Here is a 114,467-nt window from a genome sequence, read left to right as displayed (position 1 = left end):
CGAGAACTGTTTTTTAAAGGCGCGCGTGAAGGTTTGCTGCGAATCGAAGCGGTACTGCAGGGCAATATCCAGAATCGGGCGCGCGGTCAGGCGCAGGGCCACGGCAGATTTTGATAAACGGCGTGCGCGAATATAGGCACCGATAGCATGACCGGTAACATCTTTGAACATCCTTTGCAGATGCCACTTGGAATAGCCTGCTTTAGCCGCCACATTATCCAGTGACAAAGGCTGGTCGAGATGACCTTCCAGCCAGGTTAGCAGGTCGCGAATAATTCCAGCCTGATCCATATACTATCCTCATCCTTAAAACAGCAGGTGCCTGATAACAGGTTAGCGGATAATAGCACTTTTTGATGTTTTAGCATTCAGTGTTTTTTTTGCGCATTAATGCTTTTTGGAGCACATTATCGGCCAATATATTCTAATCCTGTGATCTTGCTACATTTTTGTCTAAAGTGTTGAATAATCGCTCAGTGTAATTTTAAAGAATGGTAACAATATGAAATACAAGACTTTGATCTTCACCGCGTTGATGTTGATGGTAGGGCGCGCAGCGCAGGCGGAACAGATTGGCTCCGTCGATACCGTGTTTAAAATGTTCGGCCCTGACCACAAAATCGTGGTGGAAGCCTTCGACGATCCGGATGTGAAAAACGTCACCTGCTACGTAAGCCGCGCGAAAACGGGCGGTATCAAAGGCGGACTGGGACTGGCGGAAGACACTTCCGATGCGGCGATTTCCTGTCAGCAGGTGGGGCCGGTTGAGTTGAGCGATAAAATCAAAAACGGCAAAGCGCAGGGCGACGTGGTATTCCAGAAACGGACCTCGCTGGTGTTTAAAAAGCTGCAGGTGGTGCGTTTCTATGATGCCAAACGCAACACCCTGGCTTACCTTGCCTATTCTGACAAAGTGGTGGAAGGCTCGCCGAAAAACGCCATCAGTGCTGTGCCGATTATGCCTTGGCATTAATTCAGGGATGAACCATGCAACAACCTGTGGTCTGGCTGGTTGAAGACGAAACCAGCATCGCCGATACGCTGATCTACATGCTTCAGCAGGAAGGATTTGCGGTAAAGGCGTTTGAGCGCGGTTTACCGGTGCTGGAGGCGGCGCGGCGGCAGGTTCCGGCGCTCGCCATTCTGGACGTCGGGCTGCCGGACATCAGCGGCTTTGAGCTTTGCCGCCAGCTGCTGGCGCAGCATCCCTCACTGCCCGTACTGTTTCTGACGGCGCGCAGTGATGAAGTGGATAAACTCCTCGGCCTTGAAATGGGCGCTGATGACTACGTTGCGAAACCTTTCTCCCCTCGTGAAGTCTGCGCCCGGGTAAGGACGATTTTACGGCGCATGCAAAAATCCGCCGCGCCAGCAGAGACGTTGCGTATCGGGCAGTTTGAACTGAACGAGCCTGCCGCGCGTATAAGCTGGTACGGTGAAGCGTTGCCCCTGACCCGCTACGAATTCTTGCTGCTCAAAACCTTGTTACAGGCGCCAGGGCGGGTCTTTTCTCGTCAGCAGCTCATGGACAAGGTGTGGGGGGAAAACGGCGAAAGTTTCGATCGCACCGTGGACACCCACATCAAAACCCTGCGCGCCAAGCTGCGGGCGGTGAACGAGGAACTGTCGCCCATCAGCACCCATCGCGGCATGGGCTACAGTCTGGGCCTTTACTGATGCGCATTGGGATGCGGCTATTGCTGGGATACTTCCTGATCGTGGCCGTTGCCGCGTGGTTTGTTCTGTCGATCTTTGTTCAGGAAGTAAAGCCCGGCGTGCGCAGGGCAACCGAGGGCACGTTAATCGATACCGCGACCTTACTCGCCGAAGTCGGGCGTGAGGATCTCCTTTCGGGCAATGCGCAGCAGGGCAAACTGGCGCAGGCCTTTTCACGGCTTCATCAGCGCCCTTTCCGCGCCAATATCGGCGGCATTCATAAAGTGCGTAACGAGTATCACGTCTACATGACCGATGCGCAGGGCAGAGTGGTGTTTGATTCCGCCGGTCTGGCCGTGGGGCAAGATTACTCGCGCTGGAACGATGTCTGGCTGACGCTTCGCGGCGAATACGGCGCGCGCAGTACCCAGAGCCATCCCGACGATCCGGAGAGCACGGTGATGTATGTTGCCGCGCCGGTTGTGGAGCAGGGCAAGACTATCGGCGTGCTGTCTGTTGGGAAACCTAACAGCGCGATGGCACCGGTTATCCATCGCAGCGAGCGAAGGATCCTGTGGGCAGGCGGAGCGCTGCTCGGCATTGCCCTGCTGATTGGCCTCGTTGTGGCCTGGTGGATCAACCGATCTATCGCGACGTTATCGCGCTATGCCGACTCGGTGACCACGGATACGCCTCTCCCGCTGCCTAATCCTGGCAGCAGCGAACTGCACAAGCTGGCCCAGGCGCTGGAGAATATGCGCATTCGCCTGGAAGGGAAAAACTACATTGAACACTATGTCCATGCGCTGACCCACGAGCTGAAAAGCCCCATCGCCGCCATACGCGGCGCGGCGGAAATTCTCGCCGAGCAGCCGCCGCCGCAGGTAGCCTCGCGGTTTATCGATAATATTCTGGTGCAAAACGCGCGCATGCAGTCGCTGGTTGAAAAATTGCTCACCCAGGCGCGGCTTGAAAATCGGGTCGAGATTACGCCTCAGGCTGTGGGCGTCGATCTGCTGTTTACGCGGCTTGCCGAGGCGCGCTCGGCGCTGCTGGCGGCAAAAGAGATTGGGCTGACCCTCCAGCCCGCTTCGCTTCATGTTGAAGGCGATCCTGACCTGCTCGAACAGGCGCTCGGTAATTTGCTGGATAACGCTATCGACTTTACGCCGCAGGGTGGCACCATTGAACTGGCGGCCCGGGAAGAGCAGGGGAAGATACAGCTCATCGTCACCGACAGCGGAAGCGGGATCCCGGATTACGCGCTGGAGCGTATTTTTGAACGCTTTTATTCCCTGCCGCGCGAGAACGGATTGAAGAGCAGCGGACTCGGGCTGGCGTTTGTTCAGGAGGTGGCGCGTCTGCATCAGGGAGAGATCATATTGCGTAATCGTGATGAAGGCGGCGTGATGGCCACGCTGACACTTCACCGTCACTTCACATAACTTCAAACTCACCCCACACAGCCTGGTTACGCTCTCCTCATCACAAAGGAGACGTAATGATGAAATCCCCCCTGTTCTGGAAAGTAAGCACCCTGCTGGGGTGCATCCTGCTGCTGTTAGTCCCGCTGTTTATGGTCAGTAACCTCATATCAGAGCGTGAAAGCTATCGTAACGATGTCGAAAATACGCTTCGCCAGAGCACCAGCGGACCGCAAAAGCTGGTCGGCCCGCTGATTGCCATTCCCGTGACGGAGATCTTTTACAAGATAGAGGACGAAAAGAAGGTCGAATACAAGAAAAGCTATATGCATTTCATTCTGCCGGAATCTCTGGTTGTGGAAGGGAACCAGCGCGTGGAGTCCCGCAGTATTGGCATCTACGACGGGCAAATCTGGAACACTGATCTTAAGATAAAAGCGCAGTTTAATACCGACGAGCTGAAGCAGCTGAAAGGGGAAACGATAACGGCGGGGCAGCCGTTTATCGTGACGGGCGTTGGCGACGCGCGGGGTATTGGCACGGTCAGTATCTCTAAAATCAATGGTGAGACGCTAAGCGTGGAACCCGGTTCAGGCGTCTACGGGGCGCTTGCTGGGATCCACATCCCGCTGACCGACAAAGCGCTGGAAGCCAAAACGTTTGCGCTTGAGATGTCTCTCAATCTGGCGGGAACGGGCAGTTTTGCGGTGGTACCGGTAGGGCGTAATAGCGAAATGACGCTTAACAGCAACTGGCCGCATCCGGGCTTTATGGGCGATTATCTCCCTGTTAAGCATCAGATAGGCGAGTCTGGTTTCCAGGCAAACTGGCAGAGCAGCTGGTTCGCGAATAACCTTGAGAGCTGGTTCTACGACAAGGAGTCGCCGGAGTGGGAGGCACTCCCGGCCTTTAGCGTCACGGTCGCCACGCCCGCCGATCAGTATCAGCTGACTGACCGTGCGATCAAGTACGCCATTTTGCTGATTGCGCTGACGTTTATGGCCTTCTTTGTCTTCGAAACCTTAACCGGATTACGCCTTCACCCGATGCAGTATCTGCTGGTGGGGCTGTCGCTGGTCCTGTTCTATCTGGTGCTGCTGGCGCTGTCTGAACACGTCGGGTTTACGCCAGCCTGGGTTGTTGCAAGCCTGGTGGGCGCAGCGATGAACGGAATGTACCTGCAGGCCGTGCTGAAAAGCTGGAAGCGCAGCGGGATGTTTGTGCTGGCCTTGCTGGGGCTGGACGTGGTGATGTGGTTCCTGCTGCGCTCGGAGGACAGCGCGCTGCTGTTGGGGTCAGCGGTTCTCGCGCTGGCGCTGTTCGCCGTCATGTACCTGACCCGTCATTTCGACTGGTACTCGCTCTCTCAGCCGAAGCGACCTGAGCCACCCGCAGCACCAGATGACGATACGATGCGGATCTGGAAATAAAAAAAACGGCGCAAATGCGCCGTTTTTTAATGCGTAGACTGCGGGATTACTCCTGCAGGTCACCGCAGAAACGATAGCCTTCGCCGTGAATTGTGGCGATGATTTCCGGTGTATCAGGCGTAGATTCGAAGTGCTTACGAATACGACGGATAGTCACGTCTACGGTACGGTCATGAGGCTTAAGCTCGCGACCGGTCATTTTCTTCAGCAGCTCTGCACGGGACTGAATTTTGCCCGGGTTTTCGCAGAAGTGCAGCATCGCGCGGAATTCACTGCGCGGCAGTTTATACTGCTCACCGTTCGGGCTAATCAGCGAACGGCTATTGATATCAAGTTCCCAACCGTTGAACTTGTAGCTGTCTACGCTACGGCGCTCTTCGCTGATCGTACCCAGATTCATGGTACGGGACAGCAGGTTGCGTGCACGAATGGTTAACTCGCGAGGATTAAACGGCTTGGTGATGTAATCATCCGCACCGATTTCCAGACCAAGAATTTTATCAACTTCATTGTCACGGCCCGTCAGGAACATCAACGCCACGTTCGCCTGTTCACGCAGCTCGCGCGCCAGAAGAAGGCCGTTTTTGCCCGGCAGGTTGATATCCATAATGACCAGGTTGATATCATTTTCAGAAAGGATCTGATGCATCTCTGCGCCATCGGTCGCTTCAAAGACATCGTAGCCTTCTGCTTCGAAAATGCTCTTTAACGTGTTGCGTGTTACCAACTCGTCTTCAACGATAAGAATGTGCGGGGTCTGCATGTTTGCTACCTAAATTGCCAACTAAATCGAAACAGGAAGTACAAAAGTCCCTGACCTGCCTGATGCATGTCGCAAATTAACATGACCGGCCTAACGTGACTAAAGTACGTAATTGCGTTCTTGATGCACTTTCCATCAACGTCAACAACATCATTAGCTTGGTCGTGGGTACTTTCCCTTTGGACCCGACAGTGTCAAAAACGGCTGTCATCCTAACCATTTTAACAGCAACATAACAGGCTAAGTGACACCGGACACCCAATAAAACTACGCTTCGTTGACATATATCAAGTTCAATTGTAGCACGTTAACAGTTTGATGAAATCATCGTAGCCGAATGCTAGCCTTTGTCACAATTTTTCAATAAACCAACTAGTTGCGGACATTGATTGATAAACAATACGAATCCAATTATCAAAGAGTATTCACACGGCCATTATCATTGTAAAACATAGGGATAATAGGCTTCTGTTAACATTCTAACTGATTGTTCAGCCACAAAATAGTTTAGCGTCTTTAATTTGTTATGAAACGCTATTTCGGTGATTTGTGTTGCAATTTTGTAAATTCGTGCTGCGTAATATGTTGAAGCGCATCACGTTTTTATCCGCTAACTGATTAAAAAGAGAGCATAAATGCATCTGTCGATTGTGCTGGTAGCGCCAGCAAGAGCTGAAAATATAGGCGCGGCGGCGCGTGCCATGAAGACCATGGGTTTTACCGATTTGCGTATCGTGGACAGCACTGCGCATCTGGAGCCCGCGGCCCGTTGGGTGGCACACGGTTCGGGAGATATTCTTGATAATATAACGACTTACAGCACTCTTGCTGACGCGCTGCATGACGTTTCGTTTACCGTTGCGACCACGGCGCGCAGCCGGGCGAAGTTCCATTACTACGCCACGCCCGCAGAACTGGTGCCGATGCTGGAAGAAAAAAGCCAGTGGCTGGAGAACGCCGCCCTGGTGTTTGGTCGTGAAGATTCCGGGCTGACCAACGAAGAGCTGGAGCTGGCAGACGTTCTCACCGGCGCGCCAATGGTGGCGGATTACCCGTCGCTGAATTTAGGCCAGGCGGTCATGGTGTATTGCTATCAATTAGCATCCTTAATGCAAATTCCACAGCCCGCTATTACGGGTACCGATGAAAACCAGCTGGCCGCGCTTCGTGCGCGCGTGGAAAATCTGCTGGCGCAGCTGGGCGTCGCTGACGATCGAAAGATGGTGGACTGGCTGCAGCAGCGTTTGGGGCGACTCGAGCAACGCGACACGGCAATGCTGCACCGATTGCTGCACGATATTGAAAAAAAATTGGCCGAGTAAAATGCTGTCATATGTTTTTAGTATGGCGGAAGCGTCTGTTATCAAGTGTTGCTTTTGGGGGATTCGGACGAAAATAAATCCGACGGCAGCGGGACGTGAGAGTCATCCGAATTGTGATCAAATTAAAAATTCGTTGACTTAAGGTGTCCGATCCTTTAACCCTAAAAGGATACAGCACAGACAGATAATAATGACAGAGTACACAACATCCATGAAACGCATCAGCATCACCACCATTACCACAACCATCATCATTACCACGGGTAACGATGCGGGCTGACGCGTACAGGAAAAACAAAAAAAAGCCCGCACCCAGACAGTGCGGGCTTTTTTTTCGGCTAAAGGAAACGAGGTAGAACCATGCGAGTGTTGAAGTTCGGCGGTACATCAGTGGCAAATGCAGAACGTTTTCTGCGTGTTGCCGATATCCTGGAAAGCAACGCCAGGCAGGGGCAGGTTGCAACCGTGCTCTCTGCCCCGGCAAAAATTACCAACCATCTGGTGGCGATGATTGAAAAAACCATCGGTGGCCAGGATGCCCTCCCGAACATTAGCGACGCCGAGCGTATCTTCGCTGACCTACTGCAAGGGCTTGCAGAGGCGCTGCCCGGCTTCCCGCATGCGCAGCTAAAAGCCTTCGTGGAGCAAGAATTTGCCCAAATCAAACACGTTCTGCACGGCATCAGCCTGCTGGGGCAGTGCCCGGACAGCATCAACGCGGCGCTGATTTGCCGCGGCGAAAAACTCTCCATCGCCATCATGGCGGGCGTGCTGGAAGCGCGCGGCCATAGCGTGACCGTCATCGACCCGGTTGAAAAACTGCTGGCGGTGGGCCACTACCTCGAATCCACCGTTGATATTGCCGAATCAACCCGCCGCATTGCCGCGAGCAAAATTCCGTCTGACCACATGATCCTGATGGCGGGCTTCACCGCCGGAAACGAGAAGGGCGAATTGGTGGTGCTGGGCCGCAACGGCTCCGACTACTCCGCCGCCGTGCTGGCCGCCTGCTTGCGCGCAGACTGCTGTGAGATCTGGACTGACGTCAACGGCGTCTATACCTGCGACCCGCGCCAGGTGCCGGACGCCAGGCTGCTCAAGTCGATGTCGTACCAGGAAGCGATGGAGCTTTCCTATTTCGGCGCAAAAGTGCTTCACCCGCGTACCATCTCTCCGATTGCCCAGTTCCAGATCCCGTGCCTGATTAAAAACACCGGTAACCCGCAGGCGCCGGGCACGCTGATTGGCGCCAGCTCTGATGAAGACGGCCTGCCCGTTAAGGGCATCTCCAACCTGAACAACATGGCGATGTTCAGCGTCTCCGGTCCGGGAATGAAGGGCATGGTCGGCATGGCGGCGCGCGTCTTTGCGGCCATGTCCCGCAACGGTATCTCGGTAGTGCTGATCACCCAGTCTTCTTCTGAATACAGCATCAGCTTCTGCGTGCCTCAGGCTGACTGCCTGCGCGCCCGCCGCGCGCTGGAGGAAGAGTTCTACCTGGAGCTGAAAGAAGAGCTGCTGGAGCCGCTTTACATTCAGGAGCGGCTGGCGGTGATCTCCGTCGTCGGTGACGGGATGCGCACCCTGCGCGGCATCTCCGCTAAATTCTTTGCCGCGCTGGCGCGCGCCAATATCAACATCGTGGCGATTGCGCAGGGCTCGTCTGAGCGTTCCATCTCCGTGGTGGTGGATAACGACGATGCCACCACCGGCGTGCGCGTGGTTCACCAGATGCTGTTCAACACGGACCAGGTGATCGAGCTGTTCCTCATTGGCGTCGGCGGCGTCGGCGGCGCGCTGCTGGAGCAGGTGAAGCGCCAGCAGGAGTGGCTCAAGAAGAAGCATATCGACCTGCGCGTCTGCGGCATCGCGAATTCAAAGGCGCTGCTGACCAACGTTCACGGCCTGAACCTGGAAAACTGGCAGGCCGAGATGAACGAGGCGAAAGAGCCGTTCAACCTGGGCCGCCTGATCCGTCTGGTGAAAGAGTATCACCTGCTTAATCCGGTGATTGTAGACTGTACCTCGAACCAGGCGGTGGCCGACCAGTACGCCGACTTCCTGCGCGAAGGCTTCCACGTGGTGACGCCGAACAAAAAGGCCAACACCTCGTCGATGGATTACTACCACCAGCTGCGCCTGGCGGCGAGCAAGTCGCGCCGCAAGTTCCTGTACGATACCAACGTCGGCGCAGGCCTGCCGGTGATCGAAAACCTGCAAAACCTGCTCAACGCGGGCGACGAGCTGCAGCGTTTCTCCGGCATTCTCTCTGGTTCGCTGTCGTTTATCTTCGGCAAGCTGGACGAGGGGATGAGCCTGTCGGAAGCCACCCGCGCCGCGCGCGAGCTGGGCTATACCGAGCCGGACCCGCGCGACGATCTCTCCGGTATGGACGTGGCGCGCAAGCTGCTGATCCTTGTACGTGAAACCGGACGCGAGCTGGAGCTTTCCGATATCGTGATTGAACCCGTATTGCCAGCAGAGTTTGATGATGGCGGCGATGTGACTGCCTTTATGGCGAACTTGCCGCAGCTCGACGATGCCTTCGCCGCACGCGTGGCAAAAGCCCGTGATGAAGGTAAGGTTTTGCGCTATGTTGGCAACATTGAAGAAGATGGCGTATGCCGGGTGAAGATTGCCGAAGTGGACGGCAACGATCCGCTGTATAAAGTGAAAAACGGCGAGAATGCTCTGGCGTTCTACAGCCACTATTATCAGCCATTGCCGCTGGTGCTTCGCGGCTATGGCGCAGGGAACGATGTTACGGCGGCGGGCGTGTTTGCCGATCTGCTGCGTACCCTGTCATGGAAGTTAGGAGTTTAACATGGTCAAAGTTTATGCCCCGGCTTCCAGCGCCAATATGAGCGTCGGATTTGACGTGCTGGGCGCGGCGGTCACGCCGGTGGATGGCTCGCTGCTGGGCGATACGGTCACGGTTGAAGCCGCAGAGAGCTTCAGCCTGAACAACGTGGGCCGCTTCGCCAGCAAGCTGCCGGCCGACCCGCGCGAAAATATCGTTTATCAGTGCTGGGAACGCTTCTGTCAGGAGATCGGCAAAAACGTGCCGGTCGCCATGACGCTGGAAAAAAGCATGCCGATTGGCTCGGGCCTGGGCTCCAGCGCCTGCTCGGTGGTCGCCGCGCTGGTGGCAATGAACGAGCACTGCGGCAAGCCGCTGAACAACAGCCGTCTGCTGGGGCTGATGGGCGAGCTGGAAGGGCGCATCTCCGGCAGCATTCATTATGACAACGTGGCGCCGTGCTTCCTCGGCGGCATGCAGCTGATGATCGAAGAAAATGGCATCATCAGCCAGCAGGTGCCAGGGTTTGATGAGTGGCTGTGGGTGCTGGCCTATCCGGGCATTAAGGTCTCTACCGCAGAAGCGCGTGCGATCCTGCCCGCGCAGTATCGTCGTCAGGACTGTATCGCCCACGGGCGTCACCTGGCGGGCTTCATCCACGCCTGCTACACCCGACAGCCGCAGCTGGCGGCGAAGCTGATGAAAGACGTCATTGCCGAGCCGTACCGCACGAAGCTGCTGCCCGGTTTTAACGAGGCGCGACAGGCCTCGATGGATATCGGCGCGCAGGCGTGCGGCATCTCCGGCTCCGGCCCGACGCTGTTCGCCCTGTGCGACAAGCCGGATACCGCGCAGCGCGTGGCGGACTGGCTCTCTAAACACTACCTGCAAAATCAGGAAGGCTTTGTTCATATTTGCCGTCTGGACACGGCTGGCGCACGAGTACTGGGATAATTAATGAAACTCTATAACCTTAAAGATCATAACGAGCAGGTCAGCTTCGCGCAGGCGGTAACGCAGGGACTGGGCAAAAATCAGGGGCTATTCTTCCCGCACGATCTGCCGGAATTCCCGCTGACCGACGTCGACGCGCTGCTGAAGCAGGACTTTGTCAGCCGCAGCGCCAAAATTCTGTCGGCGTTTATCGGCGACGAAATCCCGCAAGAGCTGCTGGAAGCGCGCGTGCGCGCGGCGTTTGCGTTCCCGGCCCCGGTGAAGCAGGTTGAGCCGGATATTGGCTGTCTGGAGCTGTTCCACGGCCCGACGCTGGCGTTCAAGGACTTCGGCGGCCGCTTTATGGCGCAGATGCTGACCCACATCAGCGGCGACAAGCCGGTGACCATCCTGACCGCAACCTCCGGCGATACCGGTGCGGCGGTGGCGCACGCGTTCTACGGACTGAAAAACGTCCGCGTGGTGATCCTCTACCCGAAAGGCAAAATCAGCCCGCTGCAGGAAAAACTGTTCTGCACCCTCGGCGGCAATATTGAAACCGTGGCGATCGACGGCGATTTCGATGCCTGCCAGGCGCTGGTCAAGCAGGCCTTCGACGACGAAGAGCTGAAGGTGGCGCTGGGTCTGAACTCTGCCAACTCCATCAACATCAGCCGCCTGCTGGCGCAGATCTGCTACTACTTCGAGGCGGTGGCGCAGCTGCCGCAGGAAGCGCGCAACCAGCTGGTGATCTCCGTACCGAGCGGTAACTTCGGTGACCTGACGGCGGGCCTGCTGGCGAAATCCCTTGGTCTGCCGGTGAAGCGCTTTATCGCCGCCACCAACGCCAACGACACCGTGCCGCGCTTCCTGAAAGACGGCAAATGGGCGCCGAACGCCACGCAGGCGACGCTCTCTAACGCAATGGATGTATCGCAGCCGAACAACTGGCCGCGCGTGGAAGAGCTGTTCCGCCGTAAAATCTGGCGTCTGGGCGATCTGGGCTACGCCGCGGTGACGGACGAAACTACCAAAGCCACCATGCGCGATCTGAAGGCGGTGGGATACACCTCCGAGCCGCACGCGGCGATTGCCTACCGCGCGCTGCGCGATCAGCTTAACCCGGGTGAATATGGCCTGTTCCTGGGCACGGCGCATCCGGCGAAGTTCAAAGAGAGCGTAGAAGCGATCCTGGGCGAAACGCTGCCGCTGCCGAAAGAGCTGGCGGACCGTGCGGACCTGCCGCTGCTGTCGCATGAGCTTCCGGCGGATTTTGCCGCGCTGCGTAAGTTGATGATGACCCGCGCGTGATTGTTGTCGGGTGGCGGCTACGCCTTACCCGACCTACAACGGCTCAGAACGTAGGCCGGGTAAGTGCGGCACCACCCGGCAATAACGGTACCAATTCGTAGGCCGGGTAAGCGCAGCGCCACCCGGCTTTTTTATGGAGAAATTAAGGAGAAATAAGGCAGGAAAAAAGCAGAAATTCCCAATAAATGCGGTCACTTAGCGTTTAGGATTGCAGAGAATAACATCCCCCGTTCCCTTCACGTACTCTCCTTACATCGGCCCACGTTGGGCAAGAAGAATAAGGAGTCACCTATGTCTAAACTGAAACCTGCACTCATCGCGCTTTCACTGATGCTGGTCGCTCCCATGGCGGTACAGGCATCCGAAATCACCCTCGTGCCTGCGGTAAAACTGCAGATTGGCGATCGGGACAATAACGGGCATTACTGGGACGGCGGCCGCTGGCGCGACCACGACTGGTGGAAGGCGCATTATGACTGGCGCGATAACCACTGGCGTCCGCATGATGAGCATCGGAAGCATGACAATCGCCATGATGACCATCACCACGATGACCACCGCGACGATCGCGGCCCGGACTGGAAGCACCATTAATGCAAAACCCCGCCAGCTGGCGGGGTTTGTTTTTACTGCTCGTGGCGCTTGAACACCAGCTCGCCTTTGCCTGACGACGCCTCGTCAAAGAAATAGCCGTCGGTGTTAAAACCGGTCAGCTGCTCCGGCTTCGTCAGGCGGTTTTGAATGATGTAGCGGCTCATCAGGCCGCGCGCTTTTTTGGCGTAGAAGCTGATCACCTTGAACTTGCCGTTTTTCTCGTCGAGGAACACGGGCTTGATGATCTCCGCCTCCAGCTTTTTCGGCTTCACGGATTTGTAATATTCATCGGAGGCCAGGTTAATCACCACGTTATCGCCCTGGGCGCGCAGCGCGGCGTTCAGCTTGTCGGTAATGATATCGCCCCAGAAATGGTACAGGTCTTTGCCTTTGGCATTTTCCAGGCGGATGCCCATCTCCAGACGATAGGGCTGCATCAGATCCAGCGGGCGCAGTACGCCGTACAGGCCTGAGAGCATGCGCAGATGCTGCTGGGCAAAGTCGAAATCGGCTTCGCTAAACGTCTCAGCCTGCAGGCCGGTATACACATCGCCCTTAAACGCCAGAAGCGCCTGGCGCGCGTTGTCCGGCGTGAAGTCAGGATGCCAGTCGTGGAAGCGCGTCGCGTTGAGATCGGCGAGCTTATCGCTGATGCTCATCAGCGAGGCGATTTGCGGCGCGGAGAGCTTACGCGCTTCGTGGATCAGCTGTTGGGAATAGTCCAGCAGTTCGGGCTGGGTATAGCGCTCGGTGGCGAGCGGGCTCTGGTAGTCGAGCGTTTTTGCAGGTGAAATCAGAATCAGCATATCCAGTCCTTGCAGGAAATTTAGAGCGACTTTAGCAAAAAATCGCCCTGAATTGATCGATAGCTGCTATTGCCGCGGCAAATCATCCCAGGAGCCGGGGGCAATTTGCGCTTCAATGTCAGGATAGCGCGAGGGATCAAACACCGGCTGAACGCCGAGCTTCCGCTGGCGAAGATAATCCCGTGCGATAAGGGTAACGACAGGCGAGAGCAGCAAAATGGCCGTCAGGTTTGTGATGGCCATCAATGCCATAGCCACATCCGCCAGCTGCCAGACCAGCGGCATGCTGAGCAATGAACCAGCCATTACCATCAGGATCACCCCCAGACGCAGGAGCCTGAGGGTATGCCGCGAGTCGAGCTTCAGGAAGATAAGGTTGTTTTCGGCATAGATGTAGTTCACCACGATTGAGCTGAAGGCGAACAACATCACGATAAGCGAAACAAACCCCGCCCCCCATCCGCCGGCCAGGTTGACCAGCGCCTGCTGAACAAGCTGTATTCCGACGGCTTCCGACGCGTATGGAACGGGGCCTGCCAGCAGGACAATCATCGCGCTGGCGGAGCAGATCACGATGGTATCGGTAAAGACGCCAATCATCTGCACAATGCCTTGCGCTGCCGGATGCGGAGGCCACGACGCGGCCGCGGCAGCGGCATTTGGGGTTGAGCCCATGCCCGCTTCATTGGAGAACATGCCCCGCTGAAAACCTGCCGTGAGCGCCTGGCTCAGGGTATAGCCCAGCGCTCCGGATGCCGCTTCGCGCCAGCCAAACGCACTCTTGAAGATGGTCGCAATCACCGCAGGCACCTGGTCGATGTGCTGTGCGGTCACGAACAGGCTGGCTCCGACCCACAGTATCGCCATCACCGGAACCATCCACTGCATCAGGCGGGCAACGCCTTTAAGGCCGGTGGAAATGGTGAGCAGGATGAAGAGGGCTAAAACGGCGCCGGTTAACCACTCTGGACAGGCAAAGGCGTAGCGCAGCGCGTGCGCCACGGAGTTAGCCTGCACGGTGTTGAAAATAAGGCCGTAGGCGACAAGTAAAAAGATCGAGAACAGAACGCCCATCCAGCGCATCCCCAGCCCGCGAGACATATACCAGGCCGGGCCGCCGCGGAACTGGCCGTGTTTATCTTTCTCTTTGTAGAGCTGTGCGAGCGAGCATTCGGCAAAAGAGGTCGCCATGCCGATGATCGCCGTGGCCCACATCCAGAACACTGCCCCAGGACCGCCCGCGCCAATCGCCAGCGCAACGCCCGCCAGATTGCCGCTGCCGACGCGTGCTGCCAGGCTGGTACAGAGCGCCTGAAATGACGTCAACCCGCCCGGCTGCGGCGTGACGCTGTTTTTCAGACTTCTGCCAAATTTGCGGATGTAGCGAAACTGGATAAAACCGCTGCGCAGCGTAAACCATATACCTGCTCCCAGAAGCAGATATATCATGATGGAACCCCAAAGGATTTCGCTAATAAACGAAAAGAAATCAGGCATTAACATTCCTCTTGTTGATGCCAATATGAATATGTAAGCGCTACCACTGATTGAGCATGCGGGTACTTAGCTACCTGTTAATATTCCGAGTTTATCATACTCTGCCTTAGGGCACTGTCTGCGGTTGCGCTGCCCCTCACTCGTGTTATCATCAGGGCAGACCGGTTACATCCCCCTAACAAGTAAACCTGTCATTTTTCCGCTGCAGGCATGCTGTCGGTAGCGTGAATTATCCAGGGCACGTTAAAAGAGAAACACTATCATGACGGATAAATTGACCTCCCTTCGTCAGTTCACCACTGTCGTAGCTGACACCGGAGATATCGCGGCAATGAAGTTGTATCAGCCGCAGGATGCCACAACCAACCCTTCTCTGATCCTTAACGCCGCGCAGATCCCTGAGTATCGCAAACTGATTGACGACGCTGTGACCTGGGCGAAAGCGCAGAGCAACGACCGCGCGCAGCAGGTTGTGGATGCCACTGACAAACTGGCAGTGAACATCGGTCTGGAAATCCTGAAGCTGGTTCCTGGCCGTATCTCTACCGAAGTTGATGCACGTCTGTCCTACGACACCGACGCGTCTATCGCTAAAGCAAAACGTCTGATCAAAATGTACAACGATGCTGGCATCAGCAACGACCGCATCCTGATCAAACTGGCGTCCACCTGGCAGGGCATTCGCGCTGCAGAGCAGCTGGAAAAAGACGGTATCAACTGTAACCTGACCCTGCTGTTCTCCTTCGCGCAGGCGCGCGCATGTGCAGAAGCGGGCGTATACCTGATTTCTCCGTTCGTGGGCCGTATTCTGGACTGGTACAAAGCCAACACCGACAAGAAAGAGTATGCCCCTGCAGAAGATCCAGGCGTGGTTTCTGTGACCGAAATCTACGAATACTACAAACAGCACGGCTATGAGACCGTGGTTATGGGCGCAAGCTTCCGTAACGTCGGTGAGATCATCGAGCTGGCTGGCTGCGACCGTCTGACCATCGCCCCTGCGCTGCTGAAAGAGCTGGCAGAAAGCGAAGGCGCGCTCGAGCGCAAACTGTCCTACACCGGTGAAGTGAAAGCGCGTCCAGAGCGCATCACTGAATCCGAGTTCCTGTGGCAGCATAACCAGGATCCAATGGCCGTAGACAAGCTGGCGGACGGTATCCGCAAGTTTGCCGTTGACCAGGGCAAACTGGAAAAAATGATCGGCGACCTGCTGTAATCATTCTGCGTGGCCGGGTTCCCGGTCACGCTACTTCTTTCGTACGCTGTCTGAAACTCCCCTCTGCGTGTATCATTCCCTTTAATCAGTACTTTTTGAATGGAATGGCTATGAATACCTTACGTATCGGCTTAGTGTCGATCTCTGACCGCGCCTCCAGCGGTGTTTATCAGGATAAAGGCATCCCCGCTCTGGAAGCATGGCTGGGCAGTGCGCTGACCACCCCTTTTGAAATCCAGACCCGCTTAATCCCCGACGAACAGCCCATTATCGAGCAGACGCTGTGCGAGCTGGTGGATGAGATGAGCTGCCACCTGGTGCTTACCACCGGCGGAACCGGGCCCGCGCGCCGCGACGTAACCCCGGATGCAACGCTGGCCGTGGCCGACCGCGAAATGCCGGGCTTTGGCGAGCAGATGCGTCAGATCAGCCTACACTTTGTTCCAACCGCCATTCTTTCTCGCCAGGTCGGCGTTATCCGCAAACAGGCGTTGATCCTGAACCTGCCGGGCCAGCCGAAGTCGATCAAAGAGACCCTGGAAGGGCTAAAAGCGGAAGACGGCAGCGTGATTGTGCATGGGATCTTTGCAAGTGTACCGTATTGTATACAGCTCATTGACGGGCCGTATGTGGAAACGGATGACAAGGTCGTAGCAGCATTTCGTCCCAAAAGCGCGCGTCGCGAAACAATCTCCTGAAAATAACGTTTATGTGACATTAGCTGAAGCGGCGATGGCGGGATAACACTTTTACGGTATAGTAATTTTTTCTTTACGATTGCTGTAAAAATAAATCCACAACAAACGCATAATGGTTCGCTATGTCACATAACGCCCGACCTCTGAATCGACAGGATTATAAAACCCTCACGCTCGCCGCTCTGGGCGGCGCGCTGGAGTTCTACGACTTCATCATCTTCGTGTTCTTTGCCGCCGTGGTGGGGGAGCTCTTCTTCCCGGCGGATATTCCGGAATGGCTGCGCCAGGTACAAACCTTCGGCATTTTTGCCGCCGGGTATCTGGCACGCCCGCTGGGCGGCATCGTGATGGCCCACTTCGGCGATCTGGTCGGGCGTAAGAAGATGTTTACCCTGAGCATTTTGCTAATGGCCGTGCCGACGCTGGCCATCGGCCTGCTGCCCACCTACGCCTCAATAGGCCTCGTTGCCCCACTGCTGCTGCTGTTGATGCGCCTTCTGCAGGGCGCGGCGATTGGCGGCGAAGTACCCGGCGCATGGGTTTTCGTGGCCGAGCACGTTCCGGCGCGCCGCATTGGTATCGCCTGCGGCACCTTAACCGCCGGGCTGACCATCGGTATTCTGCTGGGTTCAGTCGTCGCGACTCTCGTGAATACCAGCATGACGCAGCAGGCGGTGCACGAGTGGGGCTGGCGCCTGCCGTTCCTGCTGGGCGGGGCGTTTGGCCTGGTGGCGATGTACCTGCGCCGCTGGCTGCAGGAAACGCCGATCTTCCTCGAAATGCAGCAGCGCAAGGCGCTGGCGCAGGAGCTGCCGGTGAAAGCGGTGGTGGTGCACCACAGAAGCGCGGTGGTGATATCCATGCTTCTCACCTGGCTGCTGTCGGCGGGCATCGTGGTGGTGATTTTGATGTCGCCGGTCTGGCTGCAGAAGCAGTACGGTTTCGCCCCTGCGGTCACGCTTCAGGCGAACAGTATCGCCACAATTATGCTCTGCTTCGGCTGTCTGGCCGCTGGGCTGGCCGTTGATCGAATCGGCGCAAGCCTGACCTTCATCGTCGGCAGCCTGCTGCTGGCCGCGTCGAGCTGGGCGTTCTACCATCTGGCGGGCAGCCACCCGGAGCAGCTGTTCCTGCTGTACGGCTTGGTGGGGCTGTGCGTCGGCGTGGTTGGCGCGGTACCGTACGTCATGGTGCGCGCGTTTCCGCCGGAGGTGCGCTTCACCGGCATCTCGTTTTCGTACAACGTCTCTTATGCCATCTTCGGCGGACTCACCCCGATTGCCGTCACCGTGCTGATGGGCGTGTCGCCGATGGCTCCGGCCTGGTACGTGCTGGCGCTGTCGCTGATGGGGCTGGTGCTGGGCATCTGGCTGCGTCAGAAATCGGTTGAAGCAGCGGCGATAGCGGGATAATCGAACGGGCCGGGTCAGGCGAAACCGCCGCCCGGCCTATCGTCTAGTGCGAAGGGGTATAGCTCAGGATAATGTTGTCATCCGGGATCGCGGTGAAGCGGGTGATTATGGTGTGGTAATCCGCCTGCGGGTCAACGTCCTCAAACTGCGTTGGATAGAAGATTTTGCTCAGCGCCTCAATGGCGATGACGTTGTACGGGTTGTTGTAGAAGTGATGATACAGCGCCCCGGTATGGCCTTTTGCGACTGCCGGAATGCTGGCCACCCCCTGACGCGCCAGCAGGGCATTAAACGCTGCCGCCACGTCGCCTGCCGGGACGTTATAGCCGAATGGGATCACCGCCGTGCCTTTACCCGGACGCTTAGACCCGGTCATCAGGTAGTAATCCGGGTTCATTGAGATAATTTTCTCGACCGAGATATTCCCGGTTGCGCCCGGCAGCAGCTGCGAGCCTATGTTGTTCCCGCCTGCCGCCTCGACCAGCCCCCCCCAGCCGTTACGGGCGTGGGTAAAGCAGCAGCCGTTATCCAGGCCACCAACGCCGGCTATCGGTTCGATAAACACCAGCGGCTTCTTGCTGACGTTCGCCAGACGCTGGTGGATTGTATCCAGACGCTGCTGATAGAAATCGATATAGGCCTGCGCGCGATCCGTCTGGCCCATGACCTTGCCCAGCAGGGCAATACTTGGCAGCGTGTTCTGGACCGGATGCAGTTCGTAATCCACGAAGACAACCGGGATATGCAGCGCCTCAAGCTTCGCCAGCACGCCGGTCTGCACCAGCGACGGTTTGGCACGAAGCTGGGCGATCATCAGGTCAGGCTGGCGGGAGATCACCGTTTCGAGATCGACGTTTCCCTGGTCGGAAAACTTCATGTCGAGGATCTTTTCCGCTTCCGGCCATTTGCGCTTCAGCACGTTCCAGGTTTCAGTGTCCTGTTTTTTCGGCAGGTTGTTCCACGCCACCACGTGGGCGAACGGGTTATCACGCTCCAGCAGGGCGAGGGTGAAGATATCGCGCCCGTCCTGCAGGATGATGCGCGTCGGCGCGTGCTCGATAGTCACCGTGCGGTTGTCCAGATCCTTTACCGTGACCGGCCAGTTCTGTGCCAGCGCCAGCAGAGGCATAAATACCAGGGCCAGGCCGGCAGCGATTCGTTTTTTCAGCGTCATGTTTTCCCCGTCTTCTTTTTTATGGCGTTAACCCGTCGACCACCACGTGCGGTAGCCCACGGGAACAGTATTCAACCCGGCCATCCACGCCGTACACCGTAGCCAGATTGGCGGAATTCACCACTTCTCCCGGCAGCCCGCTGGCAATCAGCTCCCCGCTTTTGAGCATCATGGCGTAGTTCGCATGGCGCAGGGCAATGTTGATGTCGTGGATCACCACCACGGTGACGATGTTTCGCAGCTGCGTTTCGCGGGCAACGATATCCATTACGTGGAACTGATAGTTGAGATCGAGGGCGCTTAACGGCTCGTCCAGCAGCAGCAGGTCCGGCTCGCGGATAAGCGACTGCGCAAGGCCAATCAGCTGCTTCTGGCCGCCGGAGAGCTGGTCGAGGAAGCTCATCGCCAGGTGGGCAACGCCCAGCTTTTCGAGAATGGCGTACGCTTCCTGTTCAACGTTATGCGTGCGCGTGCTGCCGCTTGCCCGGCGGGCGACGATGACCGACTCAAGGGCGTGAAGATGCACGCCCTGCGGCAGGGACTGCGGCAGATACACCACCCTTTGCGCGCGCTTCGCTGGCGGCAGCGTCATCAGGTCGTCGCCGTTGAGCAGCAGCGCCCCCTCGGCGGGATTAAGATCTGCAAGGGCGCGCAGCAGGGTGGATTTACCCGAACCGTTTGGCCCCAGCAGCGCGGTAATTTTTCCGCGCGGCAGCAGCGGCGTCGTTAAGCCACTGATGATCTTCTTCTTGCGATAGCCGGTGTGCAGATCGCGAACGAGCAGGCCGTCGGTCATACGTTCCCCCTGTTGCGGATAATGATGCTGAGGAAGAACGGCACGCCAACCAGCGACGTCACAATGCCCACCGGAATAATGACGCCGGGAACAATGTTCTTGGAAAATACGGAGGCCAGCGAGAGCACCAGCGCGCCGATCAGCATGCTGCCGGGCAGGTAAAACCGGTGGTCTTCCCCGAACATCATGCGTGAGATATGCGGCGCAACCAGGCCGATAAAGCCAACCGGGCCGACGAAGGCCACCGTCAGGGCTGAGATAATGCTGATGCGCAGCAGCGTAGTCATGCGCAGCTTTTTCACGTTGATGCCGAAGCTGACGGCACGATCTTCCCCCAGGCGCAGCGCGGTCAGCTTCCAGGCATTTTTCAGCGACAGCGGCACGATAACCAGCAGGGCGACGGCCAGGATCGCCAGCTTATCCCACGAGGCGCGGGCCAGGCTGCCCATCGTCCAGAAGACCAGCCCCTGCAGGGTATCCTCGCTGGCGACGAACTGCAGAATGGAAATCAGGGCGTTGAAGGTAAAGACCAGCGCGATGCCGAAGAGAACGACGCCTGACGTAGCCACGCGGGTCCAGCGGCTGATGCCGTCAAGGATAAAGCAGGCCAGCAGCGCAAAGATAAAAGCATTCGCGGGAATAAACCATTTATCGTCGATGCCGGGAATTCCCAGCCCCAGCACAATCGCCAGCGCGGCGCCAAAGGAGGCTGCGGACGACACGCCCAGCGTAAACGGGCTGGCGAGCGGGTTGTTCAGGATGGTCTGCATTTCTGCGCCCGCCAGCCCCAGCGCCACGCCGACGGCGACGGCCATCAGGGCAAACGGCAGGCGAATATCCCAGACGATGACGCGCGTGCCCGCGTCGGCGGAGGCCGAATTGATCAGCGTGTGCCAGAGCGTAGAAACGGAGATGCCGGACGGCCCGAGAGTAAAGTCGAGGAGCAGGGAGCAGAGGATCAATACCAGTATTCCCCCCGCGAGAGCGTAACGGCGCAGGATGACCCGGCGGTAATGGGAAGCAACGGTAGATTCGTCAGGCTTTACCCTGGCGGCAAGGCTGGAAGTCATTGGATAACCTTATGCAACACAACAGAATCGTGGTACCTCCCACCGTTCCTGTGGAGAGCGCTGCATGATGTCCAATATCCGGGAGTTACCGGGCAAAGATATTTGAAGTGATAATGCTTATCAATTCAATAGTGAGGCTGTGGCAACTTCATTGACAGATTGTTTGAGTTCTGGCGGAAAAGTAATCGGATCCGAATGGAGAGACGTGCCTGCGCGGGCAGGCACGTCGAGAGGGCAATCAGTGTTTTTCACCAATCGGCAGGACGGTGCGGCCAAACTGCTCGTTCAGCACTTCACCCATTGCCAGGTAGATAGCGCTTGCGCCACACACCAGGCCAATCCAGCCTGCTACGTGAACAATGCCTTCGTTATCCGCCAGGTGGCCAATCGCCAGCAGGGCGAACAGCACGGTCAGGCTCAGGAAGACAAACTGCAGCGCGCGGTTAGCCTTCAGGGTGCCGAAGAACATGAACAGGGTGAAGACGCCCCACAGGCCCAGGTAGACGCCCAGGAAGTGTGCGTTAGCCGCGTCGGCCAGACCCATCTTAGGCAGCAGCAGAATGGCAACCAGGGTCAGCCAGAACGAGCCGTAAGAGGTAAAGGCGGTGAGGCCGAAGGTGTTGCCTTTCTTATATTCCAGCAGGCCCGCGAAGATTTGCGCGATACCGCCGTAAAAAATGCCCATCGCCAGGATGATGCCGTCCATCGGGAACATCCCGATGTTGTGCAGGTTCAGCAGGATAGTGGTCATGCCAAAACCCATCAGGCCCAGCGGAGCCGGATTAGCCAACTTAGTGTTGCCCATAAGTCCTCAAAAAAATCATCATTAATATGGTGAAATGGTTAAACCCGCGTCAATTCTCCCTGACGGGGCGCGGCATAATAATGGGCGCAATCCATGCCGTCTATGATCTCATCAGGGTGAAATTAAAAATTTTTTTATCCCTCCCCCCTTGATGGATGCCGTTGCGACCCCATCTTGTAAGCAACCGCAGTGTGTGGACCTGAAAAAATCAAATCTGGGCAGTTGAAAAAGCACGTTCTGCCCTTATTACAGGTACACAACCACATGTTGACTGAATTTTTAGTGGAGACGTTTAGATGGGTAAAATTATTGGTATCGACCTGGGTACTACCAACTCTTGTGTAGCGATTATGGATGGCACTACCGCACGTGTGCTGGAGAACGCCGAGGGCGATCGCACCACGCCTTCTATCATTGCCTATACCCAGGATGGTGAAACTCTGGTTGGTCAGCCGGCTAAACGTCAGGCAGTGACAAACCCGCAAAACACCCTGTTTGCGATTAAACGCCTGATCGGCCGCCGCTTCCAGGACGAAGAAGTTCAGCGTGACGTTTCTATCATGCCTTACAAAATCATCGCGGCAGATAACGGCGATGCATGGCTTGATGTGAAAGGCACCAAAACTGCACCACCGCAGATTTCTGCAGAAGTGCTGAAGAAAATGAAGAAAACGGCTGAAGATTACCTGGGTGAGCCGGTAACTGAAGCGGTTATCACCGTTCCTGCATACTTCAACGATGCTCAGCGTCAGGCAACCAAAGATGCTGGCCGTATCGCAGGTCTGGAAGTCAAACGTATCATCAACGAACCAACCGCAGCCGCGCTGGCTTACGGTCTGGATAAAGAAGTCGGCAACCGTACTATCGCGGTTTACGACCTCGGTGGTGGTACCTTCGATATCTCTGTTATTGAAATCGACGAAGTTGACGGCGAAAAAACCTTCGAAGTTCTGGCAACCAACGGTGATACCCACCTGGGTGGTGAAGACTTCGATACCCGTCTGATCAACTACCTCGTTGATGAGTTCAAGAAAGATCAGGGCATTGACCTGCGTAACGACCCGCTGGCCATGCAGCGCCTGAAAGAAGCCGCTGAGAAAGCGAAGATCGAACTGTCTTCCGCTCAGCAGACCGACGTGAACCTGCCGTACATCACCGCAGACGCGACCGGTCCTAAACACATGAACATCAAAGTGACCCGTGCGAAACTGGAAAGCCTGGTAGAAGACCTGGTGAACCGTTCTATCGAGCCGCTGAAAGTTGCTCTGCAGGACGCTGGCCTGTCCGTATCCGATATCCAGGACGTTATCCTGGTCGGTGGTCAGACCCGTATGCCAATGGTTCAGAAGAAAGTGGCTGAGTTCTTTGGTAAAGAGCCACGTAAAGACGTTAACCCGGACGAAGCGGTTGCCATCGGTGCTGCGGTTCAGGGTGGCGTACTGACCGGTGAAGTGAAAGACGTACTGCTGCTGGACGTTACCCCGCTGTCTCTGGGTATCGAAACCATGGGCGGTGTGATGACTGCGCTCATCAACAAAAACACCACCATCCCGACGAAACACAGCCAGGTGTTCTCTACCGCTGAAGACAACCAGTCTGCGGTAACCATCCATGTGATTCAGGGTGAGCGTAAGCGTGCGGCGGATAACAAATCTCTGGGTCAGTTCAACCTGGACGGTATCAACCCGGCACCGCGCGGCATGCCGCAGATCGAAGTGACCTTCGACATCGATGCTGACGGTATCCTGCACGTGTCTGCAAAAGACAAAAACAGCGGTAAAGAGCAGAAGATCACCATCAAGGCATCTTCTGGCCTGAACGAAGCAGAAATCGAAAAAATGGTTCGCGATGCCGAAGCTAACGCGGAATCCGACCGTAAGTTCGAAGAGCTGGTTCAGACCCGTAACCAGGGTGACCATCTGCTGCACAGCACCCGTAAGCAGGTTGAAGAAGCCGGCGAACAGCTGCCAGCGGAAGACAAAACGGCTATCGAAGCAGCACTGAGCGCGCTGGAATCTTCTCTGAAAGGCGAAGATAAAGCGGACATCGAAGCGAAGATGCAGGAGCTGGCGCAGGCTTCTCAGAAGCTGATGGAAATCGCTCAGCAGCAGCACGCGCAGCAGCAGGCGGGCGCTGATGCCTCTGCGAACAACGCGAAAGACGACGATGTTGTTGACGCTGAGTTCGAAGAAGTGAAAGACAAAAAATAATCGCCCTTTGAACGGGTAATTACTGGCACGGGCGAAGAGGTTTCCTCTCCGCCCGTGCACGCATGTTAGGGGCAGATAAAATAAAATGGCGAAGCAAGACTATTACGAGATTTTAGGCGTTTCCAAAACAGCGGAAGAGCGTGAAATCAAAAAGGCGTATAAGCGCCTGGCCATGAAATATCACCCGGATCGCAATCAGGGTGACAAAGAGGCCGAAGCCAAATTTAAAGAGATCAAAGAAGCCTACGAAATCCTCACCGATGCACAAAAACGTGCGGCCTATGACCAGTATGGTCATGCAGCCTTTGAACAGGGCGGCATGGGCGGCGGTGGATTCGGTGGCGGCGGCTTTGGCGGCGGCGGCGCTGATTTCAGCGATATCTTTGGCGACGTGTTTGGCGACATCTTCGGCGGTGGCCGCGGTCGTCAGCGCGCGGCGCGCGGCGCAGACCTGCGCTACAACATGGATCTGACGCTGGAAGAGGCCGTTCGCGGCGTCACCAAAGAGATCCGCATCCCGACGCTGGAAGAGTGCGACGTGTGCCACGGCAGCGGCGCGAAAGCGGGAACCCAGCCGCAAACCTGTCCAACCTGTCACGGGTCCGGCCAGGTGCAGATGCGCCAGGGCTTCTTCGCGGTGCAGCAGGCCTGTCCACACTGTCACGGTCGCGGCACGCTGATTAAAGATCCGTGCAACAAGTGCCACGGTCACGGTCGCGTTGAGAAAACCAAAACCCTGTCCGTTAAAATCCCGGCAGGCGTCGATACGGGCGACCGCATCCGTCTGGCAGGTGAAGGTGAAGCGGGCGAGCACGGCGCACCGGCTGGCGATCTGTACGTTCAGGTTCAGGTTAAGCAGCACGCTATCTTCGAGCGCGAAGGCAATAACCTGTACTGCGAAGTGCCGATTAACTTTGCTATGGCCGCGCTCGGTGGTGAAATCGAGGTGCCCACGCTGGATGGTCGCGTAAACCTGAAGGTACCTGGCGAAACCCAGACCGGCAAGCTGTTCCGCATGCGCGGTAAAGGCGTTAAGTCCGTTCGCGGTGGCGCGCAGGGCGATCTGCTGTGCCGTGTGGTGGTAGAAACGCCGGTTGGCCTGAACGACAAGCAGAAACAGCTGCTGAAAGAGCTGCAGGAGAGCTTTGGTGGCCCGACGGGTGAGAAAAACAGCCCGCGCTCCAAAAGCTTCTTCGACGGCGTCAAAAAATTCTTCGATGATTTGACTCGCTAACCCGTTAGCTGACTTTCATTCTTCAAAAGCCCGGAAGCGATTCCGGGCTTTTTCTATTTGTGGGTATTGCTCGGTAAAACTGAATCTATACTCAACATTAATCTGTTTTTGCCGAGCTATATGGCTTGGTATTATGGTTTTATCGAGGTATTGTTGGTATAAGAGAGAACTTAAGTGAAATTACTACACCGTTTCTTTAGCAGTGAGGCGTCCGGTGGCGTGATCCTGATTATCGCCGCCGCCGCCGCGATGGTGCTGGCTAACTCAGGGTTGACCCGCGAGCTTTATCACGCGTTTCTGGAAACGCCCGTTGAGCTGAAAGTCGGTCTGCTTGAAATTAACAAGAACATGCTGCTGTGGATCAACGATGCGCTGATGGCCGTGTTCTTCCTGCTGGTAGGGCTTGAGGTTAAGCGTGAGCTGGTGCTGGGCTCGCTTGCCAGCCGCCAGCGCGCGGCGTTCCCGGTGATTGCCGCTCTGGGGGGAATGGTTGTTCCGGCGCTGCTGTTCCTGGCATTTACCTGGCAGGACCCGGTGGCGCGCCACGGCTGGGCTATCCCGGCGGCAACCGATATCGCCTTTGCCCTCGGGGTGTTGGCCTTGCTGGGCAACCGCGTACCGGTGGCGCTGAAAATTTTCCTGATGGCGCTGGCGATCATTGATGACCTGGGCGCTATCGTGATTATCGCGCTGTTCTACACCAGCGAACTGTCGATCCTGTCGTTGAGCGTGGCGGCTGGCGCCATCGCCGTGCTGGCGTTGCTGAATATTCTCAACGTGCGCCGCATCGGAATATACGTGCTGGTGGGCATGATCCTGTGGACGGCGGTGCTGAAATCGGGGGTACACGCGACGCTTGCCGGCGTGATCGTGGGCTTCTTCGTGCCGCTTAAGCCGCAGGACGGCAAGTCGCCAGCCAAACAGCTGGAGCATGTGCTTCATCCGTGGGTCGCCTTTATGATCCTGCCGCTGTTTGCCTTTGCCAACGCGGGCGTGTCGCTGAGCGGCGTGACGCTGGACGGGCTGACGTCCGTATTACCGCTGGGGATCGTCGCGGGTCTGTTCATCGGCAAGCCGCTGGGGATTAGCCTGTTCTGCTGGCTGGCGCTGAAGCTGAAGCTGGCGTCATTGCCGCATGGCACCACCTTTAAGCAGATTATGGCGGTGGGGGTGCTCTGCGGAATCGGATTTACGATGTCGATCTTCATCTCGACGCTGGCGTTTGGCGCGCATGCGCCTGAGCTTATCGTCTGGGCAAAACTCGGCATCCTTATCGGGTCATTACTGGCCGCGGTAATCGGTTATACCTTGTTGAAGGTGAAATTGTCAGGACAGGCCGTCCAGGCATAACGGGATACCGGGAGGAGGGGAGCCTTCTCCCGAAACACACTCAGGGAGAGAAGACGCGATGTCTCATTTGAATTACAACCATCTGTACTACTTCTGGCACGTCTATAAACAGGGCTCGGTGGTGGGAGCGGCAGAGGCGCTCTACCTGACGCCACAGACGATCACCGGGCAAATCAAGGCGCTGGAAGAGCGCCTGCAGGGAAAGCTGTTTAAACGCAAAGGGCGCGGCATTGAGCCAAGCGAGCTGGGCGAACTGGTGTTCCGCTACGCGGACAAGATGTTCACCCTGAGCCAGGAGATGCTGGATATCGTTAACTATCGCAAAGAGTCAAACCTGCTCTTTGACGTGGGCGTGGCGGATGCGCTGTCAAAACGGCTGGTGAGCGGCGTGCTGGATGCCGCGGTGGTTGAAGATGAGCAAATCCATCTGCGCTGCTTTGAATCTACCCACGAAATGCTGCTGGAACAGCTGAGCCAGCACAAGCTGGACATGATTATTTCGGACTGCCCAATCGACTCCACGCAGCAGGAGGGGTTGTTCTCGGTGAAGATTGGCGAATGCGGCGTCAGCTTCTGGTGTATTAACCCGCCGCCGGAAAAACCGTTCCCGGCCTGCCTGGAAGAACGCCGCCTGCTGGTGCCGGGAAGGCGCTCGATGCTGGGCCGCAAGCTGCTGAACTGGTTTAACTCCCAGGGGCTGAACGTGGAAATTCTCGGCGAGTTTGACGACGCGGCGCTGATGAAAGCCTTTGGCGAAGCGCATAACGCCATCTTCGTTGCGCCGACGCTTTACGCGCACGATCTCTATTCAGACCCGAGGATTACCGAGATTGGCAGGGTGGATAACGTGATGGAGGAGTATCACGCTATATTTGCTGAGCGAATGATTCAGCATCCGGCGGTGCAGCGAATCTGCAACCGCGACTACTCGGCGCTGTTTACGCCACCGGCAATCTGAAGGCATAAAAAAACCCGCGTTAAGCGGGTTCTTTAAACAAGCAACAACAAGTAGCGATTAAGCCAGTTTGTTGATCTGCGCGGTCAGGTTTGCTTTATGACGCGCTGCTTTGTTTTTGTGGATCAGACCTTTAGCAGCCTGACGATCCACGATTGGTTGCATTTCGTTAAATGCGTTCTGCGCTGCAGCTTTGTCGCCAGCTTCGATTGCTGCGTATACTTTCTTGATGAAAGTACGCATCATAGAGCGACGGCTTGCGTTGTGCTTACGAGCCTTCTCAGACTGTACGGCACGTTTCTTAGCTGATTTGATATTAGCCAAGTCCAACTCCCAAATATGATCTATGTGGACAATTCAAAGGCCGAGGAATATGCCCTCTTTGCCCTCTTTTGTCAATGGATTTGTGCAAATAAGCGCCGTTAATTAGCGACGCTACGTTACGTAGTGATGGCGCAGGATTCTACCAGCTTGTCTTGCGTGAATACAGCCTTTCGGCATAAAAATCGCAGTTCCCGGGCAGATTTTTTTGCTGTGAAAGGTCAGCATGATGAAATCATTACGGCTTTCTGTTTTGCGTGAACAATCGCCGGTTAACCTTAACCGCTGTACAAGGTATACTTTGGCGATTTTCACTGTTTTGAGCCAGACATGAAGCTGATACGCGGCATACATAATCTCAGCAAAGCCCCACACGGGTGCGTGCTGACCATTGGTAATTTCGACGGCGTGCATCGTGGTCATCAGGCGCTGTTGCAGGGATTGCGTAAAGAAGGGGAGGCGCGTGGCCTGCCCGTTGTGGTGATGATTTTTGAGCCGCAGCCGCTTGAGCTGTTTGCGGGCGAAAAATCTCCCGCCCGTCTGACTCGCCTGCGCGAGAAGTTGCGCTATCTGGCCGAGTCCGGCGTGGAGTACGTTTTGTGTGTGCGTTTCGATCGCCGCTTTGCCGCGCTGACAGCACAAAATTTCGTCAGTGACCTGTTGGTGAAGCGTCTTGGCGTGCAGTTTCTTGCCGTGGGGGATGATTTCCGCTTTGGCGCTGGTCGTCAGGGCGATTTCTTGCTATTACAGAAGGCTGGTCTGGAGTACGGCTTTGACGTCACCAGCGCGATGACCTTCTGTGAAGGCGGCGTGCGCGTCAGCAGCACAGCGGTACGTCAGGCGCTGGCCGATGACGATCTGGATACGGCAGAAAACCTGCTGGGGCATCCGTTCACCATCTCTGGCCGCGTGGTCCACGGCGATGCGCTGGGCCGCACGATAGGTTTCCCGACGGCGAATATCCCGCTGCGTCGTCAGGTCTCCCCGGTTAAAGGGGTATATGCGGTGGAAGTGGCAGGGCTGGGCGATAAACCGTTTTACGGCGTCGCCAACATTGGCACGCGTCCTACCGTCGCCGGTGTGCGTCAACAGCTAGAAGTGCACCTGCTGGACGTTGTAATGGACCTCTACGGTCGCCATATAGATGTAATACTGCGTAAAAAGATACGCAACGAGCAGCGATTTGGTTCGCTGGATGAATTAAAAGCGCAAATCGCGCGAGATGAATTAACGGCCCGCGACTTTTTTGGGCTATCAAACCCGGCTTAAATGCCTACGTGATAAATACGGAACCGAGAATCTGATGAGTGACTATAAATCAACCCTGAATTTGCCGGAAACAGGGTTCCCGATGCGCGGCGATCTCGCCAAGCGCGAACCGGGAATGCTGGCGCGTTGGACCGATGATGACCTGTACGGCATCATTCGTGCAGCCAAAAAAGGCAAAAAAACCTTCATTCTGCATGATGGCCCTCCATATGCGAATGGCAGCATTCATATTGGTCACTCTGTTAACAAGATTCTCAAAGACATTATCGTGAAGTCCAAAGGCCTCACGGGCTTTGACTCGCCTTACGTTCCGGGCTGGGACTGCCACGGCCTGCCGATCGAGCTGAAAGTAGAGCAAGAGTTCGGCAAGCCGGGTGAGAAGTTCACCGCCGCCGAGTTCCGTGCGAAGTGCCGCGAATACGCAGCCACGCAGGTTGACGGTCAGCGCGCTGACTTCATCCGTCTGGGCGTGCTGGGCGACTGGTCGCACCCGTACCTGACCATGGACTTCAAAACCGAAGCCAACATCATCCGTGCGCTGGGTAAAATTATCGGCAACGGCCACCTGCACAAAGGCGCGAAGCCGGTGCACTGGTGCGTGGACTGCCGCTCTGCGCTGGCAGAAGCGGAAGTGGAGTATTACGACAAAACCTCTCCGTCCATCGACGTGGCGTTCCATGCCGTCGATCAGGATGCGGTGAAAGCCAAATTTGGCGTCTCCTCGGTAAACGGCCCGATCTCTCTGGTGATCTGGACCACTACCCCGTGGACCCTGCCAGCCAACCGCGCGATCTCCCTGTCCGGTGAGTTCGAATACGCGCTGGTTCAGGTTGAAGGTCAGGCGGTTATCCTGGCGAAAGATCTGGTTGAAAGCGTGCTGAAGCGCGCGCACATCGCCGACTACACCGTGCTCGGCACCGTGAAAGGCGACGCGCTGGAGCTGATGCGCTTCAAGCACCCGTTCCTGGACTTCGACGTTCCGGCGATCCTGGGCGACCACGTGACGCTGGATGCGGGTACCGGTGCGGTGCATACCGCCGGTGGCCACGGTCCTGACGACTACAGCATCAGCCTGAAGTACGGTCTGGAAATCGCCAACCCGGTTGGCCCGGACGGATCGTACCTGCCGGGCACCTACCCGGCGCTGGACGGTATCAACGTCTTCAAAGCGAACGACATCATCGTGGACATGCTGCGAACCAGCGGCGCGCTGCTGCACGTTGAAAAAATGCAGCACAGCTATCCGTGCTGCTGGCGCCACAAGTCGCCGATCATTTTCCGTGCGACCCCGCAGTGGTTCGTCAGCATGGATCAGAAAGGCCTGCGCGAGCAGTCTCTGAAAGAGATCAAAGGCGTGCAGTGGATCCCTGACTGGGGCCAGGCGCGTATCGAATCCATGGTGGCCAACCGTCCTGACTGGTGTATCTCACGTCAGCGTACATGGGGCGTGCCGATGTCTCTGTTCGTGCATAAAGAGACGCAGGAGCTGCACCCGAACACCCTGGAACTGATGGAAGAAGTGGCGAAGCGCGTTGAAGTTGACGGCATTCAGGCGTGGTGGGATCTCGACGCCCGCGACATCCTGGGCGCTGACGCGGACAGCTACGAGAAAGTGCCGGATACCCTGGACGTGTGGTTCGACTCCGGATCTACCCACTCCTCCGTGGTTGACGTGCGTCCGGAGTTTGCCGGTCACGCTGCCGACATGTATCTGGAAGGCTCTGACCAACACCGCGGCTGGTTCATGTCATCCCTGATGATCTCCACCGCCATGAAGGGCAAAGCGCCTTACCGCCAGGTACTGACCCACGGCTTCACCGTGGATGGCCAGGGCCGTAAGATGTCCAAGTCCATCGGTAACACCGTTTCTCCGCAGGACGTGATGAACAAGCTGGGCGCGGACATTCTGCGTCTGTGGGTAGCATCCACCGACTACACCGGCGAAATGGCGGTGTCTGACGAGATCCTGAAGCGCGCCGCCGACAGCTATCGTCGTATCCGTAACACCGCGCGCTTCCTGCTGGCGAACCTGAACGGGTTCGATCCGGTGAAAGACATGGTGAAGCCGGAAGAGATGGTCGTGCTGGACCGCTGGGCGGTAGGCTGCGCGAAAGCGGCGCAGGAAGATATCCTGAAAGCCTATGAGTCTTACGACTTCCACGAAGTGGTGCAGCGCCTGATGCGCTTCTGCTCCATCGAGATGGGCTCGTTCTACCTCGACATCATCAAAGACCGCCAGTACACCGCGAAAGCGGACAGCGTGGCGCGTCGTAGCTGCCAGACCGCGCTGTTCCACATCGCAGAAGCGCTGGTGCGCTGGATGGCGCCGATCATGTCCTTCACCGCGGATGAAATCTGGGGCTATCTGCCGGGCGACCGTGAGAAGTATGTCTTCACCGGCGAGTGGTACGAAGGCCTGTTCGATCTCTCCAGCACCGAAGCGATGAACGATGCCTTCTGGGACGAGCTGCTGAAGGTGCGCGGCGAAGTGAACAAGGTTATCGAGCAGGCGCGTGCTGACAAGAAGGTCGGCGGCTCTCTGGAAGCGGCAGTGACCCTGTACGCGGAACCTGAGCTGGCGGCCAAACTGACCGCGCTGGGCGATGAATTGCGATTTGTCCTGTTGACCTCTGGTGCGAAAGTTGCGGATTATGCCGAGGCTTCTGCTGATGCTCAGCAGAGCGAACTGCTCAAAGGACTGAAAGTCGCGCTGAGCAAGGCCGACGGTGAGAAATGCCCGCGCTGCTGGCATTACACTACCGATGTCGGTCAGGTGGCGGAACACGCAGACATCTGCGGACGCTGTGTAAGCAACGTCGCCGGTGACGGCGAAAAACGTAAGTTTGCCTGATGAGTAAATCTCTCTGTTCAACAGGACTGCGCTGGCTGTGGCTGGTTGTGGTGGTGCTGATTATCGATCTGGGCAGCAAGTTCCTGATCCTCCAGAACTTCGCTCTGGGGGAGACGGTTTCGCTGTTCCCGTCGCTTAACCTGCACTATGCGCGCAACTACGGCGCGGCGTTTAGCTTCCTTGCCGACAGCGGTGGCTGGCAGCGCTGGTTCTTTGCCGGTATTGCGCTCGGTATCTGCGTGATCCTGGCGGTGATGATGTACCGCTCGAAGGCCACGCAAAAGCTGAATAATATCGCCTACGCGCTGATCATTGGCGGCGCGCTGGGCAACCTGTTTGACCGCCTGTGGCACGGCTTTGTGGTCGATATGATCGACTTCTACGTCGGCGACTGGCACTTCGCCACCTTTAACCTGGCCGATAGCGCAATTTGCATCGGCGCGGCGTTAATCGTGCTGGAAGGCTTCTTGCCGAAACCCGCCGCGAAAGAACAGGCGTAACAAAACCAGCCGGGTGGCGCTGCGCTGACCCGGCCTACAGAATTTGTGGCCTCCCGTAGGCCCGGTAAGCGCAGCGCCACCGGGCAACAGGTGACCCAAAACAAGCGAGCAATTTGCATGTCTAAATCCGTACAGAGCAACAGCGCGGTTCTCGTTCACTTCACGCTGAAGCTGGATGACGGCTCCACGGCTGAATCCACCCGCAATAACGGCAAACCTGCCCTGTTTCGTCTTGGCGACACCTCCCTGTCTGAAGGTCTTGAGCAGCAGCTTCTTGGCCTGAAAGAGGGCGAGAAAAAAGTCTTTTCGCTGGAGCCGGATGCGGCGTTTGGCGTGCCAAGCCCGGACCTTGTGCAGTACTTCTCGCGCCGTGAGTTTATGGATGCGGGCGAACCGGAGGTTGGGGCAATAATGCTCTTTACCGCTATGGACGGCAGCGAAATGCCTGGCGTGATCCGCGAAATCAACGGCGACTCCATCACCGTCGACTTCAACCATCCGCTTGCCGGGCGTACCGTTCATTTTGATGTAGAAGTGCTGGAGATCGATCCGGCACTGGAGGCCTGAAATGCAGATCCTGTTGGCTAACCCGCGCGGCTTTTGCGCCGGTGTAGACCGCGCTATCAGCATTGTTGAAAACGCGCTGGAAATCTACGGCGCGCCGATTTACGTGCGTCACGAAGTGGTGCATAACCGCTACGTGGTGGACAGCCTGCGCGAGCGCGGCGCGATCTTTATCGAGCAAATCAGCGAAGTGCCTGACGGCGCGATCCTGATCTTCTCCGCGCACGGCGTTTCTCAGGCGGTGCGCAACGAGGCGAAAAGCCGCGATCTGACGGTGTTTGATGCCACCTGTCCACTAGTGACGAAAGTGCATATGGAAGTGGCGCGCGCCAGCCGTCGCGGTGAAGAGTCGATTCTGATCGGCCATGCGGGCCATCCTGAAGTTGAAGGCACCATGGGTCAGTACAGCAACCCGGAAGGGGGCATGTACCTGGTTGAATCGCCGGAAGATGTCTTTACGCTGGACGTAAAAAACGAAGCGCGTCTGTCGTTTATGACCCAGACGACGCTCTCCGTGGACGACACCTCCGACGTGATCGACGCCCTGCGCCAGCGCTTCCCGAAAATCGTCGGACCGCGTAAGGATGACATCTGCTACGCCACCACTAACCGTCAGGAAGCCGTGCGTGCGCTGGCCGAACAGGCGGACGTGGTGCTGGTGGTCGGCTCCAAAAACTCCTCTAACTCCAACCGCCTGGCCGAACTGGCGCAGCGTATGGGGAAAGCGGCGTTCCTGATTGACGACGCGACGGATATTCAGGAAGCGTGGGTCAAAAATGCGGCCTGCGTTGGCGTGACCGCAGGCGCTTCCGCGCCGGACATCCTGGTGCAGAACGTCATTGCCCGCCTGCAGGAGCTGGGCGGCGGCGAAGCGGTGCCGCTGGAAGGACGCGAAGAGAACATCGTCTTTGAAGTCCCGAAAGAGCTGCGCATTGATGCCCGCGAAGTAGAATAATTTTCTTATTGTCGGGAAAATGCCGGTCGCGAAAGCTTCCGGCATTTTTGTTTCTGGTTAACTGTGATTCACCATCAACATTACGCGCTTTATCCGCAGGTTAATCGTTTAATCTGCCAGAATAATGTTGCTGTTCTCCTCGGGCCGGAGACTGAAATGAATCCAGACATCTTTCTACCACCTCAGGTGGCATGGGCTACCGGCGCGCTAGCCGGCGGGCCTCTTATCCGCAAAACGACCCGTCTTGCCGATCTTCCCGGCATCTTCGCGAATAGCGAGGCGTGGACGTGCGGCGCTCCACAACAAAGCGTGTATGACGTTGACGTCCTGGGCTCCCCGGTGGGTGAGGGGGCGCTTTTCGTCGGCGTCACCCACCTGCATGCAGGGCGCGTGGGCGATGAGTTCTTTATGACGCGAGGCCACTTCCACGCGCGTCGCGAACAGGGGGAAGTCTATTTTGGCCTGCGCGGCGTGGGCTTGCTGCTGCTGCAGACGGAGGCGGGCGACGCGCGTCTGGAGCAGGTGACGGCGGGCTCAGTGCATAATATTCCGCCTTTTACGGCGCATCGCTTGATTAACACCGGCAGCGAGACGCTCTCCTCCCTTGCCGTCTGGTCGAGCATCGCGGGACACGACTACGCGGCGCTGGCGGAAGGCTTCGTCCTGCGGGTCTTTGCCGCCGGTCAGGGTATCGAGGTGCGCCATGATTAACTACGGCCTCGACATGACCATTACCCACCAGCCGCTCGGTTTTAGCTACGGAGAAGACGTTACCGGGCCGATGCCGGAGATCAGAACGCTGGATCAGATCCGTCCGTCGCTGCGCAACCCGGATTGCGAAGGGCCGGAGCAGGTGTACGCCATTGCAATGGACGTGGCGCGCCTGTCGGACAGGCAAGAGCTTGAAAAGCGGATGCTGCTCTTTGGCGTGGTGACCTACGCCGCCGGAAAGTTGGGCGATGAGCCGGTCCGCAGCCAGGGCCATGTTCACCGCATCAGCCAGCACAGCGGATGGTCGCCGCCTGAGCTGTATGAAATCTGGCAGGGTAAAGCGATTATCTACATGCAGGAGTATGTCGACGACGATCCGGGACGCTGTTTTGCGGTGCTCGCGGGGCCGGGTGAGAAAGTGCTGGTTCCTCCGGGATGGGGGCACGCGACGATTTCCGCCTCGCCCAGCGAGCCGCTGACCTTTGGCGCGTGGTGCGATCGGGAATACGGCTTCGAGTATGACGCCGTTCGCGCGCGAAAAGGTCTGGCCTGGTATCCCTTAGTTCAGGGCGATCATATTGTCTGGCAGCACAACAGTCACTACAGGCCGGGGCGATTGCAGATGATCACGCCGAGGAGCTATCCGGAGTTCGGCATTACCGATGCGCCTGTTTATCAGCAGTTCATCGACGATCCGGCGCGGTTCCAGTTTATCTCACGTCCGGATAAAACGGCGGAGCTGTGGGTTAACTTCCATCCATAAAAAAACCGGGGCATTGCCCCGGTTCTCTTATCCGGCAAACAACCCGGACGCTACGCCAAGCGCGGCGAGTATGAGCAGCAACACCATCGCTTTTACCGGCGATACGCCGCGTTTTGCCATCAGATACCATGTCCCCAGCACCACGGCCAGCGGAAGCAGCTGTGGGAAAATACCGTCCAGCATCTGCTGCACGTGAATGTTAACCCCATCGCGGGTGATGAACTCCAGCCCGGTTCCCAGCTTCACGTAGCTGGCCGCCACGCCGCCCATGACGAAAACCCCCAGCAGAGAAAGCGCTTCCCGCAGCCGGGTGGATTTGCTGCTGACGAGCATCTCAACGGAGCCTGAGCCCATCTGGTAGCCTTTAAGGAACAGGAACCAGGAGCCGGGGAGAATAATGGCGAGCCACGCGACGGTATAAAACAGCGGGCCGAGGATATTTCCGCCAGCCGCCAGCGCCATCCCAATGCTGAGGAGGATCGGGATCAGCATGCCGGGGATCATCGAATCGCCGATCCCGGCGATCGGCCCCATCAGGCCCACCTTCAGGGTGTTTATGGTTTCCCCATCAATTGGCTCGCCGTTGGCTTTCTTCTCTTCCAGCCCCAGCGCCATACCGTTAACAATCGCGCCAATCTGTGGCTCGGTGTTGTAGAACGACGCGTGGCGGCGCAGCATCTCGGTGCGCTGAGCCGCGTCGGGATAGAGCTTTTTTGCCACCGGCAGCATGCTCAGGCAAAAGCCGAAGGATTCCAGACGCTCAAAGCTCATTGAGGAGAGGTTGTGCATCATCCACGCCCGCCAGCAGCGGCGCAGATCCTTGCGGGTGAGTTTACGTTCTTCCATCAGAATTCATCCTCGTCGTCGGGTACGGGTGCTGAAGTCACGGCCTGCGGTGCTTCGGGTTTATAGTTGTAATGGATCAGCGCCAGCAGGGCGCCCACGATCACCAGCGCAACCATATTGAGCTTCAGGAAAACGATGCAGACGAAGCCCACCAGAAAGTAGATGAGCATGGTATAGCTTTTGATGATCTGCTTAAGCAGAATGGCAATACCGACGGCGGGCAAAATGCCGCCCAGCACGTTCATGGTGGACAGCACGACGTGCGGCAGGCTGTCCATAAAGCCGCTGATGTACTGCGCGCCAAAAAAGACGGCGATAAAGGTAGGCACAAAGCGCAGCACGAAGTTCATCGCCTGCGGCCAGATGGCGCTGTTGAGGTAGATCCCGCGCTCGTCGCCGTTCTCCAGGGCCACATCCGCCCGATGGTTCCAGAACGAGTTCAGCACCATCATGGCATTGAAGAGAATCGTTCCGGCGATACCGATGGTTGCCGCCAGCGCGACGGCAACCTCCGGTCCTTTGCCGGAAAGTATCCCCAGCGCAATGGCCGGATACGCCACGAAGTTTAAATCTGCGGGCATCGAGCCGCCGGGGGTGACCATCGCGATATAGACCGCCTGCACCGCCACGCCAATCATGATCCCGGTCTTTATATCGCCCAGGATCAGGCCAACCAGCATCCCGGAAATAAGCGGTCGGGAGAGGAGATACCAGCCGCCGGTCAGCCCTAAAAGCCACGGGCTGCTGAGCGCGCCCAGATAACACAGCAGGCCAATTAAAGACGCTTCGATAATCATTGTCTGCTCCTTATTTCAGCTTTTGTCTGGCGTCCTGCCAGGTGTAAAAACTGGCATCGGGCACCAGGCGGAATTCGATCGCGTGTCCGTGTTCGCTCAGCCAGTCGAATGCCGCCGCTTCATCCTGGGTGACCGACTGATTCGGGCCGATAGTGGTGGTGTTGGCGCGAGCGCTCATCGGCCCCACGTTGATTTTGCCGTTGCTGTTTTTCAGGCTAATGCCGGCCTGTTCAATGCGCTGCAGCGTGATCGGAGATTTGCCGATCACAAAATAACGCTTCTCGCTGGCGATCACTTTTGGCAGTTTTTCGATCGCGGTGGCCGTATCGAACAGCCACACTTTGGTATCTGAGACGGCCCCCTTCATGACCGATGACAGCAGCGGGTCGGCCGCGACGGCATCGTCAATGGCTACGATGCCGTCGCAGGGCAGCTCCTTGGCCCAGCGTGTGATGAGCTGCCCGTGGATCACGCGGTCGTCGATGCGAACAAAAGAAATACTCATATGCGGCTCCTTAAAAGTCGTCTGTCTGTGCAGAATCTACCGGCTTCGCCTGTACCAGCGTCGGCAGAGTGAGTTCGATAATGTGCGCGGCAGCATGATGAACATCCCGTGCCGCCATCACCTCGTCGGTTTGCAGCAGCATCGGGAAGTTGACCCCCGCCACCACCGCGACCGGCGGCTGCGTGCGCGGATTAAACGCGGCCTCACAGGCCACGTTCCACGGCGTGCCGCTTTGCATATCGCACAGCACCAGCACGCCGTCGGCGTTAACGCCTGCCGCGTCCAGCGCGGCGCTGAAGTCGCGGCGGAAGCCCTCAATTCCCGCCTGTTCCGTCAGGCACACGGCGTGAACGCCGGGCAGATCGCCGTACACCATCCGGCCGCTTTCCAGCAGCGCGGCGGCTAATGGGCCGTGGGTGGCAACAAGAAAATGAATCATCGCTAGCTCCTTACCCAGGCTTTGATGGTCGCCAGCGCCTGCCCGGAAGCGTTGGCTGACGGTGAAATGCGGTATTCCCCCACGGATGCCGGAATGATGAAGGTTTCGGCGTAATGGACGATAAACGGCTCAAACGCTCCGGTTGGGCTATCGACAATCGCTTCGCTGCCCTCCACCAGATTCAATACGTTCACGCCGCCTCCGGTATGGTGCATAACGGGTTCGCTAAACCAGTGGCGGCGAGTTTCGATAAATTCACGCTCGTGCAGGCCGGTGCGTTCTTCGCGCCAGCAGTTGCCTTCCGCGATCGGTTCAAACTGATTCACCAGATGCTGATGCACCCATTGGGTATCGCGCTGCCAGTCAATCACCTTTTCGCCGTGCTCCAGATGGACCGGACGCGGCAGGCCGTCCAGGCCCAGACGGCCCCAGTCCCACAGCTTGAAGGTGAAGATATACGGCGTGGCGCTGATCTCCAGCACCATGGTTCCCGCGCCGGAGCAGTGCACCGTACCGGCGGGGATCAGGAAATGGTCGTGCTTTTTCGCCGGGATCTGATTCACGAAGCGGGCATCATCAAACGCTTTTTCACCCCGCCCCGCGCGCCGGAGATCGTCCATCATGACCTGAGGCTCGGTGCCGGTTTTGGTGCCCAGATAGACCACGGCATCCGGCTCGGCTTCCAGAATGTAATAGCTCTCATCCTGGGTGTAGTGCATTCCAAACTGCTGCTGGATGTATTCCGTAACCGGATGGACCTGGAAGCTCAGATTTTGCCCACCAATGGTATCGAGGAAATCAAAGCGGATCGGGAACTCTGCGCCGAAACGCGCGTGAACTTTCTCGCCCAGCAGAGCGCGAGGTTCAAGCAGGACCAGATCCTGAGAGGGGATCTCGATCCGCACTGCGCCAAAACGCAGTAACAGGCTGTTCTCCTCGGGCACGCAGTCGAAACACCATGCGTAGTTGGGTGCAGAGGGATCGAGATCGAATTGCTGTTTCATCCACTGGCCGCCCCAGACGCCGGGATCGAAAAAGGGCACCACGCGGAAAGGCCGCGTTGTCGTCTGCTCAAGCCCCGCCCGCAGGGCTTCACCGCTGACCATCGCCGGCTGGTCCGCTCGGGTGGTATCCAGTAAAAAATCGGCGCGCCTGAGCAGCGGCGTTTTGTGGCGATCGAAGACGCGCCATTCGACAAAAAAGGCGCGCTTGTAGCGGCGGAGCATGTCTTTCTGCTGATTCTCTGCGCCCCAGTTTCCCATCTCGCCGCTGCGCATGCGCTGCTGGATCTCCCAGCGCGGCAGATCGGCATACGCCAGCACATCACCGGGGTGGACAAGCGCCGCGCCGGGACCGTAAATCACAATCAGCCCCTCAGGGCACTGATGCACCTGATTCCGCAGGGCCTCTAAGCGCGCGGAATCGAAAAATTCACCGAGCTGGTGGCAGGAGAGTACGCCAAAGACGCGGTCGTCGGTGAGGTTGCGCGCCAGCATCTCATGAATGGCGCGCTCATCCTGTCGCGCCTGCTCAACGTTGATCGTCAGCGCCGGGCGTAACCGCGGCAGCACGTTCTCTTCAAGTTCGGTCATGCGCACGCCGGGATAGCAATCAATCACCAGGACAGTGCTGCCGCGCTGCTGGGTTTTTGCAGCAAGGATGCGGGTAATCGCCTCCCATCCCTGCCATGCGCTGTCGTCAAAGCCTTGAATCGTCACCGTGGGGAATTTGTCGTAAGTGGTCATTGTATCCTCCGTAATCGTTATTTAAGGTTATTCGATTAACCGAATTTGAGAAGAGTGGTTAACGCGATTAACCCGCCATAAATGGCAATCAAATCTGGATCGGCGGCGGTAGTGTGAAGAGTCTCACAGGGAAAAATGCAAAAAATAGATTATTCGATTAATCTGTAGGGGTGACTAAGGAGGCAATATGACGGGAATTACTCTGGCCGATGTCGCGAAACGCGCCGGCGTGTCAACGGCGACGGTCTCTATGGTGCTTTGCAACAAAGGCCGTATTTCGCAAAGCACGCGTGAACGCGTGCTCAGGGCGCTGGACGAGTCGGGCTATGTCTACAACCAGACGGCGGCCAATTTGCGCAATCGCAGCAGTAACCAGGTCGGGCTGCTTTTACACGATATCACCAACCCGTTTTACGGTGAGATGACGGCGGGGCTCAGCCATGAAATGGAGCGCCATGAGCTGCTGCTTTTTCTGGCAAACAGCGAGGAATCCGCAGAGCGGCAGCAAAAATTCGTCGATTCGCTGATGCGCAATAACGTCGGCGGCATGGTGCTGTGCGCGGCCCGCGAAACGCCACAGGCCTTTTTTGACGGGCTGAAGCGGCGCAACATTCCCGCTATCATGGTCGTGCGCCCGCTGAACGATCCGGATTTTGATTTTGTCGGAACGGACAATTTCCTGGGCACGCAGATGGCGACCGAGCATCTGCTCAGAATGGGGCACCGGCACATTGCGTTCATCGGAGGAAGCCAAAACTCGGGCTCGCGGGCGCAGCGTATCGGCGGCTTTACCAGCAAGCTGCTGGAGTACGGCGTCACGCCGAATCCTGCCTGGATCAGAACCTCGCAGGCCAGCCAAAGCGACGGCGCGCGCGTGGCGGAGGCGCTGCTCCTTGAGCATCCGGAGATCGGCGCGGCGATTTGCTATCAGGATATTGTGGCGCTGGGGGTGATGCAAAGCCTTCGCAAACTGGACCGCGAGCCGGGGCGTGATTTTGCGCTGGTCGGCTTTGACGACATTACCGAAGCGGCGCTGGTGCAGCCCGCGTTAACCACCGTATCGGTGGCGGCAAAAGAGATTGGCCGCAAAGCCGGGGAGTTACTGTTCAGCCGCATACAGGGCAACGACGAACCCCCTAAACGGATCATCCTGCCGCCAGCGCTGGTGGTGCGGGAATCATGCGGTTTTCGCTGACGATCATGTCTTTAACTGATATCTCTCCCTGTTTATCATTAAATTCTAATTATCGGCGTTTTCAGTGGCAGCCGCAGCGAAGGCTGGTTAATCTGAAAACGGTTTACATCATTTTAACGTAAGAGAATAACTATGCATGATGCACAGATCCGCGTCGCCATTGCGGGCGCGGGTGGACGTATGGGCCGTCAGCTGATTCAGGCGGCGCTACAGATGGATGGCGTGGCGCTCGGCGCGGCGCTGGAGCGCGAAGGCTCGTCGCTTCTGGGTACCGATGCGGGTGAGCTGGCGGGCGCAGGCCAGACGGGCGTAACCGTGCAAAGCAGCCTGGACGCGGTAAAAGAGGATTTTGACGTATTCATTGATTTTACGCGCCCGGAAGGCACGCTGAATCACCTGGCCTTTTGCCGTCAGCACGGCAAAGGGATGGTCATCGGCACCACCGGTTTCGATGATGCCGGTAAACAGGCCATTCAGGATGCGTCCGGTGAGATTGCCATCGTCTTCGCGGCAAACTTTAGCGTGGGCGTTAACGTGATGCTGAAGCTGCTTGAGAAGGCGGCGAAAGTCATGGGCGACTATACCGACATTGAGATCGTTGAAGCGCACCATCGCTATAAAGTTGACGCGCCCTCCGGCACCGCGCTGGCGATGGGCGAAGCGATTGCTTATGCAATGGATAAAGATTTAAAAGACATTGCGGTCTATTCCCGCGAAGGCCACACCGGCGAGCGCGTCCCGGGCACCATTGGTTTTGCTACCGTTCGTGCAGGTGACATCGTCGGCGAACATACCGCGATGTTCGCCGATATTGGCGAACGCGTAGAGATCACGCATAAAGCGTCCAGCCGCATGACCTTCGCAAACGGTGCAGTACGTTCCGCGCTGTGGCTTAAAGACAAGCGTAATGGTCTTTTTGATATGCGAGACGTACTCGATCTTAACAATCTGTAAGATTTATTAGCCATCGTGATGTGGTTATTGCAGTCGTAATGTATTGATTGCATAGGGCAATATTTTATTGCCCTTTTATTTTTTCCTCTTCACTTCAAAAATCGTAAATAAGGCCTAAAACTGCATTTCTTTCTCGGGTTTTGTGTTGCGGTAATGTAAATTTTGACCATCTGGTCTATTTTTTAGTGTTCTCACACCTGGATTTTCACTAAACTTGTCGCGCAAGCGGTTTCTATAGTGATTTACCTGATCTTTTTGCCGCTTAACCACCATTCAGGCCGTCAGGCTCGCAAAAGAATAAACAAAATATCCGGTTTGAGTTGACTTTTACCCACCAAATCCCCAGAATGCCGCCGTTTGCCAAAAATCCGCTGGCAACACATTTGCATTGATTCATGACGTGGTTATGAATTAATATGCAAATAAAGTGAGTGAATATTCTCTGGAGGGTGTTTTGATTAAGTCAGCGCTATTGGTTCTGGAAGACGGAACCCAGTTTATCGGTCGGGCCATAGGGGCAACGGGTTCGGCGGTTGGGGAAGTCGTTTTCAATACTTCAATGACCGGTTATCAAGAAATCCTCACTGATCCTTCCTATTCTCGCCAAATCGTTACTCTTACCTATCCTCATATCGGCAATGTCGGCACCAATGCGGCTGACGAAGAATCCTCTCAGGTACATGCGCAAGGCCTGGTCATTCGCGACCTGCCGCTGATTGCCAGCAACTTCCGCAATACCGAAGACCTCTCTTCCTACCTGAAGCGCCATAACATCGTGGCGATTGCCGATATCGATACCCGTAAGCTGACGCGCCTGCTGCGCGAGAAGGGTGCACAAAACGGCTGCATCATCGCGGGTGATAACCTGGATGCGGCCCTGGCGCTGGAAAAAGCGAAAGCTTTCCCGGGCCTGAACGGCATGGACCTGGCGAAAGAAGTGACCACCGCGGAAGCCTACGGCTGGACGCAGGGGAGCTGGACGCTGGAAGGCGACCTGCCGGAAGCGAAAAAAGAGAGCGAGCTGCCGTTCCACGTGGTGGCCTACGATTTTGGTGCCAAGCGCAACATCCTGCGCATGCTGGTTGACCGTGGCTGCCGCCTGACGGTCGTCCCGGCACAAACGTCTGCGGAAGATGTTCTGAAGATGAACCCGGACGGCATCTTCCTCTCTAACGGCCCGGGCGACCCGGCGCCGTGCGACTACGCTATCGCCGCCATTAAATCCTTCCTGGAAACCGACATTCCGGTATTCGGCATCTGCCTCGGCCATCAGCTTCTGGCGCTGGCGAGCGGTGCGAACACCATTAAGATGAAGTTTGGTCACCACGGTGGTAACCACCCGGTGAAAGACATCGATAACAACACGGTGATGATCACCGCGCAGAACCACGGTTTTGCCGTGGACGAAGCGTCCATGCCGGCTAACCTGCGCGTGACGCACAAGTCGCTGTTCGACGGCACCCTGCAGGGCATCCATCGCACCGACAAGCCAGCGTTCAGCTTCCAGGGGCACCCTGAAGCCAGCCCTGGCCCGCACGATGCCGCACCGCTGTTCGATCACTTCATCGAACTTATCGAGCAATACCGTAAGACCGCTAAATAATCAGGAGCTGAGAAGACAATGCCAAAACGTACAGACATAAAAAGCATCCTGATCCTCGGCGCTGGCCCGATTGTTATCGGCCAGGCCTGCGAATTCGACTACTCCGGCGCGCAGGCGTGTAAAGCCCTGCGCGAAGAGGGCTACCGCGTTATCCTGGTCAACTCCAACCCGGCGACCATCATGACCGACCCGGAAATGGCTGATGCTACCTACATCGAGCCGATTCACTGGGAAGTGGTGCGTAAAATCATCGAGAAAGAGCGTCCGGACGCGGTGCTGCCAACCATGGGCGGCCAGACGGCGCTGAACTGTGCGCTGGAGCTGGAGCGTCAGGGCGTGCTGGAAGAGTTCGGCGTGACCATGATTGGCGCAACCGCCGACGCGATTGATAAAGCAGAAGACCGTCGCCGCTTCGACGTGGCGATGAAGAAAATCGGCCTCGACACCGCGCGTTCCGGTATCGCACACAATATGGAAGAAGCGCTGGCCGTCGCGGCTGACGTGGGCTATCCGTGCATCATCCGCCCATCGTTCACCATGGGCGGCACCGGCGGCGGCATCGCCTACAACCGCGAAGAGTTCGAAGAGATTTGCGAACGCGGTCTGGATCTCTCCCCAACCAAAGAGCTGCTGATTGATGAATCGCTGATTGGCTGGAAAGAGTACGAGATGGAGGTGGTGCGTGATAAAAACGACAACTGCATCATCGTCTGCTCCATCGAAAACTTCGATGCGATGGGTATCCACACCGGCGACTCCATCACCGTTGCGCCAGCCCAGACCCTGACCGACAAAGAGTACCAAATCATGCGTAACGCCTCGATGGCGGTACTGCGTGAGATCGGCGTGGAAACCGGCGGTTCTAACGTGCAGTTCTCCGTGAACCCGAAAACCGGCCGTCTGATTGTTATCGAAATGAACCCGCGCGTGTCTCGTTCCTCCGCGCTGGCCTCCAAAGCGACCGGCTTCCCGATTGCGAAAGTGGCGGCGAAGCTGGCGGTGGGCTACACCCTCGACGAGCTGATGAACGACATCACCGGTGGCCGCACCCCTGCGTCCTTCGAGCCGTCCATCGACTACGTTGTGACCAAAATTCCTCGCTTTAACTTCGAGAAATTCGCAGGCGCGAACGACCGTCTGACCACCCAGATGAAATCCGTCGGTGAAGTAATGGCGATTGGCCGCACGCAGCAGGAATCCCTGCAGAAAGCGCTGCGCGGCCTCGAAGTGGGCGCGACCGGCTTCGACCCGAAAGTGAGCCTGGACGACCCGGAAGCGCTGACGAAAATTCGTCGCGAGCTGAAGGACGCGGGCGCAGAGCGTATCTGGTACATCGCCGATGCCTTCCGTGCGGGCCTGTCCGTCGACGGCGTGTTCAACCTGACCAACATCGACCGCTGGTTCCTGGTGCAGATTGAAGAGCTGGTGCGTCTGGAAGAGCAGGTCGCGGAGCTGGGCATCAACGGCCTGGACGCTGACTTCCTGCGCGTGCTGAAGCGTAAAGGCTTCGCCGATGCGCGTCTGGCTAAGCTGGCGGGCGTGCGTGAAGCGGAAATCCGCAAGCTGCGCGACCAGTATGACCTGCACCCGGTCTACAAGCGCGTGGACACCTGTGCGGCTGAATTCTCGACCGACACCGCCTACATGTACTCCACCTATGAAGACGAGTGCGAAGCGAACCCGTCCGTCGACCGCGACAAGATTATGGTGCTGGGCGGCGGTCCAAACCGTATCGGCCAGGGCATCGAATTCGACTACTGCTGCGTACACGCCTCCCTGGCGCTGCGCGAAGACGGTTACGAGACCATCATGGTCAACTGTAACCCGGAAACCGTATCGACCGACTACGACACCTCTGACCGCCTCTACTTCGAGCCGGTTACGCTGGAAGACGTGCTGGAAATCGTGCGCATCGAGAAGCCAAAAGGCGTTATCGTGCAGTACGGCGGCCAGACCCCGCTGAAGCTGGCGCGCGCGCTGGAAGCGGCAGGCGTGCCGGTTATCGGCACCAGCCCGGACGCGATTGACCGTGCGGAAGACCGCGAGCGTTTCCAGCAGGCGGTTGACCGTCTGAAGCTGAAACAGCCGGCGAACGCCACCGTTACCGCCATCGAAATGGCCGTTGAGAAGGCGAAAGAGATTGGCTACCCGCTGGTGGTGCGTCCTTCCTACGTGCTGGGCGGCCGCGCGATGGAAATCGTTTATGACGAAGCCGACCTGCGCCGCTACTTCCAGACCGCGGTGAGCGTGTCGAACGATGCGCCAGTGCTGCTCGACCGCTTCCTCGACGACGCGGTGGAAGTGGACGTTGACGCCATCTGCGACGGCGAAATGGTGCTGATTGGCGGCATCATGGAGCATATCGAGCAGGCGGGCGTGCACTCCGGTGACTCAGCCTGTTCTCTGCCCGCGTACACCCTGAGCCAGGAGATCCAGAACGTGATGCGCCAGCAGGTGCAGAAGCTGGCCTTCGAGCTGCAGGTTCGCGGCCTGATGAACGTCCAGTTCGCGGTGAAAGACAACGAAGTCTACCTGATTGAAGTGAACCCGCGCGCGGCGCGTACCGTACCGTTCGTCTCCAAAGCCACCGGCGTTCCGCTGGCGAAAGTGGCGGCGCGCGTGATGGCGGGCCAGACGCTGGCGCAGCAGGGCGTGACCAAAGAGATCATTCCACCGTACTACTCGGTGAAAGAAGTGGTGCTGCCGTTCAACAAATTCCCGGGCGTTGACCCGCTGTTAGGGCCAGAAATGCGCTCTACCGGGGAAGTGATGGGCGTGGGCCGCACCTTCGCAGAAGCGTTCGCGAAGGCGCAGCTGGGCAGCAGCTCCACCATGAGAAAATCAGGCCGTGCGCTGCTCTCCGTTCGCGAAGGCGACAAAGAGCGCGTGGTTGACCTGGCCGCCAAGCTGCTGAAACAGGGCTTCGAGCTGGATGCAACCCACGGTACGGCGATTGTGCTGGGCGAAGCCGGCATCAACCCGCGCCTGGTGAACAAGGTGCATGAGGGTCGTCCGCACATTCAGGACCGCATCAAGAATGGCGAATACACCTACATCATCAACACCACCGCAGGCCGCCAGGCGATTGAAGACTCCAAGCTGATTCGCCGCAGCGCGCTGCAGTACAAAGTGCACTACGACACCACCCTGAACGGCGGTTTCGCAACGGCCATGGCGCTGAACGCGGATGCCACCGAGAAGGTGATTTCGGTCCAGGAAATGCACGCGCAAATCAGCAAATAATCTGCTTTATCACGTAGGCCCGGCAAGCGGCAGCGCCGCCGGGCAAATGGCGGGTGGCGCTTCGCTTACCCGCCCTACGTTTTCCCTTCCCTTCTTCGGAACCTTCTGGTTTTCCATCCGCTTTCAGTCAGTTAACCTAAAATGGTTAGGTAGATAACCAAATTCAACTGAGAGCAGGGGAAAACACCATGCAAAATAAACTACTGATCGCTTCCGTTCTGGCTGCCACTGCAATGTTTACCGTTGCGGGCTGTTCATCTAATCAGGCCGTAAAAACCACCGATGGCAAGACCATTGTCACCGACGGCAAGCCGCAGGTAGATGATGACACCGGCCTGGTGTCCTATAAAAATGCCGAAACCGGCCAAACCGAGCAGATTAACCGTGACCAGGTTAAATCAATGGGCGAGCTGGATAACTAGTTCAGATTTCTGACGTTAGCCCGTCAATAATATTCACTATTAGCCTGCTGAATTACTGACTACACTCTTTTGGTAAAAGAAAGCAGTAAAACAACAGGCTAATTAATGATTCTGATAATTTATGCGCACCCGTATCCGCAGCACTCGCATGCGAATAAACGGATGCTTGAGCAGGTAAGGACGCTCGATAACGTAGAGATACGTTCCCTCTATCAACTCTATCCCGATTTTAATATCGATATCGCCGCCGAACAGGAGGCGCTTTCCCGTGCCGATCTGATTATCTGGCAGCACCCGATGCAGTGGTACAGCACGCCCCCGCTCCTGAAGCTGTGGATCGATAAGGTCTTTTCTCACGGCTGGGCGTATGGCCACAACGGCAAAGCGCTGCAGGGCAAAAGCCTGATGTGGGCCGTGACCACCGGCGGCGGTGAAAGCCATTTCGATATTGGTTCGTTCCCCGGCTTTGACGTGCTGGCGCAGCCGCTCCAGGCGACGGCGCTCTACTGTGGCCTGAACTGGCTGCCGCCTTTTGCGATGCACTGTACCTTTGTCTGCGACGATGAAACGCTGCAGGCGCAGGCTCGCCACTACAAACAACGCTTACTTGAGTGGCAGGAGACGCACAATGGATAGCCATACGCTGATACAGGCGCTGATTTATCTCGGCGCGGCGGCGCTGATTGTGCCCGTGGCGGTTCGCCTTGGGCTGGGCTCGGTGCTTGGCTATCTGATTGCCGGATGCGTGATTGGCCCCTGGGGCCTTCGTCTGGTGACCGATGCCGAAGCGATACTGCATTTTGCGGAAATCGGCGTTGTGCTGATGCTGTTTGTCATTGGTCTTGAACTTGATCCGCAGAGGCTGTGGAAGCTTCGCGCCTCGGTGTTCGGCGGCGGTGCGCTGCAGATGCTGGCCTGCGGCCTGCTGCTGGGCGGCTTCTGTATCCTGCTGGGAATGGAGTGGAAGGTAGCCGAGCTTATCGGCATGACGCTCGCCCTCTCCTCAACGGCCATTGCCATGCAGGCGATGAACGAACGCAACCTGACCGTCTCTCAGATGGGGCGCAGCGCGTTCTCCGTACTGCTTTTCCAGGATATTGCCGCCATTCCGCTGGTGGCGATGATCCCGCTGCTGGCGGCAAGCGGCTCTTCCACTACGTTAGGCGCATTCGCGCTGTCGGCGCTTAAGGTGGCTGGCGCGCTGGCGTTAGTTATTCTTTTGGGCCGCTACGTGACCCGTCCGCTGCTGCGGTTTGTTGCGCGCTCTGGCCTGCGCGAAGTGTTCAGCGCCGTTGCGCTGTTCCTGGTGTTTGGCTTTGGCCTTCTGCTGGAAGAGGCCGGGCTGTCGATGGCGATGGGCGCCTTCCTGGCAGGCGTTCTTCTGGCAAGCTCTGAATACCGCCATGCGCTGGAAAGCGATATCGAGCCGTTTAAAGGATTACTGCTGGGGCTGTTTTTCATCGGCGTCGGGATGTCCGTCGACTTCGGTACGCTGGTTACGCATCCGCTGCGGATTATTATCCTGCTGGTGGGCTTCCTGGTTATTAAAATGGCGATGCTGTGGCTGATTGCCCGCCCGCTTAAAGTACCGAATAAACAGCGCCGCTGGTTCGCCGTGCTGCTGGGGCAGGGGAGCGAGTTCGCCTTCGTCGTCTTTGGTGCGGCGCAGATGGCGAACGTGCTCGATCCGGAGTGGGCGAAGGCGCTGACGCTGGCCGTGGCATTGTCGATGGCCGCTACGCCGATCCTGCTGGTGGTGCTGACGCGTCTGGAGAAATCGGGTAGCGGCCAGGAGCGCGAGGCGGATGAGATCGACGAGGAGCAGCCGCGCGTCATCGTTGCCGGTTTTGGGCGATACGGGCAGATCGTTGGGCGATTACTGCTCTCCAGCGGTGTGAAGATGGTCATCCTCGATCACGATCCTGACCACGTGGATACCCTGCGTAAATTCGACATGAAGGTGTTCTACGGCGATGCGACCCGCGTCGATCTGCTGGAATCTGCCGGGGCGGCCAAAGCCGAGGTGCTGATTAACGCCATCGACGATCCGCAAACCAGCCTGCAGATGGTGGAGCTGGTAAAAGCGCACTTCCCGAATCTGACCATCATCTCCCGCGCGCGCGATGTGGATCATTATATCCAGCTGCGTCAGGCGGGCGTTGCGGCACCGGAGCGTGAAACGTTCGAAGGCGCGCTGAAGTCTGGCCGCATGGCGCTGGAAAGCCTGGGGCTGGGAGCGTATGAAGCGCGCGAGCGCGCCGACCTGTTCCGCCGCTTTAACACCGACATGGTCGAAGAGATGGTGGCGATGGCGAGCAGCACGGCGTCGGAGCGCGCGGCGGTGTTTAAACGCACCAGCGCGATGCTGACGGAGATCATTAACGAGGACCGCAACCACCTGTCGCTGGTCCAGCGTCACGGCTGGCAGGGCACGGATGAGGGCAAGCATACCGGGAATCCTGAAGACGAACCGGAGAGTAAACCTTCCGCGTGAAGTGGAGTTGCCAGCAATAATAAAAAATTTCTGTTTCTTTACCCTGCCGCCAGTCGACGAAAGATTAAGCTTTCCGTATAGTGGCGGCAATTTTTTGCATCCGGGAAATTTTCAATGATCAGTCTGATTGCAGCGATGGCGGTAGACCGCGTTATCGGTATGGAAAACGCCATGCCGTGGAACCTGCCTGCCGATCTCGCATGGTTTAAACGTACAACGTTAAACAAGCCGGTAGTGATGGGCCGCCTGACCTGGGAGTCGATTGGTCGTCCATTGCCGGGCCGTAAGAATATCGTTATCAGCAGCCAGCCGGGCACTGACGATCGCGTTCAGTGGGTTAAGTCCGTGGACGACGCGATCGCCGCCTGCGGTGACGCCGAAGAAATCATGGTGATCGGCGGCGGTCGTGTGTATGAGCAGTTCCTGCCGAAAGCGCAGAAGCTGTATCTGACGCACATTGATGCGGAAGTGGAAGGGGATACCCATTTCCCGGATTACGATCCGGACGAGTGGGAGTCGGTTTTCAGCGAATTCCACGATGCCGACGCGCAGAACTCGCACAGCTACTGCTTCGAGATTCTGGAACGTCGTTAAGCTATTTCCCCTCACCCTGTGGTGAGGGGAATGCGTCAGGAGGCGACGGCCTCACCTTCCCCTAAGTCCAGCTGTCGATTGGACGGCTGCACGAAGTACGCTTTATCTTCCCAACGTAAGCAGGTCAAATCCCCGCCCCAGCAGCATCCGGTATCCAGTCCGTAGATCCCTTCTGGCGTGCCTTTACCTTCAAGCGCAGCCCAGTGGCCAAATACGACGCTGTACTCGTTTGTCACCGGCCCAGGAATGGCAAACCACGGTTTGAGCGGTGCGGGCGCGCTTTCAGGCGTCTCCTTCGAATACATATCCAGCTGTCCGTTGGGGAAGCAGAAACGCATGCGCGTAAAGGCGTTAGTGATAAAACGCAGGCGCGCCAGGCCGCTGAGATCTTCGCTCCAGTGGTTCGGCATATCGCCGTACATGGCATCGAGGAAGAAAGGATAGGAGTCGCTCGCCAGCACCGCCTCGACGTCGCGCGCGCAGGTTTTTGCCGTCTCCAGATCCCATTGCGGCGTGATCCCGGCATGTGCCATGACCAGCTTTTTCTCTTCATCAACCTGCAAAAGCGGCTGTCGGCGCAGCCAGTTGATCAGATCGTCGGCATCCGGCGCTTCCAGCAAGGGCGAGAGCCTGTCCTTTGGCTTGTTACGGCTGATCCCGGCGAAGACTGCCAGCAGATGCAGATCGTGATTGCCCAGCACCATGCGCACGCTGTCGCCGAGTGATTTGACGAATCGCAGCACGTCCAGCGAGCCGGGACCGCGCGCGACTAAATCCCCCGTCAGCCAGAGCGTATCCTGGCCTGGAGTAAAGTCGACCTGCTTTAACAATGCGATCAGTTCATCGTAGCAACCGTGAACGTCGCCAATCAGATATGTAGACATGGGATTAATGGATGAGTGTGGTTACGGCGAGACGGAACACAGGAATAGCAACGCGGAACGCGTTGCCATCGACGTCGACCATTTCATAATGGCCCTGCATGGTACCCATTGGCGTTTCAATCACCGCGCCGCTGGTGTACTGATACTCTTCGCCAGGATCAATGTGCGGTTGTTCACCCACCACACCCTCACCCTGGACTTCGATTTCGCGGCCATTGCCGTTGGTGATAAGCCAGTAACGCCCCAGCAGCTGCACAGGCATCCGCCCCAGGTTGCGAATGGTCACGGTGTACGCGAAGACATAACGTTCTTCATCCGGTGAGGATTGCGATTCAACATAAATGCTTTGCACATGGACACAGACGCGGGGCGAATCAATCATGGCTTAACTCTCCTTCGGCGGGGCATTTTCGCTGATGTAATTAGCCAGCTTGCAGTACTGCTCGACGGAAATATTCTCCGCACGCATGGCCGGGTCGATCCCCAGCTCGGCTAGTACCTCAACGGTAAACGAATTGCTCAGGCTGTTGCGGATCGTTTTACGGCGCTGGTTAAACGCTTCTGTTGTGATACGGCTCAGTACGCGCAGCTCTTTGACCGGGTATGGCTTCACCTTGTGCGGCACGAGGCGCACAACCGCAGAGTCTACTTTCGGTGGCGGCGTGAACGCTGACGGCGGCACTTCAAGTACCGGGATCACGTTGCAGAAATACTGCGCCATCACGCTTAAACGACCATACGCTTTACTGTTCGGCCCTGCAACCAGACGGTTAACCACCTCTTTCTGCAGCATGAAGTGCATGTCGGCAATGGCATCAGTATAGCTAAACAGGTGGAACATCAGCGGGGTGGAGATGTTGTACGGCAAGTTACCGAATACGCGCAGCGGCTGGCCCATTTTCTCGGACAGTTCGCCAAAGTTCATGGTCATCGCATCCTGCTGATAAATCGTCAGCTTTGGCCCAAGGAACGGGTGCGTTTGCAGACGTGCCGCGAGATCGCGGTCGAGCTCGATAACCGTCAGTTCGTCAAGACGTTCGCCGACGGGTTCGGTCAGCGCGGCAAGACCCGGGCCGATTTCGACCATCGCCTGACCTTTCTGCGGATTAATAGCCGAGACAATGCTTTCGATCACAAACTGATCGTTGAGGAAGTTCTGCCCGAAGCGTTTACGGGCTAAGTGGCCCTGATGGACTCGATTAGTCATTGAGTATTAACAATCATTTTGATGGCGAGATTAAGCGCCGTAATAAAACTGCCGACATCCGCTTTCCCCTGGCCTGCCAGATCCAGCGCAGTACCGTGGTCAACGGACGTTCGAATAAAGGGTAAACCGAGGGTGATATTCACGCCGCGGCCAAAGCCCTGGTATTTTAGCACGGGCAGGCCCTGATCGTGGTACATCGCGAGCACGGCGTCGGCATTATCCAGGTATTTAGGCTGGAAAAGGGTATCGGCAGGCAGCGGCCCGCTGAGGTTCATCCCCTTCGCACGCATCTCCTCAAGCACCGGAATGATGGTGTCGATCTCTTCGGTGCCTATGTGCCCGCCTTCCCCGGCGTGCGGATTGAGGCCGCAGACCAGCACGTGCGGCTGCGGTATCCCAAATTTGGTCTGCAGGTCGTGATGCAAAATCCCGATGATCTCGCGAAGGAGCTCCGGGGTGATGGCATCAGGAATGGCTTTGATTGGCAGATGGGTTGTCACCAGCGCGACGCGCATCTCCTCGGTGGCCAGCATCATCACCACTTTCGGGCTATGCGAGCGCTCTTCAAAGAATTCGGTGTGTCCGGTAAACGGGATGCCGGCGTCGTTGATAACGCCTTTATGCACCGGGCCGGTGATCAGCGCGGCAAACTCACCGTTCAGGCAGCCGTCGCACGCGCGCGCCAGCGTCTCGACAACATAGTTGCCGTTTTCAGCGCTGAGCTGGCCTGGTACAACGGGCGTACGAAGTGGGACCGAAAGAAGGGTGAGGGTGCCGGCCTGCTGTGGCGCGGGCTGCTGGCCTTCAACGTAGGGAATGAGCGTTAAAGGCAGACCGAGCAATGTTGCCCGGTCCTGTAACAGCGTTGCATCTGCGCAGATGACCAGCTCAACGGGCCAGCTGCGCTGGGCGAGCTGGACAACAAGGTCTGGCCCAATCCCGGCGGGTTCGCCGGGAGTGATCACAACGCGATGCTGTTTCATCAGTTGCTCAGTATTTTCACGTAAGCGCTGGCGCGTTGTTCCTGCATCCAGGTTGCCGCTTCTTCAGAGAATTTACGGTTGAACAGCATACGGTAGGCTCTGTCTTTCTGCGCCGCGTCGGTTTTATCCACGTTGCGGGTATCCATCAGCTCAATCAGGTGCCAGCCAAAGGAGGAGTGTACCGGTGCGCTCATCTGGCCTTTGTTCAGCTTCATTAACGCATCGCGGAACGCCGGATCGTAGATATCCGCTGCAGCCCAGCCGAGATCGCCGCCCTGGTTAGCAGAGCCTGGGTCCTGAGAGAACTCTTTAGCCGCTTTATCAAAGGTGGTTTTACCGCTCTTAATGTCGGCCGCAATTTGCTGCAGCTTAACCCGGGCCTGATCGTCGGTCATGATCGGTGATGGTTTCAGCAGAATATGGCGAGCATGCACTTCCGTCACGGAAATATTCTGGCTCTGACCACGCAGATCGTTCACCTTCAGAATGTGGAAGCCGACGCCTGAACGGATTGGCCCTACGATATCGCCTTTCTTCGCGGTGCTCAGCGCCTGAGCGAAGAGAGAAGGCAGTTCCTGAATGCGTCCCCAGCCCATCTGGCCGCCCTTCAGCGCCTGCTGGTCTGCAGAGTACGTGATGGCGAGCTTGCCGAAGTCACCGCCGTTACGCGCCTGTTCAACGATAGAACGCGCCTGGCTTTCCGCTTCTGCAGCCTGATCGGAGGTTGGGTTTTCCGGCAGTGGGATCAGGATGTGGCTCAGGTTCAGCTCCGTGCTGGCATCGTTCTGGGTGCCCACCTGTTTTGCCAGCGCGTCCACTTCCTGCGGCAGGATCGTCACGCGGCGACGCACTTCATTGTTGCGCACTTCCGAAATCAGCATCTCTTTACGGATCTGATTGCGGTAGGTTGGGTAGCTAATGCCATCATAAGCCAGACGACTGCGCATCTGATCCATGCTCATGTTGTTTTGCTTGGCGATGTTGGCGATTGCCTGATCGAGCTGTTCGTCAGTGACCTTCACACCCATTTTCTGACCCATCTGCAGAACGATCTGATCCATGATCAGACGCTCCAGGATCTGATGGCGCAGCGTAGCGTCATCCGGAAGTTGCTGACCTGCCTGGTCCGAGTTGAGCTTCACAGATTTCATCAGACCGTCAACGTCGCTTTCAAGCACAACGCCGTTGTTAACCACAGCGGCGACTTTATCAACAACCTGGGGTGCGGCGAAGCTGGTATTCGCAACCATGGCGACACCGAGCAGCAGCGTTTTCCAGTTCTTCATACTTTTTCCATTTCAATTAACCGCAGAGCGGATTACGTTGTAAATCAAGCACATTACAATGAGCTACGGTACGGCAGAATGTTTGAACGCAGCATTTTCTGCGTACCCAGACCGTAGTTGGAGCTCAGGCCGCGAAGCTCGAAGTTAAAGCCAATCACGTTATCGTATTCGCTTTGATTGTTTTTGGTATCCCAGCCGTTAAGCTTGCGTTCGTAACCGACGCGCAGCGCATAACAGCAGGAGTTATATTGCAGCCCCACCATTTGGTCTGCCGCTTTATTGGCGTTGGTATCGAAGTAATACGCCCCGACGATTGACCAGCGATCGGCAATCGGCCAGCTCGCAACGGCACCCACCTGCGAGATACCGTCTTTATACTGTTCCTGAGTCCAGGTCTTATCGTTGTTGTTTTTTGGCAGCGTAGCCTGAATATATTCAGGGCTGGCATAACGATAATTCAGCTGAACCAGTCGGTCTTCATCACGACGGTATTCAATAGTGGCGCTACTGTTCGCGATGTTATCCAGGCGGGTGTCATACTGCACGCCGCCGCGCAGACCCCAGCGGTCCGTCATACGCCAGTAGGTATCACCGGCCCAGACGACAGAACCTGTCTTATCGTTATCTTCCCACTGTAAATTTTGCTCATCTCCCGTACGTGATTCCGTGAAATAGTAGATTTGACCAACAGAAACGTTAAAACGTTCAACTGAGGCATCATCATATACACGCGTGGTCACGCCGGTAGTGAGCTGGTTTGCAGAAGCAATACGGTCAAGACCACCGTAGGTACGGTCGCGGAACAGGCCGCTATAGTCAGACTGGAGCAGCGAGGAGTCGTAGTTGTTGATATTGCTCTGATCGCGATACGGTACGTACAGATACTGCATCCGCGGCTCGAGGGTCTGAGTATAGCCATCAGCCAGCAGCCCCATATCGCGCTCAAAGATCAGCTTGCCGTCCATTTTAAACTGCGGCAGGGTGCGATTTACGGACTCTTCAAGGCGTGCGTCATTGCTGGTGTTATAGCTATCAACATTCTTCTGCTGATAGTGGGTTGCCATCAGCTTGGCTTCGGTGTTCAGGCTCACCCAGTCGTTTGACCACGGCAGGTTGATCGTCGGCTCGATATGAAGACGCGTCGCTTCCGGCATATCGGAGTTGGTATTCACGAAATGTACGGCCTGAGCGTAAACGCGGGTATCGAATGGCCCCACATCGTTTTGATACCAGTTAACGTCCAGCTGCGGTTCAGCACCATAGGTACTGTTGGTCTGGTTGCTGAAGACCTGGAACTGTTTGGTGGACACCGTGGCGTTGAAGTTCTGGATGGCATAGCCAGCACTGAATTTCTGCGTCGCGTAGCCGTCGGTACTTGAACCGTATTTGGAATCAAAGTCGTTGAAATAGGTAGAGTCACTGACCTTGGTGTAGTCGACGTTAAAGCGCCAGACCTGATCCATCACCCCGGCATGACGCCAGTAGAATAACCAACGGTGACGATCGTCGCCGGATGGGTTATTTGTCGTATCGTCTTTATAAACGTTATCTGACGGCAGGTAATCCAGCTCCATTAAGCCCGTACCCGCTTTAGTCAGGTAACGGAACTCGTTCTCCCACATGATATTACCGCGCTTGTGGATATAGTGCGGCGTGATCGTGGCGTCCATGTTGGGCGCGATGTTCCAGTAATACGGCAGGTAGAACTCAAAATAGTTCGTGGTGCTGTATTTGGCATTGGGGATCAGGAAGCCGGAACGACGTTTGTCGCCCACGGGAAGCTGTAAATACGGGCTATAGAAAACAGGTACCGGGCCGAGCTTGAAGCGCGCGTTCCAGATCTCTGCAACCTGCTCTTCACGGTCATGAATCACTTCACTCCCGACTACGCTCCAGGTATTCGACCCCGGCAGACAGGAGGTGAAGGTACCGTTTTCAAGAATCGTGTAGCGGTTTTCACCGCGCTGTTTCATCAGGTCGGCATCACCACGCCCCTGACGTCCCACCATCTGGTAATCACCTTTCCAGACGTTGGTATCTTTCGTATTCAGGTTTGACCAGGCTTTCGGACCTTTCAGGATGACCTGGTTGTCGTCGTAATGCACATTACCCAGTGCATCCACCGTACGTACCGGTTCGACCGCACCTTCCGGTTGCTTCTGGTGCAATTGCACTTCATCGGCACGCAGGCGGCTATTGCCTTGATTAATATCGACGTTGCCCGTGAACGTCGCGTTGTCCGGATAGGTGCCTTTAGAGCTATCGGCAGTAATGGTTACCGGCAAGCTATTCGTATCGCCCTGAACCAGTGGGCGATCGTAGCTTGGGACGCCAAGCATACACTGCGAGGCGAGATCGGCTGCCAGCCCCTGCTGACTGTACAGAGCGGCACCAATCATTGTGGCCAGGAGGGTGGGGATACGTTTTTTCATACGTTGTATTTTATTGTTCCGTCATCAGTGGCTACGGCTTACAAACGCTCAGAGACTATCTTACTCATCAGCGCAGTACCAGCGTTAATCCTGCCCGTTTGCGCGCCAAGTGTTAGGCTCGCTATCGAATGACGAGTATGATAAAGCAAATTATAGGCGATGTCCTTCAATTGACCGTGGCTTGAACACAGTGATTATGGCGTTGCGTCGACCAGGAACATGACTATCCGGGGAGTATATGCAGTATTGGGGTAAAATAATCGGCGTTGCGTTCGCCATCGTAATGGGTGCCGGGTTTTGGGGGATCGTACTTGGGCTTATTATTGGGCACATGTTTGATAAGGCGCGCAGCCGCAAAATGGCCTGGTTTGCCAACCAGCGCGAACGTCAGTCACTCTTTTTCTCGACCACCTTTGAGGTCATGGGGCACTTAACCAAATCCAAAGGGCGCGTGACGGAAGCCGATATTCAGGTTGCCAGCATCTTTATGGATCGCATGAATCTGCACGGCGATTCCCGCCTGGCCGCACAAAATGCGTTTCGTATCGGCAAAGCGGATAACTATCCGCTGCGCGAAAAAATGCGTCAGTTCCGCAGCATCTGCTTCGGGCGCTTTGATTTAATTCGGATGTTTCTGGAAATCCAGATTCAGGCGGCCTTTGCCGATGGCTCTCTTCATCCCAATGAGCGGGACGTTTTATACGTCATTGCTGAAGAGTTGGGGATCTCTCGCATGCAGTTCGACCAGTTCCTGCGCATGATGCAGGGCGGCGCGCAATTTGGCGGCGGCTATCAGCAGCAATCCTCCGGCGGCGGCTGGCAGCAGGCGCAGCGCGGTCCAACGCTGGAAGATGCCTGTAACGTCCTGGGCGTGAAGCCAACGGACGATGCGACAACCATCAAGCGTGCCTACCGTAAATTAATGAGTGAACACCACCCGGACAAGCTGGTCGCGAAAGGCTTACCGCCAGAAATGATGGAAATGGCGAAGCAAAAAGCGCAGGAAATTCAGAAAGCGTACGAGCTCATAAAAGAGCAGAAAGGTTTTAAATAGAAAAATGGCCCGACGATGTCGGGCCATTTTTTTAGAAGTCTACCGGAGCTTTAAAGGTCATCGCGTTACCAAAGACCGGATGGGTAATGGTGAGCGTCTGCGCGTGGAGCTGCAGACGTAGTGCTAAGGCCAGCGCTTCAGGCGGGGCGTAAAACCGGTCGCCGAGGATCGGATGGCCCAGGGCGAGCATATGCACGCGCAGCTGGTGCGAGCGTCCGGTAATCGGCTTGAGCAGAACGCGCGCGGTGTTATCCGGCGCGTACTCCAGCACTTCATACTCGGTTTGCGCCGCTTTGCCGGTTTCATAGCAGACCTTCTGCTTGGGTCGGTTCGGCCAGTCGCAGATCAGCGGCAAATCCACCAGCCCTTCCGCGGGGGCCGGATGGCCCCAGACGCGCGCGACGTACTGCTTTTTCGGCTCGCGCTCGCGGAACTGGCGCTTCAGCTCGCGTTCTGCTTCTTTATGCAGCGCCACCACAATCACGCCGCTGGTGGCCATGTCCAGGCGATGAACGGACTCCGCCTGCGGATAATCGCGCTGAATGCGCGTCATCACGCTGTCCTTGTGCTCATCCAGACGCCCCGGCACGGACAACAGGCCGCTCGGCTTGTTGACCACCATAATGTGCTCATCCTGATACAGAATGACCAGCCAGGGGTCCTGAGGGGGATTGTAGGGCTCCATCACCATCTTGCGCTCCGTTTACTGATGCGTCACAACGATAAGACGCAGGGCGTCCAGACGCCAGCTCGCCTGATCCAGGCTTTCCATCACCTGCTGACGATTGCTCTCAATCGCAGCCAGCTCGTCGTCACGGATGTTCGGGTTAACCGCTTTTAACGCTTCCAGACGGGACAGCTCGGCTGAAAGTTTGTCGTCGGCTTCGGTACGCGCCGCGTCAATCAGCGCGCGGGCCGCTTTTTCAACCTGCGTTTCGCCCAGCTGCAGAATGGCGTGCACGTCCTGCTGAACGGCGTTGACCAGCTTGCTGCCGGTATGGCGGTTAACCGCGCTCAGCTGACGGTTGAAGCTTTCGAACTCCACCTGTCCTGCCAGGTTCGTGCCGTTTTTGTCCAGCAGCAGACGCACCGGCGTTGGCGGCAGGAAGCGGGTGAGCTGGAGCTGCTTCGGCGCCTGCGCCTCCACAACGTAGATCAGTTCAACCAGCAGCGTACCGACCGGCAGCGCCTTGTTCTTCAGCAGAGAAATGGTGCTGCTGCCGGTATCGCCGGAGAGGATCAGATCCAGACCGTTGCGGATCAGCGGGTGTTCCCAGGTGATGAACTGGGCGTCTTCGCGGGACAGCGCCACATCACGTTCAAAGGTGATGGTGCAGCCGTCCTCCGGCAGGCCCGGGAAATCCGGAACCAGCATATGATCGGACGGCGTGAGGACGATCAGATTTTCGCCGCGATCGTCCTGGTTGATCCCAACGATGTCGAACAGGTTCATGGAGAAGCCGATCAGGCTGGTGTCATCATCTTGTTCTTCAATACTCTCGGCCAGCGCCTGCGCTTTTTCACCGCCGTTGGAGTGGATCTCCAGCAGGCGGTCGCGACCCTGTTCCAACTGAGCCTTCAGCGCGTCGTGCTGCTCGCGGCAGGATTTGATCAGGTCGTCAAAGCCGTCAGTATTTTCCGGCGCAGCCAGGTAGCCGATCAGGTCGCTATGAACCCGATCGTAAATGGCGCGCCCGGTCGGGCAGGTGTGCTCAAACGCGTCCAGACCCTCGTGGAACCAGCGCACCAGTACGGACTGGGCGGTTTTTTCCAGATACGGAACGTGGATCTGAATATCATGCGCCTGACCGATACGGTCCAGACGGCCGATACGCTGCTCCAGCAGGTCCGGGTTAAACGGCAGATCGAACATCACCAGGTTGCTGGCAAACTGGAAGTTGCGGCCTTCAGAGCCGATTTCAGAGCACAGCAGCACCTGCGCGCCGCTGTCTTCTTCACCAAACCAGGCGGCCGCACGGTCGCGCTCGATGATCGACATGCCTTCGTGGAACACGGCGGCGCGAATGCCTTCCCGCTCGCGCAGAACCTGCTCCAGCTGCAGCGCGGTGGCGGCTTTGGCGCAGATCACCAGCACTTTTTGCGAGCGGTGTGCGGTCAGATAGCCCATCAGCCACTCAACGCGCGGATCGAAGTTCCACCAGGTGCCGGTATCGCCTTCGAATTCCTGATAAATCTGTTCCGGGTAGAGCATGTCACGCGCGCGCTCTTCTGCCGTTTTACGCGCGCCCATAATGCCGGAAACCTTGATTGCCGTCTGATACTGGGTCGGCAGCGGTAGCCTGATGGTGTGCAGCTCGCGTTTCGGGAAGCCTTTGACGCCGTTACGGGTGTTACGGAACAGCACGCGGCTGGTGCCGTGGCGATCCATCAGCATGTCGATAAGCTCTTTACGCGCGGATCCTGCGTCGTCGCTGTCGCTGTTGGCGGCATGCAGGAGAGGTTCGATATCCTGCTCACCAATCAGATCGCTCAGGGTGTTCAGCTCGTCGTTAGAGAGGCGGTTGCCCGCCAGCAGCAGCGCAACGGCATCCGCGACCGGACGGTAGTTATTCTGTTCTTCAACGAACTGCGCAAAGTCGTGGAAACGGTTTGGATCGAGCAGGCGCAGACGGGCAAAGTGGCTTTCCAGACCCAGCTGTTCAGGCGTTGCGGTCAGCAGCAGAACACCGGGCACGCGCTCGGCAAGCTGCTCGATAGCCATGTATTCGCGGCTTGGCGCGTCTTCGCTCCAGACCAGGTGGTGCGCTTCGTCGACCACCATAATGTCCCATTCGGCGTCGCACAGGTGCTCCAGGCGCTGCTTGCTGCGGCGCACGAAGTCCAGCGAGCAGATCACCAGTTGTTCGGTTTCAAACGGGTTGTCGGCGTCGTGCTGCGCTTCGGCATAGCGTTCGTCATCGAACAGGGAGAAACGCAGATTAAAGCGGCGCAGCATCTCAACCAGCCACTGGTGCTGCAGCGTTTCTGGAACAACAATCAGCACGCGCTCGGCGGCGCCGGAGAGCAGCTGTTGATGCAGGATCATGCCCGCTTCGATGGTTTTACCCAGACCCACTTCGTCAGCCAGCAGGACGCGAGGCGCATGGCGACGGCCCACGTCATGGGCGATGTTCAGCTGGTGGGGGATCAGGCTGGTGCGCTGGCCGCGCAGGCCGCTCCACGGCATGCGGTACTGTTCACTCTGGAACTTACGCGCGCGGTAGCGCAGAGAGAAACGATCCATACGGTCGATTTGCCCGGCAAACAGGCGATCCTGCGGCTTGCTGAAGACCAGCTTGCTGTCGAGCAGCACTTCGCGCAGGATAACGTTGGCCTCGTCGGTGTCCAGGCGAGTCCCGATGTAGGCGAGCAGTCCATTCTCTTCTTTTACGTCTTCAATCTTGAGCTGCCAGCCGTCATGGCTGGTCACGGTGTCGCCCGGATTGAACATCACGCGGGTAACAGGGGAGTCATTGCGAGCGTACAGACGGTTTTCACCGGTGGCAGGGAAGAGGAGGGTAACCATACGCGTATCGATTGCTACGACGGTTCCTAATCCAAGTTCGCTTTCTGTATCGCTGATCCAGCGTTGACCAAGTGTAAAAGGCATAGTTGTTCGGCTCTAATCTTTAATTGCAGGCAATAGTTCGACCCCGTCAAAAAAGACGGTCATCGAAAAATGGGTCCGGGAATGGAAAGGGCGCTATGGTACTGGATGGCAGCCATTTCGTCACGCGTCAAAATAGGCCAAGCTGTCCTGTCACTAGTGTAGCAAAATCATCGTCGATGAAGGGTAAAATTCCCTCCGCAACCGGCTGAAGCTGACGCGTCAGATAGTGATCGTAATCAAGCGGCGACTGCTGGTAATCAACCGGTTCCGGGCCGCTGGTGGTCCAGACATACTTGATGGAACCCCGGTTTTGATACTGCTGGGCGCGCCCCCGCCGTACGTTCTCTTCGTCCGCCAGACGCGCGGCGCGCACATGAGGGGGCACATTGCGTTGGTACTCCACCAAAGGGCGGCGCAGGCGCTTGCGATACACCAGCTGGTCATCCAGCTCGCCGGCCATCAGGCTGGCGATGGTTTCGCGGATGTAGTCCTGATAGGGCTCATTGCGGAACACCCGCAGGTAGAGCGTCTGCTGGAACTGCTGCGCCAGCGGCGTCCAGTCGGTGCGTACCGTCTCCAGCCCTTTAAAGACCATCCGCTGCTTGTCGCCTTCCTGAATCAGCCCGGCGTAGCGCTTCTTGCTGCCCTGATCGGTCCCGCGAATGGTAGGCATTAAAAAGCGGGCGAAATGCGTTTCAAACTCCAGCTCCAGCGCGCTGGTTAACCGCTCTTTTTGCAAATTTTCACGCCACCAGTCGTTCACAAACGCCACCAGCGCTTTGCCGATCTTCGCTGCGTCCTCTTCTGAATGCGCGCCTTTCAGCCACACGAAGGTGGAGTCCGTGTCGCCGTAGATGACGTCATAGCCCCGGGATTCAATCAGGGCTTTCGTCTGGCGCATAATCTCGTGCCCGCGCATGGTAATGGATGACGCCAGACGCGGATCGAAGAAGCGGCAGGCGCTGGTGCCCAGCACGCCGTAGAAGGCATTCATGATGATCTTCAGCGCCTGTGAAAGCGGCTTGTTTCCCTGGCGTTTCGCCTCTTCGCGGCCGTGCCAGATGTTGCCCACTATCTCCGGCAGGCAGTGTTTCTCGCGGGAGAAGCGCGCCCCGAGGAAGCCCTCGGTACTGCGTTCGTCATCCGGCTGCGCCATGCCCTCAATCAGCCCGACGGGGTCAATCAAAAAGGTGCGGATAATCGACGGATACAGGCTTTTATAGTCCAGCACCAGCACCGAGTCGTAAAGCCCCGGGCGGGAGTCCATGACATATCCGCCGGGGCTGGCCTGCGGCGGCACGTCGCCGAGGTTGGGGGCGACGTAGCCTGCGCGGTGCATCCGGGGAATATACAGATGGCCGAAGGCGGCAACCGAACCACCGTGCCTGTCGGCCGCCAGGCCGTTCACCGTCGCGCGCTCCAGCAGGAACGGCATGATCTCGGTTTTGTGGAATATCCGCGTGACCAGCTCGCAGTCTTTCAGGTTATAGGTTGCCAGCGCCGGTTTGTCTTCGTTAAAGCGACGGTCGATCTCATCCATTCTGTCCCACGGGTTGTCGATGGATTTGCCCTCGCCGAGCAGCTCCTGCGACACGGCTTCGAGCGAGAACGAGGAAAAGTTCCAGAAGGCGGACTTTAGCGCCTCGATGCCGTCGATAATCAGGCGGCCGTTGGCCTGCGCAAAGAAAACGCCGTTCTTAAAACCGTGCTCGCGCCACTCCAGCTCGGTATTTCCGCGCCCCAGCATCAGCGGGATACGGTAGCGCTCGGCGTGCTTTTGCAGCACGCGCAGGTCGAACTGCACCACGTTCCAGCCGATCAGCACATCGGGATCGTGCTCGGCAAACCACTGGTTAAGCTTCTCCAGCAGCTGCGGACGGCTGTTGACATACTCAAGCCGGAAATCCAGCGCGGACGCATCGCCATTCGGCGGCCCGAGCATATAGACAACCCGCTGCCCGCAGCCTTCAAGCCCAATGCAGTAAAGCTCGCCGTGGCGGGTGGTTTCAATATCCAGAGAGACCCACTTCAGCGGCGGGCGATAGTGAGGGTTAGGCTTCAGGCGTGCGTTCACCAGGCTGCCGCTATGCGCGGTGCCGTCAACCCAGACGGGGGCGGTAATGAACCGCTCCATCAGAAAGCGTTCCGGTGGGCGGATATCCGCTTCGTAGAGCGTCACGCCCGCTTCGCGGAGCAGCTTTTCGTAGCGCATCAGCTGGCGATGGGCGCGGCAGTAGAGGCCGTAAACCGGCTGGCGGTGGAAATCTTTCAGCTCAAGCGGGGTGAGACGCCAGCCGTTTTCGCCGCGCAGCAGCTGTTTCACTTTTTCGACGTGAGGCTCTGGGATAAAAGCCACGGATTCCTGCGGCGGCAGCGTAACGTGCAGCGGGCCGTTGTTCGTCGCCAGCCAGAACGCGACCTCGGTGCCCTGAGGGGTATCCCGCCAGTGTCGGGTCAGTAAAAAGCCTTCTTGCGCCTGCGCCACGCCGTTATCCCAGAAAACAAAACCAGGCCTGATTATAGCCTGGTTAAGGGGTGTTTGCTGGGGTTTTATACAGTGCCTGGTTTGCCGGATGACGCTGCGCTTATCCGGCCTACAGGCTACTGCCCGTAATACGCCTTCGCGCCGTGCTTGCGCAGGTAATGCTTATCGAGCAGGGTCTGCTGCATGTCCGGCAGCTGCGGTGCCAGCTGTCGGCAGAAGATCCCCATATAGGCGACCTCTTCGAGCACAATCGCGTTATGCACCGCGTCTTCCGCGTTTTTCCCCCAGGCGAACGGGCCGTGGGAGTGCACCAGCACGCCGGGCATTTGCGCCGCGTCGATACCCTGTTTTTCGAAGGTTTCAACAATCACGTTACCCGTTTCCCACTCGTACTCACCGTTAATCTCCGCATCGGTCATCAGGCGCGTGCAGGGAATGGTGCCGTAGAAGTAGTCCGCGTGGGTGGTGCCGGTGGCCGGTATGGACTGGCCCGCCTGCGCCCAGATGGTCGCGTGGCGCGAATGGGTATGCACAATCCCGCCGATGGTCGGGAAGGATTGATACAGCAGGCGGTGGGTGGGCGTATCGGAGGAGGGCTTTTTGCTGCCTTCCACCACTTCACCCGTTTCGATGCTGACCACCACCATGTCTTCTGCGGTCATTACCGTGTAATCCACGCCGGATGGCTTGATCACGAACACGCCCTTGTCGCGGTCGACGGCGCTGACGTTGCCCCAGGTCAGGGTCACGAGGTTATGTTTCGGCAGCGCCAGGTTGGCTTCGAGCACCTGACGCTTGAGATCGTCTAACATAGTTGTCTCCTGCCGGATGGCGCTTCGCTTATCCGGCCTACAGGATCGTAGGCCCGGTAAACGCAGTGCCACCGGGCATTCAGGGCTTAGCGTTTTGAACCGTAATAGACTTCGTTCCAGCGCAGCGCGTCTTTGAACGCGGGCAGGCGGGTCTCGTTATCAATCACGGTCAGCTCGATATCGTGCAGCTCGGCGAACTGACGCATATCGTTCAGATCCAGCGCGTGGCTGAACACCGTGTGGTGCGCGCCACCGGCCACAATCCAGGCTTCGGACGCGGTTGGCAGGTCTGGCTGCGCTTTCCACAGGGCGTTGGCGACCGGCAGTTTCGGCAGGGAATGCGGCGTTTCAACCGCATCGACGCAGTTCACCAGCAGGCGGAAACGATCGCCGAGGTCGATCAGGCTGGCGTTGATGGCCGGGCCGGTGCGGGTGTTGAAGATCAGACGCGCTGGATCGGCTTTACCACCGATGCCGAGATACTGCACGTCGAGGATCGGTTTCTCTTCGACGGCGATTGTTGGACACACTTCCAGCATGTGCGAGCCGAGCACCAGGTCGTTGCCGTTTTCGAAGTGGTAGGTGTAGTCCTCCATAAAGGAGGTGCCGCCCTGCAGACCGGTCGACATCACCTTCATGATGCGAAGCAGAGCGGCAGTTTTCCAGTCGCCCTCGCCCGCAAAGCCGTAGCCCTGCTGCATCAGACGTTGTACCGCCAGGCCCGGCAGCTGTTTCAGGCCGTGGAGGTCTTCAAAGGTGGTGGTAAAGGCGTGGAAGCCGCCCTGTTCGAGGAAGCGCTTCATGCCCAGCTCGATGCGCGCCGCGTCCAGCACGTTCTGGCGCTTGTCGCCGTTAATTTGTGCCGCAGGCGTCAGGCGATAGCTGCTTTCGTACTCGTCCACCAGCGCGTTCACGTCGCCGTCGCTGATTTCATTCACCACCTGCACCAGGTCGCCTACGGCCCATGTATTCACAGAGAAGCCGAACTTGATCTGCGCGGCCACTTTGTCGCCGTCGGTGACCGCCACTTCACGCATGTTGTCGCCAAAACGCACCACTTTCAGGTGGCGGGTGTCCTGCTTAGAGACGGCCTGACGCATCCAGGAGCCGATACGTTGTTGCGCGTTGCCATCCTGCCAGTGGCCGGTGACCACCGCGTGCTGCTGGCGCATACGCGCGCCGATGAAGCCGAACTCGCGGCCGCCGTGCGCGGTCTGGTTCAGGTTCATAAAGTCCATGTCGATGCTGTCCCACGGCAGGGAGGCGTTGAACTGGGTATGGAACTGCAGCAGCGGTTTGTTGAGGATAGACAGGCCGTTGATCCACATTTTTGCTGGCGAGAAGGTGTGCAGCCACACCACCAGGCCGGCGCATTTATCGTCGTAGTTGGCGTCGCGGCAGATGTTTGTGATTTCGTCCGGCGTGGTGCCCAGCGGTTTCAGCACCAGCCTGCACGGCAGTTTGGCTTCCGCGTTCAGCGCGTTAACCACGTGCTCCGCGTGTTTCGTCACCTGCTGCAGCGCTTCCGGCCCGTACAGATGCTGGCTGCCAATCACAAACCACACTTCATAGTTATTAAAAATGGTCATCATCGTGTCCTTAATGTGTCAGGGTTGCCGTAGTGTCCGCGGTGCTTTTGGCCGGGGCGGCGACAGGGAGATAGTGAAGCTCGGCGCTTTTTGCCCATTGCTGGTAGCGCTGATAAAGCTGTTCGAAGCGTTGCGCCTGCTGGGCGCGCGGCTGAAGGGTGTTTTCGACGGCGCTCGCCATATGCTGCTGCGCGGTCGGGATGTCGGCATGGACGCCTGCGGCCACGGCGGCGAAAATCGCCGCGCCCAGCGCGCAGCACTGATCGGAGGCCACAATCTGCAGCGGACGGTTCAGCACGTCGCAGCAGGCCTGCATGATCACCGGGTTTTTACGGGCGATGCCGCCCAGCGCCATCACGTTGTTCACGTCGATGCCCTGCTCGGTGAAGCACTCCATAATGGCGCGCGCGCCGAAGGCGGTAGCGGCAATCAGGCCGCCGAACAGCGCAGGGGCGTCGGTTGCCAGGTTGAGATCCGCAATCACCCCTTTCAGGCGCTGGTTGGCGAACGGCGTGCGGCGGCCGTTAAACCAGTCCAGCACCACCGGGAGGTGATCGAGAGACGGATTTTTCGCCCAGGCTTCGGTGAGCTGCGGCAGAAGCTGCTTTTTGCTCTCGGCAATCTGGGCTTTCAGTTCAGGGTGCGCTGCCGCCAGCTGGTCCAGCGGCCAGCCCAGCACGCGACCAAACCAGGCGTAGATATCGCCAAACGCGGACTGACCGGCTTCAAGGCCGATAAAGTCCGGCACCACGCTGCCGTCCACCTGGCCGCAGATGCCTTTTACCGCGCGGTCGCCGACGGTAGCTTTATCCGCCGTCAGGATGTCGCAGGTAGACGTGCCGATGACTTTCACCAGGGTATTGGGCTGAGCGCCCGCGCCCACGGCACCCATATGGCAGTCGAACGCCCCGCCGGAGATGGCCACGTTCTGCGGAAGCCCCAGGCGTTTTGCCCACTCTTCGCAGAGGGTGCCGACCGGAATATCGGCGGTGAAGGTGTCGGTAAACAGCGGGTATTTCAGGCTCTTGTTGATAATCGGGTCGAGCTCATCGAAGAACGCCGACGGAGGCAGGCCGCCCCAGCTTTCATGCCATAACGATTTATGCCCGGCGCTGCAGCGGCCGCGGCGGATAGCCTGCGGGCGGGTGGTGCCGGAGAGCAGGGCTGGCACCCAGTCGCACAGCTCAATCCACGATGCCGCAGCCTGCGCGACCGAAGCGTCCGCGCGGGTGACGTGCAGAATTTTCGCCCAGAACCACTCGCTGGAGTAAATGCCGCCGATGTAGCGCGAATAGTCGGTTTTGCCCGGCTGATGGCACAGGCGGGTGATGGCTTCAGCCTCTTCCACGGCGGTATGGTCTTTCCACAGCACGAACATGGCGTTCGGGTTGTCGGCGAACTCCGGGCGCAGCGCCAGCACGCGGCCTTCTGCATCGACCGGGGCAGGCGTTGAGCCGGTGCTGTCGACGCCAATGCCGACAATCTCTGCGCGCTGTTCGCCGCTGAGGTCTGCCAGCACGGTTTTGATTGCCGCTTCCATTGATTCAATGTAGTCACGCGGGTGGTGGCGGAACTGGTTGTTTGGCGCATCGCAATAGCGCCCCTCTTGCCAGCGCGGATACCACTCAACGCTGGTTGCTATCTCCTGGCCGGTCGTACAGTCCACTGCCAGCGCGCGAACCGAGTCGCTGCCAAAATCGAGGCCAATCGCAATTGCCATGGTGTTGCTCCATCAAAAAACAGGTATGGGAGAACATTAGAGACTGGGGACGAAAATCGTCAGGCAGGATCCGCTAATCTTATGGATTAAATTGCTGTTACGATTGAAAGTGTGACGCCGTGCAAATATTCAATGTGGACATTTCTGCCGCACTTATAGACACTTTTGTTACTGCTTATCTGCCAGCGATGGCGGAGAAATCAGGGGCGAAGGCTGAAACATGGCGGACGTAAAAGAGGCGCGAGGCTTTTTGGTGCGTTTCGCAGGCCATTTTTATACTGCTTTTAACGATATGGACAAATGGTTTCCTTCGGGAGCGCCGGGAGAACTGAATCTATGGCCGAAACGCAAAACGATCCCCTCCTGCCGGGCTATTCGTTTAACGCCCATCTGGTGGCGGGTCTGACCCCTATCGAGGCTGAGGGATACCTCGATTTTTACGTCGATCGTCCGCTGGGGATGAAGGGTTTTATTTTGAATCTCACCGTGCGCGGAGAAGGGATCATCAAAAACGGTGACCAGCAGTTTGTTTGCCGCCCCGGCGATATGCTGCTGTTCCCGCCGGGAGAGATCCACCACTACGGGCGCCACCCTGATGCCAAAGAGTGGTATCACCAGTGGGTCTACTTCCGCCCGCGCGCCTACTGGCAGGAGTGGCTGTCGTGGCCAGCGATCTTTGCCCATACCGGTTTTTACCGCCCGGATGAGGCGCATCTCTCTCAGTTTCGCGAGCTGTTTGCCCAGATTATCGAGGCTGGGCAGGCTGGCGGGCGCTACGCCGAACTGCTGGCGATTAACCTGCTTGAGCAGGTGCTGCTGCGCCGCATGGAGGCGATTAACGAATCGCTTAACCCGCCGCTGGATAACCGCGTGCGCGATGCCTGCCAGTACATCAGCGATCACCTGTCTGACAGCCAGTTTGATATTGCCAGCGTCGCGCAGCACGTGTGCCTTTCACCGTCCCGGCTATCGCACCTGTTCCGCCAGCAGCTTGGGGTGAGCGTGCTGAGCTGGCGCGAGGATCAGCGCATTAGCCAGGCGAAGCTGCTGCTCAGCACCACCCGGATGCCTATTGCCACCGTGGGCCGTAACGTGGGCTTTGAGGATCAGCTCTATTTCTCTCGCGTCTTTAAAAAATGCACCGGCGCCAGCCCCAGCGAATTCCGCGCGGGATGTGAATAAACGGTAAACATTCAGGTGAACTTCAGGAGCATCTTGTAAACTATTCAGACAATTGATGCCTTGACGCGGTGCAGGGCGCTAAGCAGAATCGCTGATTCGTTTTCTGACCGGAATAGTTATGCAGGCATTGCTGGAACATTTTATCACCCAGTCCGTTATGTACTCGCTCATCGCCGTGGCGCTGGTGGCGTTTCTGGAATCGCTGGCGCTGGTTGGGCTGATCCTGCCCGGTACCGTAATGATGGCGGGGCTTGGCGCGCTGATTGGCAGCGGTGAAGTTAATTTCTGGCAGGCGTGGCTGGCCGGTATTATCGGCTGCCTGCTGGGCGACTGGATCTCCTTCTGGCTGGGCTGGCGCTTTAAGAAGCCGCTGCACCGCTGGTCGTTTATGAAGAAGAACAAAGCCCTGCTGGATAAAACCGAGCACGCGCTGCACCAGCACAGCATGTTTACCATCCTTGTCGGCCGCTTTGTCGGGCCAACGCGTCCGCTGGTGCCGATGGTGGCCGGGATGCTGGATCTGCCCGTTGCGAAGTTCGTGGTGCCGAACATTATCGGCTGCGTCTTTTGGCCGCCGTTCTACTTCCTGCCGGGTATTCTGGCCGGTGCGGCCATCGATATTCCTGACGGAATGCAAAGCGGCGAGTTTAAATGGCTGCTTCTGGGAACGGCGGTGCTGCTGTGGCTGGCGGTCTGGCTCTGCTGGCGCCTGTGGCGCAGCGCAAAAGCCAGCGTCGACCGCCTGACGCGCTATCTCCCGCGCACGCGCCTGCTCTGGCTGGCCCCGCTGACGCTGGGTGTGGCCGTGGTAGCCCTGGTCGCGCTGATTCGTCACCCGCTGATGCCGGTATACGGCGAGATTTTATTAAAAGTGGTCAGCCGTTAAGGACTTTTTCCCTCTCCCCGTGGGAGAGGGTCAGGGTGAGGGCATCAGACAGCATGAATGCCCAACAGCGAAGACGCCCCCGCCTTACCACTCAGCAGTTCTTCTGTACGTCCATCCCACAAAATACGCCCCTCCGCGATCACAACCGATCGCGGCGCGATGCGGGCTGCGTCCTCAATGCTGTGCGACACCATCAGCATTGTGAGCTGCTGACGCTGGCAGACATCCTGCACCAGGGTCAGCATCTCCTGGCGCAGCGCGGGATCGAGCGCAGAGAAGGGTTCATCCAGCAGCAGAACGGACTGCTCGCGCACAAGACAGCGCGCCAGCGCCACGCGCTGACGCTGGCCGCCGGACAGTTCGCCCGGTAGCCTGTCGATAAACTCAGCGATCCCCATTTGCCCGGCAATCAGTTCCAGCTTGTGTCGCTGGGCGTCGTTCAGCCTGAGTCCCGGATGCATTCCCAGCGCGATGTTTTGCCGTACCGTCAGGTGGGTAAACAGGTTGTTTTCCTGAAACAGCATTGAAACAGGGCGCTTTGCCGGCGGGGTGCGGGTATGGTCACGGTTCTCAATCACGATCGTTCCGCTTGCCGGTTGCAAAAAACCGGCGATCAAATTGAGCAGCGTACTTTTCCCCGCGCCGCTTGGGCCAAGCACGGCAATCATCTCCCCCTGACGCACGGAGAGCGTAAAGCGCATCGGCAGATGCTGGTAGAGCCAGGTTACATCAGTCAGTTCTAACATCACGCCCCGGAAGTTTTTCGATAACGGTAAATAACGCAAAGCACAGCAGCAGCAGTAAGAGTGCCGTGACGGCCCCATCCTGGCTGCGGTAGGAGCCAATTTGCTGATAAAGCCAGAACGGCAGCGTGCGGAAGTCTTCATTGCCGAACAGCGCCACGACGCCAAAATCCCCTATCGACAGCACGCAGGCGAAGGCCAGCGCCTGCGCCAGCGGTCGTTTAAGGGCGCGGAGTTCCACCACCTTCAGCCGCTGCCAGCCCTGCATCCCCAGCGACTGACAGAGCAAACCGTAGCGGCTGTTCACGTCGCGCATCGGGTTTTCCAGCACTTTAAGCGCGTAAGGGATGGCCATCAGGGCGTTGGTAAAAATCACGATGCCGTCGGCGCTCTCCGGCAGGCCAATGGTGCTGTTGAACAGTAAAAAGAAGCCCGTCGCCAGCACGATGCCCGGCATCGCCAGGATCAGCATGCCCGTCAGCTCCAGCATTTGCCCGGCCTTACGGGCCTGACGCGCGTAGAGTTCACGGCTGCTCCAGAGCAGCATCATGGTCAGTATGACGCACAGCAGCCCGGCGGCCAGCGCGATGCGTACCGAGGTCCACGTCGCCTGCCAGAGCACGGGCTGTTGCAATACGGAAACAAGATTGAGGTTCAGACCGTCGACGACAACGGCCAGAAGCGGCGGCAGCAGAAGCATCAGCGCCAGCGCGATAAGGATAAAATCGGTGATGCGTCTGTGCAGGCTGTCCTGCGGATCGCGCCAGCCCGCTATCTGGTTACTGCCGGGAGAAATGGCTTTGCTCAGGCGCTGGCTCAGGAGCACCAACACAAGACAGCACGCCATCTGCACCATCGCCAGCAGCGCGGCGCGGCCCGGATCGTAGTCGTAACTCAGCGCCTGAAAGATCGCGAGCTCGATGGTGGTGGCCTGCGGCCCGCCCCCGAGTGACAGCACGGTGGCAAAGCTGGCGAAGCAGAGCATGAAGATTAATGCCGCCACGGGCGGGATCTGACGGCGAAGCCACGGCCATTCGACGAAGCGGAAGAAAGACGCGCCGCGCATGCCGAGCTGGGCGGCAACCTGACGCTGTTCGCCCGGAATATTCTCCAGCGCCTGCAAAAAGAGCCGCGTCGCCATCGGCATATTGAAAAAGACGTGCGCCAGCAGAATGCCCTTCAGGCCGTAGGGAGAGAAGGTCCACTCCAGGCCTAAAAATGCAAAGAGCGTGGCCAGCCAGCCCTGACGGCCATACACGCTCAGGATGCCAAATACCGCCACCAGCACCGGCAGGATCAGCGTCATCGCGCACAGGCGCAGCAGCGCCTGCCGGCCGGGAAAACGTCTGCGGTACAGCGCTCTCGCGAGGAAGATGGCCGGGATCGTCGACAGTAGCGCGGAGAGAAAAGCCTGCCAGAAGGAGAACCGAATAACGTGCCAGAGATAGCTGTCGTGCCAGAGTGCGAGCAGATCGCTCTCCGGCGCGTTGAGCCACAGCGCGAGAAAAGCCCCCAGGCTGACCGCCACCATCAGGATGGCGGCCATAAGCCCGGGAATTAACCAGCCGGGGATCAGCGGCTGACGGCGCGTTGCCATTCACTTACCCATGCGGCACGCTGCGCGGCAACCTGCTGCGGCGTAAACTCCAGCGAGGCTGTTGGTTTAGTCAACTGCTCGAAACCTGCGGGCAGGGCAACGTTAGTGACCGGATACATCCAGTTGCCCGTCGGAATAGCGTTCTGGAACGCCGGTGAAACCATAAATTTCAGGAACTTCTCGGCCAGCTCCGGCTGCTTGCTGGCGGCGGTACGCGCTGCCACTTCCACCTGAAGGTAGTGACCCTCAGCAAAATTCGCCGCCGCGTAGTTATCTTTCTTCTCGGCGATGATGTGGTAGGCCGGAGAGGTGGTGTAGCTCAGCACCAGGTCGCTTTCGCCTTTCAGGAACAGGCCGTAGGCTTCGCTCCAGCCCTTGGTCACGGTGACGGTTTTGGCGGCCAGCTTCTGCCACGCTTCGGGGGCTTTATCCCCGTAGACCTTTTGCATCCACAGCAGCAGGCCCAGACCTGGCGTGCTGGTACGCGGATCTTCGTAAATCACGCGCCATTTCTGGTCACTTTCCACCAGCTCTTTCAGGCTCTTCGGCGGGTTTTTCAGCTTGTTTTTGTCGTAAACAAACGCAAAGTAGCCGTAGTCGAACGGCACAAAGGTGTCATTTTTCCAGCCGCCCGGCACGTTAACGGCATCTGCCGCAACGCCGCTTTTGGCAAACAGCCTGGTTTGCGTGGCGGCTTCCAGCAGGTTGTTATCCAGCCCGAGCACCACGTCGGCCTTGCTGTTTTTGCCTTCCATGCGAAGACGATTGAGCAGCGACACGCCGTCCTCCAGCGCCACGAACTTCAGCTCGCAGTTACAGTCGGCTTCGAAGGCTTTTTTGACTACCGGGCCAGGCCCCCAGTCGGCGGAGAAGGAGTCGTAGGTGTAGACCGTCAGGACGGGCTTCGCAAAAGCAGGCAGCGCAAACAGCGCCAGCAGGGGGAGAACTTTTTTTAACACTTTGCACCTCAAGGTTGAGTGGCAAAGGATTTTGAGAGACAGCCTCAAATCCCTTCGCCGGCGTTATCCGGATCAGGTTCGACGGGTATTATCTCAGCGCACATCAGTGATGCAGCACCCCGTTGAGAACGGCGCTATTGTAATGATTTGGTGAATATTACGAAAGCGTTATGGCTCCGGCGGTGCAAACCAGGCGGATTTGAAATCAAACCAGCCCAGGGTATTCATCCGCAGGCCGCGCATGCTGCGCTGGCCCTGAATCATCAGCCAGTGGTGGATCAGCGGCACGATCGCCTGCTCGGCCAGCAGCTGCTGGCACCAGGTGGCCAGGTTCATCTCGCCTGCACGCCATTCGGCGGCGTCCTCATGCCAGTCCCGGTCGATGCAGTGCTGGATCAGGGGGACTTCATACAGATGGGAAAAGAGTGAGAAATCGAGCGGCAGGGTGAAGTTGGCGCTGTTCAGCCAGATATCGCTGGTGATATCGCCGCGATGCCATTCATCGTAGTCGACTTCATGGATCTCCAGCTTAACGCCCTCGGCCGCTAACAGCTTGCCCATGATTCTGGCGATAAAGCGGTGCTCCACGTGCTCGCGGTAGTAGGTCAGGGTGATGGACTCCAGCCCGGCGGGTTTATCACTGCGCGTCGGGCGGGCGTGGTGCCAGCGAGGGAGCAGGCCGTACGCCGGGAACCAGTATGTCTGGTACTGCTCTTCCGCATGGTAGATCAGATTGGAAGGGGATAACACGTGGCTGATCCACTTGCGGACGGCCTGATTTGCCCCACGGTGGGTGCGGCGGTCAAACAGGAGATAATAGCATCCCTCCTCCAGGCGACTCTCCACGGCTTTTTCTCCCGTGGTGGGGCCTTCCAGCGTCAGCCCGCAGCTCAGGTCCTCATTGAGATCCGGTAATACCCACACGTTCACTTCGTCGATCAGCGCCCGATAGCCAAAGTAGTCGTCGAACGCGCGGATTTTCAGCTGGTTGCTGTTATTGCGGGAGACGGAGTAGGGCCCGGTGCCAATCGGCTGGCTGGCAAAATTGTTCAGCGATTCCCATTCGCCGGGCAGAATCATTGACGGCACATAGCCCAGCAGCCAGGGAAGCCACTTATCCTGCTGGGACAACTCGATATCCAGCGTCCAGGCCGTGGGGGAGTGGACGCGGGAGATATGGGAGTAGAGCGGGAGCTTGCGGACGCGTTCCAGAGAGGCGATGACGTCGTGCATTTCCAGCTCGCGGCCGTGGTGAAAATGGATGCCGGGGCGTAAGAAGAAGCGCCAGTGAAGCGGGGAAAGCTGCTGCCAGTGGTGGGCGAGATCCGCTTCCAGTTCCCCGTTTTCCTCATTTATGCGCGTCAGGCCGCTGAAGATTTGCCGGGCCATGTGGGTTTCAGAGCGGCGTAAGGCCGTGCCGGGCAACAGATTTTTCATTGGGCGATAGTAGAGCACCCGCAGGATATGTCGGCCCTGACGAAAGCTGCGTCCGAGATGGGAAACCAGCATCTGGCGCACGGCCGCCTTATCGCCCACCAGCTGTACCAGCTGATCGATGCGATCCTGCTCCAGCAGATCTTCCGCACGCTGCTGCTGCAGCGCCAGGCCGGTATAAAGGAAGGTCAGGCGCGAGCGTTTGCCGCGTCCCGCCTCGGCCTCCCAGTTCAGCCAGCCCTGCTGCTGCATGGTGTTGAGCAGCGTGCGCATGTGGCGACGCGAACAGCTGAGCAGATCGGCCAGCTCGTTCAGCGTGGTCTCTTGCGATTGCCCCTCACAGCACTGCCAGAGGCGGATAAACTGTTGTTGCAGACGACCGGAAGGCATAAAAGGGGAACTCCTCACAAAAAACCAGCAATTTATTAATCCCTATATTAGGCCAATAATTCTTCTCGATGAAGCGAGGAGGTTAATTATGAAGAGGTCTACCGCACGTCAGTTTTATCAGCAGTACTTTTCAGCGACAAAGGGAACGTCCTGGCTGGCCCGCCAGTGTGCAGAGCAGCGGCTGAAAACGTTAGAAGAATTGATGCAGTGGGACGTTACGAAACCGACCTCTTCTCGCTAACTCGCCTCGATCATGTGTGACTGAGTATTGGTGCTAATCACCCGCCAGCAAAATGTTTTTGCTGGCTTTTTTCGTTTATTATTCACCCAATTTCGATTCGCTTTCACAAGGACTTGCGCATGCTGTGGTTGATGACGATGGGGCGACGCCTGAACGGCGTGTATGCTGCTTTTATGCTGGTCGCCTTTATGATGGGCGTGGCGGGCGCGCTTCAGGCGCCGACGCTGAGCCTGTTCCTCAGCCGCGAGGTGGGGGCGCAGCCGTTTTGGGTCGGGTTGTTTTATACCGTCAACGCCATTGCCGGGATTCTGGTCAGCCTGTGGCTGGCAAAACGCTCCGACGCCCGGGGCGATCGCCGCAGGCTGATCCTCTTTTGCTGCGCCATGGCCGTGGGCAACGCGCTGCTCTTTGCCTTCAATCGTCATTACCTGACGCTGATCACCTGCGGCGTGCTGCTGGCCTCTCTCGCGAATACCGCCATGCCGCAGCTGTTCGCGCTGGCTCGCGAATGTGCCGATAGCTCGGCGCGGGAAGTGGTGATGTTCAGCTCGGTGATGCGTGCGCAGCTCTCGCTGGCGTGGGTCATCGGGCCGCCGCTGGCCTTTATGCTCGCGCTGAATTATGGCTTTACCACCATGTTTTCCATTGCGGCGGGGATCTTTGTCATCAGCCTGGCGCTCATTGCCTTTGTGCTGCCGTCGGTGGCGCGCGTTGAACAGACGACGGATAAGCCCATCACTCAGGTGAGCGGCTGGCAGGACAAGAACGTCCGCATGCTGTTTATCGCCTCCACGCTGATGTGGACCTGCAACACCATGTACATCATCGATATGCCGCTGTGGATCAGCAGCGATCTGGGTTTACCGGACAAGCTCGCGGGGGTCCTGATGGGCACCGCCGCCGGGCTGGAAATTCCGGCGATGATCCTGGCCGGGTATTACGTAAAGCGCTTTGGAAAACGCCGGATGATGATCGTTGCCGTGGCTGCCGGGGTGCTGTTCTATGCGGGGCTGATCCTATTCCATTCGCGGGAGGCGCTGCTGGCATTGCAGCTGTTTAACGCGGTGTTTATCGGGATCGTTGCCGGGATAGGCATGCTCTGGTTTCAGGACTTAATGCCGGGGCGAGCGGGCTCCGCGACCACGCTTTTCACCAACAGCATTTCTACGGGCGTCATCCTTGCCGGCGTGATTCAGGGCGCGCTGTCGCAAAGCTATGGCCATGCCTCGGTGTACTGGATGATTGCGGCGATTTCGGTGGTTACGCTTGGGCTGACCTGCCGGGTTAAAGATGTTTAATTCTGGAAGGCGGCTTCACGAAATGAAACGACTTTCTGACAGGAACGAAGAAGGCGCATAGAGTGCGTGGCGGGTGCTTGAGGCTGTTTGCCTCAGGCTTTCGCAAGAGGCAAACAGTGGAGAGTCCCACATCAAAAAACTGATGGGGAGACCAACTTCACAACGATCATTGCGAGGTTAGTCTCTTCGTTGCCGAAAAGCAATAAGGAGGCTGGAATGCCAAAACGTAGTCAAATCAATGGCCCGCACCCTGCGGGCCATTGCCTTTAGCCCATAAACGCAGGCTGTTTTTTCTCGTATGCTGAGATAGCGTCTTCGTGCTGGAGCGTCAGGCCGATGCTGTCCAGACCGTTCAGCATGCAGTGGCGGCGGAAGGCATCAATGCTGAAGCTGTAGGTCTTATCACCGGCTTTCACCACTTCCGCTTCCAGATCTACCTCAAACGAAATGCCCGGATTCGCCTGTACAAGCGCAAACAGCTCATCGACCTGCGCATCGCTCAGCGTCACCGGCAGCAGCTGGTTGTTGAAGCTGTTGCCGTAGAAGATATCCGCGAAGCTCGGCGCGATAACCACCTTAAAACCGTAGTCGGTCAGCGCCCAGGGAGCGTGTTCACGCGACGAGCCGCAGCCAAAGTTTTCTCGCGCCAGTAAAATCGACGCGCCTTTGTATTCCGGAAAGTTCAGAACGAATTCCGGGTTGGGTACTTCGCCCTTATCGTCCAGGAAACGCCAGTCGTTAAACAGGTGCGCACCAAATCCCGTGCGCGTTACTTTCTGCAAAAACTGCTTTGGGATGATCGCATCGGTATCGACGTTAGCGGCGTCGAGTGGGACAACCCGGCCCGTATGTTGGGTAAATTTCTCTGCCATGATTGTCTCCTTATTTCAGGCTGCGGATATCGGCGAAATGGCCGGTGACTGCCGCGGCGGCGGCCATTGCCGGGCTGACCAGATGGGTACGCCCACCGCGGCCCTGGCGACCTTCAAAGTTACGGTTGCTGGTGGAGGCGCAGCGCTCGCCCGGATTCAGGCGGTCGTTGTTCATGGCCAGGCACATGGAGCAGCCCGGCAAGCGCCATTCGAAGCCTGCTTCGATAAAGATCTTATCCAGACCTTCGGCTTCTGCCTGGGCTTTCACCGGGCCGGAGCCAGGCACCACCAGCGCCTGCACGCCCGGCGCCACTTTGCGGCCTTTGGCGATCTCTGCCGCCGCGCGTAAATCTTCGATACGCGAGTTGGTGCAGGAACCGATAAACACTTTATCGATGGCGACATCCGTCAACGGAACGCCAGGCTTCAGGCCCATGTAGGCCAGCGCCTTTTCAGCGCTTGCACGCTCAACCGGATCGGCGAAAGAGGTTGGATCGGGGATGCTGTCGTTGACGGAAATCACCTGGCCCGGGTTGGTTCCCCAGGTCACCTGCGGCGCAATCTCTTCTGCCTGCAGGGTGACAACGGTATCAAAAGTTGCACCGTCATCGGTTTTCAGGGTCTTCCAGTATTCGACGGCATCGACATAATTCTGCTCTTTTGGCGCGTGCAGGCGGCCCTTCACGTAGTTGAAGGTGGTTTCGTCCGGGGCGACCAGACCGGCTTTTGCCCCCATTTCGATGGCCATGTTGCACAGGGTCATACGCCCCTCCATGCTCAGCGCCTGAATGGCTTCGCCGCAGAACTCCACAACGTGGCCGGTGCCGCCGGCGCTGCCGGTTTTGCCGATGATCGCCAGCACGATATCTTTCGCCGTGATGCCCGGCGCGGCTTTGCCCTTCACTTCAATCTTCATGGTTTTGGCGCGGCCCTGCTTCAGGGTCTGCGTCGCCAGTACGTGCTCTACTTCAGACGTGCCGATGCCGAACGCCAGCGCGCCAAACGCGCCGTGGGTCGCGGTATGGGAGTCACCGCACACGATGGTCATGCCCGGCAGGGTAATCCCCTGTTCTGGCCCCATCACGTGAACGATGCCCTGATAAGGGTGGTTCAGGTCGTACAGCTCAACGCCGAACTCGTTGCAGTTCTTGATCAGCTCCTGCATCTGAATGCGCGCCATCTCGCCGGACGCATTGATGTCTTTGGTCTGGGTCGAGACGTTGTGATCCATCGTCGCGAAGGTTTTACCCGGCTGACGTACCGGGCGCCTGTGCGCGCGCAGCCCGTCGAATGCCTGCGGGGAGGTCACCTCATGCACCAGATGGCGGTCGATGTACAACAGCGGGGTTTCGTTTGGCGCCTCGTAGACAACGTGCGCGTCAAACAACTTTTCATATAACGTCTTCGCCATGATTACACCCCTTCAGCGACATAGCGGGCAATGATGTCGCCCATTTCATCAGTACTGACTGCCGCCGTGCCGCGCGCTAAATCGCCGGTACGGATGCCTTCTTCTAACGCGCGGTTAATCGCGTGTTCAATTGCGGTTGCCGCGTCGCCTGCATCCAGGCTGTAGCGCAGCAGCAGGGCCAGAGAGAGGATCTGCGCAATCGGGTTGGCAATGTTTTTGCCCGCGATATCCGGCGCGGAGCCGCCAGCCGGTTCATACAGGCCAAAGCCTTCTTCATTCAGGCTGGCGGAGGGCAGCATGCCCATGGAGCCGGTGATCATCGCGCACTCGTCTGACAAAATATCGCCGAACAGGTTGGAGCACAGCAGGACGTCAAACTGGGACGGATCTTTAATCAGCTGCATCGTCGCGTTATCGATGTACATGTGCGACAGCTCAACGTCCGGGTACTGTTTCGCAATTTCACCGACGATTTCGCGCCACAGAATGGATGACTGCAGCACGTTCGCCTTATCAATGGACGTCACCTTGTGGCGGCGCTTGCGCGCAGATTCAAACGCGATGTGGGCAATACGTTCAATTTCGAAGCGGTGATACACCTCGGTGTCGAACGCTTTCTCGTGTTGTCCGCTGCCTTCGCGCCCTTTTGGCTGACCGAAGTAGATCCCGCCGGTCAGCTCGCGTACGCAGAGAATGTCGAAACCGTTAGCGGCGATATCCGCACGCAGCGGGCAGAACTCTTCCAGGCCCTGATACAGCTTCGCCGGACGCAGGTTGCTGAACAGCTTGAAGTGTTTACGCAGCGGCAGCAGCGCGCCGCGCTCAGGCTGCTCAGCCGGCGGCAGGTGTTCCCACTTCGGGCCGCCCACGGAGCCAAACAGCACGGCATCGGCGTTTTCGCAGCCTTCAACGGTCGCTTTCGGCAATGGCGTGCCGTGGTTATCGATAGCCACGCCGCCCACATCGTAATGGCTGGTGGTAATTTTCATCGCAAAACGCGCGCGAACGGCTTCCAGTACTTTCAGCGCCTGTGCCATCACTTCCGGACCAATACCGTCGCCCGGCAACACAGCAATATGGTAATTCTTCGACATTACACGGTTTCCTTGTTGTTCTCTTTATTCTGAGCTTTGCGTTGCAACTCTTTTTCGACTTCGGCGGCGCGCCAGATGTTGTTCAGGACATGCACCATCGCTTTGGCAGAAGATTCGACGATGTCGGTCGCCAGACCCACGCCGTGGAAACGGCGGCCGTTGTAGTTGACGACGATATCAACCTGGCCCAGCGCGTTTTTGCCATGGCCTTTGGCCGTCAGGTCATATTTAACCAGCTCAACGTCATACTCGGTGACGCGGTTAATCGCCTGATAGATGGCATCGACGGGGCCATTACCGTTTGCCGCTTCGGCTTTAATGTCGTCACCGCAGGCCAGTTTGACCGATGCGGTGGCGATGTCGCTGGAGCCGGACTGCACGCTGAAGTAATCCAGGCGGAAATGCTCCGGTTCTTCCTGCTGTTTGTTGATGAACGCCAGCGCTTCCAGGTCGTAGTCGAACACCTGGCCTTTTTTATCGGCCAGCTGCAGGAAGGCGTCGTACAGCTGATCCATGTTGTAATCGCTGTCCTTGTAGCCCATCTCTTCCATACGGTGCTTCACTGCGGCACGGCCAGAGCGAGAGGTCAGGTTCAGCTGCACCTGGTTCAGGCCGATGGATTCCGGGGTCATGATTTCATAGTTTTCACGGTTCTTAATGACGCCATCCTGGTGAATACCGGAGGAGTGTGCGAACGCGCCGGTGCCGACAATCGCCTTGTTGGCGGGAATAGGCATGTTGCAGATCTGGCTGACGGTCTGGCTTGTGCGCCAGATTTCGTTGTGATTGATGCGCGTATTCACGTTCATGATGTCTTTGCGCACCTTGATCGCCATGATCACTTCTTCCAGCGAGCAGTTACCGGCGCGCTCACCGATCCCGTTCATTGCCCCTTCAACCTGACGCGCGCCGGCGTGAACGGCGGCGATGGCGTTGCCTACGGCCAGACCCAGGTCGTCGTGGGTATGCACAGAGATAATCGCTTTATCAATATTTGGCACGCGGTCATACAGGCCGGTAATGATGTTGGAGAACTCAAACGGCATGGTGTAGCCGACGGTGTCCGGGATGTTGATAGTTTTAGCGCCCGCGTTGATGGCGGCTTCAACCACGCGCGCCAGGTCTTCGATTGGCGTACGGCCCGCATCTTCACAGGAGAATTCAACGTCATCCGTATAGTTACGCGCGCGCTTGACCATGTACACCGCGCGTTCGATAACCTCGTCCAGCGTGCTGCGCAGCTTGGTGGCGATGTGCATTGGCGAGGTTGCTATAAAGGTATGGATACGGAAGGCTTCGGCCACCTTCAGCGACTCGGCTGCAACGTCGATATCTTTCTCAACGCAGCGCGCCAGGCCACATACGCGGCTGTTTTTAATGGTACGCGCGATGGTCTGTACGGATTCGAAATCACCCGGAGACGAGACGGGGAAGCCCACCTCCATCACGTCGACACCCATGCGTTCCAGAGCCAGCGCGATCTGCAGTTTCTCTTTAACACTCAGGCTCGCCTGTAATGCCTGTTCACCGTCACGTAAGGTGGTATCGAAAATAATGACTTGCTGGCTCATGTGTTAGGTCCTTGTCAGTCTTAGGGCGCCTTGCTACGAGCATAAAAAAACCCGCGCAGTGGCGCGGGTTTTAGTCTTACTGGTGACGATTCAACGCTGAATTTCGCCCGCCAGCCTACCGCGCACAGTGGATGCGTTTAGTAGTAGTAGACCGGTGAAACGAATGGTGCGTGTCATGAATCGTGCTCCGTTAAATTCAATATGCTTTTAGTGGTACTGGATACGACAATCTATGTCAACCCCTGAGGGCGAAAACGTACACTATCGCCCGTTTCGCCAGTCGGTTTACTTTAGCTTATTGTGCTGGTTTTCAATCTCATGACCATTTTAATTGTCTATTTTTGGACTGGCGATTTGCTTTCTGAATGATTTAAACATATTTAATAGCAATTCTACATATTTACTGCATTATCGAAGAGAAGAATAAAATGCCTTTTATTTCACTTATTTATACATGGGGTGAATGGTTTTGGGCTGAGTGGGAATAACGCCATGATAAAAAATTGTTAACTACTATTAGGGAGGAGCAGTTAATAATTTAATAATACTTAAGCCATGATTAACCAGAGGGTGATTGTCTATTCGTCTGGATTATGGTTTCATGCTACCCCTAATGTTATTGATATCAATTAATCTGTTTTCGAATGCCTCATCAATGATGTTTGATAATCTAATCTTTTGATGGGACTTCCTTTATATTTTCCGAATTTTAAACAATTCTCTTTCGCTGGTCGTATATGCATGGTAAATCATATTTTTCGAACTTATTACTGTACCTTGGCAAAGGGAGTTTAGCGTGACAGTGGAGTCAAGAATGCCAGAAAATAATATTAATCAACCTCAAACCTATGATGGGGTTAAACCGCAATTACGTACAGTGGATCTCAATCTGTTAACCGTATTCGATGCGGTGATGCAGGAACAGAATATTACGCGTGCAGCACAGTCGCTTGGCATGTCTCAGCCTGCCGTCAGTAACGCAGTGGCTCGCCTTAAGGTCATGTTTAATGACGAGTTATTCGTTCGCTATGGCAGAGGTATTCAGCCTACCGCCCGCGCGTTCCAGCTCTTTGGCTCCGTTCGTCAGGCGCTGCAGCTGGTGCAGAATGAGCTGCCTGGCTCCGGTTTTGAGCCCTTAAGCAGCGAGCGCATATTCCATCTGTGCGTATGCAGCCCTCTGGATAATTATCTGACGTCAATTATTTACAACAAAGTTGAAGAGATTGCGCCAAATATTCATCTGGTATTTAAATCATCACTTAATCAGAATACAGAGCATCAGCTTCGCTATCAGGAAACAGAGTTTGTCCTGGGGTATGAAGAGTTTCGCCGTCCGGAGTTTTCCTGCGTACCGCTGTTTAAAGATGAAATGGTGTTAGTTGCCAGTAAAAAACACCCGCGTCTGAATTCCCCTCTGCGTGAAAGTGATGTTTATAACGAACAGCACGCTGTTGTTGCGCTCGATAGATATGCGTCATTCAGCCTGCCCTGGTATGACACGCCGGATAAACAAGCGAGCGTTGCGTATCAAGGAATGGCCATGGTCAGCGTGCTGAACGTTGTCTCCCAGACTCAGCTGGTGGCGATTGCGCCGCGCTGGCTGGCAGAAGAATTCGCAGAGCAGTTGGATCTGCAGATTATGCCTTTGCCACTCAAGCTAAACAGCCGTACCTGCTATCTTTCCTGGCACGAAGCGGCCGGCCGTGATAAAGGCCATCAATGGATGGAAGAATTACTTATTAGCGTTTGCCGCCGATAAGGAAGTCAGGATAAATCGCATCACCACGTGCGGTTTGTCCTGTTATTTTCATTGATAGTAAAATTTTATTCTGTGTGGATTTTTTTTGGCGGCTGCCGCACGCTTAAAAATAGATGATTTCCTGAATCATGCCGTTTTTAAGCGATGATTTATTCTCTCCATCCTTTATCTCAGAGGAATTCACCATATCCTCTCTCAATGCCTGTTTTTTCTGCTTTGACGGCCGTTTGTCCCGCCTGGTTTGCCAATTGCCTGCCTCATAACGAGCGGTTAAGGTAACGATCACTCTGCAAAATATAAGATTGGCTTAGCCTAATCGTAAGACGGTGTGGAAATGAATTCTGCTGTCCGTCTATAGCAAAATGCCTGGAGGCAAAGCATGGAGATGTTGTCTGGCGCGGAAATGGTCGTCCGGTCGCTTATCGATCAGGGCGTGAAGCAGGTGTTCGGCTATCCTGGAGGCGCAGTCCTCGATATTTATGATGCGCTTCATACCGTGGGTGGCATAGACCATGTGCTGGTACGTCACGAGCAGGCGGCGGTGCATATGGCTGACGGATTAGCGCGTGCAACGGGTGAGGTGGGCGTTGTGCTGGTCACCTCCGGGCCGGGGGCGACGAATGCCATTACCGGGATTGCGACGGCGTATATGGACTCTATCCCGCTGGTCATTCTCTCCGGGCAGGTTGCCACCTCCCTGATTGGTTACGATGCCTTCCAGGAGTGCGACATGGTCGGGATTTCGCGCCCCGTGGTTAAGCACAGTTTCCTGGTCAAACAAACCGAAGACATTCCAACCGTTTTGAAAAAGGCCTTCTGGCTGGCGGCAAGCGGCCGTCCCGGGCCGGTGGTGGTCGATCTGCCAAAAGATATTCTCAATCCGGCTAACAAGTTGCCTTACGTCTGGCCGGAAGCAGTGAGCATGCGCTCCTATAACCCGACGACGCAGGGGCACAAAGGCCAGATTAAGCGAGCGCTGCAAACGCTGATGGCGGCCAAAAAACCGGTTGTCTACGTTGGCGGCGGTGCGGTTAACGCAGCGTGTGAAACGCAGCTCCGTGAGCTGATCGAAAAGCTCAATCTTCCTGTCGCCTCGTCGCTGATGGGGTTAGGGGCGTTCCCCGCCACGCATCGACAGGCGCTGGGGATGCTAGGCATGCACGGCACCTATGAAGCCAACATGACGATGCACAACGCCGATGCGATCTTTGCCGTCGGCGTGCGCTTTGACGATCGCACGACCAACAACCTGGCAAAGTACTGCCCGAACGCTACCGTGCTGCACATTGATATCGATCCGACCTCAATTTCTAAAACGGTGCCGGCAGATGTGCCGATCGTCGGAGATGCCCGACAGGTTTTGGACCAAATGCTGGATCTGCTGACGCAGGAAACCACGGCACAGCCGCTGGACGACATTCGCGACTGGTGGCAGCAGATCGAACTGTGGCGCGCGCGGCAGTGCCTTAGATACGATACGCAAAGTGAACATATTAAGCCGCAGGCGGTGATCGAAACGATCTGGCGCCTGACGGGAGGCGATGCCTATGTGACGTCTGACGTGGGGCAGCACCAGATGTTTGCAGCCCTTTACTATCCCTTTGATAAACCGCGTCACTGGATCAACTCGGGCGGCTTGGGCACGATGGGCTTTGGCCTGCCCGCTGCGCTGGGGGTGAAGCTGGCGCTGCCGGATGAAACCGTGGTCTGCGTGACGGGGGATGGCAGTATTCAGATGAATATTCAGGAGCTGTCTACGGCGCTGCAGTATGAGCTGCCGGTACTGGTGCTGAACCTGAACAACGGCTATCTCGGGATGGTGAAGCAGTGGCAGGATATGATTTATTCTGGCCGTCACTCTCAGTCGTACATGAATTCCCTCCCGGACTTTGTACGCCTGGCGGAATCCTACGGCCATATCGGCATGCGAGTGAGCGATCCGGCAGAGCTTGAAGCGAAGCTTGGCGAAGCGCTTGAGCACGTGAAGAACAACCGCCTTGTGTTCATGGACGTCATCGTCGACGGCACGGAGCACGTTTACCCGATGCATATTCGCGGGGGTGGTATGGACGAAATGTGGTTAAGCAAAACGGAGAGAACCTGATATGCGCCGGATATTATCGGTATTACTGGAAAACGAGTCTGGCGCATTGTCCCGCGTCATTGGACTTTTCGCACAGCGCGGCTACAACATAGAAAGCCTTACCGTTGCTCCGACTGACGATCCCACGCTGTCACGCATGACCATCCAAACCGTCGGCGACGCCAAAGTGCTCGAGCAGATTGAAAAGCAGCTGCACAAGCTGGTCGATGTGCTGCGCGTGAGCGAGCTGGGGCAGGGCGCCTACGTTGAGCGTGAAGTCATGCTGGTAAAAATTCAGGCGAGCGGATATGGCCGTGAAGAGGTGAAACGCAATACGGATATCTTCCGTGGGCAGATCATTGACGTTACGCCTTCTATATATACGGTTCAGCTGGCGGGGACGAGTGACAAGCTGGACGCTTTCCTGGCGTCGGTGCGGGATGTGGCAAAAATTGTTGAGGTTGCGCGCTCGGGGATTGTTGGCCTGTCGCGCGGCGAAAAGATCATGCGTTAGCTGTCAAAAAGGTTCGCCTCTTTCTGCCCGGTCACCAAAGCCGGGCTTTTTTTTGCACAAACCAACGCGAATGCAGATAAAAGCGATTGCCGCGGTGACTATTCTGCGATTAGATGTTAAAAGATTTAACCATAACCTTGACAGGGCCATGGACTCTTTACTTTTTTTAAGGGGCAATTGTGAAACTGGATGAAATCGCTCGGCTAGCCGGCGTGTCACGAACAACGGCGAGCTATGTGATTAACGGTAAAGCGAAGCAGTACCGCGTCAGCGATAAGACCGTTGAAAAAGTCATGGCGGTGGTTCGTGAACATAACTACCATCCAAATGCTGTCGCAGCCGGTTTACGTGCCGGGCGCACCCGCTCTATTGGCCTGGTGATCCCAGACCTGGAAAATACCAGCTATACCCGTATCGCCAACTACCTTGAGCGTCAGGCCCGCCAGCGGGGCTATCAGCTGCTGATCGCCTGTTCGGAAGATCAGCCTGATAACGAAATGCGCTGTATTGAGCATCTTCTGCAGCGTCAGGTTGATGCCATCATCGTTTCAACCTCGTTGCCGCCAGAGCACCCGTTCTATCAACGCTGGGCCAACGATCCGTTCCCTATCGTTGCGCTGGACCGCGCCCTGGACAGAGAGCATTTTACCAGCGTCGTGGGCGCCGATCAGGATGATGCCGAGATGCTGGCGGCGGAGCTGAGAACTTTCCCGGCTGAAACGGTGCTGTACCTTGGGGCATTGCCGGAGCTTTCCGTGAGCTTCCTGCGTGAACAAGGGTTCCGCACCGCCTGGAAGGACGATCCGCGCGACGTTCACTATCTCTATGCCAACAGCTATGAGCGTGAAGCTGCCGCGCAGCTGTTCGAAAAATGGCTGGAAACGCACCCGATGCCGCAGGCGCTGTTCACCACGTCGTTTGCCCTGCTGCAGGGAGTGATGGATGTTACGCTGCGTCGCGACGGACAGCTGCCCTCCGATTTGGCCATCGCAACCTTTGGTGATAATGAACTGCTCGACTTCCTGCAGTGCCCGGTGCTGGCAGTGGCTCAGCGCCACCGCGATGTGGCTGAACGCGTGCTGGAGATTGTTCTGGCAAGCCTGGATGAGCCACGTAAGCCGAAGCCTGGGCTAACCCGCATCAAACGAAATCTCTACCGCCGCGGCATTTTGAGCCGGCATTAATGAATGAGCGGGGCAGTGCAAACAGCCCCGTTTCGCTAAAATAATTTGCAGAAATCATTCCCGTATAAAAATTAGGATAATTCTTTAAGGATCATAGCCTGCTATTTTTCTTAATTCGTTAAGGCTTTTAAATCGCCTTTTAAAGAACATTTATACGATTTTTAAACACCGCTTCTGTCTTATTTTGTTACAAACCCCCTTCGGTCGATGAATATTCAGACGTTTTTCCACCATTGCAGCTGGCTTGCGGGCAAGAGAGCCTGCTCGCGCAGTGCATCGATGCATCTGGCGCTGTCATCCCCGGAGAATATGTCTTAAAATGCCGCCCGCGTCGCAAACTGACACTTTATATTTCCTTGCGATGATATTGAGTGAGCCTTAACGCTAGTGTGCATATTCGGTTTTTTTCTTACAAATATTCATAACGTTAATTTTGCCTCGCCAGTTGTGTAGTTATTAACCAGGTCTGTTTATCTCTGTAAATAGCGCCCTTTCGGCTTCATATAGAGAGAGTCCTGGCTTGACAAGCTTTTCCCTCGCTCCGTAAACTCCTTTAGGTGGGAATTTGTGGGTTAAAGTGGTGAGGAGGGGTGAGGCTGGCATGTTCCGTGGAGCAACGTTAGTCAATCTCGACAGCAAAGGGCGTTTATCGGTACCAACCCGATACCGCGACCAGCTGATCGAGAACGCTTCAGGTCAAATGGTTTGCACCATTGACATCAACTCCCCCTGCCTGCTGCTTTACCCTTTACCCGAATGGGAAATTATTGAGCAAAAGCTGTCGCGACTGTCGAGCATGAACCCGCAGGAACGCCGCGTACAGCGGTTGTTATTGGGACATGCCAGTGAATGTCAGATGGATAGCGCAGGGCGATTACTGATTGCGCCCGTGTTGCGGCAACATGCCGGTCTGACCAAAGAAGTGATGCTGGTCGGGCAGTTCAACAAGTTTGAACTGTGGGATGAAACGACCTGGTATCAACAGGTCAAGGAAGATATCGACGCTGAGCAGTCCGATTCCGCAACATTATCGGAACGGCTGCAGGACTTGTCTCTATAAATATGATGGAAAATTATAAACATACAACGGTGCTGCTGGATGAGGCCGTCAACGGCCTGAATATTCGTCCGGACGGCATCTACATTGATGGCACTTTTGGTCGCGGTGGCCACTCGCGTCTCATCCTCTCTCAGCTTGGAGAGGAAGGTCGTCTGCTGGCAATCGATCGTGACCCGCAGGCGATTGCCGTTGCGCAAACCATCGATGACCCACGCTTTTCCATCGTGCATGGACCTTTCTCTGCGCTCGCGGACTACGTTGCCGAGCGCGATCTTACGGGCAAGATCGACGGGATTCTTCTCGATCTTGGCGTCTCTTCACCCCAGCTTGATGATGCCGAGCGCGGCTTCTCCTTTATGCGCGACGGCCCGCTGGATATGCGCATGGACCCAACGCGCGGCCAGTCTGCCGCAGAATGGCTGCAGACCGCTGACGAAGCCGATATTGCCTGGGTGATCAAAACCTTTGGTGAAGAACGTTTCGGTAAACGCATTGCGCGCGCCATCGTTGAGCGTAACCGTATCGATCCGATGACCCGCACCAAAGAGCTGGCCGAGGTGATTGCCGCGGCTACGCCGGTGAAGGATAAGCACAAACACCCCGCGACGCGTACCTTCCAGGCGATTCGCATCTGGGTAAACAGTGAACTGGAGGAAATAGAGCTGGCGCTAAAAAGCTCGCTCGGCGTGCTGGCCCCGGGAGGGCGGTTGTCCATCATCAGCTTCCATTCGCTGGAAGACCGCATTGTGAAACGCTTTATGCGCGAGCAGAGCCGCGGTCCGCAGGTTCCTGCGGGGCTGCCGATGACGGAAGAACAGCTCAGAAAACTGGGTGGCCGTCAGCTGCGAGCACTAGGCAAGTTGATGCCGGGCGAAGAAGAGGTGGCAGAGAATCCACGTGCCCGTAGTTCAGTGCTGCGTGTAGCAGAAAGGACGAACGCATGATCGGCAGAGTGACAGAGACCCTAAGCAAAGTTAAGGATTCGTTAGGAAGCAACGAGCGCCATGCCTTGCCTGGCGTGATCGGTGACGATCTTTTGCGGTTTGGGAAGCTGCCACTCTGCTTGTTCATTTGCATCATTGTCACGGCTATTACGGTCGTTACGACGGCCCACCATACCCGTTTATTAACTGCGCAACGCGAGCAGATGGTACTGGAACGCGATGCGCTGGATATTGAATGGCGCAATCTGATCCTTGAAGAAAACGCGCTCGGCGATCACAGCCGGGTTGAACGGATCGCAACGGAAAAGCTGCAGCTGCAGCATGTTGATCCTTCGCAGGAAAATATCGTAGTACAAAAATAAGGGAAAACGCGACGCATGAAAGCAGCGGCAAAGACGCTAAAACCAAAACGTCAGGAAGAACAGGCCAACTTTGTCAGTTGGCGTTTTGCGTTGCTTTGCGGCTGCATTTTACTGGCGCTGGGTTTCCTGCTGGGTCGCGTAGCGTGGCTGCAAATCATCGCCCCTGACATGCTGGTCCGTCAGGGGGATATGCGTTCCCTGCGCGTGCAGGAAGTGTCGACTTCCCGTGGCATGATCACCGACCGTTCTGGCCGCCCTCTGGCGGTGAGCGTGCCGGTGAAGGCGATCTGGGCCGATCCGAAAGAGCTGCACGACGCCGGAGGTATCACGCTTGATAACCGCTGGAAGGCGCTTGCGGATGCGCTGAAGATGCCGCTGGACCAGTTGGCCTCACGCGTGAATGCGAACCCGAGAGGGCGCTTTATCTATCTGGCGCGTCAGGTGAACCCTGACATGGCGGACTACATTAAAAAATTGAAGCTGCCGGGGATTCACCTGCGTGAGGAATCGCGCCGTTATTATCCCTCCGGCGAAGTAACCGCTCACCTCATTGGTTTCACCAACGTCGACAGTCAGGGGATTGAAGGCGTTGAAAAAAGCTTTGATAAATGGCTCACCGGCCAGCCCGGCGAGCGTATTGTGCGTAAAGACCGCTATGGTCGCGTAATCGAGGATATTTCCTCAACGGACAGCCAGGCCGCACACAACCTTGCGCTGAGTATCGATGAGCGCTTACAGGCGCTGGTTTACCGCGAGCTGAACAACGCCGTAGCCTTTAACAAGGCGGAATCGGGCAGTGCCGTCTTGGTCGATGTCAGCACGGGTGAAGTGCTTGCGATGGCCAACAGCCCGTCCTACAACCCAAACAATCTCACCGGGACGCAGAAGGATGTGATGCGTAACCGTACCATCACCGACGTGTTTGAACCGGGCTCTACCGTAAAACCGATGGTGGTGATGACCGCGCTCCAGCGCGGCATCGTCAATGAAAGTACCGTTCTGAATACGATTCCTTACCGCATTAACGGCCATGAAATCAAAGACGTGGCGCGTTACAGCGAACTGACCCTGACCGGGGTCTTACAGAAGTCGAGTAACGTCGGTGTTTCCAAGCTGGCGTTAGCGATGCCGTCCTCAGCGTTAGTAGAGACTTACTCACGTTTTGGGCTGGGAAAAGCGACCAATTTGGGGTTGGTCGGAGAACGCAGTGGCTTATATCCTCAAAAACAACGGTGGTCTGACATAGAGAGGGCCACCTTCTCTTTCGGCTATGGGCTAATGGTAACCCCGTTACAGTTAGCGCGAGTCTACGCAACGATTGGCAGCTATGGCGTCTATCGTCCGCTGTCGATTACTAAAGTTGATCCACCGGTGCCGGGCGAGCGAATCTTCCCGGAATCTATCGTACGTACCGTTGTTCACATGATGGAAAGCGTGGCGCTGCCGGGCGGCGGCGGCGTGAAGGCGGCGATTAAAGGCTATCGCATCGCCATTAAAACCGGTACGGCGAAAAAAGTGGGGCCCGATGGCCGCTACATCAACAAGTACATTGCCTATACCGCAGGCGTTGCGCCTGCAAGCAATCCGCGTTTTGCGCTGGTGGTCGTCATTAACGATCCACAGGCGGGTAAATACTACGGCGGCGCCGTCTCCGCGCCTGTGTTCGGGGCCATCATGGGCGGCGTGTTGCGCACCATGAACATTGAACCGGATGCGCTGGCGACGGGCGATAAAAGTGAATTTGTAACTAATCAAGGCGAGGGTACAGGTGGCAGATCGTAATTTGCGCGACCTTCTCGCTCCGTGGGTGCCAAACGCACCGGAGCGAGCACTGCGAGAGATGGTGCTGGACAGCCGCGTGGCTGCGTCTGGCGATCTCTTCGTGGCGGTGTTGGGTCATCAGGCGGACGGGCGTCGTTATATCCCGCAGGCGATTGCGCAAGGTGTTGCTGCCATTATTGCTGAGGCCAAAGATGAGGCAACAGACGGCGAGGTGCGTGAAATGCACGGCGTGCCGGTTATCTATCTCAGCCAGCTGAATGAACGTCTCTCTGCACTGGCAGGGCGTTTTTATCACGAGCCGTCCGACCAGCTGCGTCTGGTGGGCGTGACGGGCACTAACGGTAAAACCACTACCACGCAGCTGATGGCGCAGTGGGCGCAGCTGCTGGGTGAAACCGGCGCGGTGATGGGTACCGTGGGTAACGGTCTGCTGGGTAAAGTGAGCCCGACGGAAAACACCACCGGCTCGGCGGTAGACGTACAGCATGTGCTGGCCGGTCTGGCAGAGCAGGGAGCGACCTTCGCCGCAATGGAAGTTTCTTCCCACGGGCTGGTACAGCACCGCGTAGCGGCGCTGAAGTTTGCCGCGTCGGTGTTCACTAACCTGAGCCGCGATCATCTTGATTATCATGGCGATATGGAGCACTACGAAGCCGCGAAATGGCTGCTCTACTCCACCCACCATCACGGACAGGCGATCGTCAACGCCGACGATGAAGTCGGTCGTCGCTGGCTGGCGAAGCTGCCGGATGCGGTTGCCGTATCGATGGAAAACCACATTAACCCGAACTGCCACGGCCGCTGGCTGAAGGCGGTTGAGGTGAACTATCACGACAGCGGGGCAACGATCCGCTTTGCTTCCTCATGGGGCGACGGTGAAATTGAAAGCCGCCTGATGGGCGCCTTCAACGTCAGCAACCTGCTGCTGGCGCTGGCGACGCTGCTGGCGCTGGGCTATCCAATGGCCGAACTGCTGGACACCGCTGAGCGTCTGCAGCCGGTTTGTGGCCGTATGGAAGTGTTCAGCGCACCGGGCAAACCGACTGTTGTCGTCGATTACGCCCACACGCCGGACGCGCTGGAAAAAGCGCTGGAAGCGGCTCGCCTGCACTGCGCCGGTAAGCTCTGGTGCGTGTTTGGCTGCGGCGGCGATCGCGACAAGGGCAAACGTCCGCTGATGGGCGCTATTGCCGAGCAGTTCGCGGATATTCCGGTGGTGACAGATGATAACCCGCGCACCGAAGAACCGCGCGCCATCATCAACGATATTCTGGCGGGTATGCTTGACGCCGGCCGCGCGCGCGTGGTCGAAGGCCGTGCAGAAGCGGTGACTAACGCCATCATGCAGGCGCGGGAGAACGATGTAGTTCTGCTGGCGGGTAAAGGCCATGAAGATTATCAGATCGTGGGCAACCGCCGCCTGGACTACTCGGATCGCGTAACGGCAGCACGACTGCTGGGAGTGGTGGCATGATTAGCCTTACGCTAGCCCAGGCCGCTGCCATCCTGAACGGCGCGCTGCACGGTCAGGATCTGACGATCGACGCCGTAACGACGGATACCCGCAAAGTCACAGCGGGTTGCCTGTTTGTGGCGCTGAAAGGCGAGCGCTTTGACGCGCATGATTTTGCAGAGCAGGCCAAAGAGAACGGTGCCGGCGCGCTGTTTGTCAGCCGCAAGCTCGATATCGATCTGCCGCAGATTGTGGTGAGCGATACCCGTCTGGCATTCGGTGAACTGGCGGCATGGGTACGCCAGCAGGTTCCAACGCGCGTCGTGGCGCTGACCGGTTCATCCGGTAAAACGTCCGTAAAAGAGATGACGGCGTCTATCCTCAGCCAGTGTGGTAACACGCTTTATACCGCGGGCAACCTAAATAATGACGTTGGCGTGCCGATGACATTACTCCGCCTGACCAAAGAGCATGAGTTTGCCGTGATTGAGCTGGGCGCGAACCATCAGGGTGAAATAGCCTGGACCGTGAGCCTGACGCGTCCGGAGGCGGCGCTGGTGAATAACCTTGCCGCCGCACACCTCGAAGGTTTCGGGTCGCTGGAAGGCGTGGCGAAAGCCAAAGGTGAGATCTACACCGGCTTACCGGCTGACGGCATTGCCATTATGAATGCCGATAACAACGACTGGCTGAACTGGCAGAGCATCATTGGGTCGCGTAAGACCTGGCGCTTCTCGCCGAATGCGGCCAACAGTGACTTTACCGCCACCAATATCCATGTGACGTCGCACGGAACGGAATTCACCCTCAACACCCCAACGGGTGGCGTGGATGTGCTGCTGCCGCTGCCGGGTCGCCATAACATCGCCAATGCCCTTGCGGCGGCGGCGTTGTCCACGGCGGTCGGCGCGTCTCATGAAGCGATTAAAACGGGTCTGGCAAACTTGAAAGCCGTTCCCGGACGCCTGTTCCCGATCCAGCTGGCGGAGAACAAGCTGCTGCTGGACGATTCCTACAACGCCAACGTCGGCTCGATGACGGCGGCGGCGCAGGTACTGTCTGAAATGCCGGGCTACCGCGTGATGGTGGTCGGTGATATGGCGGAGCTGGGCGATGAAAGCGAAGCCTGCCATATCCAGGTTGGCGAAGCGGCGAAAGCGGCGGGAATTGACCGCGTGCTGAGCGCAGGAACGCTGAGCCAGGCAATTAGCCAGGCGAGCGGCGTTGGCGAACATTTTGCCGATAAAGCCGCATTGATTGAGCGTCTTAAGGCGTTGATTACAGAAAAACAAATTGTGACTGTGCTTGTGAAAGGTTCACGTAGTGCCGCCATGGAAGAAGTTGTGCACGCATTACAGGAGAGCGGGACATGTTAGTTTGGCTGGCCGAACATTTGGTCAAATATTATTCAGGCTTTAACGTCTTTTCCTATCTGACGTTTCGCGCCATCGTCAGCCTGCTGACTGCGCTGTTCATCTCTCTGTGGATGGGCCCGCGCATGATTGCCCGTCTGCAAAAACTCTCTTTTGGTCAGGTTGTACGTAACGACGGTCCGGAATCGCACTTCAGCAAGCGCGGTACGCCAACCATGGGCGGGATTATGATCCTGACCGCTATTGTCGTTTCCGTACTGCTTTGGGCGTATCCCTCCAACCCTTACGTCTGGTGCGTTCTGACGGTTCTGGTGGGGTACGGGATCATCGGTTTTGTCGATGACTATCGTAAAGTGGTGCGTAAAGACACCAAGGGCCTGATCGCCCGCTGGAAGTATTTCTGGATGTCGGTGATCGCGCTGGGCGTGGCCTTTGCGCTGTATCTGGCAGGAAAAGACACGCCAGCCACCGAGCTGGTGGTGCCGTTCTTCAAGGACGTGATGCCGCAGCTGGGGCTGTTCTACATCCTTCTGGCCTACTTTGTGATTGTCGGTACCGGCAACGCCGTTAACCTGACCGACGGTCTGGACGGCCTGGCGATTATGCCGACCGTCTTCGTCGCGGGCGGGTTTGCGCTGGTTGCATGGGCGACCGGTAACATGAACTTTGCGAATTACCTGCATATTCCGTACCTGCGTCATGCGGGCGAGCTGGTGATCGTCTGTACGGCGATTGTCGGAGCGGGCCTCGGTTTCCTGTGGTTCAACACCTATCCGGCTCAGGTCTTTATGGGTGACGTCGGTTCTCTGGCGCTCGGTGGCGCGCTGGGCATTATTGCCGTGCTGCTGCGCCAGGAGTTCCTGCTGGTGATCATGGGCGGCGTGTTTGTGGTTGAAACCCTGTCGGTCATCCTTCAGGTCGGTTCCTTCAAGCTGCGCGGTCAGCGCATCTTCCGTATGGCGCCGATTCACCACCACTATGAACTGAAAGGCTGGCCGGAACCGCGCGTCATCGTGCGCTTCTGGATTATTTCGCTGATGCTGGTGCTGATTGGCCTGGCAACGCTGAAGGTACGTTAATCATGGCAGATTACCAGGGCAAAAAAGTCGTTATCATCGGGTTGGGCCTGACCGGCCTTTCCTGCGTGGACTTTTTCCTTGCGCGCGGCGTCACGCCGCGCGTGATGGATACGCGTGTCTCTCCGCCGGGTCTGGACACGCTGCCGGAACAGGTTGAACGCCACCTTGGTGGTCTGAATGATGACTGGCTGCTGGCAGCCGATCTGATCGTTGCCAGCCCGGGCATGGCGCTGGCGCATCCTTCTCTGAGCGCTGCTGCGGATGCGGGCGTTGAAATTGTCGGCGATATCGAACTGTTCTGCCGCGAAGCGCAGGCTCCGATTATTGCCATTACCGGTTCAAACGGAAAAAGCACGGTCACTACGCTTGTCGGCGAGATGGCAAAAGCAGCGGGTAAAAACGTCGGTGTTGGCGGCAATATTGGTCTGCCGGCCCTGATGCTGCTGGATAAGGGCTGTGAGCTGTACGTGCTGGAACTCTCCAGCTTCCAGCTTGAAACCACCTACAGCCTGCACGCCGCCGCCGCAACGATCCTGAACGTGACCGAAGATCATATGGACCGCTACCCGTTTGGCCTGCAGCAGTATCGCGCCGCCAAGCTGCGCGTTTACGAAAATGCCAAAGTCTGCGTGGTCAATGCGGATGACGCGCTGACCATGCCGGTACGCGGCGCGGACGAGCGCTGCATCAGCTTTGGTATCACCATGGGTGACTATCATTTGAACCGCCAGCTGGGCGAAACCTGGCTGCGCGTGAAGGGCGAGAAAGTGCTGAACGTGAAAGAGATGAAGCTTTCCGGCCAGCATAACTACACCAACGCGCTGGCCGCGCTGGCGCTGGCGGATGCCGTTGGGCTGCCGCGCTCGTCCAGCCTGAAGGCGCTAACGACCTATACCGGCCTGGCGCACCGCTTCCAGCTGGCGCTGGAGCACAACGGCGTGCGCTGGATCAACGATTCCAAAGCCACCAACGTGGGAAGCACTGAGGCGGCACTGAACGGCCTGCACGTGGATGGCACGCTGCACCTCCTTCTCGGCGGTGACGGCAAATCGGCTGATTTCTCCTCCCTGAAACAGTACCTCGCCGGGGATAACGTCCGCCTGTACTGCTTTGGCCGTGACGGTAGTCAACTGGCCGCGCTACGTCCAGAGATTGCCGAGCAAACTGAAACCCTGGAGCAGGCAATGCGTTTCATTGCGCCGCGCGTGAAGCCTGGCGACATGGTGCTGCTTTCCCCTGCCTGTGCCAGCCTCGATCAGTTTAAGAATTTCGAACAGCGTGGTGATGTCTTTACTCGCCTGGCGAAGGAGTTAGGCTGATGCGTTTATCTCTCCCTCGCCTGAAAATGCCGCGCCTGCCAGGATTTGGAATTCTGGTGTGGCTGTTTGCGGCGCTGAAAGGCTGGGTGATGGCTTCGCGGGATAAAGATTCCGATAGCCTGATCATGTACGACCGCATGCTGTTCTGGCTCACGCTCGGGCTTGCAGCGATCGGCTTTATCATGGTGACCTCGGCCTCCATGCCCGTTGGACAACGGCTGGCAAACGATCCCTTCCTGTTCGCCAAGCGTGACGGGCTGTACATCATCCTGGCGTTCTGCCTCGCGCTGGTGACCTTGCGTCTGCCGATGGCCTTCTGGCAGCGGCACAGTACGGCCATGCTGATCGCCTCGATCATCATGCTGCTGATCGTGCTGGTTGTGGGTAGCTCCGTTAACGGGGCATCGCGCTGGATTGCCTTTGGCCCGCTGCGTATTCAGCCTGCAGAGTTCACCAAACTCTCCCTGTTCTGCTATCTGGCTAACTATCTGGTGCGTAAAGTCGACGAGGTGCGTAACAACCTTCGCGGCTTCTTAAAGCCGATGGGCGTTATCCTGGTACTGGCGGTCTTACTGCTGGCGCAGCCTGACCTCGGCACCGTAGTCGTACTGTTTGTGACCACGCTGGCGATGCTGTTCCTGGCGGGTGCCAAGCTGTGGCAGTTCATCGCCATCATCGGGATGGGGATTTCCGCGGTTGTGCTGCTGATCCTCGCCGAGCCTTACCGTATCCGCCGCGTGACCTCGTTCTGGAACCCGTGGGAAGACCCGTTCGGCAGCGGCTATCAGCTGACGCAGTCGCTGATGGCGTTTGGCCGCGGCGAAGTCTGGGGGCAAGGCCTGGGCAACTCGGTGCAAAAACTGGAGTATTTACCCGAGGCGCACACCGACTTCATCTTCTCCATTATTGGGGAAGAACTGGGTTATATCGGTGTGGTATTGGCGCTTTTAATGGTATTCTTCGTCGCTTTCCGCGCCATGTCGATTGGCCGTAAAGCGCTGGAGATCGATCACCGCTTCTCAGGTTTCCTAGCCTGTTCAATTGGTATCTGGTTTAGCTTCCAGGCATTGGTTAACGTCGGGGCCGCAGCGGGTATGCTGCCGACCAAGGGCCTGACGTTGCCGTTAATCAGTTATGGTGGTTCGAGCCTGTTGATTATGTCGACGGCCATCATGTTTTTGTTGCGTATAGATTATGAGACGCGTCTGGAGAAAGCCCAGGCGTTTACACGAGGTTCACGATGAATCAACCGAAGCGGTTAATGGTGATGGCAGGCGGTACCGGCGGACACGTGTTCCCGGGGCTGGCGGTTGCGCACCATTTAATGGATCAGGGCTGGCAGGTACGCTGGCTGGGAACCGCAGACCGCATGGAGGCCGATCTGGTGCCGAAGCACGGTATTGAGATCGACTTTATTCGTATTTCTGGCCTTCGTGGCAAAGGCATCAAGGCGCAGCTTTTAGCGCCCGTGCGCATTTTTAACGCCTGGCGTCAGGCCCGCACCATCATGAAGCAGTTTAAGCCAGACGTGGTGCTGGGGATGGGCGGGTATGTGTCTGGCCCCGGCGGGCTGGCGGCGTGGTCGCTGGGTATTCCCGTTGTGCTCCATGAGCAGAACGGCATTGCCGGCCTGACCAACAAATGGCTGGCGAAAATTGCCACCAAAGTGATGCAGGCCTTCCCAGGTGCGTTCCCAAAAGCGGACGTTGTGGGGAACCCTGTACGTGTAGATGTGTTGGCACTGCCGTTGCCGGATGCGCGCCTGAATGGCCGTGAAGGTCCGGTTCGCGTGCTGGTTGTCGGCGGTTCACAGGGCGCACGTATCCTGAACCAGACGATGCCGCAGGTGGCCGCAAGGCTGGGCGATGCCGTGACCATCTGGCATCAAAGCGGTAAAGGCGCTCAGCAGGCCGTTGAGCAGGCTTACGCCGAGGCGGGGCAGCCGCAGCATAAAGTGACCGAATTTATTGACGACATGGCCGCCGCCTATGCCTGGGCCGATGTTGTGGTTTGCCGCTCCGGCGCGTTAACGGTGAGCGAAATCGCCGCTGCCGGTTTACCGGCGCTGTTTGTGCCGTTCCAGCACAAGGACAGACAGCAGTACTGGAATGCGCTGCCGCTTGAAAAAGCCGGCGCCGCGAAGATTTTTGAGCAGCCACAGTTTACCGCCGATGCGGTCGCCACCACCCTGGCGGGCTGGGATAGAAACGCCTTGCTGGAGATGGCACAGCGCGCGCGCGCGATCGCCATCCCGGATGCGACGGAGCGGGTGGCAAAAGAAGTGAGCCTGGCAGCCCAGGCTTAACCCTCGCAGCGCGTGTTGCGCTGCACGAATTTTTTAAGTAGTCGATGGCGTTTAGAGAATGAATACACAACAACTGGCGAAACTGCGTTCTATCGTGCCCGAGATGCGTCGCGTCCGGCACATTCACTTTGTCGGCATCGGCGGTGCTGGCATGGGCGGTATTGCCGAAGTGTTAGCTAACGAAGGTTATCAGATCAGCGGTTCCGATCTGGCGCCAAACCCTGTTACGCAGCAGCTAGCGTCGCTTGGGGCGACTATCTATTTCAACCATCGCCCGGAAAACGTGCGCGATGCGAGCGTGGTGGTGGTGTCCAGCGCCATCTCCTCTGAAAACCCGGAAATTGTTGCCGCCCATGAGGCGCGTATTCCGGTGATCCGCCGCGCTGAGATGCTGGCGGAGCTGATGCGTTTCCGTCACGGCATCGCGGTTGCGGGCACGCACGGTAAAACCACGACCACGGCAATGGTATCCAGCATTTATGCGGAAGCCGGACTGGATCCGACGTTCGTCAACGGTGGCCTGGTAAAAGCCGCCGGCGTGCACGCGCGCCTTGGACACAGCCGTTATTTGATTGCGGAAGCGGATGAGAGCGATGCGTCGTTCTTGCACCTGCAGCCGATGGTGGCGATTGTCACCAACATCGAAGCCGACCATATGGATACCTACCAGGGTGACTTCGAAAATTTAAAGCAGACGTTTATTAATTTCCTGCACAATCTGCCGTTTTATGGACGTGCGGTAATGTGCGTCGACGACCCGGTGATCCGCGAGCTACTGCCGCGCGTCGGGCGTCAGATTACCACCTATGGCTTTAGCGAAGACGCTGACGTGCGCGTGGAAGAGTACAAGCAGGTTGGGGCGCAAGGGCATTTCACCCTGGCGCGCCAGGACAAAGAGCTGCTGCAGGTTACGCTGAACGCGCCGGGCCGTCATAACGCCCTGAACGCGGCGGCGGCGGTGGCTGTAGCCACAGAAGAAGGCATTGAAGACGAGGCGATCCTGCGCGCGCTGGAAAGCTTCCAGGGCACGGGCCGCCGCTTCGACTTCCTCGGTGAGTTTCCGCTGGATGACGTTAACGGCAAGGCGGGCACCGCCATGCTGGTGGACGATTACGGCCACCACCCAACGGAAGTGGATGCGACCATCAAAGCGGCACGCGCGGGCTGGCCGGATAAAAACCTGGTGATGATCTTCCAGCCGCACCGCTACACCCGTACCCGCGATCTGTATGACGATTTCGCCAGCGTGCTGTCTCAGGTCGATACGCTGCTGATGCTGGACGTTTATTCCGCGGGCGAAACGCCGATTCCGGGCGCTGACAGCCGTTCTCTGTGTCGCACCATCCGCGGACGCGGTAAAGTGGACCCTATTCTGGTTTCGGACCCGGCACAGGCGGCGGAAATTCTTGCCCCGGTGCTGACCGGTAACGATCTGATTCTGATTCAGGGTGCGGGAAATATCGGCAAAATCGCCCGTACCTTAGCCGAAATCAAACTGAAGCCGCAAACTCAGGAGGACGAGCGTCATGGCTGATAAGATTGCTGTCCTGTTTGGCGGCACCTCCGCCGAGCGCGAGGTTTCCCTGAACTCAGGCGCAGCCGTGCTGGCGGGCCTGCGTGAAGGCGGCGTGGATGCGCACCCGGTCGATCCGAAAGAGGTCGATGTGACGCAGCTGAAAGCGATGGGCTTCGATAAAGTCTTTATCGCGCTGCACGGTCGCGGCGGTGAAGACGGCACGCTGCAGGGGCTGCTGGATTTAATCGGCATGCCGTACACCGGCAGCGGCGTAATGGCGTCCGCCATCTCCATGGATAAACTGCGCAGCAAACTGCTGTGGCAGGGGGCAGGCTTGCCCGTTGCGCCATGGGTTGCATTGACGCGCCGTGAATTTGAATTGGGCCTGTCAGACAGCGTTAATACACGCATTGCTGCACTGGGCTTGCCGGTTATTGTTAAGCCGAGCCGCGAAGGCTCGAGCGTGGGAATGTCTAAAGTCGATAAAGCAGGGGATTTGTCCTCTGCCTTAGCGCTGGCATTTCAACATGATGAAGAAGTTCTGATTGAAAAATGGCTCAGCGGGCCGGAATTTACCGTCGCGATGCTTGGCGAAGAAATTTTACCGTCAATTCGCATCCAACCCGCCGGAGTCTTCTATGATTATGAGGCGAAGTATCTCTCTGATGAGACGCAATATTTCTGCCCAAGTGGTCTTGAAGCAGAACGTGAAGCAGATTTACAGTCCCTGGTGCTTAAAGCCTGGAATGTTCTGGGATGCCGCGGCTGGGGACGCATTGATGTGATGCTCGACGGTGATGGGCAATTTTACCTGCTGGAAGCAAATACGTCCCCTGGCATGACCAGCCACAGCCTTGTGCCGATGGCGGCGCGTCAGGCGGGAATGAGCTTCTCGCAGTTAGTCGTACGTATTCTGGACCAGGCGGGCTGATATGTCTCAGGCTGCATTGAACACGCGCAACCGCGAAGAAGAGGAAGAGTATTCGTCTTCACGCCGGAGTAATGGAACGCGTCTTGCAGGGATTATTTTCCTGCTCGGGGTGCTGTGCACCGTGTTTATCAGCGGCTGGATGGTGCTGGGCTGGATGGAAGACGCGCAGCGTTTACCGCTCTCTAAGCTGGTGGTGACCGGCGAGCGTCACTACACGCGTAACGATGATATTCGCCAGTCCATTCTGGCCCTGGGTTCGCCTGGCACCTTTATGACGCAGGACGTCAATATTATCCAGAGCCAGATTGAACGTCTGCCGTGGATAAAACAGGCGAGCGTAAGAAAGCAATGGCCTGATGAATTGAAGATTCATCTGGTTGAATATGTGCCCATTGCGCGTTGGAATGATCAGCACATGGTAGACGTGGACGGAAATTCCTTCAGCGTCCCAAGCGATCGCGTCAACAAGCAAAATTTACCGATGTTGTATGGCCCTGAAGGCAGCGAAAATGAAGTGTTACAGGGTTTTCGCGATATGGGGCAGGTGCTGGCCAAGAACCGCTTTACGTTAAAAGATGCCGCGATGACGGCGCGCCGCTCCTGGCAACTGACGTTAACGAATGGCATTAAGCTCAACCTTGGCCGCGGCGACACAATGAAACGTCTGGCGCGTTTTGTAGAACTTTACCCGGTTTTACAGCAGCAGGCGCAGACGGACGGCAAACGGATAAGCTACGTTGATTTGCGCTATGACTCAGGCGCAGCAGTCGGTTGGGCGCCGGCTCCGGTCGAGGAACCTAATCAGCAACAGAATCAGGCACAGGTACAGGCAGAACAACAATGATCAAGGCGACGGACAGAAAACTGGTAGTTGGACTGGAGATTGGCACCGCGAAGGTTGCCGCTTTAGTAGGGGAAGTTCTGCCCGACGGTATGGTCAATATCATTGGCGTGGGCAGCTGCCCGTCCCGTGGTATGGATAAAGGTGGGGTAAACGACCTTGAGTCGGTGGTGAAATGCGTACAGCGCGCCATCGATCAGGCTGAACTGATGGCAGATTGCCAGATTTCCTCTGTCTATCTGGCCCTTTCTGGCAAGCACATCAGCTGCCAGAACGAAATCGGTATGGTGCCGATTTCAGAAGAAGAAGTGACGCAGGAAGACGTTGAAAACGTTGTGCATACGGCGAAGTCCGTGCGCGTTCGTGACGAGCATCGCGTACTGCACGTGATCCCGCAGGAATACGCCATCGACTACCAGGAAGGGATCAAAAACCCGGTAGGTCTTTCGGGCGTGCGTATGCAGGCAAAAGTGCACCTGATCACATGTCACAACGATATGGCGAAGAACATCGTCAAAGCCGTTGAACGTTGTGGCCTGAAAGTTGACCAACTTATTTTCGCCGGTCTGGCCGCGAGTTATTCCGTGCTGACCGAAGATGAACGTGAACTGGGCGTCTGTGTGGTCGATATTGGTGGTGGTACAATGGACATGGCCGTGTATACCGGCGGTGCGCTGCGCCACACCAAAGTGATCCCTTACGCAGGGAACGTTGTGACCAGCGATATTGCCTACGCCTTTGGTACGCCACCGAGCGATGCAGAGGCGATCAAAGTGCGCCACGGCTGTGCACTGGGTTCTATCGTCGGTAAAGATGAGAGCGTTGAAGTGCCGAGCGTAGGCGGTCGTCCGCCGCGCAGCCTGCAGCGCCAGACGTTGGCAGAGGTGATTGAGCCGCGCTATACCGAGCTGCTCAACCTGGTCAACGAAGAGATTTTGCAGTTGCAGGAGCAGCTTCGCCAGCAGGGCGTTAAACATCATCTTGCGGCGGGGATTGTATTAACCGGCGGGGCAGCGCAAATTGAAGGTCTTGCGGCCTGCGCTCAGCGCGTGTTCCATACGCAGGTGCGTATTGGTGCGCCGCTGAATATTACCGGTTTAACGGATTACGCTCAGGAGCCGTACTATTCAACGGCCGTGGGCCTGCTGCACTACGGGAAAGAATCCCATTTGAGTGGTGAAGCAGAAGTGGAAAAACGCGTCTCGGTGGGGTCGTGGGTCAAACGACTGAACACCTGGTTGCGAAAAGAGTTTTAATTTTTTTAAGAGACCGGAGAGAATTAGCGGTCTCGGGCGACAGGCACAACGGAGAGAAACTATGTTTGAACCAATGGAATTAACCAACGACGCGGTGATTAAAGTCATCGGCGTCGGTGGCGGCGGCGGTAACGCCGTAGAGCATATGGTGCGCGAGCGCATTGAAGGCGTTGAATTCTTTGCAGTCAACACCGATGCGCAGGCACTGCGTAAAACCGCGGTAGGCCAGACTATCCAGATCGGCGGTGGCATCACCAAAGGGCTGGGCGCTGGGGCTAACCCGGAAGTCGGTCGCAACGCGGCTGAAGAAGATCGTGAAGCCCTGCGCGCTGCACTGGAAGGTGCGGACATGGTCTTCATCGCAGCAGGCATGGGCGGCGGTACGGGTACCGGTGCAGCGCCTGTTGTGGCTGAAGTGGCAAAAGATTTAGGTATCCTGACCGTTGCTGTCGTGACCAAGCCTTTCAACTTCGAAGGCAAGAAGCGTATGGCATTCGCGGAGCAGGGCATCACCGAGCTGTCCAAGCATGTGGACTCTCTGATTACCATCCCGAACGACAAACTGCTGAAAGTTCTGGGTCGCGGTATCTCCCTGCTTGACGCTTTTGGCGCAGCAAACGACGTGCTGAAAGGCGCGGTTCAGGGTATCGCTGAACTGATTACCCGTCCTGGCCTGATGAACGTCGACTTTGCTGACGTTCGCACCGTGATGTCCGAAATGGGCTATGCGATGATGGGCTCTGGCGTGGCAAGCGGTGAAGACCGTGCGGAAGAAGCGGCTGAAATGGCGATCTCTTCCCCACTGCTGGAAGATATCGATCTGTCCGGTGCGCGCGGCGTGCTGGTCAACATTACCGCTGGCTTTGACCTGCGTCTGGATGAGTTCGAAACCGTGGGTAACACCATCCGTGCGTTCGCTTCCGACAACGCGACCGTGGTAATCGGTACTTCTCTTGACCCGGAAATGAACGACGAACTGCGCGTTACTGTTGTTGCCACCGGTATCGGTATGGACAAGCGTCCTGAGATCACCCTGGTGACCAACAAGCAGACTCAGCAGCCGGTCATGGATCGTTACCAGCAGCACGGTATGGCTCCGCTGACTCAAGAGCAGAAACCAGCCGCGAAAGTGGTTAACGATACCACTCCGCAAACGGCGAAAGAGCCAGATTATCTGGACATCCCAGCGTTCCTGCGTAAGCAAGCTGACTAAGAATTGGCTGGAATTTGGGGATTTGCGCTCTTTGTGCTAAACTGGCCCACCGTTAGTGATATACACTCTCGGTTGGATAGTTAATTTGGCGAGATTATACGATGATCAAACAAAGGACACTTAAACGTATCGTTCAGGCGACTGGCGTCGGTTTGCATACCGGCAAGAAAGTCACACTGACGTTACGCCCTGCGCCGGCCAATACCGGGGTCATCTATCGTCGCACCGACTTGAATCCACCGGTAGATTTTCCGGCCGATGCCAAATCTGTGCGTGATACTATGCTCTGTACTTGTCTGGTGAATGAGCATGACGTGCGGATTTCTACCGTAGAGCACCTGAACGCCGCCCTGGCGGGTCTGGGTATCGACAACATCATTGTTGAAGTCGATGCGCCAGAAATCCCGATCATGGACGGTAGTGCCGCTCCGTTCGTTTATCTGTTGCTGGATGCCGGCATCGAAGAACTGAACTGCGCGAAGAAATTTGTTCGTATCAAAGAGACCGTTCGCGTCGAAGATGGCGACAAATGGGCTGAATTCAAACCGTACAATGGTTTCTCGTTGGACTTTACCATCGACTTTAACCATCCGGCCATTGATGCAAGCACCCAGCGCTATGCGATGAACTTCTCTGCTGATGCGTTTATGCGCCAGATCAGCCGTGCTCGTACTTTCGGCTTTATGCGTGATATCGAATATCTGCAGTCCCGCGGCCTGTGCCTGGGCGGCAGCTTCGATTGTGCCATCGTTGTTGACGATTATCGCGTACTGAACGAAGACGGTCTGCGTTTTGAAGATGAATTCGTTCGTCACAAAATGCTGGATGCCATCGGCGACCTCTTCATGTGTGGTCACAATATCATTGGTGCATTTACCGCGTTTAAATCCGGTCATGCGCTGAACAACAAACTGTTGCAGGCCGTCCTGGCAAAACAGGAAGCCTGGGAATATGTGACCTTCGAAGACGAAGCTGAACTGCCGCTGGCCTTCAAAGCACCGACTATGGTTCTGGCGTAACGGTTCAAGCCGTTTCGTAAAAAATCGACTGGTTAACCTGGTACTCTCTCCGACCAGGAAGGCCAGTCGTTTTTATTTCTATCCTTCATTAGTTTGTCCCTGCGCCTCCTGTTGCCTGTCATGCGAAGAAAATCTGTGCGTTAGCTGCATTCTTGACCGTTTTTCCCTGCTGCACTACGTCATTCCTGCTGATGTACATTGGCTTTAGTGGTAATATCTGGGCGCTAAAAAGAATATCTGAACTCAGCCTGCACAGGCTGGCTTATGTGGTGGAGCAAGTGAGCGGAATACTGACGCGCTGGCGACAATTTGGCAGACGTTACTTCTGGCCGCATCTCTTATTGGGGATGGTCGCGGCGAGCCTCGGCTTGCCTGCGCTCAGCAATAATGCTGAAGCCGCAACACCGACGAAGACCTCCACGTCCAAACACGATCTCACCACGCGGGTTAACTTTACTAACCTCGCACTGCTTGAAGCCAACCGCCGTCCTAACTTCTCGGTTGATTACTGGCACCAGCACGCTATCCGCACGGTTATTCGCCATCTGTCCTTTGCCATGGCGCCGCAGGCCATGCCTGCAGCCGAAGAGACGCTGCCGGTTCAGGCGCAGCACCTTGCCCTGCTGGATACGCTCAACGCGCTGCTTACCCAGGATAGCCAGCCGCCTGTCACGGTCCGCCAGACAGCGCCAGCAGCGTTTGTCTCCCCCGCATCCTTCACGATTTCGACATGGATTAGCCAGGTCCACGGCATCCGTGCCGGGCCACAACGCCTCAGCTAAATTAACGCTTTTTCAATACCTTAATTTATCTGCCCACTTGGGGCGTTTGAGAATTTATTATGCTAATCAAATTATTAACCAAAGTTTTTGGTAGTCGTAACGATCGTACCCTGCGCCGCATGCGTAAAGCCGTCACCGTCATCAACGGTATGGAACCCGCGATGGAGAAGCTGTCTGATGACGAGCTGAAGGCCAAAACTGCGGAGTTCCGTGCGCGTCTGGAAAAAGGCGAAACCTTAGAAAGCCTGATCCCGGAAGCCTTTGCCGTTGTGCGTGAAGCGAGCAAGCGCGTCTTCGGCATGCGCCACTTCGACGTGCAGCTGCTGGGCGGCATGGTGCTCAACGAGCGCTGCATCGCGGAAATGCGTACCGGTGAAGGTAAAACCCTGACCGCAACGCTGCCGGCGTACCTGAACGCCCTGACCGGTAAAGGCGTTCACGTCGTTACCGTCAACGACTATCTGGCGCAGCGTGACGCCGAAAACAACCGTCCACTGTTCGAATTCCTCGGCATGACCGTGGGTATTAACATGTCCGGCCTGCCGGCGCCCGCCAAGCGAGAAGCCTATAACGCGGACATCACCTACGGTACCAACAACGAATACGGCTTCGACTACCTGCGCGACAACATGGCGTTCAGCCCAGAAGAACGCGTTCAGCGTAAGCTGCACTATGCGCTGGTGGATGAGGTGGACTCCATCCTGATCGATGAAGCGCGTACCCCGCTGATTATCTCCGGCCCGGCTGAAGACAGCTCCGAGATGTATCGTAAAGTCGACAAAATCATTCCTCACCTGCTGCGCCAGGAGAAAGAAGACTCCGACACCTTCCAGGGCGAAGGCCACTTCTCCGTTGATGAAAAAGCGCGCCAGGTAAACCTGACCGAACGCGGCCTGGTTCAGATTGAAGAACTGCTGGTGGCTCAGGGCATCATGGAAGAGGGTGAGTCACTTTACTCCCCGAGCAACATTATGCTGATGCACCACGTAACGGCAGCGCTGCGCGCTCACGCGCTGTTCACCCGCGACGTTGACTACATCGTGAAGGACGGTGAAGTTATCATCGTTGATGAACACACCGGCCGTACCATGCAGGGGCGTCGCTGGTCAGACGGCCTGCACCAGGCGGTTGAGGCCAAAGAAGGCGTTGATATTCAAAACGAAAACCAGACGCTGGCATCCATCACCTTCCAGAACTACTTCCGCCTGTACGAGAAGCTGGCAGGGATGACGGGTACTGCCGATACCGAAGCGTTTGAATTCAGCTCTATTTACAAACTGGATACCGTAGTTGTTCCAACCAACCGCCCGATGATCCGTAAGGATATGCCGGATCTGGTCTACATGACCGAAGCGGAAAAAATTCAGGCGATCATTGAGGACATTCGCGATCGCACCGCGGCAGGCCAGCCGGTGCTGGTGGGTACTATCTCCATTGAGAAATCCGAAGTGGTTTCTCACGAGCTGACCAAAGCGGGCATCAAGCACAACGTTCTGAACGCCAAGTTCCACGCCAAAGAAGCAGATATCGTTGCGCAGGCGGGCTATCCGGGCGCGGTGACCATCGCTACCAACATGGCGGGTCGTGGTACCGATATTATGCTGGGCGGCAGCTGGCAGGCGGAAGTCGCCGAGCTGGAAAACCCAACCCCAGAGCAGATCGCGCAGATCAAAGCTGACTGGCAGGTCCGCCACGACGCCGTTCTGGCATCCGGTGGTCTGCACATCATTGGTACCGAGCGCCACGAATCACGTCGTATCGATAACCAGCTGCGCGGCCGTGCGGGTCGTCAGGGTGATGCCGGTTCTTCCCGCTTCTACCTGTCTATGGAAGATGCGCTGATGCGTATTTTCGCCTCTGACCGTGTTTCCGGCATGATGCGTAAGCTGGGTATGAAGCCAGGCGAAGCTATTGAGCACCCGTGGGTCACCAAGGCGATTGCTAACGCACAGCGTAAAGTGGAAAGCCGCAACTTCGATATTCGTAAACAGCTGCTGGAATATGATGACGTAGCTAACGATCAGCGTCGCGCGATCTACACCCAGCGTAACGAACTGCTGGACGTGTCTGACGTAAGCGAAACCATCAACAGCATCCGCGAGGACGTGTTCAAAGCCACTATCGATGCGCATATTCCTCCGCAGTCACTGGAAGAAATGTGGGATATCGAAGGCCTGCAGGAACGTCTGAAAAACGACTTCGACCTCGATCTGCCAATCAAAGAGTGGCTGGACAAAGAGCCCGAGCTGCACGAAGAAACCCTGCGTGAGCGTATCTTCGAAAACGCGCTGGAAGTCTACAAGCGTAAGGAAGAGGTCGTTGGCGCAGAGATGATGCGTCACTTCGAAAAAGGCGTGATGCTGCAGACGCTCGATTCCCTGTGGAAAGAGCACCTGGCAGCGATGGACTACCTGCGTCAGGGTATCCACCTGCGCGGCTATGCGCAGAAAGATCCGAAGCAGGAGTACAAGCGTGAATCCTTCTCCATGTTTGCTGCTATGCTGGAATCGCTGAAGTATGAAGTGATCAGCACCCTGAGCAAAGTTCAGGTACGTATGCCGGAAGAAGTGGAAGCGATGGAGCAGCAGCGTCGTGAAGAAGCTGAGCGTCTGGCGCAGATGCAACAGCTGAGCCACCAGACCGACGAAAGCGAAGCTGCAGAGGCGATTGCCGCGCAGACTGGCGATCGTAAAGTAGGGCGTAACGATCCCTGCCCATGCGGCTCCGGTAAAAAATACAAGGCGTGCCACGGCCGTCTGAGCTAAAACGTTAACAAATCGAAAAGGCGCAGAAATCTGCGCCTTTTTTATGGACGTGACAATATGAAAACACTGCAAATCGCCGTCGGGATTATTCGCAATCCGCAGAACCAAATCTTCATTACGCAACGCGCCGCCGACGCCCATATGGCGAACAAGTGGGAGTTCCCTGGCGGGAAAATCGAAGCAGATGAAACGCCGGAACAGGCGCTGGTTCGTGAACTTCAGGAAGAGGTGGGTATCATCCCGCTTGGCGCAACGCTGTTCGATAAGCTGGAATACCAGTTTCCGGATCGTCACATTACGCTGTGGTTCTGGCTAGTGGAAAGCTGGGAAGGTGAACCCTGGGGAAAAGAGGGGCAGCCGGGCGGCTGGGTTTCACTTCATGCGAGTGATGCCGAAAAATTCCCTCCGGCAAATGCGCCCGTCATTTCCCGGCTGACGGGCAAACCGTAGGCCTGCCAGGCGAAGCGCCAGCAGGTTTTAAACACTAACGCTGCTCTTCGCTCCAGTCATCGCTGTCCGAGAGATCGCCTTCGCTCGGAATGCGCTTCTCTTCCGCCGCCCATTCGCCCAGGTCAATGAGCTGGCAGCGTTTACAGCAGAATGGGCGAAACGGACTTACTTCGCCCCAGACGACGGTTTTGCCGCAGGTTGGGCAGTTTACGGTGGTTACGTCAGACATCGGCACTCCTTAACAGCAGGCCAGTTCAAAATCGAGGCGTTCCGGCACGGTGCCATTTTCGCTGTCCAGCGGCATAAAGCGAATCGCAAAGCGGCTCTTATGCCCGGAGATTTGCGGGTAAAGCTGTTCACCAAGGGACAGGTTAAGACGCAGCAGATCGGCATCGTCACCGTTGTCCTGATAGAAACCATTCAGGCTGGTTTGTTTGCGGAACGGGGCTGAGTTACGGATCAGATCGAGGATCAGCGTAAGCGTCTGGTTCATCGGCTCCAGGCTTGCCATCCAGCTGTTCACCTGCGCGTCACGCTGAGCCTGTGGCATATGCAGCCACATGTGAAGGGTTGGCAGATCGAAGCTGCAGCAGCCGCCAGGAATACTGAGACGCTGGCGCACCAGGCCGATCAGACGGTCTTCGCGCAAAAATTGCCCGACTCGCGGAGCTGCCATCAGAACCGTGCTGCTGTTTTTCAGCTGCTGACGCAGCGAATCGATGCGGCTTTGGTCAACGCCCGGCACCTCTGTCCAGGCCTGCAGCTTACGCTGCTGGCGTTCCAGTTCTTTCAGCAATTCAGTGCGAACATCACCACGTTCAATCACATCCAGCAGGTCGCCAACGTTGCGGAAAAAATGCAGTGCAGCGGCGTGGTCGTTGACGGGCAGCTGCTGCGAAAGCTGTTGAATAAGAAACTCGATGCGCAGCCAGGTACGCATTTTTTCGTTAAGCGGGTGCTCAAAAAGGATATGGGTCGACATTATGGTTTTTCCTGTGCAACGGCCTGCGCGGCGAGCGTCAGATACTGCTCGTGCAGACGGGCAACATCCGATGCAATCGCATCTGGTGCGCCGTTATTATCAATAACATCATCCGCAACGGCAAGGCGCTGAGCGCGCGTGGCCTGTGCGGCTAGGATCTGTTCTGCATGTTCACGTGAGACATGGTCGCGCGCCACGGTCCGCTGGATCTGCGTTTCGGGGGCAACATCAATGACCAAAACCCTATCGGCTTTATTCTGCAGCTGATTTTCTACCAGCAGCGGAACCACCCAGAGCACATAAGGCGAGCGCGCGGCGGCAATCTGACGCTGAGTTTCCTGATGGATAATGGGGTGGAGCAGGGCATTAAGCCAGACCTTTTCTGCAGAATCAGAAAAAATACATTGGCGAAGCTGACGGCGATTGAGCGTGCCGTCCGCGTTGAGGATTAGCTGACCAAAATGCGTCTCGATGGCCTGCAGTGCGGGTGAATCTGGCTCTACCACCTGACGGGCAATGATATCGGCATCAATAATCGTGATGCCCAGACGAGAAAACGCGTCCGCAACGGTGCTTTTACCACTACCGATGCCGCCGGTTAATGCGACGATATACCCCATTAAATCAAATCCTGGGAATTATTCATTAGTAAAATCAGTTGCTTAAAATTTAAACATGCGTCCACAAATGTTTAGCTCTCATTACCTGCTTTTTACCAGGTAAATTTATAGGATTGTAGCGTAAAAAAAGAGAATTTCGCAGTCTTGCGGAGCAGGTTTTAGTGCGTATGATAGCGTCACTGGAGTTGTGCTTTTAATAAATTTGCCTCTAACCCCAGGAATCCGCACATGCGTATCGAAGAAGATCTGAAGTTAGGTTTCAAAGACGTTCTTATCCGCCCTAAACGCTCTACACTGAAAAGTCGCTCAGACGTTGAACTCGAACGTCAATTCACCTTTAAACATTCCGGTCAGACCTGGTCTGGCGTGCCGATCATCGCCGCTAACATGGATACCGTCGGGACCTTCGAGATGGCAACCGCGCTGGCGAAATTTGATGTGCTTACCGCTGTGCACAAACACTACACGCCGGAAGAGTGGAACGCGTTTATCGCCTCTGCATCTGCAGACGTGGTGAAGCACGTGATGGTGTCAACCGGTACATCCGATGCGGATTTCGAGAAAACCAAACAGATCCTGAACGCGAACCCGGCGCTGAGCTTTGTCTGCATTGACGTGGCGAATGGTTATTCTGAGCACTTTGTGCAGTTCGTCAGCAAGGCGCGCAAAGCCTGGCCGACCAAAACCATCATTGCGGGCAACGTGGTGACCGGGGAAATGTGTGAAGAGCTGATTCTGTCCGGTGCAGATATCGTGAAGGTAGGGATCGGCCCGGGCTCCGTATGCACCACGCGCGTGAAAACAGGCGTTGGTTATCCGCAGCTGTCCGCCGTGATTGAGTGTGCCGATGCGGCGCATGGTCTGGGCGGTCAGATCATCAGCGATGGTGGTTGCACCATGCCGGGCGATGTTGCGAAAGCCTTTGGCGGCGGCGCAGACTTCGTTATGCTCGGCGGTATGCTGGCCGGTCACGAAGAGAGCGGCGGCACCGTGGTTGAGGAGAACGGCGAGAAATTTATGCTGTTCTACGGCATGAGCTCTGAATCCGCGATGACGCGTCACGTGGGTGGCGTGGCAAAATACCGCGCGGCCGAAGGTAAAACCGTGAAGCTGCCGCTGCGCGGCCCGGTCGAAAATACGGCGCGTGACGTTCTCGGCGGCTTGCGCTCCGCCTGCACCTACGTTGGCGCATCTCGCCTGAAAGAGCTGACGAAACGCACAACGTTTATCCGCGTTCAGGAGCAGGAAAACCGCGTATTCAATAGCCTGTAATGGCTCTTGCTGGCGCACGCCCGTGCGCCAGCACTATTCAGCACTATCCCGCACTCATCGCATCCCCCAGATGAAAAATTGGCAGATACATGGCGACAACCAGAGTGCCAACGATCGCGCCCGTCACAATCAACAGTAAGGGCTCCAGAAGCGCCGCCAGGCTATCGGCCTGCTGAAAGGTTTGCTCTGTGTGGTGACGAGCAAGATTCTCCAGCATGATATCCAGCGCCCCCGAGATTTCTCCTGTTCTAATCAGCTGGATACAAAGCGGCGTAAAGACTGCCGCCTTCTGGAAGGATGACCAGACGGGTAAGCCCTTTTCAATATCCTCTCTGATCTTTTGGAGTATCCCTTGCCAGTATGGGCTGTCGACGGTCTCTTCTGCGCTCTCCAGCCCCTGTAAAAAGGCAATACCTGCATGCTGCGTTAGTGATAACACGGTGAAGATACGCCCCAGCATTTGCCCCCTTGCCAGCGCTCCTGTAACCGGCACGTGCAGCAGGAAACGCTGCCAGCGGGGGTGCTGCCGCTGACGGTATATCACGGCAATCGGAACAAGCAGCGCAGCGAAAAGCGCTAAGCCGTACGACTGAAGGAATGACGCCAACCCCATGACCATCTGCGTTAACAGGGGGAGCGGTGTGTTAAAGGTTTTGTAGATAGCCGCGAATTCCGGCAGCACCAGCGTGACCATTGCCAGCACCACGAGGATGGCCAGCGTCAGGATGATCGCCGGATAGCGCAGCGCTTTTTTCACCTTCGCACCAAGCAGCAGCTGGGACTTTTGTTGTTCTGCCAGCTGGCGGCAGCACGCCTCAAGATTCCCCGTCAGCTCGCCGGTTTTAACCATTGAAACATAGAGCGGGCTGAACACATTCGGCCACTTCTTCAGCGCCTCCGAGAAGGCACACCCTTCGCTAAGGTCGTCGGAAAAGCGTTGCAGCAATGCCTGCCACTGCTTCATCGGATGCTGCTCCGCCAGCATCTGCAGGCTGTGAGATAACGTCAGGCCAGCCTGCAGCAGCGTGGCGAGCTGGCGAAACATTTCGTAGCAGTGCTCGGGCCGCCAGCGCCGCTGCGGTGAACAGCGGTTGAGCATAATAGGGTGAAGGCCTTTGAGCATTAGCCCGGCAAAGGCCGCTTCCCGATCGGTAGCCCAGAGCGTTCCGGACAGCGAATCTCCTTCGGCGGACAGCGCGCGCCAGCGCCAGAGTTGATTAGCAGCCATCGGGCATGCCCAGTACGCGCAGCAACTCTTCAAGCGTGGTGAGCCCTTGCTCAACGGCCATGCAGCCATGTTCAAACAGTGAGGTCATTCCAGCCTGGCGGGCGCTGTCTTCTATCACTTCGATACTTGCCCCACTGGCGATGGCCTGCCGGAGGGGGTTGTCGATGGTGAGCACTTCAAAAATGGCCACGCGACCATAAAACCCGTGATAGCAGCGGTCGCAGCCTGCAGGTTGCCAGCGTGGAAGCCGGCGGGACCAGACCGAATGCGGCAACTCCGTTCGCTCCTGGGTTTCCTGTCGGCAGTGTGGGCACAGGCGGCGCACCAGCCTTTGGGCGATGACCATTGAAAGCGCAGAGGAGATCATCCAGCGTGCCACGCCCATTTGCTGCAGGCGAATCAATGTTT

At 57.0% G+C, this 114,467-nt stretch carries 102 protein-coding genes, 1 pseudogene, 1 riboswitch and 1 other annotated feature (2 of these 105 cut by a window edge); of the genes and pseudogenes, 63 read left to right on the top strand and 40 right to left on the bottom strand.

The features are described 5' to 3' along the window. Window positions 1–291: the 5' end (the start) of an MDR efflux pump AcrAB transcriptional activator RobA gene (gene robA / locus E0L20_RS11135; RefSeq protein WP_131634020.1), read on the bottom strand. The gene continues 579 nt to the left of window position 1, outside the view; 291 of the gene's 870 nt are visible here — the first part of the coding sequence; it begins with the start codon at window positions 289–291; its stop codon lies off the left edge, out of view. 211 nt (window positions 292–502) lie between these two features. Between robA and creA the strand changes: the two genes are divergently transcribed. From creA to creD, 4 genes are read left to right on the top strand one after another with little or no spacing between them, the layout of a single operon-like run. Next, on the top strand, window positions 503–973 hold the full coding sequence (gene creA / locus E0L20_RS11130; protein WP_032642647.1) for a protein CreA: 471 nt from the start codon (window positions 503–505) through the stop codon (window positions 971–973). Between the two features lie 14 nt (window positions 974–987). Beyond that, window positions 988–1,677: a two-component system response regulator CreB gene (creB, locus tag E0L20_RS11125; RefSeq protein WP_131634019.1), complete on the top strand. Its 690-nt coding sequence runs from the start codon at window positions 988–990 to the stop codon at window positions 1,675–1,677. Continuing rightward, window positions 1,677–3,101 carry a two-component system sensor histidine kinase CreC gene (gene creC / locus E0L20_RS11120; RefSeq protein ID WP_131634018.1) on the top strand — a complete coding sequence of 475 codons (1,425 nt, stop codon included), beginning with the start codon at window positions 1,677–1,679 and terminating at the stop codon, window positions 3,099–3,101. Before creB ends, creC begins: the two co-directional genes overlap by 1 nt. A 56-nt stretch (window positions 3,102–3,157) precedes the next feature. Then, window positions 3,158–4,510 (top strand): cell envelope integrity protein CreD, encoded by a 1,353-nt coding sequence (creD, locus tag E0L20_RS11115; RefSeq protein WP_131634017.1) that lies wholly within the window; start codon window positions 3,158–3,160, stop codon window positions 4,508–4,510. A 46-nt stretch (window positions 4,511–4,556) separates the two neighbouring features. On the opposite strand, the gene arcA is transcribed toward creD, so the two are convergent. Then, entirely contained in the window at window positions 4,557–5,273 is a 717-nt protein-coding gene (gene arcA / locus E0L20_RS11110) for a two-component system response regulator ArcA (protein ID WP_039078271.1), read from the bottom strand. Between the two features lie 95 nt (window positions 5,274–5,368). On the opposite strand from arcA, the gene yjjY reads away from it, so the two are divergent. The 7 genes from yjjY to E0L20_RS11075 all read left to right on the top strand — a co-directional run bounded on the left by yjjY (window position 5,369) and on the right by E0L20_RS11075 (window position 12,233). Beyond that, window positions 5,369–5,509: a YjjY family protein gene (yjjY, locus tag E0L20_RS11105; RefSeq protein ID WP_001541509.1), complete on the top strand. Its 141-nt coding sequence runs from the start codon at window positions 5,369–5,371 to the stop codon at window positions 5,507–5,509. Window positions 5,510–5,908: 399 nt separating this feature from the next. Further along, window positions 5,909–6,595: a tRNA/rRNA methyltransferase gene (locus E0L20_RS11100; protein ID WP_131634016.1), complete on the top strand. Its 687-nt coding sequence runs from the start codon at window positions 5,909–5,911 to the stop codon at window positions 6,593–6,595. Window positions 6,596–6,806: 211 nt separating this feature from the next. Next, window positions 6,807–6,875 carry a thr operon leader peptide gene (gene thrL / locus E0L20_RS11095; protein WP_015572623.1) on the top strand — a complete coding sequence of 23 codons (69 nt, stop codon included), beginning with the start codon at window positions 6,807–6,809 and terminating at the stop codon, window positions 6,873–6,875. Continuing rightward, window positions 6,814–6,931: a sequence feature (Thr leader region), on the top strand. Its footprint overlaps the gene before it by 62 nt. A gap of 24 nt (window positions 6,932–6,955) precedes the next feature. Further along, window positions 6,956–9,418: a bifunctional aspartate kinase/homoserine dehydrogenase I gene (gene thrA, locus E0L20_RS11090; protein WP_131634015.1), complete on the top strand. Its 2,463-nt coding sequence runs from the start codon at window positions 6,956–6,958 to the stop codon at window positions 9,416–9,418. A 1-nt stretch (window position 9,419) separates the two neighbouring features. Further along, window positions 9,420–10,349, top strand: a complete 930-nt coding sequence (thrB, locus tag E0L20_RS11085) for a homoserine kinase (RefSeq protein ID WP_131634014.1) — start codon at window positions 9,420–9,422, stop codon at window positions 10,347–10,349. 3 nt (window positions 10,350–10,352) lie between these two features. Next, a complete protein-coding gene (thrC, locus tag E0L20_RS11080; RefSeq protein ID WP_131634013.1) occupies window positions 10,353–11,639 on the top strand; it encodes a threonine synthase in 1,287 nt (428 codons plus the stop codon). A 291-nt stretch (window positions 11,640–11,930) separates the two neighbouring features. Beyond that, the gene (locus E0L20_RS11075; protein ID WP_131634012.1) at window positions 11,931–12,233 is read left to right on the top strand and encodes a DUF2502 domain-containing protein; all 303 of its coding nucleotides are present in this window, start codon (window positions 11,931–11,933) and stop codon (window positions 12,231–12,233) included. A gap of 32 nt (window positions 12,234–12,265) precedes the next feature. Here E0L20_RS11075 and yaaA read toward each other — a convergent pair whose 3' ends face one another. Together yaaA and E0L20_RS11065 are read right to left on the bottom strand one after the other, a co-directional pair. Continuing rightward, window positions 12,266–13,039 carry a peroxide stress protein YaaA gene (gene yaaA / locus E0L20_RS11070; protein ID WP_131634011.1) on the bottom strand — a complete coding sequence of 258 codons (774 nt, stop codon included), beginning with the start codon at window positions 13,037–13,039 and terminating at the stop codon, window positions 12,266–12,268. Window positions 13,040–13,105: 66 nt separating this feature from the next. Continuing rightward, window positions 13,106–14,536, bottom strand: coding sequence for an alanine/glycine:cation symporter family protein (locus E0L20_RS11065; RefSeq protein ID WP_131634010.1), 1,431 nt, complete (start codon window positions 14,534–14,536; stop codon window positions 13,106–13,108). Window positions 14,537–14,798: 262 nt separating this feature from the next. Between E0L20_RS11065 and tal the strand changes: the two genes are divergently transcribed. The 3 genes from tal to E0L20_RS11050 all read left to right on the top strand — a co-directional run bounded on the left by tal (window position 14,799) and on the right by E0L20_RS11050 (window position 17,862). Beyond that, window positions 14,799–15,752 carry a transaldolase gene (gene tal / locus E0L20_RS11060; protein WP_119935604.1) on the top strand — a complete coding sequence of 318 codons (954 nt, stop codon included), beginning with the start codon at window positions 14,799–14,801 and terminating at the stop codon, window positions 15,750–15,752. Window positions 15,753–15,862: 110 nt separating this feature from the next. After that, window positions 15,863–16,450: a molybdopterin adenylyltransferase gene (mog, locus tag E0L20_RS11055; protein ID WP_131634009.1), complete on the top strand. Its 588-nt coding sequence runs from the start codon at window positions 15,863–15,865 to the stop codon at window positions 16,448–16,450. Window positions 16,451–16,572: 122 nt separating this feature from the next. Next, entirely contained in the window at window positions 16,573–17,862 is a 1,290-nt protein-coding gene (locus tag E0L20_RS11050; protein WP_131634008.1) for an MFS transporter, read from the top strand. 43 nt (window positions 17,863–17,905) lie between these two features. Here the strand turns inward: E0L20_RS11050 and E0L20_RS11045 are convergent, their stop codons facing one another. The 4 genes from E0L20_RS11045 to satP all read right to left on the bottom strand — a co-directional run bounded on the left by E0L20_RS11045 (window position 17,906) and on the right by satP (window position 21,707). Then, complete coding sequence (locus E0L20_RS11045; protein ID WP_131634007.1) at window positions 17,906–19,036, bottom strand: ABC transporter substrate-binding protein; 1,131 nt, start codon at window positions 19,034–19,036, stop codon at window positions 17,906–17,908. 19 nt (window positions 19,037–19,055) lie between these two features. Beyond that, entirely contained in the window at window positions 19,056–19,832 is a 777-nt protein-coding gene (locus E0L20_RS11040) for an ABC transporter ATP-binding protein (RefSeq protein ID WP_131634006.1), read from the bottom strand. Continuing rightward, window positions 19,829–20,902, bottom strand: a complete 1,074-nt coding sequence (locus tag E0L20_RS11035; protein WP_131634005.1) for a FecCD family ABC transporter permease — start codon at window positions 20,900–20,902, stop codon at window positions 19,829–19,831. Before E0L20_RS11035 ends, E0L20_RS11040 begins: the two co-directional genes overlap by 4 nt. A 238-nt stretch (window positions 20,903–21,140) precedes the next feature. Beyond that, complete coding sequence (satP, locus tag E0L20_RS11030) at window positions 21,141–21,707, bottom strand: acetate uptake transporter (protein ID WP_131634004.1); 567 nt, start codon at window positions 21,705–21,707, stop codon at window positions 21,141–21,143. A 296-nt stretch (window positions 21,708–22,003) separates the two neighbouring features. Here satP and dnaK point away from each other — a divergent pair, with 296 nt between their 5' ends. The 4 genes from dnaK (at window position 22,004) to nhaR (ending at window position 27,459) form a co-directional block, all read left to right on the top strand. Next, window positions 22,004–23,917, top strand: a complete 1,914-nt coding sequence (dnaK, locus tag E0L20_RS11025; RefSeq protein ID WP_131634003.1) for a molecular chaperone DnaK — start codon at window positions 22,004–22,006, stop codon at window positions 23,915–23,917. Window positions 23,918–24,002: 85 nt separating this feature from the next. Next, complete coding sequence (gene dnaJ, locus E0L20_RS11020) at window positions 24,003–25,151, top strand: molecular chaperone DnaJ (RefSeq protein ID WP_131634002.1); 1,149 nt, start codon at window positions 24,003–24,005, stop codon at window positions 25,149–25,151. A gap of 174 nt (window positions 25,152–25,325) precedes the next feature. Next, complete coding sequence (nhaA, locus tag E0L20_RS11015; protein WP_131634001.1) at window positions 25,326–26,501, top strand: Na+/H+ antiporter NhaA; 1,176 nt, start codon at window positions 25,326–25,328, stop codon at window positions 26,499–26,501. Window positions 26,502–26,559: 58 nt separating this feature from the next. Continuing rightward, entirely contained in the window at window positions 26,560–27,459 is a 900-nt protein-coding gene (gene nhaR / locus E0L20_RS11010) for a transcriptional activator NhaR (RefSeq protein WP_131634000.1), read from the top strand. 57 nt (window positions 27,460–27,516) lie between these two features. Here the strand turns inward: nhaR and rpsT are convergent, their stop codons facing one another. Next, entirely contained in the window at window positions 27,517–27,780 is a 264-nt protein-coding gene (rpsT, locus tag E0L20_RS11005) for a 30S ribosomal protein S20 (RefSeq protein WP_003856458.1), read from the bottom strand. 101 nt (window positions 27,781–27,881) lie between these two features. On the opposite strand from rpsT, the pseudogene E0L20_RS24060 reads away from it, so the two are divergent. From E0L20_RS24060 to E0L20_RS10965, 8 genes and pseudogenes are all read left to right on the top strand, one after another. Beyond that, a pseudogene (locus E0L20_RS24060) lies at window positions 27,882–28,100 on the top strand (DUF2575 domain-containing protein). Between the two features lie 7 nt (window positions 28,101–28,107). Continuing rightward, window positions 28,108–29,046 carry a bifunctional riboflavin kinase/FAD synthetase gene (gene ribF, locus E0L20_RS10995; protein ID WP_131633999.1) on the top strand — a complete coding sequence of 313 codons (939 nt, stop codon included), beginning with the start codon at window positions 28,108–28,110 and terminating at the stop codon, window positions 29,044–29,046. A 34-nt stretch (window positions 29,047–29,080) separates the two neighbouring features. Beyond that, window positions 29,081–31,897, top strand: coding sequence for an isoleucine--tRNA ligase (ileS, locus tag E0L20_RS10990; protein WP_131633998.1), 2,817 nt, complete (start codon window positions 29,081–29,083; stop codon window positions 31,895–31,897). Continuing rightward, entirely contained in the window at window positions 31,897–32,397 is a 501-nt protein-coding gene (gene lspA, locus E0L20_RS10985; protein WP_131633997.1) for a signal peptidase II, read from the top strand. The genes ileS and lspA overlap by 1 nt, the downstream gene beginning before the upstream one ends. Before the next feature lie 117 nt (window positions 32,398–32,514). Further along, window positions 32,515–32,964, top strand: a complete 450-nt coding sequence (fkpB, locus tag E0L20_RS10980) for an FKBP-type peptidyl-prolyl cis-trans isomerase (RefSeq protein WP_131633996.1) — start codon at window positions 32,515–32,517, stop codon at window positions 32,962–32,964. A gap of 1 nt (window position 32,965) precedes the next feature. After that, window positions 32,966–33,916 (top strand): 4-hydroxy-3-methylbut-2-enyl diphosphate reductase, encoded by a 951-nt coding sequence (gene ispH / locus E0L20_RS10975; protein WP_017383814.1) that lies wholly within the window; start codon window positions 32,966–32,968, stop codon window positions 33,914–33,916. A gap of 156 nt (window positions 33,917–34,072) precedes the next feature. Next, window positions 34,073–34,627, top strand: coding sequence for a glucose-6-phosphate isomerase family protein (locus tag E0L20_RS10970; RefSeq protein WP_131633995.1), 555 nt, complete (start codon window positions 34,073–34,075; stop codon window positions 34,625–34,627). Further along, entirely contained in the window at window positions 34,620–35,390 is a 771-nt protein-coding gene (locus E0L20_RS10965; RefSeq protein WP_131633994.1) for a glucose-6-phosphate isomerase family protein, read from the top strand. Before E0L20_RS10970 ends, E0L20_RS10965 begins: the two co-directional genes overlap by 8 nt. Before the next feature lie 27 nt (window positions 35,391–35,417). Here the strand turns inward: E0L20_RS10965 and E0L20_RS10960 are convergent, their stop codons facing one another. Genes E0L20_RS10960 through E0L20_RS10940 form a run of 5 tightly spaced genes read right to left on the bottom strand, consistent with a single transcriptional unit; the run spans window position 35,418 to window position 39,722 of the window. Next, window positions 35,418–36,236: a PTS system mannose/fructose/sorbose family transporter subunit IID gene (locus tag E0L20_RS10960; protein WP_131633993.1), complete on the bottom strand. Its 819-nt coding sequence runs from the start codon at window positions 36,234–36,236 to the stop codon at window positions 35,418–35,420. Then, on the bottom strand, window positions 36,236–37,033 hold the full coding sequence (locus E0L20_RS10955; RefSeq protein WP_131633992.1) for a PTS mannose/fructose/sorbose/N-acetylgalactosamine transporter subunit IIC: 798 nt from the start codon (window positions 37,031–37,033) through the stop codon (window positions 36,236–36,238). Before E0L20_RS10955 ends, E0L20_RS10960 begins: the two co-directional genes overlap by 1 nt. Window positions 37,034–37,043: 10 nt before the next feature. Continuing rightward, the gene (locus E0L20_RS10950; RefSeq protein ID WP_131633991.1) at window positions 37,044–37,538 is read right to left on the bottom strand and encodes a PTS sugar transporter subunit IIB; all 495 of its coding nucleotides are present in this window, start codon (window positions 37,536–37,538) and stop codon (window positions 37,044–37,046) included. 10 nt (window positions 37,539–37,548) lie between these two features. Beyond that, window positions 37,549–37,977 carry a PTS sugar transporter subunit IIA gene (locus tag E0L20_RS10945; RefSeq protein ID WP_131633990.1) on the bottom strand — a complete coding sequence of 143 codons (429 nt, stop codon included), beginning with the start codon at window positions 37,975–37,977 and terminating at the stop codon, window positions 37,549–37,551. A 2-nt stretch (window positions 37,978–37,979) separates the two neighbouring features. Next, the gene (locus E0L20_RS10940; RefSeq protein ID WP_131633989.1) at window positions 37,980–39,722 is read right to left on the bottom strand and encodes a class I mannose-6-phosphate isomerase; all 1,743 of its coding nucleotides are present in this window, start codon (window positions 39,720–39,722) and stop codon (window positions 37,980–37,982) included. A 187-nt stretch (window positions 39,723–39,909) separates the two neighbouring features. Between E0L20_RS10940 and E0L20_RS10935 the strand changes: the two genes are divergently transcribed. The 8 genes from E0L20_RS10935 to folA all read left to right on the top strand — a co-directional run bounded on the left by E0L20_RS10935 (window position 39,910) and on the right by folA (window position 50,227). After that, complete coding sequence (locus E0L20_RS10935; RefSeq protein WP_131633988.1) at window positions 39,910–40,917, top strand: LacI family DNA-binding transcriptional regulator; 1,008 nt, start codon at window positions 39,910–39,912, stop codon at window positions 40,915–40,917. A 132-nt stretch (window positions 40,918–41,049) separates the two neighbouring features. Beyond that, entirely contained in the window at window positions 41,050–41,871 is an 822-nt protein-coding gene (gene dapB / locus E0L20_RS10930; protein WP_131633987.1) for a 4-hydroxy-tetrahydrodipicolinate reductase, read from the top strand. A 454-nt stretch (window positions 41,872–42,325) separates the two neighbouring features. After that, on the top strand, window positions 42,326–43,474 hold the full coding sequence (gene carA, locus E0L20_RS10925) for a glutamine-hydrolyzing carbamoyl-phosphate synthase small subunit (protein ID WP_131633986.1): 1,149 nt from the start codon (window positions 42,326–42,328) through the stop codon (window positions 43,472–43,474). An 18-nt stretch (window positions 43,475–43,492) separates the two neighbouring features. Then, the gene (carB, locus tag E0L20_RS10920) at window positions 43,493–46,717 is read left to right on the top strand and encodes a carbamoyl-phosphate synthase large subunit (protein ID WP_131633985.1); all 3,225 of its coding nucleotides are present in this window, start codon (window positions 43,493–43,495) and stop codon (window positions 46,715–46,717) included. A 188-nt stretch (window positions 46,718–46,905) separates the two neighbouring features. Beyond that, window positions 46,906–47,139 carry a YgdI/YgdR family lipoprotein gene (locus tag E0L20_RS10915; protein ID WP_003856439.1) on the top strand — a complete coding sequence of 78 codons (234 nt, stop codon included), beginning with the start codon at window positions 46,906–46,908 and terminating at the stop codon, window positions 47,137–47,139. Between the two features lie 105 nt (window positions 47,140–47,244). Next, window positions 47,245–47,775 (top strand): glutathione-regulated potassium-efflux system oxidoreductase KefF, encoded by a 531-nt coding sequence (gene kefF / locus E0L20_RS10910; protein ID WP_131633984.1) that lies wholly within the window; start codon window positions 47,245–47,247, stop codon window positions 47,773–47,775. Next, window positions 47,768–49,633, top strand: coding sequence for a glutathione-regulated potassium-efflux system protein KefC (gene kefC / locus E0L20_RS10905; RefSeq protein ID WP_131633983.1), 1,866 nt, complete (start codon window positions 47,768–47,770; stop codon window positions 49,631–49,633). The genes kefF and kefC overlap by 8 nt, the downstream gene beginning before the upstream one ends. Window positions 49,634–49,747: 114 nt before the next feature. Further along, window positions 49,748–50,227: a type 3 dihydrofolate reductase gene (folA, locus tag E0L20_RS10900; protein ID WP_131633982.1), complete on the top strand. Its 480-nt coding sequence runs from the start codon at window positions 49,748–49,750 to the stop codon at window positions 50,225–50,227. 35 nt (window positions 50,228–50,262) lie between these two features. Here the strand turns inward: folA and apaH are convergent, their stop codons facing one another. The 6 genes from apaH to lptD are packed head-to-tail and all read right to left on the bottom strand — an operon-like array spanning window position 50,263 to window position 57,019. Further along, window positions 50,263–51,111: a bis(5'-nucleosyl)-tetraphosphatase (symmetrical) ApaH gene (gene apaH / locus E0L20_RS10895; protein WP_131633981.1), complete on the bottom strand. Its 849-nt coding sequence runs from the start codon at window positions 51,109–51,111 to the stop codon at window positions 50,263–50,265. 4 nt (window positions 51,112–51,115) lie between these two features. Further along, a complete protein-coding gene (gene apaG / locus E0L20_RS10890; RefSeq protein WP_131633980.1) occupies window positions 51,116–51,493 on the bottom strand; it encodes a Co2+/Mg2+ efflux protein ApaG in 378 nt (125 codons plus the stop codon). A 3-nt stretch (window positions 51,494–51,496) separates the two neighbouring features. Next, window positions 51,497–52,318, bottom strand: coding sequence for a 16S rRNA (adenine(1518)-N(6)/adenine(1519)-N(6))-dimethyltransferase RsmA (gene rsmA / locus E0L20_RS10885; protein ID WP_131633979.1), 822 nt, complete (start codon window positions 52,316–52,318; stop codon window positions 51,497–51,499). Next, entirely contained in the window at window positions 52,315–53,301 is a 987-nt protein-coding gene (gene pdxA / locus E0L20_RS10880; protein ID WP_131633978.1) for a 4-hydroxythreonine-4-phosphate dehydrogenase PdxA, read from the bottom strand. Before pdxA ends, rsmA begins: the two co-directional genes overlap by 4 nt. Continuing rightward, on the bottom strand, window positions 53,301–54,587 hold the full coding sequence (gene surA, locus E0L20_RS10875; protein ID WP_131633977.1) for a peptidylprolyl isomerase SurA: 1,287 nt from the start codon (window positions 54,585–54,587) through the stop codon (window positions 53,301–53,303). Before surA ends, pdxA begins: the two co-directional genes overlap by 1 nt. A 53-nt stretch (window positions 54,588–54,640) precedes the next feature. Beyond that, window positions 54,641–57,019 carry an LPS assembly protein LptD gene (gene lptD, locus E0L20_RS10870; protein WP_131633976.1) on the bottom strand — a complete coding sequence of 793 codons (2,379 nt, stop codon included), beginning with the start codon at window positions 57,017–57,019 and terminating at the stop codon, window positions 54,641–54,643. Between the two features lie 238 nt (window positions 57,020–57,257). Here lptD and djlA point away from each other — a divergent pair, with 238 nt between their 5' ends. Then, on the top strand, window positions 57,258–58,073 hold the full coding sequence (djlA, locus tag E0L20_RS10865) for a co-chaperone DjlA (RefSeq protein ID WP_131633975.1): 816 nt from the start codon (window positions 57,258–57,260) through the stop codon (window positions 58,071–58,073). Window positions 58,074–58,104: 31 nt separating this feature from the next. On the opposite strand, the gene rluA is transcribed toward djlA, so the two are convergent. From rluA to araB, 6 genes are all read right to left on the bottom strand, one after another. Then, window positions 58,105–58,764 carry a bifunctional tRNA pseudouridine(32) synthase/23S rRNA pseudouridine(746) synthase RluA gene (gene rluA / locus E0L20_RS10860; protein ID WP_131633974.1) on the bottom strand — a complete coding sequence of 220 codons (660 nt, stop codon included), beginning with the start codon at window positions 58,762–58,764 and terminating at the stop codon, window positions 58,105–58,107. A 12-nt stretch (window positions 58,765–58,776) separates the two neighbouring features. After that, window positions 58,777–61,683 (bottom strand): RNA polymerase-associated protein RapA, encoded by a 2,907-nt coding sequence (gene rapA / locus E0L20_RS10855; protein WP_131633973.1) that lies wholly within the window; start codon window positions 61,681–61,683, stop codon window positions 58,777–58,779. Window positions 61,684–61,810: 127 nt separating this feature from the next. Continuing rightward, window positions 61,811–64,168, bottom strand: coding sequence for a DNA polymerase II (gene polB, locus E0L20_RS10850; protein ID WP_131633972.1), 2,358 nt, complete (start codon window positions 64,166–64,168; stop codon window positions 61,811–61,813). Between the two features lie 116 nt (window positions 64,169–64,284). Then, on the bottom strand, window positions 64,285–64,980 hold the full coding sequence (gene araD / locus E0L20_RS10845) for an L-ribulose-5-phosphate 4-epimerase (RefSeq protein ID WP_131633971.1): 696 nt from the start codon (window positions 64,978–64,980) through the stop codon (window positions 64,285–64,287). 86 nt (window positions 64,981–65,066) lie between these two features. Continuing rightward, window positions 65,067–66,569 carry an L-arabinose isomerase gene (gene araA, locus E0L20_RS10840; RefSeq protein ID WP_131634228.1) on the bottom strand — a complete coding sequence of 501 codons (1,503 nt, stop codon included), beginning with the start codon at window positions 66,567–66,569 and terminating at the stop codon, window positions 65,067–65,069. 10 nt (window positions 66,570–66,579) lie between these two features. Continuing rightward, complete coding sequence (araB, locus tag E0L20_RS10835; protein ID WP_131633970.1) at window positions 66,580–68,289, bottom strand: ribulokinase; 1,710 nt, start codon at window positions 68,287–68,289, stop codon at window positions 66,580–66,582. A 336-nt stretch (window positions 68,290–68,625) separates the two neighbouring features. Here araB and araC point away from each other — a divergent pair, with 336 nt between their 5' ends. Beyond that, window positions 68,626–69,471, top strand: coding sequence for an arabinose operon transcriptional regulator AraC (gene araC, locus E0L20_RS10825; protein WP_131633969.1), 846 nt, complete (start codon window positions 68,626–68,628; stop codon window positions 69,469–69,471). A gap of 118 nt (window positions 69,472–69,589) precedes the next feature. Further along, window positions 69,590–70,357: a DedA family protein gene (locus tag E0L20_RS10820; RefSeq protein WP_100122340.1), complete on the top strand. Its 768-nt coding sequence runs from the start codon at window positions 69,590–69,592 to the stop codon at window positions 70,355–70,357. A gap of 44 nt (window positions 70,358–70,401) precedes the next feature. On the opposite strand, the gene thiQ is transcribed toward E0L20_RS10820, so the two are convergent. From thiQ to sgrR, 4 genes are all read right to left on the bottom strand, one after another. Further along, a complete protein-coding gene (gene thiQ / locus E0L20_RS10815; protein ID WP_131633968.1) occupies window positions 70,402–71,103 on the bottom strand; it encodes a thiamine ABC transporter ATP-binding protein ThiQ in 702 nt (233 codons plus the stop codon). Beyond that, complete coding sequence (thiP, locus tag E0L20_RS10810; RefSeq protein ID WP_131633967.1) at window positions 71,087–72,697, bottom strand: thiamine/thiamine pyrophosphate ABC transporter permease ThiP; 1,611 nt, start codon at window positions 72,695–72,697, stop codon at window positions 71,087–71,089. Before thiP ends, thiQ begins: the two co-directional genes overlap by 17 nt. Further along, a complete protein-coding gene (gene thiB / locus E0L20_RS10805; protein ID WP_131633966.1) occupies window positions 72,673–73,656 on the bottom strand; it encodes a thiamine ABC transporter substrate binding subunit in 984 nt (327 codons plus the stop codon). The genes thiP and thiB overlap by 25 nt, the downstream gene beginning before the upstream one ends. 31 nt (window positions 73,657–73,687) lie before the next feature. After that, window positions 73,688–73,788: riboswitch (TPP riboswitch) on the bottom strand. 36 nt (window positions 73,789–73,824) lie between these two features. Further along, on the bottom strand, window positions 73,825–75,480 hold the full coding sequence (sgrR, locus tag E0L20_RS10800) for an HTH-type transcriptional regulator SgrR (RefSeq protein ID WP_131633965.1): 1,656 nt from the start codon (window positions 75,478–75,480) through the stop codon (window positions 73,825–73,827). Window positions 75,481–75,568: 88 nt separating this feature from the next. Here sgrR and sgrT point away from each other — a divergent pair, with 88 nt between their 5' ends. Both sgrT and E0L20_RS10790 read left to right on the top strand, forming a co-directional pair. Beyond that, entirely contained in the window at window positions 75,569–75,721 is a 153-nt protein-coding gene (gene sgrT, locus E0L20_RS10795) for a glucose uptake inhibitor SgrT (protein WP_131633964.1), read from the top strand. A 119-nt stretch (window positions 75,722–75,840) separates the two neighbouring features. Further along, the gene (locus tag E0L20_RS10790) at window positions 75,841–77,019 is read left to right on the top strand and encodes a sugar efflux transporter (protein ID WP_131633963.1); all 1,179 of its coding nucleotides are present in this window, start codon (window positions 75,841–75,843) and stop codon (window positions 77,017–77,019) included. Window positions 77,020–77,285: 266 nt separating this feature from the next. On the opposite strand, the gene leuD is transcribed toward E0L20_RS10790, so the two are convergent. From leuD to leuL, 5 genes are all read right to left on the bottom strand, one after another. Next, on the bottom strand, window positions 77,286–77,891 hold the full coding sequence (gene leuD / locus E0L20_RS10780; RefSeq protein ID WP_131633961.1) for a 3-isopropylmalate dehydratase small subunit: 606 nt from the start codon (window positions 77,889–77,891) through the stop codon (window positions 77,286–77,288). Between the two features lie 10 nt (window positions 77,892–77,901). Next, window positions 77,902–79,302 (bottom strand): 3-isopropylmalate dehydratase large subunit, encoded by a 1,401-nt coding sequence (gene leuC, locus E0L20_RS10775; protein ID WP_131633960.1) that lies wholly within the window; start codon window positions 79,300–79,302, stop codon window positions 77,902–77,904. A 2-nt stretch (window positions 79,303–79,304) separates the two neighbouring features. Beyond that, on the bottom strand, window positions 79,305–80,396 hold the full coding sequence (leuB, locus tag E0L20_RS10770) for a 3-isopropylmalate dehydrogenase (protein WP_131633959.1): 1,092 nt from the start codon (window positions 80,394–80,396) through the stop codon (window positions 79,305–79,307). Further along, entirely contained in the window at window positions 80,396–81,967 is a 1,572-nt protein-coding gene (leuA, locus tag E0L20_RS10765; RefSeq protein WP_131633958.1) for a 2-isopropylmalate synthase, read from the bottom strand. The genes leuB and leuA overlap by 1 nt, the downstream gene beginning before the upstream one ends. A 90-nt stretch (window positions 81,968–82,057) precedes the next feature. Beyond that, window positions 82,058–82,144: a leu operon leader peptide gene (leuL, locus tag E0L20_RS24280; protein WP_071786497.1), complete on the bottom strand. Its 87-nt coding sequence runs from the start codon at window positions 82,142–82,144 to the stop codon at window positions 82,058–82,060. A gap of 637 nt (window positions 82,145–82,781) precedes the next feature. On the opposite strand from leuL, the gene leuO reads away from it, so the two are divergent. From leuO to mutT, 23 genes are all read left to right on the top strand, one after another. Beyond that, window positions 82,782–83,726: a transcriptional regulator LeuO gene (gene leuO / locus E0L20_RS10755; protein WP_131633957.1), complete on the top strand. Its 945-nt coding sequence runs from the start codon at window positions 82,782–82,784 to the stop codon at window positions 83,724–83,726. 379 nt (window positions 83,727–84,105) lie between these two features. Then, on the top strand, window positions 84,106–85,830 hold the full coding sequence (ilvI, locus tag E0L20_RS10750) for an acetolactate synthase 3 large subunit (RefSeq protein WP_131633956.1): 1,725 nt from the start codon (window positions 84,106–84,108) through the stop codon (window positions 85,828–85,830). Window position 85,831: 1 nt separating this feature from the next. After that, complete coding sequence (gene ilvN / locus E0L20_RS10745; RefSeq protein ID WP_014068890.1) at window positions 85,832–86,323, top strand: acetolactate synthase small subunit; 492 nt, start codon at window positions 85,832–85,834, stop codon at window positions 86,321–86,323. A gap of 179 nt (window positions 86,324–86,502) precedes the next feature. Next, window positions 86,503–87,507: a catabolite repressor/activator gene (gene cra / locus E0L20_RS10740; RefSeq protein ID WP_125914447.1), complete on the top strand. Its 1,005-nt coding sequence runs from the start codon at window positions 86,503–86,505 to the stop codon at window positions 87,505–87,507. Between the two features lie 601 nt (window positions 87,508–88,108). Next, the gene (mraZ, locus tag E0L20_RS10735; protein ID WP_014882537.1) at window positions 88,109–88,567 is read left to right on the top strand and encodes a division/cell wall cluster transcriptional repressor MraZ; all 459 of its coding nucleotides are present in this window, start codon (window positions 88,109–88,111) and stop codon (window positions 88,565–88,567) included. 2 nt (window positions 88,568–88,569) lie between these two features. Beyond that, on the top strand, window positions 88,570–89,511 hold the full coding sequence (rsmH, locus tag E0L20_RS10730) for a 16S rRNA (cytosine(1402)-N(4))-methyltransferase RsmH (protein WP_131633955.1): 942 nt from the start codon (window positions 88,570–88,572) through the stop codon (window positions 89,509–89,511). Next, a complete protein-coding gene (gene ftsL, locus E0L20_RS10725; protein WP_119935540.1) occupies window positions 89,508–89,873 on the top strand; it encodes a cell division protein FtsL in 366 nt (121 codons plus the stop codon). Before rsmH ends, ftsL begins: the two co-directional genes overlap by 4 nt. A gap of 15 nt (window positions 89,874–89,888) precedes the next feature. Next, window positions 89,889–91,655, top strand: coding sequence for a peptidoglycan glycosyltransferase FtsI (locus tag E0L20_RS10720; RefSeq protein WP_119935539.1), 1,767 nt, complete (start codon window positions 89,889–89,891; stop codon window positions 91,653–91,655). Then, on the top strand, window positions 91,642–93,129 hold the full coding sequence (murE, locus tag E0L20_RS10715; RefSeq protein WP_131633954.1) for a UDP-N-acetylmuramoyl-L-alanyl-D-glutamate--2,6-diaminopimelate ligase: 1,488 nt from the start codon (window positions 91,642–91,644) through the stop codon (window positions 93,127–93,129). Before E0L20_RS10720 ends, murE begins: the two co-directional genes overlap by 14 nt. Then, on the top strand, window positions 93,126–94,484 hold the full coding sequence (gene murF, locus E0L20_RS10710) for a UDP-N-acetylmuramoyl-tripeptide--D-alanyl-D-alanine ligase (protein ID WP_131633953.1): 1,359 nt from the start codon (window positions 93,126–93,128) through the stop codon (window positions 94,482–94,484). Before murE ends, murF begins: the two co-directional genes overlap by 4 nt. Next, window positions 94,478–95,560 carry a phospho-N-acetylmuramoyl-pentapeptide-transferase gene (mraY, locus tag E0L20_RS10705; RefSeq protein WP_003856353.1) on the top strand — a complete coding sequence of 361 codons (1,083 nt, stop codon included), beginning with the start codon at window positions 94,478–94,480 and terminating at the stop codon, window positions 95,558–95,560. The genes murF and mraY overlap by 7 nt, the downstream gene beginning before the upstream one ends. A gap of 2 nt (window positions 95,561–95,562) precedes the next feature. Continuing rightward, window positions 95,563–96,879, top strand: a complete 1,317-nt coding sequence (gene murD, locus E0L20_RS10700) for a UDP-N-acetylmuramoyl-L-alanine--D-glutamate ligase (protein WP_131633952.1) — start codon at window positions 95,563–95,565, stop codon at window positions 96,877–96,879. After that, entirely contained in the window at window positions 96,879–98,123 is a 1,245-nt protein-coding gene (gene ftsW / locus E0L20_RS10695; protein ID WP_131633951.1) for a cell division protein FtsW, read from the top strand. The genes murD and ftsW overlap by 1 nt, the downstream gene beginning before the upstream one ends. Next, complete coding sequence (gene murG / locus E0L20_RS10690; protein WP_131633950.1) at window positions 98,120–99,184, top strand: undecaprenyldiphospho-muramoylpentapeptide beta-N-acetylglucosaminyltransferase; 1,065 nt, start codon at window positions 98,120–98,122, stop codon at window positions 99,182–99,184. Before ftsW ends, murG begins: the two co-directional genes overlap by 4 nt. Window positions 99,185–99,242: 58 nt before the next feature. Then, window positions 99,243–100,718: a UDP-N-acetylmuramate--L-alanine ligase gene (gene murC / locus E0L20_RS10685; protein ID WP_131633949.1), complete on the top strand. Its 1,476-nt coding sequence runs from the start codon at window positions 99,243–99,245 to the stop codon at window positions 100,716–100,718. Continuing rightward, window positions 100,711–101,631 (top strand): D-alanine--D-alanine ligase, encoded by a 921-nt coding sequence (locus tag E0L20_RS10680; protein ID WP_131633948.1) that lies wholly within the window; start codon window positions 100,711–100,713, stop codon window positions 101,629–101,631. The genes murC and E0L20_RS10680 overlap by 8 nt, the downstream gene beginning before the upstream one ends. Before the next feature lies 1 nt (window position 101,632). Next, entirely contained in the window at window positions 101,633–102,475 is an 843-nt protein-coding gene (gene ftsQ / locus E0L20_RS10675; protein WP_131633947.1) for a cell division protein FtsQ, read from the top strand. Further along, window positions 102,472–103,728 carry a cell division protein FtsA gene (gene ftsA / locus E0L20_RS10670; RefSeq protein ID WP_010426970.1) on the top strand — a complete coding sequence of 419 codons (1,257 nt, stop codon included), beginning with the start codon at window positions 102,472–102,474 and terminating at the stop codon, window positions 103,726–103,728. The genes ftsQ and ftsA overlap by 4 nt, the downstream gene beginning before the upstream one ends. A 61-nt stretch (window positions 103,729–103,789) precedes the next feature. Next, on the top strand, window positions 103,790–104,941 hold the full coding sequence (gene ftsZ, locus E0L20_RS10665; protein ID WP_131633946.1) for a cell division protein FtsZ: 1,152 nt from the start codon (window positions 103,790–103,792) through the stop codon (window positions 104,939–104,941). A 101-nt stretch (window positions 104,942–105,042) separates the two neighbouring features. Further along, window positions 105,043–105,960, top strand: a complete 918-nt coding sequence (gene lpxC, locus E0L20_RS10660; RefSeq protein WP_061099229.1) for a UDP-3-O-acyl-N-acetylglucosamine deacetylase — start codon at window positions 105,043–105,045, stop codon at window positions 105,958–105,960. Window positions 105,961–106,238: 278 nt separating this feature from the next. Next, the gene (gene secM / locus E0L20_RS10655) at window positions 106,239–106,742 is read left to right on the top strand and encodes a secA translation cis-regulator SecM (protein WP_165500708.1); all 504 of its coding nucleotides are present in this window, start codon (window positions 106,239–106,241) and stop codon (window positions 106,740–106,742) included. Window positions 106,743–106,801: 59 nt separating this feature from the next. Next, on the top strand, window positions 106,802–109,507 hold the full coding sequence (gene secA / locus E0L20_RS10650) for a preprotein translocase subunit SecA (RefSeq protein WP_131633944.1): 2,706 nt from the start codon (window positions 106,802–106,804) through the stop codon (window positions 109,505–109,507). Window positions 109,508–109,564: 57 nt separating this feature from the next. Then, window positions 109,565–109,957 carry an 8-oxo-dGTP diphosphatase MutT gene (mutT, locus tag E0L20_RS10645; RefSeq protein WP_131633943.1) on the top strand — a complete coding sequence of 131 codons (393 nt, stop codon included), beginning with the start codon at window positions 109,565–109,567 and terminating at the stop codon, window positions 109,955–109,957. Between the two features lie 34 nt (window positions 109,958–109,991). Here the strand turns inward: mutT and yacG are convergent, their stop codons facing one another. Genes yacG through coaE form a run of 3 tightly spaced genes read right to left on the bottom strand, consistent with a single transcriptional unit; the run spans window position 109,992 to window position 111,559 of the window. Continuing rightward, window positions 109,992–110,186: a DNA gyrase inhibitor YacG gene (yacG, locus tag E0L20_RS10640; RefSeq protein ID WP_010426960.1), complete on the bottom strand. Its 195-nt coding sequence runs from the start codon at window positions 110,184–110,186 to the stop codon at window positions 109,992–109,994. Between the two features lie 9 nt (window positions 110,187–110,195). Continuing rightward, window positions 110,196–110,939, bottom strand: coding sequence for a cell division protein ZapD (gene zapD, locus E0L20_RS10635; protein ID WP_131633942.1), 744 nt, complete (start codon window positions 110,937–110,939; stop codon window positions 110,196–110,198). After that, window positions 110,939–111,559, bottom strand: a complete 621-nt coding sequence (coaE, locus tag E0L20_RS10630; RefSeq protein WP_131633941.1) for a dephospho-CoA kinase — start codon at window positions 111,557–111,559, stop codon at window positions 110,939–110,941. The genes zapD and coaE overlap by 1 nt, the downstream gene beginning before the upstream one ends. Before the next feature lie 228 nt (window positions 111,560–111,787). On the opposite strand from coaE, the gene E0L20_RS10625 reads away from it, so the two are divergent. Further along, on the top strand, window positions 111,788–112,831 hold the full coding sequence (locus tag E0L20_RS10625; RefSeq protein ID WP_131633940.1) for a GMP reductase: 1,044 nt from the start codon (window positions 111,788–111,790) through the stop codon (window positions 112,829–112,831). Window positions 112,832–112,874: 43 nt separating this feature from the next. Here E0L20_RS10625 and hofC read toward each other — a convergent pair whose 3' ends face one another. Together hofC and gspE are read right to left on the bottom strand one after the other, a co-directional pair. Further along, complete coding sequence (gene hofC / locus E0L20_RS10620; RefSeq protein ID WP_131633939.1) at window positions 112,875–114,059, bottom strand: protein transport protein HofC; 1,185 nt, start codon at window positions 114,057–114,059, stop codon at window positions 112,875–112,877. Further along, a protein-coding gene (gene gspE, locus E0L20_RS10615; RefSeq protein ID WP_131633938.1) for a type II secretion system protein GspE crosses the window boundary here: on the bottom strand, window positions 114,049–114,467 show its 3' portion. Its footprint extends 964 nt past the window's final position; only the last 419 of its 1,383 coding nucleotides appear in the window; the start codon falls outside the window, past its right edge; its stop codon occupies window positions 114,049–114,051. The genes hofC and gspE overlap by 11 nt, the downstream gene beginning before the upstream one ends.

The organism is Enterobacter wuhouensis (assembly GCF_004331265.1).
GTDB lineage: Bacteria > Pseudomonadota > Gammaproteobacteria > Enterobacterales > Enterobacteriaceae > Enterobacter > Enterobacter wuhouensis.
This window is presented reverse-complemented; position numbering and strand designations above follow the sequence as displayed.

What these genes read in the sequence shown, in the direction of transcription:
- araD (WP_131633971.1), bottom strand. Translation starts at nt 64,980, where the DNA reads ATGTTAGACGATCTCAAGCGTCAGGTGCTCGAAGCCAACCTGGCGCTG.
- ftsQ (WP_131633947.1), top strand. Translation starts at nt 101,633, where the DNA reads ATGTCTCAGGCTGCATTGAACACGCGCAACCGCGAAGAAGAGGAAGAG.
- mutT (WP_131633943.1), top strand. Translation starts at nt 109,565, where the DNA reads ATGAAAACACTGCAAATCGCCGTCGGGATTATTCGCAATCCGCAGAAC.
- araA (WP_131634228.1), bottom strand. Translation starts at nt 66,569, where the DNA reads ATGACCATTTTTAATAACTATGAAGTGTGGTTTGTGATTGGCAGCCAG.
- ileS (WP_131633998.1), top strand. Translation starts at nt 29,081, where the DNA reads ATGAGTGACTATAAATCAACCCTGAATTTGCCGGAAACAGGGTTCCCG.
- leuD (WP_131633961.1), bottom strand. Translation starts at nt 77,891, where the DNA reads ATGGCAGAGAAATTTACCCAACATACGGGCCGGGTTGTCCCACTCGAC.
- murC (WP_131633949.1), top strand. Translation starts at nt 99,243, where the DNA reads ATGAATACACAACAACTGGCGAAACTGCGTTCTATCGTGCCCGAGATG.
- E0L20_RS11100 (WP_131634016.1), top strand. Translation starts at nt 5,909, where the DNA reads ATGCATCTGTCGATTGTGCTGGTAGCGCCAGCAAGAGCTGAAAATATA.
- E0L20_RS11035 (WP_131634005.1), bottom strand. Translation starts at nt 20,902, where the DNA reads ATGACTTCCAGCCTTGCCGCCAGGGTAAAGCCTGACGAATCTACCGTT.
- murG (WP_131633950.1), top strand. Translation starts at nt 98,120, where the DNA reads ATGAATCAACCGAAGCGGTTAATGGTGATGGCAGGCGGTACCGGCGGA.
- sgrR (WP_131633965.1), bottom strand. Translation starts at nt 75,480, where the DNA reads ATGCCTTCCGGTCGTCTGCAACAACAGTTTATCCGCCTCTGGCAGTGC.
- carB (WP_131633985.1), top strand. Translation starts at nt 43,493, where the DNA reads ATGCCAAAACGTACAGACATAAAAAGCATCCTGATCCTCGGCGCTGGC.
- djlA (WP_131633975.1), top strand. Translation starts at nt 57,258, where the DNA reads ATGCAGTATTGGGGTAAAATAATCGGCGTTGCGTTCGCCATCGTAATG.
- E0L20_RS10950 (WP_131633991.1), bottom strand. Translation starts at nt 37,538, where the DNA reads ATGAGTATTTCTTTTGTTCGCATCGACGACCGCGTGATCCACGGGCAG.
- surA (WP_131633977.1), bottom strand. Translation starts at nt 54,587, where the DNA reads ATGAAGAACTGGAAAACGCTGCTGCTCGGTGTCGCCATGGTTGCGAAT.
- apaH (WP_131633981.1), bottom strand. Translation starts at nt 51,111, where the DNA reads ATGTCTACATATCTGATTGGCGACGTTCACGGTTGCTACGATGAACTG.
- araC (WP_131633969.1), top strand. Translation starts at nt 68,626, where the DNA reads ATGGCCGAAACGCAAAACGATCCCCTCCTGCCGGGCTATTCGTTTAAC.
- ribF (WP_131633999.1), top strand. Translation starts at nt 28,108, where the DNA reads ATGAAGCTGATACGCGGCATACATAATCTCAGCAAAGCCCCACACGGG.
- E0L20_RS11075 (WP_131634012.1), top strand. Translation starts at nt 11,931, where the DNA reads ATGTCTAAACTGAAACCTGCACTCATCGCGCTTTCACTGATGCTGGTC.
- E0L20_RS10970 (WP_131633995.1), top strand. Translation starts at nt 34,073, where the DNA reads ATGAATCCAGACATCTTTCTACCACCTCAGGTGGCATGGGCTACCGGC.
- murD (WP_131633952.1), top strand. Translation starts at nt 95,563, where the DNA reads ATGGCAGATTACCAGGGCAAAAAAGTCGTTATCATCGGGTTGGGCCTG.
- lptD (WP_131633976.1), bottom strand. Translation starts at nt 57,019, where the DNA reads ATGAAAAAACGTATCCCCACCCTCCTGGCCACAATGATTGGTGCCGCT.
- E0L20_RS11045 (WP_131634007.1), bottom strand. Translation starts at nt 19,036, where the DNA reads ATGACGCTGAAAAAACGAATCGCTGCCGGCCTGGCCCTGGTATTTATG.
- thrA (WP_131634015.1), top strand. Translation starts at nt 6,956, where the DNA reads ATGCGAGTGTTGAAGTTCGGCGGTACATCAGTGGCAAATGCAGAACGT.
- secA (WP_131633944.1), top strand. Translation starts at nt 106,802, where the DNA reads ATGCTAATCAAATTATTAACCAAAGTTTTTGGTAGTCGTAACGATCGT.
- ftsL (WP_119935540.1), top strand. Translation starts at nt 89,508, where the DNA reads ATGATCGGCAGAGTGACAGAGACCCTAAGCAAAGTTAAGGATTCGTTA.
- rluA (WP_131633974.1), bottom strand. Translation starts at nt 58,764, where the DNA reads ATGGTGATGGAGCCCTACAATCCCCCTCAGGACCCCTGGCTGGTCATT.
- leuB (WP_131633959.1), bottom strand. Translation starts at nt 80,396, where the DNA reads ATGTCGAAGAATTACCATATTGCTGTGTTGCCGGGCGACGGTATTGGT.
- E0L20_RS10820 (WP_100122340.1), top strand. Translation starts at nt 69,590, where the DNA reads ATGCAGGCATTGCTGGAACATTTTATCACCCAGTCCGTTATGTACTCG.
- E0L20_RS10965 (WP_131633994.1), top strand. Translation starts at nt 34,620, where the DNA reads ATGATTAACTACGGCCTCGACATGACCATTACCCACCAGCCGCTCGGT.
- tal (WP_119935604.1), top strand. Translation starts at nt 14,799, where the DNA reads ATGACGGATAAATTGACCTCCCTTCGTCAGTTCACCACTGTCGTAGCT.
- E0L20_RS10915 (WP_003856439.1), top strand. Translation starts at nt 46,906, where the DNA reads ATGCAAAATAAACTACTGATCGCTTCCGTTCTGGCTGCCACTGCAATG.
- satP (WP_131634004.1), bottom strand. Translation starts at nt 21,707, where the DNA reads ATGGGCAACACTAAGTTGGCTAATCCGGCTCCGCTGGGCCTGATGGGT.
- E0L20_RS10935 (WP_131633988.1), top strand. Translation starts at nt 39,910, where the DNA reads ATGACGGGAATTACTCTGGCCGATGTCGCGAAACGCGCCGGCGTGTCA.
- leuL (WP_071786497.1), bottom strand. Translation starts at nt 82,144, where the DNA reads ATGACACGCACCATTCGTTTCACCGGTCTACTACTACTAAACGCATCC.
- ftsA (WP_010426970.1), top strand. Translation starts at nt 102,472, where the DNA reads ATGATCAAGGCGACGGACAGAAAACTGGTAGTTGGACTGGAGATTGGC.
- rsmA (WP_131633979.1), bottom strand. Translation starts at nt 52,318, where the DNA reads ATGACTAATCGAGTCCATCAGGGCCACTTAGCCCGTAAACGCTTCGGG.
- dnaK (WP_131634003.1), top strand. Translation starts at nt 22,004, where the DNA reads ATGGGTAAAATTATTGGTATCGACCTGGGTACTACCAACTCTTGTGTA.
- murF (WP_131633953.1), top strand. Translation starts at nt 93,126, where the DNA reads ATGATTAGCCTTACGCTAGCCCAGGCCGCTGCCATCCTGAACGGCGCG.
- araB (WP_131633970.1), bottom strand. Translation starts at nt 68,289, where the DNA reads ATGGCAATTGCGATTGGCCTCGATTTTGGCAGCGACTCGGTTCGCGCG.
- E0L20_RS10680 (WP_131633948.1), top strand. Translation starts at nt 100,711, where the DNA reads ATGGCTGATAAGATTGCTGTCCTGTTTGGCGGCACCTCCGCCGAGCGC.
- dapB (WP_131633987.1), top strand. Translation starts at nt 41,050, where the DNA reads ATGCATGATGCACAGATCCGCGTCGCCATTGCGGGCGCGGGTGGACGT.
- dnaJ (WP_131634002.1), top strand. Translation starts at nt 24,003, where the DNA reads ATGGCGAAGCAAGACTATTACGAGATTTTAGGCGTTTCCAAAACAGCG.
- leuO (WP_131633957.1), top strand. Translation starts at nt 82,782, where the DNA reads ATGCCAGAAAATAATATTAATCAACCTCAAACCTATGATGGGGTTAAA.
- E0L20_RS10945 (WP_131633990.1), bottom strand. Translation starts at nt 37,977, where the DNA reads ATGATTCATTTTCTTGTTGCCACCCACGGCCCATTAGCCGCCGCGCTG.
- folA (WP_131633982.1), top strand. Translation starts at nt 49,748, where the DNA reads ATGATCAGTCTGATTGCAGCGATGGCGGTAGACCGCGTTATCGGTATG.
- creB (WP_131634019.1), top strand. Translation starts at nt 988, where the DNA reads ATGCAACAACCTGTGGTCTGGCTGGTTGAAGACGAAACCAGCATCGCC.
- ftsW (WP_131633951.1), top strand. Translation starts at nt 96,879, where the DNA reads ATGCGTTTATCTCTCCCTCGCCTGAAAATGCCGCGCCTGCCAGGATTT.
- mraZ (WP_014882537.1), top strand. Translation starts at nt 88,109, where the DNA reads ATGTTCCGTGGAGCAACGTTAGTCAATCTCGACAGCAAAGGGCGTTTA.
- E0L20_RS11065 (WP_131634010.1), bottom strand. Translation starts at nt 14,536, where the DNA reads ATGCCTGATTTCTTTTCGTTTATTAGCGAAATCCTTTGGGGTTCCATC.
- fkpB (WP_131633996.1), top strand. Translation starts at nt 32,515, where the DNA reads ATGTCTAAATCCGTACAGAGCAACAGCGCGGTTCTCGTTCACTTCACG.
- creD (WP_131634017.1), top strand. Translation starts at nt 3,158, where the DNA reads ATGATGAAATCCCCCCTGTTCTGGAAAGTAAGCACCCTGCTGGGGTGC.
- lspA (WP_131633997.1), top strand. Translation starts at nt 31,897, where the DNA reads ATGAGTAAATCTCTCTGTTCAACAGGACTGCGCTGGCTGTGGCTGGTT.
- E0L20_RS10955 (WP_131633992.1), bottom strand. Translation starts at nt 37,033, where the DNA reads ATGATTATCGAAGCGTCTTTAATTGGCCTGCTGTGTTATCTGGGCGCG.
- zapD (WP_131633942.1), bottom strand. Translation starts at nt 110,939, where the DNA reads ATGTCGACCCATATCCTTTTTGAGCACCCGCTTAACGAAAAAATGCGT.
- leuC (WP_131633960.1), bottom strand. Translation starts at nt 79,302, where the DNA reads ATGGCGAAGACGTTATATGAAAAGTTGTTTGACGCGCACGTTGTCTAC.
- thrB (WP_131634014.1), top strand. Translation starts at nt 9,420, where the DNA reads ATGGTCAAAGTTTATGCCCCGGCTTCCAGCGCCAATATGAGCGTCGGA.
- yaaA (WP_131634011.1), bottom strand. Translation starts at nt 13,039, where the DNA reads ATGCTGATTCTGATTTCACCTGCAAAAACGCTCGACTACCAGAGCCCG.
- rsmH (WP_131633955.1), top strand. Translation starts at nt 88,570, where the DNA reads ATGATGGAAAATTATAAACATACAACGGTGCTGCTGGATGAGGCCGTC.
- ispH (WP_017383814.1), top strand. Translation starts at nt 32,966, where the DNA reads ATGCAGATCCTGTTGGCTAACCCGCGCGGCTTTTGCGCCGGTGTAGAC.
- E0L20_RS10960 (WP_131633993.1), bottom strand. Translation starts at nt 36,236, where the DNA reads ATGGAAGAACGTAAACTCACCCGCAAGGATCTGCGCCGCTGCTGGCGG.
- kefC (WP_131633983.1), top strand. Translation starts at nt 47,768, where the DNA reads ATGGATAGCCATACGCTGATACAGGCGCTGATTTATCTCGGCGCGGCG.
- yacG (WP_010426960.1), bottom strand. Translation starts at nt 110,186, where the DNA reads ATGTCTGACGTAACCACCGTAAACTGCCCAACCTGCGGCAAAACCGTC.
- ftsZ (WP_131633946.1), top strand. Translation starts at nt 103,790, where the DNA reads ATGTTTGAACCAATGGAATTAACCAACGACGCGGTGATTAAAGTCATC.
- thiQ (WP_131633968.1), bottom strand. Translation starts at nt 71,103, where the DNA reads ATGTTAGAACTGACTGATGTAACCTGGCTCTACCAGCATCTGCCGATG.
- mog (WP_131634009.1), top strand. Translation starts at nt 15,863, where the DNA reads ATGAATACCTTACGTATCGGCTTAGTGTCGATCTCTGACCGCGCCTCC.
- lpxC (WP_061099229.1), top strand. Translation starts at nt 105,043, where the DNA reads ATGATCAAACAAAGGACACTTAAACGTATCGTTCAGGCGACTGGCGTC.
- leuA (WP_131633958.1), bottom strand. Translation starts at nt 81,967, where the DNA reads ATGAGCCAGCAAGTCATTATTTTCGATACCACCTTACGTGACGGTGAA.
- thiP (WP_131633967.1), bottom strand. Translation starts at nt 72,697, where the DNA reads ATGGCAACGCGCCGTCAGCCGCTGATCCCCGGCTGGTTAATTCCCGGG.
- kefF (WP_131633984.1), top strand. Translation starts at nt 47,245, where the DNA reads ATGATTCTGATAATTTATGCGCACCCGTATCCGCAGCACTCGCATGCG.
- ilvN (WP_014068890.1), top strand. Translation starts at nt 85,832, where the DNA reads ATGCGCCGGATATTATCGGTATTACTGGAAAACGAGTCTGGCGCATTG.
- E0L20_RS10720 (WP_119935539.1), top strand. Translation starts at nt 89,889, where the DNA reads ATGAAAGCAGCGGCAAAGACGCTAAAACCAAAACGTCAGGAAGAACAG.
- apaG (WP_131633980.1), bottom strand. Translation starts at nt 51,493, where the DNA reads ATGATTGATTCGCCCCGCGTCTGTGTCCATGTGCAAAGCATTTATGTT.
- hofC (WP_131633939.1), bottom strand. Translation starts at nt 114,059, where the DNA reads ATGGCTGCTAATCAACTCTGGCGCTGGCGCGCGCTGTCCGCCGAAGGA.
- rapA (WP_131633973.1), bottom strand. Translation starts at nt 61,683, where the DNA reads ATGCCTTTTACACTTGGTCAACGCTGGATCAGCGATACAGAAAGCGAA.
- E0L20_RS11040 (WP_131634006.1), bottom strand. Translation starts at nt 19,832, where the DNA reads ATGACCGACGGCCTGCTCGTTCGCGATCTGCACACCGGCTATCGCAAG.
- nhaR (WP_131634000.1), top strand. Translation starts at nt 26,560, where the DNA reads ATGTCTCATTTGAATTACAACCATCTGTACTACTTCTGGCACGTCTAT.
- E0L20_RS11050 (WP_131634008.1), top strand. Translation starts at nt 16,573, where the DNA reads ATGTCACATAACGCCCGACCTCTGAATCGACAGGATTATAAAACCCTC.
- E0L20_RS10790 (WP_131633963.1), top strand. Translation starts at nt 75,841, where the DNA reads ATGCTGTGGTTGATGACGATGGGGCGACGCCTGAACGGCGTGTATGCT.
- coaE (WP_131633941.1), bottom strand. Translation starts at nt 111,559, where the DNA reads ATGGGGTATATCGTCGCATTAACCGGCGGCATCGGTAGTGGTAAAAGC.
- E0L20_RS10940 (WP_131633989.1), bottom strand. Translation starts at nt 39,722, where the DNA reads ATGACCACTTACGACAAATTCCCCACGGTGACGATTCAAGGCTTTGAC.
- E0L20_RS10625 (WP_131633940.1), top strand. Translation starts at nt 111,788, where the DNA reads ATGCGTATCGAAGAAGATCTGAAGTTAGGTTTCAAAGACGTTCTTATC.
- creC (WP_131634018.1), top strand. Translation starts at nt 1,677, where the DNA reads ATGCGCATTGGGATGCGGCTATTGCTGGGATACTTCCTGATCGTGGCC.
- arcA (WP_039078271.1), bottom strand. Translation starts at nt 5,273, where the DNA reads ATGCAGACCCCGCACATTCTTATCGTTGAAGACGAGTTGGTAACACGC.
- thrC (WP_131634013.1), top strand. Translation starts at nt 10,353, where the DNA reads ATGAAACTCTATAACCTTAAAGATCATAACGAGCAGGTCAGCTTCGCG.
- sgrT (WP_131633964.1), top strand. Translation starts at nt 75,569, where the DNA reads ATGAAGAGGTCTACCGCACGTCAGTTTTATCAGCAGTACTTTTCAGCG.
- mraY (WP_003856353.1), top strand. Translation starts at nt 94,478, where the DNA reads ATGTTAGTTTGGCTGGCCGAACATTTGGTCAAATATTATTCAGGCTTT.
- ilvI (WP_131633956.1), top strand. Translation starts at nt 84,106, where the DNA reads ATGGAGATGTTGTCTGGCGCGGAAATGGTCGTCCGGTCGCTTATCGAT.
- pdxA (WP_131633978.1), bottom strand. Translation starts at nt 53,301, where the DNA reads ATGAAACAGCATCGCGTTGTGATCACTCCCGGCGAACCCGCCGGGATT.
- creA (WP_032642647.1), top strand. Translation starts at nt 503, where the DNA reads ATGAAATACAAGACTTTGATCTTCACCGCGTTGATGTTGATGGTAGGG.